The organism is Virgibacillus sp. W0430, from assembly GCF_051846935.1.
GTDB lineage: Bacteria > Bacillota > Bacilli > Bacillales > Amphibacillaceae > JBPYCR01.
Map to the genome: position 1 here is coordinate 1 of NZ_JBPYCS010000005.1, position 115,343 is coordinate 115,343.

The 115,343-nt window shown below is 37.3% G+C and carries 110 protein-coding genes, 1 other RNA gene and 3 riboswitches (1 of these 114 running past the window's edge); of the genes, 34 read left to right on the forward strand and 77 right to left on the reverse strand.

The window, feature by feature from the left end; genetic code table 11:
- Positions 1-495: 495 nt before the first annotated feature.
- Positions 496-1,254, forward strand: coding sequence for a hypothetical protein (locus tag ACLIBH_RS03930; protein WP_439315393.1), 759 nt, complete (start codon positions 496-498; stop codon positions 1,252-1,254).
- A gap of 109 nt (positions 1,255-1,363) precedes the next feature.
- On the opposite strand, the gene leuS is transcribed toward ACLIBH_RS03930, so the two are convergent.
- On the reverse strand, positions 1,364-3,775 hold the full coding sequence (gene leuS, locus ACLIBH_RS03935; protein ID WP_439315394.1) for a leucine--tRNA ligase: 2,412 nt from the start codon (positions 3,773-3,775) through the stop codon (positions 1,364-1,366).
- Between the two features lie 577 nt (positions 3,776-4,352).
- Here leuS and ACLIBH_RS03940 point away from each other — a divergent pair.
- Positions 4,353-4,919 (forward strand): class I SAM-dependent methyltransferase, encoded by a 567-nt coding sequence (locus tag ACLIBH_RS03940; RefSeq protein ID WP_439315395.1) that lies wholly within the window; start codon positions 4,353-4,355, stop codon positions 4,917-4,919.
- Positions 4,920-4,966: 47 nt separating this feature from the next.
- The gene (locus ACLIBH_RS03945; RefSeq protein ID WP_439315396.1) at positions 4,967-5,494 is read left to right on the forward strand and encodes a gamma carbonic anhydrase; all 528 of its coding nucleotides are present in this window, start codon (positions 4,967-4,969) and stop codon (positions 5,492-5,494) included.
- Between the two features lie 94 nt (positions 5,495-5,588).
- On the opposite strand, the gene metK is transcribed toward ACLIBH_RS03945, so the two are convergent.
- On the reverse strand, positions 5,589-6,788 hold the full coding sequence (metK, locus tag ACLIBH_RS03950) for a methionine adenosyltransferase (protein ID WP_439315397.1): 1,200 nt from the start codon (positions 6,786-6,788) through the stop codon (positions 5,589-5,591).
- 117 nt (positions 6,789-6,905) lie between these two features.
- Positions 6,906-7,011: riboswitch (SAM riboswitch) on the reverse strand.
- 209 nt (positions 7,012-7,220) lie between these two features.
- Here metK and pckA point away from each other — a divergent pair.
- From pckA to ACLIBH_RS03970, 4 genes are all read left to right on the forward strand, one after another.
- Positions 7,221-8,813, forward strand: a complete 1,593-nt coding sequence (gene pckA / locus ACLIBH_RS03955; protein ID WP_439315398.1) for a phosphoenolpyruvate carboxykinase (ATP) — start codon at positions 7,221-7,223, stop codon at positions 8,811-8,813.
- A gap of 281 nt (positions 8,814-9,094) precedes the next feature.
- A complete protein-coding gene (locus ACLIBH_RS03960) occupies positions 9,095-10,087 on the forward strand; it encodes an ABC transporter substrate-binding protein (RefSeq protein WP_439315399.1) in 993 nt (330 codons plus the stop codon).
- 12 nt (positions 10,088-10,099) lie between these two features.
- Positions 10,100-10,897, forward strand: a complete 798-nt coding sequence (locus tag ACLIBH_RS03965) for an ABC transporter ATP-binding protein (protein ID WP_439315400.1) — start codon at positions 10,100-10,102, stop codon at positions 10,895-10,897.
- A gap of 1 nt (position 10,898) precedes the next feature.
- Positions 10,899-11,705, forward strand: a complete 807-nt coding sequence (locus ACLIBH_RS03970) for an ABC transporter permease (protein ID WP_439315401.1) — start codon at positions 10,899-10,901, stop codon at positions 11,703-11,705.
- A 155-nt stretch (positions 11,706-11,860) separates the two neighbouring features.
- On the opposite strand, the gene ytkD is transcribed toward ACLIBH_RS03970, so the two are convergent.
- From ytkD to ACLIBH_RS04005, 7 genes are all read right to left on the reverse strand, one after another.
- Positions 11,861-12,343: an RNA deprotection pyrophosphohydrolase gene (gene ytkD / locus ACLIBH_RS03975; RefSeq protein WP_439315402.1), complete on the reverse strand. Its 483-nt coding sequence runs from the start codon at positions 12,341-12,343 to the stop codon at positions 11,861-11,863.
- Positions 12,344-12,450: 107 nt separating this feature from the next.
- Complete coding sequence (locus tag ACLIBH_RS03980; protein WP_439315403.1) at positions 12,451-12,768, reverse strand: hydrolase; 318 nt, start codon at positions 12,766-12,768, stop codon at positions 12,451-12,453.
- 66 nt (positions 12,769-12,834) lie between these two features.
- On the reverse strand, positions 12,835-14,277 hold the full coding sequence (locus ACLIBH_RS03985; protein WP_439315404.1) for an o-succinylbenzoate--CoA ligase: 1,443 nt from the start codon (positions 14,275-14,277) through the stop codon (positions 12,835-12,837).
- Between the two features lie 208 nt (positions 14,278-14,485).
- Complete coding sequence (gene menB / locus ACLIBH_RS03990; RefSeq protein WP_439315405.1) at positions 14,486-15,304, reverse strand: 1,4-dihydroxy-2-naphthoyl-CoA synthase; 819 nt, start codon at positions 15,302-15,304, stop codon at positions 14,486-14,488.
- 26 nt (positions 15,305-15,330) lie between these two features.
- Entirely contained in the window at positions 15,331-16,146 is an 816-nt protein-coding gene (gene menH, locus ACLIBH_RS03995; RefSeq protein ID WP_439315406.1) for a 2-succinyl-6-hydroxy-2,4-cyclohexadiene-1-carboxylate synthase, read from the reverse strand.
- Positions 16,136-17,890, reverse strand: coding sequence for a 2-succinyl-5-enolpyruvyl-6-hydroxy-3-cyclohexene-1-carboxylic-acid synthase (gene menD / locus ACLIBH_RS04000; RefSeq protein WP_439315407.1), 1,755 nt, complete (start codon positions 17,888-17,890; stop codon positions 16,136-16,138). Before menD ends, menH begins: the two co-directional genes overlap by 11 nt.
- The gene (locus ACLIBH_RS04005; RefSeq protein WP_439315408.1) at positions 17,890-19,275 is read right to left on the reverse strand and encodes an isochorismate synthase; all 1,386 of its coding nucleotides are present in this window, start codon (positions 19,273-19,275) and stop codon (positions 17,890-17,892) included. Before ACLIBH_RS04005 ends, menD begins: the two co-directional genes overlap by 1 nt.
- A 253-nt stretch (positions 19,276-19,528) precedes the next feature.
- Between ACLIBH_RS04005 and ACLIBH_RS04010 the strand changes: the two genes are divergently transcribed.
- Positions 19,529-20,458 carry a 1,4-dihydroxy-2-naphthoate polyprenyltransferase gene (locus ACLIBH_RS04010; protein ID WP_439315409.1) on the forward strand — a complete coding sequence of 310 codons (930 nt, stop codon included), beginning with the start codon at positions 19,529-19,531 and terminating at the stop codon, positions 20,456-20,458.
- Between the two features lie 395 nt (positions 20,459-20,853).
- Positions 20,854-21,240, forward strand: coding sequence for a hotdog fold thioesterase (locus ACLIBH_RS04015; RefSeq protein WP_439315410.1), 387 nt, complete (start codon positions 20,854-20,856; stop codon positions 21,238-21,240).
- 101 nt (positions 21,241-21,341) lie between these two features.
- Here the strand turns inward: ACLIBH_RS04015 and ACLIBH_RS04020 are convergent, their stop codons facing one another.
- Entirely contained in the window at positions 21,342-21,923 is a 582-nt protein-coding gene (locus tag ACLIBH_RS04020; RefSeq protein ID WP_439315532.1) for an ECF transporter S component, read from the reverse strand.
- A 171-nt stretch (positions 21,924-22,094) separates the two neighbouring features.
- A riboswitch (FMN riboswitch) is annotated at positions 22,095-22,239 on the reverse strand.
- 295 nt (positions 22,240-22,534) lie between these two features.
- A complete protein-coding gene (locus ACLIBH_RS04025) occupies positions 22,535-23,593 on the reverse strand; it encodes a M20/M25/M40 family metallo-hydrolase (RefSeq protein ID WP_439315411.1) in 1,059 nt (352 codons plus the stop codon).
- Positions 23,594-23,728: 135 nt separating this feature from the next.
- Here ACLIBH_RS04025 and ACLIBH_RS04030 point away from each other — a divergent pair, with 135 nt between their 5' ends.
- On the forward strand, positions 23,729-24,286 hold the full coding sequence (locus ACLIBH_RS04030) for a thioredoxin family protein (RefSeq protein ID WP_439315412.1): 558 nt from the start codon (positions 23,729-23,731) through the stop codon (positions 24,284-24,286).
- 399 nt (positions 24,287-24,685) lie between these two features.
- Positions 24,686-25,081, forward strand: coding sequence for a S1 domain-containing post-transcriptional regulator GSP13 (gene yugI, locus ACLIBH_RS04035; RefSeq protein ID WP_439315413.1), 396 nt, complete (start codon positions 24,686-24,688; stop codon positions 25,079-25,081).
- Between the two features lie 56 nt (positions 25,082-25,137).
- On the opposite strand, the gene ACLIBH_RS04040 is transcribed toward yugI, so the two are convergent.
- The gene (locus tag ACLIBH_RS04040; RefSeq protein ID WP_439315414.1) at positions 25,138-25,383 is read right to left on the reverse strand and encodes a DUF378 domain-containing protein; all 246 of its coding nucleotides are present in this window, start codon (positions 25,381-25,383) and stop codon (positions 25,138-25,140) included.
- A gap of 686 nt (positions 25,384-26,069) precedes the next feature.
- Here ACLIBH_RS04040 and ACLIBH_RS04045 point away from each other — a divergent pair.
- Positions 26,070-27,236 (forward strand): MalY/PatB family protein, encoded by a 1,167-nt coding sequence (locus tag ACLIBH_RS04045; protein ID WP_439315415.1) that lies wholly within the window; start codon positions 26,070-26,072, stop codon positions 27,234-27,236.
- Between the two features lie 218 nt (positions 27,237-27,454).
- On the opposite strand, the gene ACLIBH_RS04050 is transcribed toward ACLIBH_RS04045, so the two are convergent.
- From ACLIBH_RS04050 to ACLIBH_RS04060, 3 genes are all read right to left on the reverse strand, one after another.
- Complete coding sequence (locus ACLIBH_RS04050; RefSeq protein WP_439315416.1) at positions 27,455-28,027, reverse strand: superoxide dismutase family protein; 573 nt, start codon at positions 28,025-28,027, stop codon at positions 27,455-27,457.
- A 104-nt stretch (positions 28,028-28,131) separates the two neighbouring features.
- Positions 28,132-28,287, reverse strand: a complete 156-nt coding sequence (locus tag ACLIBH_RS04055) for a hypothetical protein (RefSeq protein ID WP_439315417.1) — start codon at positions 28,285-28,287, stop codon at positions 28,132-28,134.
- Between the two features lie 393 nt (positions 28,288-28,680).
- Entirely contained in the window at positions 28,681-28,890 is a 210-nt protein-coding gene (locus ACLIBH_RS04060) for a hypothetical protein (RefSeq protein ID WP_439315418.1), read from the reverse strand.
- A 132-nt stretch (positions 28,891-29,022) separates the two neighbouring features.
- Between ACLIBH_RS04060 and kapB the strand changes: the two genes are divergently transcribed.
- The 3 genes from kapB to ACLIBH_RS04075 all read left to right on the forward strand — a co-directional run bounded on the left by kapB (position 29,023) and on the right by ACLIBH_RS04075 (position 30,715).
- The gene (kapB, locus tag ACLIBH_RS04065) at positions 29,023-29,412 is read left to right on the forward strand and encodes a sporulation phosphorelay system protein KapB (RefSeq protein ID WP_439315419.1); all 390 of its coding nucleotides are present in this window, start codon (positions 29,023-29,025) and stop codon (positions 29,410-29,412) included.
- 27 nt (positions 29,413-29,439) lie between these two features.
- The gene (gene deoD, locus ACLIBH_RS04070; protein ID WP_439315420.1) at positions 29,440-30,150 is read left to right on the forward strand and encodes a purine-nucleoside phosphorylase; all 711 of its coding nucleotides are present in this window, start codon (positions 29,440-29,442) and stop codon (positions 30,148-30,150) included.
- A 94-nt stretch (positions 30,151-30,244) separates the two neighbouring features.
- Entirely contained in the window at positions 30,245-30,715 is a 471-nt protein-coding gene (locus tag ACLIBH_RS04075) for a divergent PAP2 family protein (RefSeq protein WP_439315421.1), read from the forward strand.
- Between the two features lie 154 nt (positions 30,716-30,869).
- Here the strand turns inward: ACLIBH_RS04075 and ACLIBH_RS04080 are convergent, their stop codons facing one another.
- From ACLIBH_RS04080 to ACLIBH_RS04090, 3 genes are all read right to left on the reverse strand, one after another.
- Positions 30,870-31,562 carry a 3D domain-containing protein gene (locus ACLIBH_RS04080; RefSeq protein ID WP_439315422.1) on the reverse strand — a complete coding sequence of 231 codons (693 nt, stop codon included), beginning with the start codon at positions 31,560-31,562 and terminating at the stop codon, positions 30,870-30,872.
- Between the two features lie 88 nt (positions 31,563-31,650).
- Positions 31,651-31,962 carry a YuiB family protein gene (locus ACLIBH_RS04085; RefSeq protein WP_439315423.1) on the reverse strand — a complete coding sequence of 104 codons (312 nt, stop codon included), beginning with the start codon at positions 31,960-31,962 and terminating at the stop codon, positions 31,651-31,653.
- Between the two features lie 160 nt (positions 31,963-32,122).
- The gene (locus ACLIBH_RS04090) at positions 32,123-33,340 is read right to left on the reverse strand and encodes an NAD(P)/FAD-dependent oxidoreductase (RefSeq protein WP_439315424.1); all 1,218 of its coding nucleotides are present in this window, start codon (positions 33,338-33,340) and stop codon (positions 32,123-32,125) included.
- A gap of 342 nt (positions 33,341-33,682) precedes the next feature.
- On the opposite strand from ACLIBH_RS04090, the gene ACLIBH_RS04095 reads away from it, so the two are divergent.
- Positions 33,683-34,669, forward strand: a complete 987-nt coding sequence (locus tag ACLIBH_RS04095) for an NAD(P)/FAD-dependent oxidoreductase (RefSeq protein ID WP_439315425.1) — start codon at positions 33,683-33,685, stop codon at positions 34,667-34,669.
- Between the two features lie 109 nt (positions 34,670-34,778).
- Here ACLIBH_RS04095 and ACLIBH_RS04100 read toward each other — a convergent pair whose 3' ends face one another.
- Positions 34,779-35,135, reverse strand: coding sequence for a HesB/IscA family protein (locus tag ACLIBH_RS04100; RefSeq protein ID WP_439315426.1), 357 nt, complete (start codon positions 35,133-35,135; stop codon positions 34,779-34,781).
- A 421-nt stretch (positions 35,136-35,556) separates the two neighbouring features.
- Between ACLIBH_RS04100 and ACLIBH_RS04105 the strand changes: the two genes are divergently transcribed.
- Positions 35,557-35,805 (forward strand): NifU family protein, encoded by a 249-nt coding sequence (locus ACLIBH_RS04105; RefSeq protein WP_439315427.1) that lies wholly within the window; start codon positions 35,557-35,559, stop codon positions 35,803-35,805.
- Between the two features lie 134 nt (positions 35,806-35,939).
- Here ACLIBH_RS04105 and ACLIBH_RS04110 read toward each other — a convergent pair whose 3' ends face one another.
- Both ACLIBH_RS04110 and ACLIBH_RS04115 read right to left on the reverse strand, forming a co-directional pair.
- Complete coding sequence (locus ACLIBH_RS04110) at positions 35,940-36,905, reverse strand: 2-hydroxyacid dehydrogenase (protein ID WP_439315428.1); 966 nt, start codon at positions 36,903-36,905, stop codon at positions 35,940-35,942.
- 24 nt (positions 36,906-36,929) lie between these two features.
- Positions 36,930-37,901, reverse strand: a complete 972-nt coding sequence (locus ACLIBH_RS04115) for a hypothetical protein (RefSeq protein ID WP_439315429.1) — start codon at positions 37,899-37,901, stop codon at positions 36,930-36,932.
- Positions 37,902-38,015: 114 nt separating this feature from the next.
- Here ACLIBH_RS04115 and ACLIBH_RS04120 point away from each other — a divergent pair, with 114 nt between their 5' ends.
- Complete coding sequence (locus ACLIBH_RS04120; protein WP_439315430.1) at positions 38,016-38,528, forward strand: phosphatidylglycerophosphatase A family protein; 513 nt, start codon at positions 38,016-38,018, stop codon at positions 38,526-38,528.
- A 147-nt stretch (positions 38,529-38,675) separates the two neighbouring features.
- On the opposite strand, the gene ACLIBH_RS04125 is transcribed toward ACLIBH_RS04120, so the two are convergent.
- From ACLIBH_RS04125 to ACLIBH_RS04135, 3 genes are read right to left on the reverse strand one after another with little or no spacing between them, the layout of a single operon-like run.
- Positions 38,676-39,446 carry a TIGR01457 family HAD-type hydrolase gene (locus ACLIBH_RS04125; RefSeq protein ID WP_439315431.1) on the reverse strand — a complete coding sequence of 257 codons (771 nt, stop codon included), beginning with the start codon at positions 39,444-39,446 and terminating at the stop codon, positions 38,676-38,678.
- A gap of 36 nt (positions 39,447-39,482) precedes the next feature.
- The gene (locus tag ACLIBH_RS04130; protein ID WP_439315432.1) at positions 39,483-40,118 is read right to left on the reverse strand and encodes a helix-turn-helix transcriptional regulator; all 636 of its coding nucleotides are present in this window, start codon (positions 40,116-40,118) and stop codon (positions 39,483-39,485) included.
- A 12-nt stretch (positions 40,119-40,130) separates the two neighbouring features.
- The gene (locus ACLIBH_RS04135) at positions 40,131-40,571 is read right to left on the reverse strand and encodes a DUF86 domain-containing protein (RefSeq protein WP_439315433.1); all 441 of its coding nucleotides are present in this window, start codon (positions 40,569-40,571) and stop codon (positions 40,131-40,133) included.
- 278 nt (positions 40,572-40,849) lie between these two features.
- Between ACLIBH_RS04135 and ACLIBH_RS04140 the strand changes: the two genes are divergently transcribed.
- From ACLIBH_RS04140 to ACLIBH_RS04150, 3 genes are all read left to right on the forward strand, one after another.
- Positions 40,850-41,035, forward strand: a complete 186-nt coding sequence (locus tag ACLIBH_RS04140) for a hypothetical protein (RefSeq protein ID WP_439315434.1) — start codon at positions 40,850-40,852, stop codon at positions 41,033-41,035.
- A gap of 124 nt (positions 41,036-41,159) precedes the next feature.
- Positions 41,160-42,590, forward strand: a complete 1,431-nt coding sequence (locus ACLIBH_RS04145) for an amidase (RefSeq protein WP_439315435.1) — start codon at positions 41,160-41,162, stop codon at positions 42,588-42,590.
- 75 nt (positions 42,591-42,665) lie between these two features.
- Positions 42,666-42,941: a hypothetical protein gene (locus tag ACLIBH_RS04150; protein ID WP_439315436.1), complete on the forward strand. Its 276-nt coding sequence runs from the start codon at positions 42,666-42,668 to the stop codon at positions 42,939-42,941.
- 345 nt (positions 42,942-43,286) lie between these two features.
- Here the strand turns inward: ACLIBH_RS04150 and ACLIBH_RS04155 are convergent, their stop codons facing one another.
- The gene (locus ACLIBH_RS04155) at positions 43,287-43,565 is read right to left on the reverse strand and encodes a YutD family protein (protein ID WP_439315437.1); all 279 of its coding nucleotides are present in this window, start codon (positions 43,563-43,565) and stop codon (positions 43,287-43,289) included.
- Between the two features lie 131 nt (positions 43,566-43,696).
- Between ACLIBH_RS04155 and ACLIBH_RS04160 the strand changes: the two genes are divergently transcribed.
- On the forward strand, positions 43,697-44,278 hold the full coding sequence (locus tag ACLIBH_RS04160; RefSeq protein ID WP_439315438.1) for a YhcN/YlaJ family sporulation lipoprotein: 582 nt from the start codon (positions 43,697-43,699) through the stop codon (positions 44,276-44,278).
- Positions 44,279-44,421: 143 nt separating this feature from the next.
- Positions 44,422-45,342 (forward strand): M23 family metallopeptidase, encoded by a 921-nt coding sequence (locus tag ACLIBH_RS04165; RefSeq protein ID WP_439315533.1) that lies wholly within the window; start codon positions 44,422-44,424, stop codon positions 45,340-45,342.
- 52 nt (positions 45,343-45,394) lie between these two features.
- Here ACLIBH_RS04165 and ACLIBH_RS04170 read toward each other — a convergent pair whose 3' ends face one another.
- The 20 genes from ACLIBH_RS04170 to ACLIBH_RS04265 all read right to left on the reverse strand — a co-directional run bounded on the left by ACLIBH_RS04170 (position 45,395) and on the right by ACLIBH_RS04265 (position 67,323).
- Positions 45,395-45,502, reverse strand: a complete 108-nt coding sequence (locus ACLIBH_RS04170; protein WP_439315439.1) for a methionine/alanine import family NSS transporter small subunit — start codon at positions 45,500-45,502, stop codon at positions 45,395-45,397.
- Positions 45,503-45,522: 20 nt separating this feature from the next.
- Complete coding sequence (locus ACLIBH_RS04175; protein ID WP_439315440.1) at positions 45,523-47,028, reverse strand: sodium-dependent transporter; 1,506 nt, start codon at positions 47,026-47,028, stop codon at positions 45,523-45,525.
- 425 nt (positions 47,029-47,453) lie between these two features.
- Positions 47,454-48,239 carry a sporulation protein YunB gene (gene yunB / locus ACLIBH_RS04180; protein ID WP_439315441.1) on the reverse strand — a complete coding sequence of 262 codons (786 nt, stop codon included), beginning with the start codon at positions 48,237-48,239 and terminating at the stop codon, positions 47,454-47,456.
- A 55-nt stretch (positions 48,240-48,294) separates the two neighbouring features.
- Complete coding sequence (locus ACLIBH_RS04185) at positions 48,295-49,380, reverse strand: HD-GYP domain-containing protein (protein WP_439315442.1); 1,086 nt, start codon at positions 49,378-49,380, stop codon at positions 48,295-48,297.
- A gap of 70 nt (positions 49,381-49,450) precedes the next feature.
- A complete protein-coding gene (locus ACLIBH_RS04190; protein ID WP_439315443.1) occupies positions 49,451-49,753 on the reverse strand; it encodes a YunC family protein in 303 nt (100 codons plus the stop codon).
- Positions 49,754-49,820: 67 nt separating this feature from the next.
- Positions 49,821-51,227, reverse strand: coding sequence for a bifunctional metallophosphatase/5'-nucleotidase (locus ACLIBH_RS04195; RefSeq protein ID WP_439315444.1), 1,407 nt, complete (start codon positions 51,225-51,227; stop codon positions 49,821-49,823).
- 12 nt (positions 51,228-51,239) lie between these two features.
- Positions 51,240-52,061, reverse strand: coding sequence for a sulfite exporter TauE/SafE family protein (locus tag ACLIBH_RS04200; protein WP_439315534.1), 822 nt, complete (start codon positions 52,059-52,061; stop codon positions 51,240-51,242).
- A gap of 190 nt (positions 52,062-52,251) precedes the next feature.
- Positions 52,252-53,388: an N-methyl-L-tryptophan oxidase gene (gene solA, locus ACLIBH_RS04205; protein ID WP_439315445.1), complete on the reverse strand. Its 1,137-nt coding sequence runs from the start codon at positions 53,386-53,388 to the stop codon at positions 52,252-52,254.
- Between the two features lie 752 nt (positions 53,389-54,140).
- Positions 54,141-55,538 (reverse strand): Fe-S cluster assembly protein SufB, encoded by a 1,398-nt coding sequence (gene sufB / locus ACLIBH_RS04210; protein WP_439315446.1) that lies wholly within the window; start codon positions 55,536-55,538, stop codon positions 54,141-54,143.
- 36 nt (positions 55,539-55,574) lie between these two features.
- Entirely contained in the window at positions 55,575-56,009 is a 435-nt protein-coding gene (sufU, locus tag ACLIBH_RS04215; protein ID WP_439315447.1) for a Fe-S cluster assembly sulfur transfer protein SufU, read from the reverse strand.
- Positions 55,999-57,219, reverse strand: a complete 1,221-nt coding sequence (locus ACLIBH_RS04220) for a cysteine desulfurase (protein ID WP_439315448.1) — start codon at positions 57,217-57,219, stop codon at positions 55,999-56,001. Before ACLIBH_RS04220 ends, sufU begins: the two co-directional genes overlap by 11 nt.
- Positions 57,219-58,523: a Fe-S cluster assembly protein SufD gene (gene sufD / locus ACLIBH_RS04225; protein ID WP_439315449.1), complete on the reverse strand. Its 1,305-nt coding sequence runs from the start codon at positions 58,521-58,523 to the stop codon at positions 57,219-57,221. The genes ACLIBH_RS04220 and sufD overlap by 1 nt, the downstream gene beginning before the upstream one ends.
- A gap of 21 nt (positions 58,524-58,544) precedes the next feature.
- A complete protein-coding gene (sufC, locus tag ACLIBH_RS04230) occupies positions 58,545-59,333 on the reverse strand; it encodes a Fe-S cluster assembly ATPase SufC (protein ID WP_439315450.1) in 789 nt (262 codons plus the stop codon).
- 259 nt (positions 59,334-59,592) lie between these two features.
- Positions 59,593-59,907 carry a thioredoxin family protein gene (locus tag ACLIBH_RS04235; protein WP_439315451.1) on the reverse strand — a complete coding sequence of 105 codons (315 nt, stop codon included), beginning with the start codon at positions 59,905-59,907 and terminating at the stop codon, positions 59,593-59,595.
- 4 nt (positions 59,908-59,911) lie between these two features.
- Complete coding sequence (locus tag ACLIBH_RS04240; protein ID WP_439315452.1) at positions 59,912-60,271, reverse strand: toprim domain-containing protein; 360 nt, start codon at positions 60,269-60,271, stop codon at positions 59,912-59,914.
- 5 nt (positions 60,272-60,276) lie between these two features.
- Positions 60,277-60,654 carry a glycine cleavage system protein GcvH gene (gene gcvH / locus ACLIBH_RS04245; protein ID WP_439315453.1) on the reverse strand — a complete coding sequence of 126 codons (378 nt, stop codon included), beginning with the start codon at positions 60,652-60,654 and terminating at the stop codon, positions 60,277-60,279.
- A 41-nt stretch (positions 60,655-60,695) separates the two neighbouring features.
- A complete protein-coding gene (locus ACLIBH_RS04250; RefSeq protein WP_439315454.1) occupies positions 60,696-61,058 on the reverse strand; it encodes an arsenate reductase family protein in 363 nt (120 codons plus the stop codon).
- 812 nt (positions 61,059-61,870) lie between these two features.
- The gene (locus tag ACLIBH_RS04255) at positions 61,871-63,655 is read right to left on the reverse strand and encodes an acyl-CoA dehydrogenase family protein (protein ID WP_439315455.1); all 1,785 of its coding nucleotides are present in this window, start codon (positions 63,653-63,655) and stop codon (positions 61,871-61,873) included.
- 73 nt (positions 63,656-63,728) lie between these two features.
- Positions 63,729-64,904: an acetyl-CoA C-acetyltransferase gene (locus ACLIBH_RS04260; protein ID WP_439315456.1), complete on the reverse strand. Its 1,176-nt coding sequence runs from the start codon at positions 64,902-64,904 to the stop codon at positions 63,729-63,731.
- Positions 64,905-64,923: 19 nt separating this feature from the next.
- A complete protein-coding gene (locus ACLIBH_RS04265) occupies positions 64,924-67,323 on the reverse strand; it encodes a 3-hydroxyacyl-CoA dehydrogenase/enoyl-CoA hydratase family protein (protein WP_439315457.1) in 2,400 nt (799 codons plus the stop codon).
- 302 nt (positions 67,324-67,625) lie between these two features.
- Here ACLIBH_RS04265 and ACLIBH_RS04270 point away from each other — a divergent pair, with 302 nt between their 5' ends.
- The 6 genes from ACLIBH_RS04270 to ACLIBH_RS04295 are packed head-to-tail and all read left to right on the forward strand — an operon-like array spanning position 67,626 to position 71,356.
- A complete protein-coding gene (locus ACLIBH_RS04270) occupies positions 67,626-68,573 on the forward strand; it encodes a metal ABC transporter solute-binding protein, Zn/Mn family (RefSeq protein WP_439315458.1) in 948 nt (315 codons plus the stop codon).
- A gap of 15 nt (positions 68,574-68,588) precedes the next feature.
- Complete coding sequence (locus ACLIBH_RS04275) at positions 68,589-69,344, forward strand: metal ABC transporter ATP-binding protein (RefSeq protein ID WP_439315459.1); 756 nt, start codon at positions 68,589-68,591, stop codon at positions 69,342-69,344.
- A gap of 16 nt (positions 69,345-69,360) precedes the next feature.
- Complete coding sequence (locus ACLIBH_RS04280) at positions 69,361-70,218, forward strand: metal ABC transporter permease (RefSeq protein WP_439315460.1); 858 nt, start codon at positions 69,361-69,363, stop codon at positions 70,216-70,218.
- Positions 70,211-70,627, forward strand: coding sequence for a Fur family transcriptional regulator (locus ACLIBH_RS04285; RefSeq protein ID WP_439315461.1), 417 nt, complete (start codon positions 70,211-70,213; stop codon positions 70,625-70,627). Before ACLIBH_RS04280 ends, ACLIBH_RS04285 begins: the two co-directional genes overlap by 8 nt.
- Positions 70,609-71,013 carry a fluoride efflux transporter FluC gene (locus tag ACLIBH_RS04290; protein WP_439315462.1) on the forward strand — a complete coding sequence of 135 codons (405 nt, stop codon included), beginning with the start codon at positions 70,609-70,611 and terminating at the stop codon, positions 71,011-71,013. The genes ACLIBH_RS04285 and ACLIBH_RS04290 overlap by 19 nt, the downstream gene beginning before the upstream one ends.
- Position 71,014: 1 nt before the next feature.
- Positions 71,015-71,356 (forward strand): fluoride efflux transporter FluC, encoded by a 342-nt coding sequence (locus ACLIBH_RS04295; protein WP_439315463.1) that lies wholly within the window; start codon positions 71,015-71,017, stop codon positions 71,354-71,356.
- A gap of 48 nt (positions 71,357-71,404) precedes the next feature.
- Here ACLIBH_RS04295 and ACLIBH_RS04300 read toward each other — a convergent pair whose 3' ends face one another.
- From ACLIBH_RS04300 to aceB, 6 genes are all read right to left on the reverse strand, one after another.
- A complete protein-coding gene (locus ACLIBH_RS04300; RefSeq protein ID WP_439315464.1) occupies positions 71,405-72,211 on the reverse strand; it encodes a VLRF1 family aeRF1-type release factor in 807 nt (268 codons plus the stop codon).
- A 132-nt stretch (positions 72,212-72,343) separates the two neighbouring features.
- The gene (locus ACLIBH_RS04305; RefSeq protein WP_439315465.1) at positions 72,344-73,627 is read right to left on the reverse strand and encodes a hemolysin family protein; all 1,284 of its coding nucleotides are present in this window, start codon (positions 73,625-73,627) and stop codon (positions 72,344-72,346) included.
- A gap of 586 nt (positions 73,628-74,213) precedes the next feature.
- On the reverse strand, positions 74,214-75,398 hold the full coding sequence (locus ACLIBH_RS04310; protein ID WP_439315466.1) for a C40 family peptidase: 1,185 nt from the start codon (positions 75,396-75,398) through the stop codon (positions 74,214-74,216).
- Positions 75,399-75,793: 395 nt separating this feature from the next.
- Positions 75,794-76,942, reverse strand: a complete 1,149-nt coding sequence (locus ACLIBH_RS04315) for a murein hydrolase activator EnvC family protein (RefSeq protein WP_439315467.1) — start codon at positions 76,940-76,942, stop codon at positions 75,794-75,796.
- A gap of 767 nt (positions 76,943-77,709) precedes the next feature.
- Entirely contained in the window at positions 77,710-78,987 is a 1,278-nt protein-coding gene (aceA, locus tag ACLIBH_RS04320) for an isocitrate lyase (protein WP_439315468.1), read from the reverse strand.
- The gene (gene aceB, locus ACLIBH_RS04325; RefSeq protein ID WP_439315469.1) at positions 78,984-80,591 is read right to left on the reverse strand and encodes a malate synthase A; all 1,608 of its coding nucleotides are present in this window, start codon (positions 80,589-80,591) and stop codon (positions 78,984-78,986) included. The genes aceA and aceB overlap by 4 nt, the downstream gene beginning before the upstream one ends.
- 438 nt (positions 80,592-81,029) lie before the next feature.
- Between aceB and ACLIBH_RS04330 the strand changes: the two genes are divergently transcribed.
- Positions 81,030-82,058 carry an aromatic acid exporter family protein gene (locus ACLIBH_RS04330; RefSeq protein WP_439315470.1) on the forward strand — a complete coding sequence of 343 codons (1,029 nt, stop codon included), beginning with the start codon at positions 81,030-81,032 and terminating at the stop codon, positions 82,056-82,058.
- A gap of 8 nt (positions 82,059-82,066) precedes the next feature.
- Here ACLIBH_RS04330 and ACLIBH_RS04335 read toward each other — a convergent pair whose 3' ends face one another.
- From ACLIBH_RS04335 to ACLIBH_RS04365, 7 genes are all read right to left on the reverse strand, one after another.
- Complete coding sequence (locus ACLIBH_RS04335) at positions 82,067-83,056, reverse strand: MsnO8 family LLM class oxidoreductase (RefSeq protein WP_439315471.1); 990 nt, start codon at positions 83,054-83,056, stop codon at positions 82,067-82,069.
- Between the two features lie 46 nt (positions 83,057-83,102).
- The gene (locus ACLIBH_RS04340; RefSeq protein ID WP_439315472.1) at positions 83,103-83,735 is read right to left on the reverse strand and encodes a response regulator transcription factor; all 633 of its coding nucleotides are present in this window, start codon (positions 83,733-83,735) and stop codon (positions 83,103-83,105) included.
- On the reverse strand, positions 83,728-84,774 hold the full coding sequence (locus ACLIBH_RS04345) for a sensor histidine kinase (RefSeq protein WP_439315473.1): 1,047 nt from the start codon (positions 84,772-84,774) through the stop codon (positions 83,728-83,730). The genes ACLIBH_RS04340 and ACLIBH_RS04345 overlap by 8 nt, the downstream gene beginning before the upstream one ends.
- Positions 84,771-85,511, reverse strand: a complete 741-nt coding sequence (gene liaF, locus ACLIBH_RS04350; protein WP_439315474.1) for a cell wall-active antibiotics response protein LiaF — start codon at positions 85,509-85,511, stop codon at positions 84,771-84,773. The genes ACLIBH_RS04345 and liaF overlap by 4 nt, the downstream gene beginning before the upstream one ends.
- 541 nt (positions 85,512-86,052) lie before the next feature.
- Positions 86,053-86,673 carry a PspA/IM30 family protein gene (locus ACLIBH_RS04355; protein ID WP_439315475.1) on the reverse strand — a complete coding sequence of 207 codons (621 nt, stop codon included), beginning with the start codon at positions 86,671-86,673 and terminating at the stop codon, positions 86,053-86,055.
- A gap of 22 nt (positions 86,674-86,695) precedes the next feature.
- Positions 86,696-87,043: a lmo0954 family membrane protein gene (locus tag ACLIBH_RS04360; RefSeq protein WP_439315476.1), complete on the reverse strand. Its 348-nt coding sequence runs from the start codon at positions 87,041-87,043 to the stop codon at positions 86,696-86,698.
- Between the two features lie 400 nt (positions 87,044-87,443).
- A complete protein-coding gene (locus ACLIBH_RS04365) occupies positions 87,444-88,358 on the reverse strand; it encodes a LysR family transcriptional regulator (protein WP_439315477.1) in 915 nt (304 codons plus the stop codon).
- 144 nt (positions 88,359-88,502) lie between these two features.
- Between ACLIBH_RS04365 and ACLIBH_RS04370 the strand changes: the two genes are divergently transcribed.
- Complete coding sequence (locus ACLIBH_RS04370; RefSeq protein ID WP_439315478.1) at positions 88,503-89,468, forward strand: DMT family transporter; 966 nt, start codon at positions 88,503-88,505, stop codon at positions 89,466-89,468.
- A 110-nt stretch (positions 89,469-89,578) separates the two neighbouring features.
- Here the strand turns inward: ACLIBH_RS04370 and ACLIBH_RS04375 are convergent, their stop codons facing one another.
- The gene (locus ACLIBH_RS04375) at positions 89,579-91,168 is read right to left on the reverse strand and encodes a sensor domain-containing diguanylate cyclase (RefSeq protein ID WP_439315479.1); all 1,590 of its coding nucleotides are present in this window, start codon (positions 91,166-91,168) and stop codon (positions 89,579-89,581) included.
- A gap of 295 nt (positions 91,169-91,463) precedes the next feature.
- Positions 91,464-92,045 (reverse strand): xanthine phosphoribosyltransferase, encoded by a 582-nt coding sequence (locus tag ACLIBH_RS04380; RefSeq protein WP_439315480.1) that lies wholly within the window; start codon positions 92,043-92,045, stop codon positions 91,464-91,466.
- A gap of 138 nt (positions 92,046-92,183) precedes the next feature.
- Positions 92,184-92,285, reverse strand: a riboswitch (purine riboswitch).
- A gap of 530 nt (positions 92,286-92,815) precedes the next feature.
- On the opposite strand from ACLIBH_RS04380, the gene ACLIBH_RS04385 reads away from it, so the two are divergent.
- The gene (locus ACLIBH_RS04385; RefSeq protein ID WP_439315481.1) at positions 92,816-93,283 is read left to right on the forward strand and encodes a DUF2306 domain-containing protein; all 468 of its coding nucleotides are present in this window, start codon (positions 92,816-92,818) and stop codon (positions 93,281-93,283) included.
- A gap of 178 nt (positions 93,284-93,461) precedes the next feature.
- On the opposite strand, the gene ssrA is transcribed toward ACLIBH_RS04385, so the two are convergent.
- Positions 93,462-93,822, reverse strand: a transfer-messenger RNA (tmRNA) gene (gene ssrA / locus ACLIBH_RS04390).
- Between the two features lie 140 nt (positions 93,823-93,962).
- The gene (gene smpB / locus ACLIBH_RS04395; RefSeq protein ID WP_439315482.1) at positions 93,963-94,427 is read right to left on the reverse strand and encodes an SsrA-binding protein SmpB; all 465 of its coding nucleotides are present in this window, start codon (positions 94,425-94,427) and stop codon (positions 93,963-93,965) included.
- 201 nt (positions 94,428-94,628) lie between these two features.
- Between smpB and ACLIBH_RS04400 the strand changes: the two genes are divergently transcribed.
- Complete coding sequence (locus ACLIBH_RS04400) at positions 94,629-94,958, forward strand: cupin domain-containing protein (RefSeq protein ID WP_439315483.1); 330 nt, start codon at positions 94,629-94,631, stop codon at positions 94,956-94,958.
- A gap of 151 nt (positions 94,959-95,109) precedes the next feature.
- Here ACLIBH_RS04400 and rnr read toward each other — a convergent pair whose 3' ends face one another.
- The 13 genes from rnr to ACLIBH_RS04465 all read right to left on the reverse strand — a co-directional run bounded on the left by rnr (position 95,110) and on the right by ACLIBH_RS04465 (position 110,204).
- Complete coding sequence (rnr, locus tag ACLIBH_RS04405) at positions 95,110-97,224, reverse strand: ribonuclease R (RefSeq protein WP_439315535.1); 2,115 nt, start codon at positions 97,222-97,224, stop codon at positions 95,110-95,112.
- Positions 97,225-97,270: 46 nt separating this feature from the next.
- The gene (locus ACLIBH_RS04410) at positions 97,271-98,017 is read right to left on the reverse strand and encodes an alpha/beta hydrolase (RefSeq protein WP_439315484.1); all 747 of its coding nucleotides are present in this window, start codon (positions 98,015-98,017) and stop codon (positions 97,271-97,273) included.
- 118 nt (positions 98,018-98,135) lie between these two features.
- Complete coding sequence (secG, locus tag ACLIBH_RS04415) at positions 98,136-98,366, reverse strand: preprotein translocase subunit SecG (RefSeq protein ID WP_439315485.1); 231 nt, start codon at positions 98,364-98,366, stop codon at positions 98,136-98,138.
- 140 nt (positions 98,367-98,506) lie between these two features.
- Positions 98,507-99,334 (reverse strand): YitT family protein, encoded by an 828-nt coding sequence (locus ACLIBH_RS04420; RefSeq protein WP_439315486.1) that lies wholly within the window; start codon positions 99,332-99,334, stop codon positions 98,507-98,509.
- A gap of 297 nt (positions 99,335-99,631) precedes the next feature.
- Positions 99,632-100,918, reverse strand: coding sequence for a phosphopyruvate hydratase (gene eno / locus ACLIBH_RS04425; protein WP_439315487.1), 1,287 nt, complete (start codon positions 100,916-100,918; stop codon positions 99,632-99,634).
- A gap of 37 nt (positions 100,919-100,955) precedes the next feature.
- Complete coding sequence (gene gpmI / locus ACLIBH_RS04430) at positions 100,956-102,491, reverse strand: 2,3-bisphosphoglycerate-independent phosphoglycerate mutase (RefSeq protein ID WP_439315488.1); 1,536 nt, start codon at positions 102,489-102,491, stop codon at positions 100,956-100,958.
- On the reverse strand, positions 102,484-103,248 hold the full coding sequence (tpiA, locus tag ACLIBH_RS04435) for a triose-phosphate isomerase (RefSeq protein ID WP_439315489.1): 765 nt from the start codon (positions 103,246-103,248) through the stop codon (positions 102,484-102,486). The genes gpmI and tpiA overlap by 8 nt, the downstream gene beginning before the upstream one ends.
- Positions 103,249-103,267: 19 nt before the next feature.
- Complete coding sequence (locus tag ACLIBH_RS04440) at positions 103,268-104,449, reverse strand: phosphoglycerate kinase (RefSeq protein WP_439315490.1); 1,182 nt, start codon at positions 104,447-104,449, stop codon at positions 103,268-103,270.
- Between the two features lie 123 nt (positions 104,450-104,572).
- Complete coding sequence (gene gap / locus ACLIBH_RS04445) at positions 104,573-105,580, reverse strand: type I glyceraldehyde-3-phosphate dehydrogenase (protein ID WP_439315491.1); 1,008 nt, start codon at positions 105,578-105,580, stop codon at positions 104,573-104,575.
- Positions 105,581-105,605: 25 nt separating this feature from the next.
- On the reverse strand, positions 105,606-106,616 hold the full coding sequence (locus tag ACLIBH_RS04450; RefSeq protein WP_439315492.1) for a sugar-binding transcriptional regulator: 1,011 nt from the start codon (positions 106,614-106,616) through the stop codon (positions 105,606-105,608).
- 275 nt (positions 106,617-106,891) lie between these two features.
- Complete coding sequence (locus tag ACLIBH_RS04455) at positions 106,892-107,134, reverse strand: glutaredoxin family protein (RefSeq protein WP_439315493.1); 243 nt, start codon at positions 107,132-107,134, stop codon at positions 106,892-106,894.
- A gap of 726 nt (positions 107,135-107,860) precedes the next feature.
- Positions 107,861-109,483 carry a M20/M25/M40 family metallo-hydrolase gene (locus tag ACLIBH_RS04460; protein ID WP_439315494.1) on the reverse strand — a complete coding sequence of 541 codons (1,623 nt, stop codon included), beginning with the start codon at positions 109,481-109,483 and terminating at the stop codon, positions 107,861-107,863.
- 40 nt (positions 109,484-109,523) lie between these two features.
- Positions 109,524-110,204 carry a GntR family transcriptional regulator gene (locus ACLIBH_RS04465; protein ID WP_439315495.1) on the reverse strand — a complete coding sequence of 227 codons (681 nt, stop codon included), beginning with the start codon at positions 110,202-110,204 and terminating at the stop codon, positions 109,524-109,526.
- Between the two features lie 252 nt (positions 110,205-110,456).
- Here ACLIBH_RS04465 and ACLIBH_RS04470 point away from each other — a divergent pair, with 252 nt between their 5' ends.
- Complete coding sequence (locus ACLIBH_RS04470) at positions 110,457-111,653, forward strand: ornithine--oxo-acid transaminase (protein WP_439315496.1); 1,197 nt, start codon at positions 110,457-110,459, stop codon at positions 111,651-111,653.
- Positions 111,654-111,880: 227 nt separating this feature from the next.
- Here ACLIBH_RS04470 and ACLIBH_RS04475 read toward each other — a convergent pair whose 3' ends face one another.
- Together ACLIBH_RS04475 and addA are read right to left on the reverse strand one after the other, a co-directional pair.
- The gene (locus tag ACLIBH_RS04475) at positions 111,881-112,513 is read right to left on the reverse strand and encodes a transporter (RefSeq protein ID WP_439315497.1); all 633 of its coding nucleotides are present in this window, start codon (positions 112,511-112,513) and stop codon (positions 111,881-111,883) included.
- Positions 112,514-112,599: 86 nt separating this feature from the next.
- Positions 112,600-115,343, reverse strand: partial view of a helicase-exonuclease AddAB subunit AddA gene (gene addA, locus ACLIBH_RS04480; protein WP_439315498.1) — the 3' portion only. 985 nt of this gene lie beyond the right edge of the window; only the last 2,744 of its 3,729 coding nucleotides appear in the window; its start codon lies off the right edge, out of view; its stop codon occupies positions 112,600-112,602.

Here is a 115,343-nt window from a genome sequence, read left to right on the forward strand (position 1 = left end):
CAATTGTCTTAGCTTGTTTCATTTATCGTCAGCTTTCATAATAGAAAGGCTGACCTTCCGAAGAAACACGGAGGTGTTTCTTCGTCTCTTGACATACGAGTTGTTTTGTTCAGTTTTCAAGGAGCAAAATTTCTGCTATCATCAGCAGGACAATCATCATACCATTATATGAAACTTTAGTCAAGCAACTTATAAACTTTTTAAAAAAGAAAATTACTCTCAACAATAATAGATGTGCTTCAATAACAGCAAAAACAACTATACACCATAACAGCGATCTTAACAATGGGAATTTATTCCACATTAAAAATTCCACTGAAAGACTGTCTCCCTGTAGAGTCAAGCATATCACACACCCGTAAACTCGCTTCTTTTTATAACTACACTTTCTTTTCTATTCTCAAGTAAGCGATTGAACTATGAAATTATAAGGAATAAAAAACAAACTGTTAGCAAAAGCTAACGACATGATCTATTATCAGGAGTTGATTTTTATTGGCTTTCCTCTATGTTCTCTTCCATATTAATTTATTTTATTTTGACAATCCAACTATAACAAAAGGACATATAAATACTGTTCAAACAGACATTATAGAGTCGTATGAAGAAGATGTTACTGGTGACGGATTAAAGGAAACAATTGAACTCAAAGGAATACTACTGACTGAGGAAAATGCGTATTATCGAAAATTATGGGTGGACATCCGTAGTCCATATGCTAAACAATGGAAAATATCCTTCGGTGGTGGCTATGAACCTACTTTGCAATTTATCGACTTAAACCATGATGGCGTTTTAGATTTCTTTTTTCAAAGTGCTACCGGAGGAAGTGGTGGATTGTACAACTATTCTAGCTATACGCTAAAAAATGAAGCCGTTTCAAAAATACCGCTACCTAAAGATCAATATATAAAAGGTCATTTTAAAAACAACTATATAGTTGAAATACAACTCTCTCCTAATAAAGAACCCCTTTTATTTGATGCTTCCAAAAGGAGCGAAACGTATAACCGATTAAACATTTACGATAAAAAAGGAAGACTATTAGAAGCTAGGAAAAAGGTAATGATTGATCCAATCGCTTATTTTGAGCCAAAATATTTAAGTAATCGCAAAGGGTATGCTTTAAAAAGCTACCAGCAGATAAGTGGAGCGTATCATGCCGATCAACTTGGGACGATAGAGACGCTTTGGTATTTTGAAAAAGACGACTGGATAATTTTAAAAACAGAATGGAATCCAGTTAGCACGTAGAAATCAAATGCGTATATGACATCTTCCACTCGATAATAACATTCCTTTTGTACAATCAAAAAGGTTCGCACCCGCAAGCTGGAGGCGAACCTTTTATCTATGTGTACACTTAATTGGCTACAATATTTACTAGCTTGCCGGGAACTGCAATTACTTTTCGGATTGTTTTTCCTCGGAGCCATTCTTGTACCTTTTCTTGCTCAATCGCTCTTACTTCGAGCTCTTCTTTCGAAATGTCACGAGGTACATTTATTTTAGCTCTAATTTTACCCATGACCTGAATAACTATTTCTACTTCATCTTCAATCAGCTTCGACTCATCGTACGAAGGCCATGGTTCGTAAGTGATCGTGTCAGTATACCCTAATCGATTCCATAGCTCCTCACAAAGATGGGGTGCAATTGGATATAAAAGCTTTATAAACCCTTCAATATGCTGCTTGGAAATTTGATCCGATTTATATCCTTCGTTAACAAAAACCATCATTTGTGATATAGCTGTATTAAAGTGCAAATTTTCAAAATCAACGGTTACCTTTTTCACTGTTGCATGATAAACCTTCTCGAATGAAGAAACATCAGCACTCACAATTTTATCGGAAATCGTACCATCTTCTTTTACGATCAAGCGCCATACACGATCAAGAAAACGACGAGCACCATCTAGTCCGTTAGTAGACCAGGCGACATCAGCGTCCAACGGCCCCATAAACATTTCATATAAGCGTAGCGTATCCGCTCCGTGTGAAGCTACAATATCGTCAGGATTAACGACATTTCCTTTCGATTTACTCATTTTTTCATTGTTTCCACCTAAAATCATACCTTGGTTAAATAATTTCATAAATGGTTCTTTTGTAGGGACGACTCCAATATCATATAAAAACTTATGCCAAAAACGAGCATATAATAAATGCAGAACTGCATGCTCTGCCCCTCCAATATAAATATCAACCGGCAACCATTTTTTTAGAAGCTCTGGATCAGCTAATTGTTCAGTGTTATGTGGATCAATATACCGTAAATAATACCAGCAGCTTCCAGCCCACTGAGGCATTGTGTTCGTTTCTCTGCGTCCTTTCATTCCTGTTTCAGGATGAATGACATTGACCCAGTCACTATTTGCTAGCGGTGATTCTCCTGTCCCCGAAGGTTTTATTTCTGTCATTTCCGGTAACACAAGCGGAAGCTCTTCCTCTGGCAATACAGACATTGTACCATCTTCCCAATGAATAACTGGGATTGGCTCACCCCAATAACGCTGTCTGGAAAACAACCAATCACGTAAACGGTACGTTACTTCTTTCTTTCCTTTTTCGTTTTCCTCAAGCCAATCGATCATTTTAGTAATTGCTTCGTCTTTTTCCAATCCATTTAGAAAATCAGAATTTATATGTTCTCCATTACCAGTATAAGCTTCTTTCGTAACATCTCCGCCTTTTACTACCTCTACAATCGGCAGTTCAAACTTAGTGGCAAACGCATAGTCACGCTCATCATGAGCAGGTACAGCCATAATAGCGCCTGTACCATAGGACATTAATACATAATCTGCAATCCATATTGGGATTTTCTTATCGTTCACAGGATTAATTGCATATGCACCAGTGAACACACCCGTTTTCTCTTTTGTTAAATCAGTTCTTTCAATTTCTGACTTCTTCGTTATATCGTCCAAATAACTTGTAACTGCTGCTTGCTGGTCATTTGTAACAATTTCCTTTACATACGGATGCTCTGGTGCCAAGACTGCGTAGGTTGCTCCAAAAAGTGTATCCGGTCTCGTCGTAAACACGGTAAACGCTTTATTATAACCATCTATTTCAAAGGAAACTTCCGCTCCCTCTGACCGGCCAATCCAGTTGCGTTGCATATCTTTAATACTATCAGGCCAATCAAGCTCCTCTAAATCCTCAAGCAAGCGATCTGCGTATTCTGTAATTTTCAAAACCCATTGTTTCATCGGTTTTTTTACAACGGGGTGGTTCCCTCTTTCGCTTTTCCCATCAATAACTTCTTCATTTGCCAAAACCGTTCCAAGTGCTGGACACCAGTTAACATCAATTTCATCTATATACGCTAAGCCTTTTTCGTATAGCTTTGTAAATATCCACTGTGTCCATTTGTAATAAGCTGGATCGGTCGTATTAATTTCCCGATTCCAATCATACGAGAAACCAAGCTCTTGAATTTGTCGTTTAAATGTTGCAATATTTTTTTCTGTAAACGCGGCCGGACTATTCCCAGTATCAAGCGCATATTGCTCAGCAGGTAAACCAAAAGCATCCCAGCCCATTGGGTGAAGTACTTCATACCCTTGCATGCGTTTCATCCGAGAAATAATATCTGTTGCTGTGTACCCCTCCGGATGCCCAACGTGCAGTCCTGCTCCAGATGGATACGGGAACATATCCAGTGCATATACTTTTTCTTTATCAGACCGTACATTTGTTTTAAACGTCTGATTTTCAAGCCAAAACGATTGCCATTTCTTTTCTATCTCGTGATGATCATAACCCAACCTATTTTCCTCCTTTTATTGTCGAACCTATACTACACAGTGTATGTAAAAATTCGCTTTTCGAATTTGGTTGCAAGTGCATATTACTCGTACAGTGGGTGAGTCAACAATGAATTAAAAAAGTATAAAAAAAGCTACTCATCCCAGCAAAGGAACGAGAAGCTGCATCTCCCAGAGTACCACTAAACCTATCTAATCGTAAACTATTTCAACGCATTGTGAATCATAGATTTACGGCAAGCTAACAAAACTTGCAATATTTTAGAGGTGTATTGTAATATTCAGGAACAGCTTGCCTTAATCACTGTTTCTTCACCTGAAAACGTGCCCATCTAATATTTCTTTCGCTATACGAATTGTAGTTAATTGTACATATTTTGTCAAGGTAACTCAGCTACATTTCACACCATTTTTCAACACTTCATTAACTATACTATCCATAACTTCATTGTCTCAACCTGTCTATTGTACGAATCCATTTTCAATGTTTCCTTATCCGTGCTAGACTATACTAATAATAAACAAAAGGAGCTTTACAACATATGGTACGTACAACGAAAACATTTGGTGATTATGTATGTTAAAAGGAATCATTCAATATTCACATTACTTACTCGAAACTGCTATTACTACAGGAGAAACTGTAATTGATGGTACGTGTGGCAATGGCAATGATACGCTTAAACTAGCTAAGCTTGTCGGAGAAAAAGGTCACGTACTTGGCTTTGATATTCAAATGCAGGCGATCCAAAATACAAAGAAACGGATAGAAAGCGACGGATGGAACAATGTAACGTATGTCTTAGATAGCCACGCAAACGTTGCAACTTACTTAACTAAACATGAGATAACTTCTATTGGTGGGGCTATTTTTAATCTCGGCTATTTGCCGCAGGGCGATAAAACAGTTATTACAAAGGGAGCTTCTACTATCGCAGCAATTGAGGGCATCCTTCCTTTTTTAAAGAATAACGGAATTATTGTTCTCGTTATTTATCACGGACATGAAGGTGGTAAACAAGAAAAGGAAGCCGTTTTAAAATACGCCATTGAACTGGACCAAAAGCTTTATAACGTCCTTCAGTATCGATTTATCAATCAAAAAAATGATCCACCGTTTATAATTGCAATTCAAAAAAAATAATTTCAATAGCATATACTATTTTTTTTATGACTGGAGGAAAAACAACGATGATTCATGATTATAAAGGAAAATCACCAGTTATCGATCCTACTGCATTTGTTGCCAAAGATGCTGTAATTATTGGCGATGTGGAAATTAAGGAGCAATCAAGCATTTGGTTTAAAACGGTAATACGCGGAGATGTTGCACCGACACGAATTGGTAAGCGTGTAAATATCCAAGACCTCTCCCTTATTCATCAAAGTCCAAATATGCCAGTAATCGTTGAAGATGATGTCACAATCGGACATCAGGTTACATTGCACGCTGCAACAATCCGAAAAAATGCACTTATCGGTATGGGAAGTATGATTTTAGATGGGGCTGAGATTGGTGAGCATGCATTTATTGGCGCTGGCACCCTTGTTCCCCCAGGAAAAAAGATACCACCACGTACGCTCGCTTTCGGACGACCGGCAAAAGTGATACGAGAACTAACCGATAAAGATATAGATGAAATGGACCGGATTCGAAAATCATACTTAGAAAAAAGAAGCGAATATAAAAACTTAACCGACCTTGGACACGACTTTTAATTTGTTAAATTAAATAGAAACAAAAAATGAGGCAGACCTGCAAACTATACGTAATGGTAAAATTGCAAAAATGGGTTCTGCCTCATCTCGATATCTAATTTAGTGTAATTGCTTTTAGTTCTTCAACTTTATCCGTTTTTTCCCATGGGAAAATCGTATCTGTTCGTCCAAAGTGACCGTATGCAGCTGTTTTACGAAATATCGGGTTCTGTAAATCAAGCATTTTTATAATGCCTGCAGGTCTTAAATCAAATAGTTTACGAATTGCTTGCACAAGACGATCTTCATCAACATTTCCTGTTCCAAACGTATTAACAGAAATAGAAACAGGTTCAGCGACACCGATCGCATAAGCGAGCTGTACTTCACAAACATCAGCAAGATCTGCAGCTACAATATTTTTTGCAACATAGCGTGCGGCATATGCACCGGAACGGTCTACCTTTGTTGCATCCTTTCCACTGAATGCACCGCCACCATGTCGAGCGTAACCGCCATACGTATCAACAATAATTTTACGACCAGTCAGCCCTGTATCTCCTTGAGGCCCACCAATTACAAATCGCCCGGTAGGATTAATAAAGTACTTTGTTTTGTCATCCAACAAATGCGTCGGGACGACAGGCTCAATAACCTCGCGTAAAATATCTTTTTCAATCTGATCTAAAGTAATATCTTCATGGTGCTGTGTAGACACGACGATCGTATCGACCCGTACTGGTTCATCATTCTCGTCGTACTCAATCGTTACTTGCGTTTTTCCATCCGGACGAATGTAGTCTAAAATTCCTTCTTTTCTTACATCTGCTAAACGTTTAGCAAGCTTATGTGACAAGGAAATCGCAAGCGGCATCCGCTCCTCTGTTTCATTACATGCATAACCGAACATTAATCCTTGATCCCCTGCCCCAATAGCTGCAATCTCAGCCTCTGTCATATGCCCTTCCCGAGCTTCTAACGCACAGTCTACTCCTTCAGCAATATCTGATGACTGTTCATCAATAGCTGTTAACACCGCACATGTATCTGCATCAAAACCATATTTTGCACGTGTGTATCCAATATCCTTAATCGTATTGCGTACAATTGTTGGAATATCAACATATGTATTCGTTGTAATCTCCCCAGACACTAATACAAGACCAGTCGTAACGGTCGTTTCACATGCAACACGAGCAAAAGGATCGTTTTTTAAAATTTCGTCTAAAATGGCATCGGATATTTGATCACACATTTTATCAGGATGTCCTTCTGTTACAGATTCAGATGTAAATAAGCGTCGTTTCACTGACATTATAGTCCCTCCTTTAAAGGACAATATATATTTCGGCACTCTATTCATTTCATTATTCACGAAAAACACAAAAAAATTCCTTCCTGCAATCATGAGGAAAGGAATAGTAGCCTTTCGCTCTTATTGTTCAAGGAAAATCCTTGCATCAGGTTAGCACCTTTTCACTACTGTGATGGTTGCTGGGTTTCATAGGGTCTGTCCCTCCACCGACTCTGAATAAGAGTATCCGCTTAGCATTTATGCTAACGAATTAATAGTCGTATGTCAACTTAATAATCGTTTATAATAAGCTAAACTTCACAAATTCGTTAGGAATGGTTACAATCGGATATATGTCAAGTAAAATATCGAAATTATTAGTATGCACTATTTATATAATGTGTTATACTATTAGTCAGATTTAAGTAAATTGAATAAAGGAAGGTATCCCATATGAATTCGATTAAACATTCGTCTGTTTTAAATGACTTAAGCAGTAAAACGCGAATATATGAAAATTTATCTGTTCCATTATTAGTCGAGAATATTTTATCCCATCGCGAAGGGGAATTAACAGTTACTGGGGCAATACAGGCTACTACTGGTAAATATACAGGACGTTCTCCGAAGGATAGATTTATTGTTCGGGATGATGTATCGGAAGGCAACGTCGATTGGGGTGCTGTCAATCAAGCGATCGATGAGGAATCGTTCGATAAACTTTATAATAAAGTAATTATGCATTTACAAGAAAAAGATGAAATTTACGTGTTTAAAGGGTTTGCAGGAGCTGATGAAAATTATCGCCTTCCTGTTCAAGTAATAAATGAATATGCTTGGCATAACCTATTTGCTCGTCAAATGTTTATTCGTCCGTCAGAAAATGAATTAAAAGAACACGAAGCTGAATTCACTGTAATTTCGGCTCCTACATTTAAAGCGGATCCAGCAATTGATGGTACAAAATCCGAAACATTTATAATCATTTCTTTTAAAAGAAGAACCGTACTTATCGGTGGTACGGAATATGCAGGAGAAATAAAGAAGTCGATTTTCTCTGTTATGAATTATTTATTACCATTACAAAACATCCTTTCCATGCATTGCTCTGCCAACGTTGGACAGGAAGGAGACGTTGCGCTTTTCTTTGGTTTGTCTGGGACAGGAAAAACGACACTTTCTGCTGATCCTTATCGACATCTCATTGGGGACGATGAACATGGATGGGGACCAAACGGTGTCTTTAATATCGAAGGTGGCTGTTACGCAAAATGCATTGATTTATCGGAAGAAAAAGAGCCACAAATCTTTAATGCAATTCGTTTCGGTTCAGTTCTCGAAAATGTCGTGTTGGATGGAATTACCCGTACCCCAGATTATTCGGATACAACATTAACTGAAAACACCCGTGCGGCGTATCCATTAGAAAATATTGATAATATCGTTTCACCTAGTATTGCTGGACATCCAAATACGATACTTTTCTTAACTGCGGATGCTTCAGGGACATTACCACCGATTAGCAAGCTTACGAAGGAACAAGCGATGTATCACTTCTTAAGCGGGTATACAAGTAAGTTGGCGGGTACTGAAAGAGGTATTACGGAACCACAAGCAACGTTTTCAGCATGCTTCGGATCGCCATTCTTGCCTCTTGCTCCATCAACGTATGCTGAAATGCTCGGTGAAAAAATTGACCAATTTAATTCAAATGTCTTCCTTGTAAACACGGGGTGGACAGGTGGCTCATACGGCATTGGTAAACGGATGAAATTAGCTTATACACGGGCTATGGTTCATGCAGCTTTGGAAGGCGAGTTAAACACAGTAGAAACTACAAAGGATGAAGTTTTCGGTTTAAACATTCCTTTACACGTACCAGGTGTACCAGACGATGTATTAGTACCTAAAGTAGCTTGGGACGATAAGGCAGAATACGATAAAAGAGCAAAAGAGCTAGCTATGGAATTTCATAAGAACTTTGCTAAATTCACAAGAGCAAGTGATGAAATAAAGCAAGCTGGTCCTCTATATACAGGAGAATAAAGCGAAATTAACAGGAACTGGTTTCAATTATCGTCTTTGATAGTTGAGGCCAGTTTTTTTAGTTGTTTTTTACTTGCACACATAAAGCCCGAAAGCTTAATTACACCACAGCTATTCTTATAGCACTTCCATATGAAACAACATCTCCTTTCTTCTTTCATTTATTCTTCCTTAAAAACAGCCGCAAAACCAACGACACCATCTAGGCATTCACACATTTTATAAATAGTGCATACGCTATTTTGACAATATATCAAGAGTTTATGGAGGAGTTGACTGTTATGAAAAAAAAATACGGTTTTATTGCCTTTATTGCTTGCAGTTTACTTATATTTTTAACAGCATGCAATGGGAATCGTACAACAACAATTCAGCTTGCTGAAGTTACCCGTTCCTTATTTTATGCGCCGCAATATGTTGCATTGGAAAATGGCTATTTTGAAGAGGAAGGGTTAAATGTAGAATTGAAAACCACTTGGGGCGGAGATAAAACGATGACAGCTTTGCTTTCCGACAGTGCTGATATCGCTCTTGTCGGAGCAGAAACATCAATGTATGTATATGCACAAGATGCTTCTGATTACGCTGTAAGCTTCGCGCAACTTACTCAAACAGATGGTACATTTCTCGTTGCTAAGCAACCAAATGATGACTTCGTTTGGGAGGATTTACGCGACAGTACTTTTTTAGGACAACGAAAAGGTGGTATGCCGCAAATGGTTGGAGAGTTTGTATTAAAAAAACATGCGATCGATCCTCATTCAGATCTTAACTTGATTCAAAATATTGATTTTGCCAACATTCCAGGTGCATTTGTTTCAGGTGAAGCAGAATATGTTCAATTATTTGAACCGACCGCTAGCGTTTTTGAAAAGGAAGGTAAAGGTCATATCGTTGCTTCCTTCGGAGAAGAATCAGGCCATGTACCTTATACCGTTTATATGGCTAAGCATAACTTTATCAATGAAAATCAAGAGGTCATTAACAAGTTTACAAAAGCAATCTATAAGGCACAGCAATGGGTTAATGAAAATAAATCTAAAGATATAGCAACATTAATCCAAACTTACTTTGAAGACACAGACCTTGATGTGTTAACAGCTTCGATCGATCGCTATAAAAGCCAAGGTTCCTTTGCTACAGACCCAATTCTCGGAGAAGATGAGTGGAATAACTTACAGCAAATTATGGAAGAAGCGGGGGAGCTGCCAAATAATGCGCCTTATGAAGAACTTGTAAATACAACAATAGCCGAGGAAATAATTTCAAATTAAGGAGGGATTCGATTGGCATACCTGACCTTGGATAAAGTCTCTCACCATTATTTTTCAAAAAATAACGATACGAAAGCGTTGCATGCATTATCGTTTTCAGTAGAACAAGGCGAATTCATCTCAATACTAGGTCCGAGCGGGTGCGGTAAATCAACGATTCTATCCATCATTGCCGGTCTAATTAAACAGACGGAAGGAAATGTTTTATTAAACAATGAAAAGATAACTGATTCTAGTTTAGCGATCGGCTATATGTTGCAGCAGGATTATTTATTTCCTTGGAAAACAATCCTTAATAATGTGTTATTAGGTCCTAAAATTGGAAAAATGAACAATAGTAAATTACGGGATGAAGCAATTGAACTATTAAAAGAAGTTGGGTTAGCCGAAGTAATCAATGATTATCCCAGCTCTTTATCTGGAGGTATGCGCCAACGAGCAGCATTGGTTCGTACATTAATTACGAATCCGGAAGTTTTGTTACTTGACGAACCTTTTTCAGCACTCGATTATTTAACGAAACTAAGGTTAGAGAATCTTGTTTCTAAATTATTAAAAACATATAAAAAAACCGCAATCCTAGTAACCCATGACATCGGTGAAGCCATATCTATGAGCGATCGAATTTTCCTAATGAAGGCCAATCCCGGTTCAATTGCAAAATCATTTGAAGTACCTATTGAATTAAGAAATGAAAAGCCTTTTTACGTGCGGCGCCATCCAAAGTACCAATTTCTATTTGACAAAGTATGGAATGAATTAAATAAGTCTGAGTCAACGTCAGCTAGGGCGAAGGGGATGTCTGAATAACATGAATGATAAAAGCGAAACGTATCATTATGAACAATTTCAAAAAAACGTAAAACGAGAAAAACGAATTGTTCTCTTTTGGCAGCTCCTACTATTTATTAGCTTTATTAGTTTATGGGAAATTGCAAGCAGGTTTTATATAATTGACCCGTTGCTTTTTAGTTCACCTACGAGAATATTTCGTCTACTTAACGATAAGTTTTCGGACGGAACAATCATCGCTCATTTGCAAGTCACTTTGTTTGAAACGATACTCGGCTTTATAATCGGTACACTTGCCGGAATCATTATCGCGTCCGTCCTTTGGTCGTCTCTCCGGTTTTCTAAAATAATGGATCCGTATTTAGTCGTAATGAATGCAATGCCGAAAGTTGCCTTAGGTCCAATCATTATCGTTGCGTTTGGTCCTAACTATTTATCCATTATTACGATGGGTGCTATTGTATCGGTAATTATAACAACATTAGTTGTCTATTCAGCATTCAAAGAGGTGGATCCAAACTATGAAAAAGTATTAAAAAGCTTTGGTGCTACACGATGGCAATGCTTTAAAGAGGCAGTCTTTCCTGCAACACTTCCGACAATGATTTCAACATTAAAAGTAAACGTAGGTTTAGCTTGGGTAGGGGTAATTGTTGGTGAGTTTCTTGTTTCCAGTGAAGGACTTGGCTATTTAATAATTTATGGCTTCCAAGTATTCGATTTTACATTAGTTATGTCAAGCTTACTCTTAATTGCAATCTTTGCAGCAATTATGTATAAAGTCGTTGAGAAATTAGAGAGGGTTTTGATAAAACATACCGTCTAAAGCAGAATAAACAGAGGATATCGCTAAATGCAAGATGCCTCTGTTTATTCCTAACAGTATATAGTTGTTCATCCGCTGTTTACGTTTATAAATCTATAATCTAATGCGAAGGGATTAATAAAAAATGCACTCATTTTATTAGTACGAAGAGCGAACTACAGAGTAAATTCATTCCATTGCTCTTTAATTCGTTGTAAGCAATACGCAAGAACATCGTCCTTCATCATAAAGCTAAATAAAGAATGGTGCTTTATATTAGTTGGAAGATGTTGTAAAAAAACCGGGCCATTCGTTTCATAATATGTTTCTTGCTCCGTTAAATGGGGGACATCGGCGAAGTAAACATTTTTTATCACATCTCCGTTTTTACCAGCTACATAATATTGCCCTATATAATTTATTTGTTTTACGACTCCGCCTGTTTCTTCCATTACCTCTCGAACCGCAGCTTGCTCTGCCGTTTCACCAGCTTCGACCTTTCCACCTGGAAATTCAATGCCACGATCTTTATGCTCCGTTAGAAGCCATTGCCCATTACTTTTACAAATAACCCAAACATGCTTTGGATTTTTTGAAAAAGGATGATCTTCAAACGATAAATTCACTTTATTATTATAATAATCTTTAAATGTATACATATTATCAACTGCCTTTATTCGGTACACTTTACTCACTATACCTTAAAAATAGCAAATGTAAACGGCACTACGAAATAAACGAGGATAAGCTATTTGGCTTATCCCGTTTACATAGATGCATCACCTAGAACGCCTGTCTCGGCAATATATTCTTTCGTTTTTTCATCACCAAGCTCATAGAGCATTTGAAAAACTTGGGTAACCTGACCGTCGTACGCTTCATTTGCTTTATCATTATGATAGTGCATAAACGGAACATGCGCACGCCAATACGCATTAAAATCCGCATGATACATCGCGTCAAGCTTACTACGTAATTGTTCAATTTCATCTTCTGTAGCGTAAATAGTAAAATCATCGTTATTATGGTAGCGACTACGTGATATTTCTCGAGAAGCTAAGCTTACATAATATTTTTCTTTCATACCGCACCTCCTACTAATAATGTGTCTCATTTTTTAGGAAGCATGTATGAAAGATATCGGATTCGTTTAAAGCAAACGATGCAGCTCTGTTCGCACAAGTTTGTTCGAAGCGTTTCGTGGTAATTGTTCAATAAAATGAATCTCTTTCGGGCATTTGTATTTAGCTAAATGTTTTTTTGCAAAGGACGATATTTTCTCTGCCGAAATAGTGTTATTTGAAGCGACAATAAAAGCTACGGGGACTTCTCCCCAAACTTCATTCGCTTTCCCAATAACTGCCGCTTCCTTGACGCCACTTACACGTGTCAATATTTGCTCAATCTCTGAAGGGTATATATTTTCACCACCAGATATAATTAAATCTTTTCTACGATCTACAACATATAAATAGCCCTCTTCATCCAAATACCCCATATCTCCAGTAGCTAACCAGCCAGCTTTAAATAAGTTTTTATTCGCTAATTGTCGGTTGTAGTAGCCATTTGTAACCATTGGGCCTTTCACAAAAATCTCCCCAACCGAATCCTCCCCCGGTTCACTGATTTTTATATCTGCACTTAACAATGGCTTTCCAGAAGATCCTAGTTTCGTTAAAGCGTCCGAAGGGTTCAGTGCGGCAATTTGGGCAGTTGTTTCCGTCATACCGTACGATTGAAAAACAGGTATATTCTTCGCTTGCGCACGTTCGAGCAAAACCTTAGGTGCTGGTCCCCCTCCAAGTAACATACAGCGAAACGTGTTCGGATAATGGTCGTCTCCTAATTCTTCCATTAACTTTTGCAGCATAACCGTTACAACCGACATGATCGTAACGTTTCTTTTCATAATTGCCTCATGTACAACTTTTTCATCAAACTTTTCTACTAAGTAAACAGCCGTTCCATAGATGACACTACGGATAAATATTGATAGTCCACCAATATGAAACATCGGTAGTACGACTAGCCATTTATCGTGATGGGACATGCCCAAATTTAAGGAGGAATTAACCGCACTCCACCAATAATTCCCATAAGTATGAATGACTGCCTTTGGTCTTCCAGTTGTTCCGGACGTATACATCATCGTAAAAGGCTGCTCTAAGTTTAGTTCTGTTTTTAACATTACATTTTTTTCTTCTGTGGTATAAATGTCTTGAAACGTTTTTGTCTGAACACGATTCGCATACTTTCGATCTGCCTCTTCCGATATAATCAATAAATGAAGGGCAGCATCCTTTATTTGATAATTTAATTCTGCTTCCGCTAAACGTGTATTCAGTAAAACCGCGACAGCTTGTAAGTAACTTAGCGCATATACAGCAATTATAATATCTGTACGATTTGCAGCTAGTATCCCTACATGTGTATCTTTCTTTACGTTTAGTTGTGCAAGTTTTCGAGCGACTAATTCGCTTTTCTCTTTTAATTCTAAGAAAGTAATAGGTTCTCTATTCGCTTGTTCAATGGCAATTTTATTTGGTACTAATGCAGCTTGTTTATCTAGCCAATGTGGAATTGCTTGACTCATAATTAAAACTCCTTTTACGACTAGCTGTGTAAAACTAAGTATGTACAATAAAAAAGAGGGAAATCCACATTCGAATTTTACCCTCTTTCTATTTTCAAATAATCGTGCTAATAAAACGTGAAAGCCGCTCCTTGTCCATATAAAGCGATTTTCAAATGAACAAAATAGGCTGCTTACTTAGTGTAATTTGAATAAACTCATTTTACGATTAAGGAAATCTAGGGAACTGGTCAAAATCTGGCTTGCGCTTTTCCTTGAATGCGTCCCTTCCTTCTTTCGCTTCATCTGTTGTGTAATAAAGCAATGTGGCATCCCCACCCATTTGCTGTAGCCCGGCTAATCCGTCTGTCGCTGCATTGAATGACGCCTTGAGCATACGTAACGCTGTCGGAGACTTCTCTAATATTTCTTCACACCACTGAATTGTTTCCTCTTCAAGCTTTTCTAGTGGCACAACTGTATTCACAAGCCCCATTTCATACGCTTGCTCCGCGTTATACTGACGACATAAGTACCAAATTTCACGAGCTCGTTTTTGTCCAACCATCTCAGCTAGCAAGCCTGCACCATAGCCAGCGTCAAAGCTACCTACTTTAGGGCCTGTTTGACCAAAAATGGCATTATCCGCTGCAATCGTTAAATCACAAACGACATGAAGAACGTGGCCACCACCAATAGCATAGCCTGCTACCATTGCAATAACTGGTTTTGGAATTGTACGAATAAGTCGTTGTAAATCTAATACGTTTAAACGTGGAATCTGGTCTGTTCCAACATAGCCACCGTGACCTCTAACAGATTGGTCACCTCCAGAACAGAATGCCTTTTCTCCAGCTCCAGTTAATATAATAACTCCGACAGATGAGTCGTCCCGCGCATCCGCAAATGCATCGATCATTTCATTGACTGTAAGAGGAGTAAACGCATTCCGCTTCTCTGGTCGATCGATCGTAATTTTGGCAATTCCGTTATATTTTTCATAAACTATTTCATTGTAATCTCTTACCTTATCCCATGCTACTGTCATTTCAATTTCCTCCTTGATTAATTAAATTATCTTTGTTTTAGAAATGATACTACTAGTTTACCAAAAACGGCTGGTTGTTCCACGTGAACAGCATGTCCGGCATCTTCAACTTCCGAATAGCTTGCGTATGGTAAATATAGCAGCATTCGTTTATTAATATTAATAAATTTTTCATCTTTACTTCCAGTAATTAAAAGCGTTTTTACATGGCAAGTTTGTAACGCCTCCCACCATGAGGGTTGAACACCAGTCCCCATAAATTGTAACGACTGCACTAAACCTGTTTCCGTCTGTGAAAGTCTTTCTTTCCGAACCTCTTTTTGTATTTCTTTTGGTAATGCTTTTTGACTGGCAAACATAGGAATACTTTCCCAGTAGTCAACAAATGAAGCGAGCCCTTTTTTTTCTATTTTTTCGGCAAGCTTTGTATCCTGACTGCGCCGCTTTTGCCTATCAGCCTCTTTCTCCAATCCTGGTGAGGCACTTTCAAGTACTAAAGATGCTACGTAATCTGGATAAAGCAGTGCAAAGCTTAACGCCGCTCTCCCCCCCATTGAATATCCAATTAAGTGCACTTTTTCCAGCTTTAAATATGCTAGAAATTGCTTAATATCTGAACTAAATCTATCCATCGTTCGTGGGGAGTGAATAACTGTTTCTCCATGGCCAGGCATATCAAGCGTAATACACATGTATTGATTTTCCCACTGTTTAATTACGTTTTTCCACGTTAAGCGACTGCCGGTAAACCCATGCATTAAGAGAAGTGGTGGGCCCTTCCCCCTTATTTCATAGGCATATGTAGCACCGTCGGTTGAAAATAAAGAACGTCTATGATTCATTTTTAAACAATTCCTTTTCAATCCTACTCCACTTGTCGCGATGCCATTGGACGTTCGCATTTCGATCGGTTTTCACTTCAATAACGGATAAACCAGATTGTGCATAGCTTAATGCAAGCAGCCGTTTTAGCTTTTCAGGTGTGTCAGCCACACTATATTTTCCGTCATACATATTAATCGCTTGCTCAAAGTCAATATGAAGTGGTGTGCCGAATAGTTTCTCAAAATTTCTTTCGTGCTTCGCTTGTGGTAAGAAAGAAAAGATTCCGCCACCATTATTATTTAAAAGAAGAATTGTAAGATTTAAATCATATTGTTTTGCTGTTAATAATCCATTTAAATCATGGTAAAAAGACAAATCACCTATAATAAGGGTTGCTGCCTTTGTTGCAGAGGCTGCTGTACCGAGTGCGCTGGAAACTACCCCATCAATTCCACTCGCTCCCCGGTTCGCATGGATGGAAATGTTTTTCTCCGTTGCCATAAAAAACGTATCCACATCCCGAATGGCCATGCTGTTCCCTACAAACAAACAGCTATGCATAGGAATCGCCTCAAATAAACACTTGACTGCTTCCCCTTCCGTTAGTTCACCTTGATCATCCATTTGATTCATTAAATGTTTTTTAGCTGACTGATTAAGTTGCTGCCATTCAGCCAACCATTCTCTATTTAAATTGTCTGTTGCACTAGAGTGATTGCGTAAATCATCACATAATGTAACTGGATCACTGTATATGAATTGCGTGGCATTTCCAGCTGGGTCACGTGATCCGGAATGTACTTCTACTACGAACTGCTGCACATTTTGCATTTCTTTTACGTAAAATAAATAGTTCTTCGAAATAGGCATCGCACCAAATCGGATGATATAGTCGGGCTTTAACCGATTTCGAATTGCTGGATAACGTAAAATAGCATCAAAACCTTCAATAATTTGTTCTTTTGAATGGCTTCCTGCACGTAGCTGGGATAAAGGATCTGCTAATACAGGTATATTCCATGCCGCAGCTAATTTCACGATGGCGCTTGCAAGTTGCTGATCAACTTGTGGCCCACAAACGATAACTCCTTTTTTGTATCCATTAATGCTTGCTGCAAGTTTTTCTAGATCGGTCACACTAAGCTTCTTTTCCCCCGACATCATCGCATGATATGGTCGTCTTTCATTTCTCTTACCCCAAAAATCAGTTACATTGAAATCTGGAACGAGAGGCTCACGAAATGGAAAATTCAAATGCACTGGACCTTTATTTCCAGAACAAGCTTCATAAATAACCCGAGAAGCCTTACTACGTACATAGCTTAATGATTGCTCCGAAGCTTCTGGCAGTGCCATGTCATGAAACCATTTTATATAGTCCCCGTACATATTTATTTGATTAATTGTTTGGGATGCTCCACTATCACGTAATTCGTGCGGACGATCCGCTGTAAGTACAATTATCGGTATACGACTGTAATAAGCTTCTACAACAGCCGGATAATAATTAGCAGCAGCTGTGCCCGACGTACAAAGTAGTGCTACCGGCTTCATTGATTCCTTTGCAATACCTAAAGCAAAAAAAGCGGCCGAACGTTCATCAATAATTACCCAGTCTTTTATTTGCTCATGCTCGGCAAACATCATCGCAAGTGGTGTAGAACGAGAACCAGGCGATATTACTACATTACGAAGACCACTTTGGGCAAGCTCATCCACAAAATTGCCGGTATATTTTGTAAGTATTTCTGTATAATCCATTACGAGCCCTCCAAAACAGTTAGCATTGGGAGTAGCTTTACTTTTGTCTCTTCATATTCCGCTTCCGGATTCGAGTCTTTCATTACGCCACACCCAGCAAACAAGGAAACTTCATCTCCTTGAATTAAACCAGAACGGATTGCGACAGCAAATTCTCCATTCCCCTTACTATCGATCCAGCCAACAGGCGCGCCATACCATCCTCTGTCTAGCTGCTCATTTTCTCTTATAAATGCTAATGACTCTTCCCTAGGAACACCCCCAAGCGCTGGGGTAGGGTGCAGTTTCTCTATAATATCAAATAAGCTAACCTCTTTTTTGATTTTTGCGTGAACAGGTGTATATAAATGATGGAGATTTTTCAATTGATATACGATCGGTTCTGTCGGTATATCAATGTCTGTACAATAGTCTTCCACGCTTTTTTTAATCATTTGGACAACGTAGTCATGTTCTTCTCTATTTTTTTCATCGTGCAAAAGTGCTTCGCTAATCTGGTTGTCTTCCATTTTTGTTCTACCTCTTGGTGCAGTTCCTGCTAAGCACGTGGAAAATAGGCTAGTTCCGTGTATTTTCACAAGTCTTTCTGGCGTAGCACCTAAAAAGCAGTCCTCACCTTGTTCAAAGGCAAAAATGAAACTGTTTTTTTGTTTATTTATTAAGTTTTTTAAAACTACCGCTACCTCTGCCTGTTTATTTAATTTCACACGCAGTTCTCGAGCAAGTACGATTTTTTTTACCCGTTGTTTTTTTATCTCATCTATTGCTTTTTTTACAATTTCAATCCATTCTTCGCTTCCAATTTCCTTTTTGTAGCGTATAGTTGTAGCTTGTGGAAATTGAACCGGTGCATCAAGTAATTCTACTATTTGATTCCATTTCGATATAAACGTGTCCAATTGGTCATTTGGCTGTACGGCTGATGTCATCGTCAAATAACTTTTTGACTTATTTTTAAATACGATAAACTCCGGGACGATAAATTGACTTGAAAGGAAGTTTTTCCACAAGGTTGTTTGTTGTCCATCCGGATCAAAAGACATACCACCTAGAGCTACAATACCCGTTCCTTCCGCCTCATATGGATCATGGACAATCGCTTCGGCAAGAAGCTGCTCCCACTTTTGCTTAGTTACTGTAAAACGTGAGGATTGAGCAGTAATTTCCCACGTCTTTCCAATCCCAACAATAGAATAATCAGCTTCTGTACTCGTCCAAAACATACGGTTTTTATTAAACTTTTTCGCTGCTTCAAACAATTTTAACAAATCTTTTATTCTTATTTCTTGTGTGAAGCTGGCTATTTGTACTGTATTTTGTTTATTCGCTTTTTGAATGGCGAGAGAGAATACGGATTCCATTGATTTTTCTTTTACTTCAATCATTTCTTTAACCTCCGATACGCTACTTGAGGACTCCTTCTCCATTTTATGCTCTTTTTGTCCGTTTCTCAAGAAAAGGACTATTATTGTAAATTACACTTCTAAAGGAATGCCTTTTCAAACCGATTCCACTGTCACTCAAAAGTTTCCATACGTTTCGTAACAGCAACTACTTAACCCCCGATTAGAAATTGACAGGTCGTAACCGTTTCTCTAAAATAGTGTTGATATGCACCATGTTAGGGAGAGAGCAAATATGCAAAGTAAAACAGATATAAAAAAAGCACTAAATGAACGTGAAGGTGTTCAAATATGGTGGCGTTTACTGCGCCCGCATACATTGACTGCTTCTTTCGTACCCGTATTTACTGGAACAATGGCAGCACTATTAGAAGGCTTCTTCAATATATATTTATTTATCGCCATGTTAGTCGCTTCTATGCTTATTCAAGCAGCTACAAACATGTTCAATGAGTATTATGACTATAAGCGTGGACTGGACAATGAGCAATCGGTCGGTATCGGAGGTACGATTGTACGCGATGGGATTTCACCAAAGACCGTTTACAATTTAGCTCTTTTATTTTTTGGAATTGCCCTTTTGCTCGGTATTTACATATGTATGGAGTCGAGCTGGTGGATTGCTGTAATCGGACTCATTTGCATGCTTTTTGGTTATCTGTATACAGGCGGTCCAATTCCTATTGCTTATACACCATTCGGTGAAATATGTGCTGGGTTCATTATGGGTACAGTAATCATTTCTATTAGTTACTTTATCCAAACAATGCACGTTTCTGCCTCTATTATATTTATTTCATTGCCTATTGCTATTTTTATTGGCGCGATATTACTTGCTAATAATATTCGCGACTTAGACGGTGATAAGCTAAATGGACGAAGAACTATTGCAATCCTCGTCGGTAAACAAAATGCGATACGCCTTTTAGGTGCTTCCTTTCTGTTTGCCTACAGTTTAACACTAATTTACATTTTGAGTGGAGTTCTTCCTTTTTGGTCGGTACTTACATTTGTTAGCATAAAAAAAGCAGTCGATGTTATCCGTGGCTTCAAAGGAAAATCGACCCCAATTGAAATGATGCCAGCAATGATTGCTACAGGAAAAACAAATACATTTTATGGCGTACTGCTCGGCTTGTCTTTATTATTAGATAAACTTTTGTAATAAAGACTTTCGGTGATATTCAAGAAAATGATAGTTAAATAGTAAGATATCAAGGCGTACAGCCTGCGTGTTTGAAGGTCAAAACGTACACTAGGAAACAGGCTTATAAATGCGATTATGACCGCAAGGAGAATAAGATACAGGTCATTCATTTACAAATCAGAGCACAAACTGAGTTATCTGGAATGGAAGGCCACTCCAGCGGGAAAGCATGCGTCTTGGAATCCCACAGTGAGCCCTCTTTGCGAGCAAGAGGTTCAAGACGTACCCGCGGGAAGGTCCGCCTGCAGCGTAAGGTAACAGAGTAATAAAGTCGGTATAACTCAAAACTCACAATTGAATCAGAATAAATAGGCTAAGATTAATGCCTAAATATATTATACGAGGAGAGAAAGATGGATAAACCTCAAAACACATTAATGAAAGCATTAGGAATTGAAATAATTACACTAAAGCCTGAACTCGTAGAAATGACGATGCCTGTTGATGATCGTACACATCAGCCAGCAGGTTATTTGCACGGTGGTGCTAGTGTACTGCTAGCAGAAACTGCTGCAAGCATTGGGGCATATTTAAACATCGATCAAGCTTCTTTTAATGTTTTCGGGATGGAAATAAATGCAAATCATGTAAAAAGCAAAAAATCTGGCGTTGTAACTGCAAAAGCGACGCCGCTTCATATCGGTAAAACAACGATGGTATGGAATATTAACATCCATGATGAGAAAAATGATTTAATTTGCATTTCTCGCTGTACAATAGGTGTTGTTCCAAAAAGATGAGCTTAATAAATAATTATAAAAAAGTCAGCCAGTCCTTTTTTTACAAAAGGAACGAGCTGACTTTTCTATTTTTTAATAAAAGAATTTTGATTGTAGTTTTTTTATACAAACTTCATACGCTTTTCTTCAATCCAGCTTTTCATTTTTATAAATAATGGAACAAATAACAATCCAACAACAATTCCTTTAATCACGTTAAATGGAAGCACCCCTGCTGTAACTGTTACCCATTTAATTTGATCGTTCATTTCCATTCCGACAAGCCACGAATAAGCGGGTAAAATAATAAAGTAGTTTAACACACTCATACCGACAGCCATTATAATCGTCCCTGTAATAAGACCGGAAACAACGCTTTTAACACCTTTATACTTATGATAAAGGATTGCTACTGGGACAGTGAACATTACACCTGCAAGGAAGTTTGCAGTAACTCCTATTGGATCACTCGCTCCCCCGATTACTAAATATAAAACATTTTTAATCGCTACAACGAGCACACCTGCTAATGGTGAAAAAATAAGTGCCGCCATTATTGCAGGTACATCACTGAAATCAATTTTTAAATACGGCGGTAAAAATGGCAACGGGAAATTTAGAAAAAACAGCCCGAGCGAAATCGTTCCTAACAAAGAAAGTATAATGAGTTTTACTAATTTTGATGATCGTCTTGATGACTGCATCATCGATCTCCTCCTTCATCCTATATCGATCCATATCTTACTGATGAAGGGTAAGCCGTTTTGCATACGTTTGTTCATCCTAACTAAAAAACCCTAAAACCAATACTATCGGCTTTAGGGCATGTATGTGCATAGGAAAATTAGACATGGTACAACCATATCAAAAAACGGCTTCATCTTCTCCCATCCAGACTGTAACTGTCGGCCCCAGACTTACACTGGGTCAACCGCTCGGCAATTGCCGCTGCGGGTCACGGGCTTGGAATTCAACTTCCTTACCGTCGGTCGGGAATTTCACCCTGCCCCGAAAATGGAATCGATATTTTATTACCACTTATTATACAGCTTTCATTTCATTTTGCAAGGCGTTCGTTTATTAATCTCTCACTTTTGTACAACGTTTATCGTAAATACAACGCATGCATAGTGAAGGACTATGAAGAATTCTTCTCCCCAAAATGGGCTGCGGTTGTCGCGCTCAAAGTTCAGAACAAATCTATCCACTTTTCAAGAAAAGTCCTTGAACTTACTCAAAAACAACACTCACTTCCGGCATTATTTCCGGTTGTTTTTTACATATTTTACTTATTAAGGACATTTCAAGCACTGAATTAGTCTTCCAAAGGATTTAAGTTTTCTTCCCCGGTTAATCCAGCAATCATTGAAACGAGTAATTCAATCACTTCTTCAATATCTTTTTTGCTCGCTGTTTCTACTGGAGAATGCATATAGCGTAATGGCAAAGAAACGAGTGCAACTGGAACACCCTTCCCAGTTAAGCGCATTTTATCAGCGTCCGTACCTGTCATGCGGGGTGTTAACTCATATTGCAAATTTATCTGCTTTTGTCTTGCTGCCATTTCCAAAAGTTTATTTATTTTTCTATTGATTGGAGCACCTTTAGCAATAACTGGCCCCTTTTCAAGTTGAACGTCACCATATTTATTTTTATTTACACCAGGATAGTCGGTTGCAAACGTTACGTCACAAGCAATTGCCATTGTAGGCGCTACAGCTGAAGCAGCAAAATATGCTCCACCCATGTTTGTTTCTTCATTTACTGTACTCGCTGCGTAAACTCCTACTTGACATTCCATCTTTGCTAATCGTTTTATAATTTCTGCAACAATAAATGCACCTGTACGATTATCCAACCCTCTGCCAGAAACATATCGATCCATCAGTTGTACTGGTTCTGTTTTATAAACAGCCAAATCTCCTATTTGTACATATTTCTCTGCCTCGGCTTTCGACTTAAACCCACAATCAATAAATAAATCTTCTAGTCCAAACGCATCTTTTAAACCGCCATGATGCTGTGCATTAACCCCGATTACACCTGTACACGTTTGACTAAATCCAAGAACCGTAACTTTCATACCTACCGCTGCCTTTGGATTGATGCCACCCATTTTATCAAAGTGTAAGAATCCAGCGTCATCAATCCGATTAACAATCAATCCAATCTCATCACAATGACCAGCTAATAAAACTTTAAAGCTTTTTTCAGGGTTAAGTACGCCAATTGCATTACCGGCATGATCTGTTCTTATTTCATCTACATATGGTTCAACGTATGATATCCACTTTTTTTGTATTTCCATTTCATTACTTGAAGGGGACGGTGTATTTAATAAATCAAATAAAAATTTATCATTTTCCTGTTCCAAGTTAGCATCCTCCTAAATATATCTTTTTATTATCATACCAAATATTAATTGTTGGAGCACTTCCGTTTACGAATACAGATACGTTCGCTAAACTATATGTAACGTAACTCACTCAAATTTTAAAGGAGGCTTTTTATGCAATTACTGGAATGGTTTGAAAAAGGCGTTGCACCTGACACGTACATGGAATCATTAGAAAAGCATAAGGAAGCATTTTTTCACATTTATAACCAATTTCAAATACCAGCGAATGATGAAGGCTTTTTACAAAGCTTAAAACAAAAGAAATTAAATGTGATTGTTATAGCGGAGCCTTGGTGTGGACATTGCATGTTAAATATTCCTGTACTCCTTCGATTGGCTCAAAAGTCGGACATGGCAGTCAGATTTCTCGCTCGTGATAAATACCCTGACTTTATGGATCACTACTTAACAAATGGAAAGCGGATAATTCCTATCTTTATCTTTATAAACGAAAGCGGAGATGAGGTAGGGAAATGGGGACCACTTGCACCAAAAACAAAGCAATTTACAGATGAATTAAAGAAAGATCTTCCAGAAAAAAATTCCGTTAATTATGATGAAAAGTTCCAATCACTTATTATGCATACTTCAAAAACATTTAAAGAAGATGAGTCCTTCTGGTTAGCTTCGTATGAAGATATTAAAAAGACACTACAGCAAGCAATGTAATCGTTTATTGACTATTATTTACGTCCCTTTAAAGTAAATCATAATTTTTATATGGAGAAGTAACATAAGAAGCATTTTTCCAGCTTGTTTTTTCTTAACTTACTATAAACAAATTAGCAACGGCGATCTTCAATACACATGTAGTTCCGTTGCTTTTTTTCGTTAACCTAAAACAGCAAAATGAATGCTCTTTTCATGGCTCAAAGAAAGCGAGTATATTTCAGCCGTCAACGTACATTAAAACAGACGATACAAAAAGGTGTTTTTCAGGATTTTAAATATTCGTCCACTAATACGTGACTCAATCCTTGTAATTTAATCCTTTGAATGCCTATCATCTTTATGTTATTATAAAATAATCTGTGAAATTTTCATAATACAAGTAGGAGTTGTTCAACCATGACAAACAACCTTGAAGTCGGACAAATAATTACTGGAAAAGTAACTGGAATTCAGCCGTACGGCGCCTTTGTAACTGTCTCTGATAACATCCAAGGACTGGTGCATATTTCGGAAGTGACGAATGGATTTGTTAATGATATTAACGAGCATTTGAACGTAGGGGATGAGGTTAACGTAAAAATAATACAAATTGATGAAGCTAGTAATAAAATATCCCTCTCCATTCGTGCTACAGAGGAGCCAGCAGCTGCGTCGGCAGAAAAAACGACGAACAAAAAAGCTCCCAAATTAAATCCTGTTGAAGAAGAATCACCAGGATTCCATACACTAAAGGATAAATTGGAAGATTGGCTAAAACAGTCAACAGAACGGGAAAAGCTGTATAAAAACTAAAAACGTTTAATCTGCACTTAAAAGCTTTCTCCCTATTGGAGAAAGCTTTTTTTCGATTAAATATCTGTTCGTGGCTCTTGTTCAGCCTGCTCCATAAATGCTCGATCTGATCGAAAGAGTAACGACAAACTAATTAAACCACTAATCCCAACTAATGTATATATAATGCGTGCAAAACCGGCTGCTTGACTTCCTTGTCCAAAAATAGCCGCAACTAAGTCGTATTGAAATAAGCCAATTAACCCCCAATTGATGGCACCTATAATCATAATTGCCAGTGCAGCTCGTTGTATTCCACTCATTTGCTTCACCCCCTTAATATGATAAGCATAATAAATCCTACATAGTGTTTATATACTGAAACAAAGCAATTCGTTTGTCAGTATAAAATAGTCTTTACCATATAAAAAAAATTATACGAATGGAGGGCAGCTGTTCATCCTCCTAATTGAATTTCGTCAATAAACTGGGCTTAAAACACAGTTTTTAAGTAGTTGCATTTCTAAAGAAACCGATAATTGGATTAAAAATATTTTTTATGATTTTATGTTTATAATCCATTCATCGGGGTATACTATGTTATGTAAGACTTTCTCGTATTCCCCCTGTAAGCAAAGCGATTATCGCTTTGCTCTTTTTTTGCTCTATTGTTTATACATAAACAAATGTATGAGTAAAATGGTTGTGGGGGAACAGATGCACGAATCTAACTAGATAATATGTGATCAATTTTACTTCGAACGATATACACATGAATAACACCGCTGATTTTCTAGAGGAGGCTGAGGCCGGGCCCACGGAAAGCGTAGTGTATATCTACTGCGGTCGGTAAGAATCAATACTAAAATTAACGAATACAAAGAGAGGTTTTTTAACTTCTTAAAATAACACCCACAAATACGTGACTCAATCTAAACAATTCGTGAACGATGTAAAATAACTCGATATTCGATATAATTAACATATTACCTGAATAAAGGAGAATACAATGAATTTATTTGAAGACGTACAAAATAGAAAAGAAACAAAGTCATATAAGTGGGATGCGTTAGATACTGTTTTTAAATCGAAAGATGTACTACCAATGTGGGTCGCTGATATGGACTTTAAAGCTCCAGAAGCAGTAAATGAAGCGATAAGAAATCGTGCAGATCACGGAATATATGGCTATACGATTATTGACTCAGAAATTAAGGAAGCGATTGTCAAATGGGTTGAAAATAGACATCTTTGGTCAATTAAGCAAAACTGGTTATCGTTTAGCCCTGGTGTTATCACAAGCTTACATATTGCAATTCAAGCATTTACACAACCAAATGATAAAATATTGCTACAAACACCCGTATATACTCCCTTCTTTCAAATCATTAAGGGGAGTAACCGCCAAGTAATTGAAAATGAACTTATTTTAGACAATAATTATTATAAAATTGACTTTACCGATTTAGAAAATAAGTTTAAACAAGGAATTAAAGCGTTCATCTTATGTTCACCACATAATCCAGTAGGACGCGTCTGGAAAAAAGAAGAGTTACTGGAAATAGGAAGATTATGTTTAAAATACAATGTATTAATATTAGCAGACGAGATTCATGCTGATTTAACGTTTCCAGGCAACCAACATATCCCTATCGCTTCCTTATCAGATGAAATTGCACAACAGACGATAACATGCATGTCTCCAACGAAAACTTTTAATTTAGCAGGACTTCAAGCATCGTACATGATAACAACTGATGAAAGAAAGCGAACGATTATTAATGATGCGTTAGCACAGCAAGGATTCAATATGCTAAATACAATTGGGGTTATCGCGATGGAAGCCGCATATAAACATGGAGAGTCATGGCTACAATCTCTAATGCAATTGTTAGAACAACATAAGACGTGGGCAATTGACCAGCTTGAAACTAACACATCGTTAAAAGTTGTGCGATCAGAAGGTACGTATCTTCTTTGGGTTGATTGTAGTTCATTACAAATGGATAGCGAGGCACTACACAAATTTATGATTGAAGAAGCTAAAGTAGGTCTTAACCCTGGTGCTGCATATGGTGAAGCAGGGGCGGCGTTCATGCGTATAAATATTGCTTGTCCACGTCAAATGTTGGAAAAAGGTATAAACCGTATCGTTCATGCCGTAAATGCGCTCTAACTATACTTGCTCGGTACAATTCACCTGTGCTCCAGAGATATAAGTTACTTAGTAAAATTACACCTTTGAAAGAGAAGTCAGACCGTAAACTGGCTTCTCTTTTAATAATGAATTTATAAGATTTTTTCGGTATTTTTGATTTGTATAATTAACCGTGTTGCTTAAAAGAACTTCCTTAAACCATCCAAATGCTCGATTGCACTTCTTCTAAAGTTAACTTAACCTTCGTCTTCTTTTTCGTTAGATTCGGTTGGATCTGTTGGGGTTTCATTCTCTTTCGTATCCGGTGAAATTTTCCCGCAAATTATTCGAGTCCCGCCATTACCACCAGGCTGACTCATCCCATCATCCGGATCCTTCGTAACAATTAAAGACGTACCCTCACCTTTTAACAACGATTGTTTACCGTCCAATAATGTTGCTTCAGCGAGCATTAATTCAATATCAACAATTCCACTAGCATCTGCTTCAATATTAGGCAAGTCACCTAAGTGCGCGCCTTTCGGATGCATCAGTCCATGCTCTTTACCATCCGGATTAAAATGATTACCCGCACTTATAAAATCAGGACCTTCACATTTTGGATATTCGTGCACATGGATGCCATGAAAGCCTGGGGTTAATCCTTCCAGCTTCAACTTAATATTTATCCCATCTGGTGTTTCCGATAGTTTAGCTGTTCCAACCATGTCGCCATCGGTATTATACATATTTACCGTCTGTGCTGTTTTTGCACCAGTTTGACAAGATAAGAGAATTGCTGTGAAAATTAGCAGAAAAAGCAAACGCATATTGGCTACTCCTTTAGGATTGTGAAAATAGACTTCTCTTTTAGTATTCACAAAACCCACAGGATTAATCGTTAAATTCGTTTATTATTCCGTAATAGACTGCTCTAAATCAAAACGGGTAATTTCTTCTTTATTAATCGTAACGACAAGATCATGCCCATTTGAAACAAAAGCCGCTCAATCGCAGGGCTGTAGTGGCCAATCAATTTATCAAATGCTTGTAAATTCCCCTCTTTACAAGCGATAATTAGTGCATCCACAAACTCCCCCCCTTTTTACGTCAGTTGATTATACAACGTTTTCCGTTATAGAAAGGTTGCATATTGCCGAAAAACAGTGTACTAAAATACAAAAAAGCATCTCCCAAATTGTAGTCATTAATAAAAACTAACAAAGGTGGAAAGATACTTCTAAAGGCTAATATGAAACTATGTCGCATTTTCCGATGGAAAGGTTATCGAAAACCAAAAGTTTTATATGCAATTATTTCCTCTATAATAGGGATGCTATTTAGTAAAGCTGAATTTTACTTACCCTTCCTATTATTACGAATACATGATCGATAAAGTTTACAAAGCAACGTTCCAATTACCTAGTTGACAACTAGAGTTTGATTGTGCTCGCTACTTACACATACATCATTTAACGAACTATTAATACCGTTTTGTTTTATCATTTTCGATTGGATCATTCAACTGCTTGTATTCTTCATAATGTTCATCAAAAAACTGTTCTTCTTTTTTTGACTTTTTATAAAATAAATACATGGCGGCAATCGCACCAACCATAAAAATAACAAGCATAATAAATGCTGGAATATACTCCGATTTGTCTTCAGGGAAATACAAAAATTCCATCATCATTTGAAATCACTTCCTTCATATCGATTATAGCAAATTTAAATTTTTTACTAAATAGAATTACCTATTATTCGCCAATTTGTTCTTTTTTTGACACAATAGAAGAGAAGTATAAAAGAAGGAGGTTGAGAAAAAGTGGCGAATATCAATATAGGTGATGTCGTAGAAGCAAGCTACAATTCAGGCAGCTATATCGGAAAAGTCCTTGAAGATCGTCGAAACTTCTACCTTGTTAAAGTATTAGCCGTTGTTAAGCATCCACAACAAGGAGATCTACACAACCCTGGTAAAGTCGACGGTGTAGCCTTCCATGAAAGAAAAGCATTAGCTTTTACTGAAAAAATGAATGTCGCTAAACGTAAGGTAGTCCCATATGTTGGGGAAATTCCAGACTACAAACAATCTTTAAAAGAAGCCATTGCTGACATAAAACAAGAGTTACATCATTCCAACACGGATTACAGCAAAGCTGCATTGCAAAAGCTATCTGATTTAGAAATGCATTTTTATAATAAATTATTTTAATAAAAAAGCGGAAAGGAAGAATTTAAAATGAGTGTACATATTGGAGCAAACAAAGGTGATATTGCGGAGGCTATTTTGCTTCCTGGAGACCCATTACGAGCAAAATATATTGCTGAAAACTATTTAGAGGATGTTACACAGTACAATGAAGTACGTGGCATGTACGGTTATACAGGTACATATAAAGGAGAGCGTATTTCAGTACAAGGAAGCGGAATGGGCGTCCCATCCATTTCAATTTACGTCAATGAATTAATTCAGAGCTATGACGTAAAAAAGCTCATTCGTGTAGGTACATGCGGTGCACTGAAAAAAGAGGTAAATGTCCGGGACGTTATTTTAGCACAAGGATCTACAACAGATTCGCAAATGAACCGCATGACCTTTGCAGGTATTGATTATGCACCTCTTGCTGATTTTGGCTTACTAAAAGCTGCTTATGAGCTTGGTGTGCAGAAAGAATTGGATATAAAGGTCGGAAATATATTTACAAGTGATGCATTTTATCGGGATAATGGACAGGAAATTAATGAATTGTTAGCGAAATATAATGTACTTGCTGTTGAAATGGAAACAACTGCACTGTATACATTAGCAGCAAAATATGACTGTAAAGCGCTATCCATCCTAACTGTTTCTGATCATGTTATAACTGGAGAGTCTACTTCTGCAGAAGAAAGACAAACAACATTCCATGAAATGATGGAAATTGCCCTTGAAACAGCTATCCAATCGTAATTTAGAAAAGTGAAGAAGATGCCTTTCAAATTACAAAAAGAAAAACGCTTATTATAGAAGCGAAGAAAACCGGTAGAAAGGACATAGCTTATTTATGAATCTATTTTTAAATTTCCCTTTGGTCGCCGCACTGACAGCGATTGTCTTTGCTCAAGTTATTAAAGTACCTATTCGGCTAATCGTAACGAAAGAATTTGTTCCAGGGCTTGTTTTCAGTACGGGCGGTATGCCGAGCAGCCACTCTGCAGCTGTTGCAGCATTAACAACTGGGATAGGGATTTTGGATGGTGTGATGTCGACATCGTTTGCAATTTCATTCGTAATCAGCATCATCATTATGTTTGACGCTACCGGTGTTCGGAGACAAGCAGGAGAACAAGCAATTTTATTAAATCAGCTTGTAAAAGACTTTCAATATTTCATAGAAGAAGCAAAAGATTGGAACAAAAAAGCCGAATATGAAAAAAGAAAAGAGTTAAAAGAATTGCTCGGACACCAACCAATAGAAGTGCTCTTTGGTGGCTTATCAGGAATCGGCATCGCATTTTTGCTTTATCAATTTTAATATTTCGGAAGGAAACTTCTTTAAAGAGACGAACTTTAATTCCGCTAGCAGCCAAAACCTATTCATACAGCTCTTTCGTAGCGTTTTATACAACGATATGCATAAGTAAAAAACCATTGTCCGTTTGAATCGCACAAACGGATAATGGTTTTTCTTATTCGGCTCTTATTTGTTCTCTAAACACTTGTAATGCTTTATTTTCATTGAGGGCAACAATTTCTTTTTCTGTAATTTTGCCATTTCCACGTTTAATAACATATACTTCCACTTCTTTTTTTCCCCATTCCGAATACACTTGATCAACGGTTGGATAGTACAAGTCTATTTTATTTCCTTTAATCGCTCCACCTTTATCCGCGACAACACCATAGCCATAGTCGGGAATATAAAGTATCGTTCCTAACGGATAGATAGATAAGTCTGCAGCGATGGTAGAATACAAATCACGCTTCACTTTAACACCAGAGAAAGTAATTCCATATTGCGGGTGTTCTGGTGTTTTACCTGTTGATTCTACCCCAGCTGTATACCCTGTCGCAATAACCGTTTCTCTTGGGTATTGTTCAAGATTAATTGCTTCTTCTAATGTTTTCGGTCCTTCAATTTGCTCACTTGAAATATACTGTTTTTTTTCAAGTCTACTATTTAATTTTTTCTCTTCAAAACGCACAGAGCGATACGGTTCCTGTTTTTCTATTCGCAGGACCGTCGGATCGGCATTTGCTTGAACGGCTCCTTGTTTAATATCTTGCCATGTAATGTTTGAAATAGAGACTGCTGTTGCATACATCGCCCCAAAGCATAGCACTGTCATAGTAAGCCTGCGAATAAACTTGATTTTATTCATAAAAAACACCTCTTTGGAAGTCATCTTTTCCAATAGAGGTCAAATTTATTCATCATTTAATTAAAATTCAAGACAAACGACATAAATATTAAAACATTTGATAGCCATTTTTACGCAGAAACTTAATAACGAGACCGGATACAATCGTACCTAGAAGTCCAGATGACAATATAATAATATCAACAATTGTCAAGCTAACAAGCTTAGAAAAGGCTATTGAAAACGAACCTATAGGATTTTTAAAATATTCAAAAGTAGAAATCCCATCTACAATTAGAAGCACAATAACTGGATAAATAAACGCCATTACCCACGTTCGGCGGATTAACATATTTAAAATAAATGAAATACCGAAAAAAATAACGAAATATAATAAAATAGAAACAATGAGTTGAATCACTGACTTAGCTCCTTCCGCTTCCAATCATATCGCAAAATAAGTAAAACGCCAATTAAATTGCATCTATTTAATAGACTTCTTTATCTAATAATCATAGGAGCAAACGATAATTGAGTTTCATTATCTGTTTTATACATACCGTAGTGCTTCTTCTTCACAGCTATACAAATAGATTAAACTTTCCTTTTTTCAACATTAATTTAAAGCCACCTAACATGTACAAATACCGATTTTCAATTAATTGCTTCATAATCATTGCCTTCCAGCCATATAACTTACGATTGTTGAAGACAACTCCTACCGCATCATCTTCTCCTAATGAAGCAACGGTCCCTTTTAAATTCGGTTCAAACTTCTGGAGTTCTCTTCCTTTTACTAGTGCTTTTATATTTTGAGCTACAAGAGAAGCTTCCTGTACAGCTATTTGTGCCGTTGCTGGAACTGGTCGATTTGTTTGTTCATCCATCACAAGAGCACAATCGCCAACGACAAAAACGTCATCATATTCAGGAGTTCGCATGTCTTTTCTAACTTTAACTTTCCCGTTTGTTGTTTGAAAGCCCGACTGTTGAACAATTTCGTTTGCTTGTACGCCTGCTGCCCACACAGTTGTCATCGTAGGGACTTCCATTTCTATTCCATCTTTTTCATAAATAACATGATCCTTTTGACATTCTTTAATGCTAGCATCTGTTATTAATTCAATTCCGCGTGCTTCTAATGAGTTAATAGCATATTCTACAAGCTGTGATTCAAAGTTTGGCAATATAGTTGATGCACCTTCAATATTAATTATACGAACCATTGCCTTATCAATGTCATATTCACGACAAAGTTCAGGTACACGATTCGCTAACTCTCCTAAAAACTCAACCCCTGTAAGTCCGCCTCCACCAACTACAATGTTTAATCGTGCTTGTTTTTTCCTCTGTTCATTATTGTAAAGTGCGAAATTGTATTCAATGTGCTCCCTAATTAAGCGAGCACTATTAATACTATTAATTGTAAACGAATGTTCAGCTAGACCTTCTATACCGAATGTAGCTGCTTCGAACCCAAGTCCAATTACTAAAATGTCATATGAAACTTCCCCATCCGAAAGCTTGACCTTCTTTTCCTCTGGATCGATAGCACATACAGTATCTTGAATAAATTGTACTTTTTCTCTATGAATAATATCTTGAATTGGTATTCTCGTGCGATCATGATGGGTCGTTCCCGCAGCATTTTCATGTAGCCACGTTGACTGGTAGTGATAATCGTGTTTATTTATTAGTGTAATATTAGCTTCTTCTGCTAAGAGGGATTTTTGTAATTTTACTGTTGTAATCATTCCTCCATAGCCAGCACCTAATATTACAATATTTGGCTTACTCATTCGTGTCCTCACTTCCATTACTTTATCAATCGATTTTATTAACACGACATTCCTGCCATATTTCAATTCGAAATTTAATTGTAATATAAATTGTTTATTTGTAACACCTATGAAATGTACCGTAATTAATAGTATTACTTTTACTATGCAAATTCAAGCATGATTTATTAAGTGTCACGATCTCTTCAAATAGTAAACAATTTACACGTACGATAAACGACAAAAATCGGTATGCGTAAATTGTAAGTGAAAGAATTGATAAACAACATCGTTATACTTTGAACAATTATTTATGATACTATAAGATTGTATTGCTTTTGTTCATTAATTGGGGGTAATAATATGACAGACAAACTTTATGATATCACTATTATTGGCGCAGGCCCTGCAGGTTTATTTACTGCTTTCTATGGTGGAATGCGACAAGCAAGTGTGAAAATAATTGAGAGTCTACCACACATCGGTGGTCAATTAACCGCTCTTTATCCGGAGAAATATATATATGACGTTGCTGGGTTTCCTAAAATTCGTGCACAGGAGCTTGTCGACAATTTAGGGGATCAATTAAAAACGTTCGATCCAACCATTGTATTAGGGCAATCGATAGAGGAAGTAGAGCGTTTAGAAGATCAAACATTTAAGTTGAAAGCAGCAAACGGTGACATTCATTATAGTAAAACAATTATAATAACCGCTGGTAACGGAGCTTTCCAACCTCGAAAGCTAAACATCGAAAACTGTGAACGGTTCGAAGAGAGTAACCTCCACTACTATGTAAAAAATATGGATCATTTTAAAGATGCACATATTTTGCTATTAGGTGGTGGCGATTCTGCAGTTGATTGGGCATTAATGCTAGAACCAATTGCTAAGCAAGTAACAATTGTTCATCGACGTGATGAATTTCGGGCGCATGAACATAGTATAAAACAACTTTTTGATTCAAGTGTCGAGGTTCTAACACCATATGTCCCTATAGAAGTAACTGGAAATGAAAAAATTGAACGCGTATTATTGCAAGAAACACGTGGAGATAAAAAAATCGTATTACATCCAGATGCTGTCTTATGCAACTATGGTTTTATTTCAAAGCTAGGTCCAATTAAAAATTGGGGACTCGACATTGAAAGAAATAGTATTGTTGTGAATTCTAAAATGGAAACGAACATCCCAGGCATTTACGCAGCAGGTGATATAAACACATACCCAGGAAAGGTTAAATTAATAGCAACTGGGTTCGGAGAAGGACCTACAGCTATTAACAACGCCATTCAGTATATTGATCCGACAGCGCGCAGACAACCGAAGCATTCGACAAGCATGTTTTAACGAACGAATAAAAGCAACTCTTTACACGAAATTAACTTGTAAAGAGTTGCTTTTATTAACTAAAGAAGGTCTGTATAGGCTATTTACATACTCTAAAACAATGGTAGAGTTAGCATTTTTCTGGTGTTCCTTCCGTATCCTTTGCCCGAAAAGAGGATCCGCAACCACAAGAAACAATTGCATTCGGATTATTTATACTAAAGCCGCCGCCCATCATATTTTGTTTAAAATCAATCACTGTATTTTCAATAATGGGGATATCTTGTTTAAATATGACAACAGGAATCCCATTTATTTCGTCTATTTTATCAAGCTCTTCATTCACTTCATAATCAAATCCTAGTGAGTAAGACAATCCACTGCAGCCGCCACCTTTTACTCCAAAACGCAACCGAGCATTTTTCGGTTCGTCTTCCATCATCTCTTCTATTTGGCGGCGAGCATCATCGGTAATTGATATAACCATTATGCCCCTCCTTTACTTACTGCAATTTTTCTTTCTATCTATAAGTATACAAAGAGCTTCTTATCGTTTCAAATATTTAAGTCATCGCGATTTAGCCACCTATTCTTCCGTTCTATTTTAAAAATAATCCACCCTCTTTTTTTGCATGCGTTTTCCATGATTCTTCCACCTTTACACGAGCTCAAGCAAGTATACACGATGCTTTCCGCGGGCACGGAAAGCGTAGTGTATATCTACTGCGGTCGGTAGGAATCAATACTAAAATTAACGAATACAAAGAGAGGTTTTTTAACTTCTTAAAATAACACCCACAAATACGTGACTCAATCGCAAAGTTACTTTTGTTTTACAAAAGGCGGGAATCATTATAAAATAGATACAGAGTATCCTCAAGTTATTAATTCAATTTTATATATAAACGATGCTTAAAAGGAGCGGATCGAGAATGAAAGAACAAGTTCAAGAAGTACTAAATAAATTAAGACCTTTTTTATTGCGTGACGGTGGAGATGTTGAACTTATAGATGTAGATGAAAATGGTGTTGTTTTACTACGATTGATGGGTGCGTGCGGGAACTGTCCGAGCTCAGCAATTACGTTAAAAGCAGGAATTGAACGGGCGTTAACTACAGAAGTACCAGGTGTTAAGGAAATCGAGCAAGTGTTTTAAAAGTGGCTTATACAAACAATTTGTCATAGTTTTTTATATGATTCATTTAAAAAATTTAAAAAGTCAGGTGGTTGTCATCTCACAGAGATCGAACTGCCTGACTTTTTAATAATTTATTAGCACCTGGTTTATGGTTAAGTAATTGGTGTAATTGGTTTTTCCCCGGAAAATACCGCTTGAATGTTTCTCAAGCATAAAGAAAGCATCTTGTATCTTGTTTCCATACTCGCTGAACCAATATGGGGCAAACAGACGACGTTTTCCATTTGGGCAAGCGGATGCGTCGAAGCGATCGGCTCTTCTGTAAATACATCCAATCCAGCAGCTGTAATCTCTTCATTCTTTAATGCTCGGATTAAAGCTTGCTCATCTACGACTCCACCACGGGAAGCATTAATAAAAATGGCTGATCGTTTCATCTTTTGAAATGCTTGTTCATTAAATATTTCCTTTGATTCATCTGTAAGTGGAATAAGTGAAACGATATAATCGGCTTCCCTTAATAATGCGTCAAAACTAAGATATGTTGCTCCAAGCTCGGCTTCCGCCTGCTCATTTCTCGAACGATTATGATATTTAATCTCCATGCCAAAGCCCTTTGCTCTTCTTGCAACAGCTTCACCAATTCTTCCCATTCCGACAATCCCAATCGTTTTATGATGAATGTCTGAACCTGCAAGCAAAAACGGGGCCCAATGCTTCCACTTATCTTGTTTAACATAATTACTTGCCTCTGTTATCCTTCGTGCTGTTGCCATTAATAATGCAAAAGTTAAATCAGCTGTAGTTTCTGTTAAAACATCGGGGGTGTTCGTTACGATAATTCCTTTTTCGTTTGCTGCTTTAATATCAATGTTATCAAAGCCAACGGCCATATTCGCAATGATTTTTAAATGTCGTGCTTGTTGCAATAATTCCTCATCCACTTGCTCAGTAATTAAACATAATAAACCATCTGCACGCTTAACTTCCTCGATTAATACATCTTTCGGTATTGGTTCATCTTCGCTTTGCCACATTTTAAATTGAAAATGATTCTCGTAAGGTTTTATTATTTCATCGGGTATCTTTCGTGTAATAAAAATAAGTGGTTTCTGCAAGGTTAATCGCTCCATTTTTACCATTTACAACCATTGTAACATAGGTATTTGTAAACGTTGAGTATCAATTTCAAGCGTATTATAAAACTGACCTAGCTTTTGCTCGTATTTTTGCTGCTCGTTCAAAATTGAGTAAAATTCTTTCTCAAAAAGATCATTTCCTGGGTTTTCTATAACTTTCTCAATACAATCAAATAAATGAATGGGAAAAATTAAGCGCGCATACAATAAACGAATGGAAAATATAGAAAGGCGACGGACGGCTTCATAATCTTGTATAAAAGTATAAACGTTATCCAAATGAAAATGCTCTTGGAGGAAGTCTTTACGAATTTGTTCTGCCAAATCACGAGCAGGATGATCGTAGATTAAATCATGTGCCCATATAATTGAATGATTTATATTATTATTATAACGGTAAAAGGTAATTGTTCCTTGATCGCTTTCATTATGTCGCTTTTCTTTTTCACTTTCTTGAGCATATTGAATTGCATTTTCGCATAACCCAATAATATATGGCAATATATCCCTTAGCTTTACATTAAAAGCAGTACAATCATGTTTTATCCTATCTAACACTATTTTTTCAAGTGTGTCTATTTTCTTCCCCCATAATGCGGTCCATAGCCCATAGCTCGAAAGTAATTGTGGTTGAAACCGGTATACGCTATTTTCTAAATGGAAGGAAGCCAACTGACCTCCATGGGATTGGGGTAATTCGCTTTGCAACGCTTTTACACGATAAATTATATATGGCTTCCCTTCGTATTCGGTAAACCATTCCTCATGTATATTTTGTATCGGGCAAGCTACATAATGATAGCCATTTTCCAGTAAAAAATGAGCGATAGCAGCCTGTTCCATATGAATTGTTTCCTTGTTTTTCATTGGCATGGTAAAATATAAATATTCACCGTCCGTATATCCTTTTTGGCCATCAACTTCTGTATGTATCGGCTCATGAACAGCATAGAACGATTGTAACAGTTGCTTCATAAGATACCTCTCCTTTCTGCTCTTTATATAGCTTATGTAACGCAAAGTGTACTATTGCCTTTCAAAAAGGATTTGTTCCGTAATCCGTAAATTTATGAAAGTTAGGTGACTATAATGGATAAAATTACAAAGCATGATGAGTTAGAAGCTAAGGCGAGAGAATCGTTAAAACAACGTGGTGTTACTTTGCAACACATTGCCGAGCTCGTTTTTTATTTACAATCAAAATATATTGAAGATTTAACAATAAAAGAATGCTTGCATAATGTTAATCGTGTGCTAGCTAAACGTGAAGTACAGCATGCGATATTAACTGGAATTCAGCTTGATACGTTAGCAGAAAAAAAACAACTCGATCAACCATTGCAAAAAATTATCGACAGAGATGAAAGCTTATATGGAATTGACGAAATAATCGCTTTTTCTATTGTAAATGTTTATGGATCGATCGGGTTTACAAATTATGGATATATCGATAAACAAAAACCAGGTATATTAAAGCATTTAAATGACAAGTCTACAGGCGAGGTGCATACATTTTTAGACGATATCGTTGGAGCAATCGCTGCAGCTGCATCGAGTAGATTGGCACATGGTGCGGCGAATGACATTTTACTTGACGATTAATAAATAGGTAATGTTGAAATGCGTATTTTTCCTCCAATTTGAAATTAATAATGGGGGAAGAAATTAAAGAAGTCAGGCTGTTTATTATATAAACGACCTGACTTCCTTTTTTTACTTTCTGTATTTTTCCAGTTTACTACATTCAAGTTAAATAATAGCTACCCATTCTGCCAGATTTTTAACATGGTACGTTGGCTTTTGTTTTAGTTTAGGTAGCTCCTCATACTGAGTAACACCTGTAAACACCATTAACGTATCAATTCCTGCCTGAATACCTGCCTGAATGTCTGTATCGTAATTATCTCCGATCATTAAAATATCACTTTTATTTACATTCAACTGGGACACTGCTTCATTCATAATAATTGTTTCTGGCTTACCTATAAAAATGGGCTCCACACCAGTACTGACTGTAATTACTGAAGTAAGCGCGCCGTTACCAGGCAGCAAACCTCGCTCTGTTGGTATTGCGACATCACTATTTGTTGAAATAAATGTCGCACCGTTACGCACTTCAATACAAGCTTTTGCAAGCTTTTCATACGTAATATTTCGATCTATGCCTGAAATTACAAAATCACAGTTCTCATCTGTGACGACTAATTGTTCGTCATTGAGTGCTTGAATTAATCCCTCTTCACCAATTACGAAGCATCGTGCTTTTTCCTTCTTTTGCAAAATGTACTTTGCTGTCGCTTTACTCGTCGTAAATACATGCTCTTCTGTTGACGGAATCCCCATCTTATTCAGTTTTTCTGAAATTGTTGCTTGCGTATATGCTGAGTTATTCGTTAAGAATAAATATGGGATATTATTTAGCTGCAAGTGGTTAATAAATTCCGCAGCTGCTTCAATTCGCTCATTCCCTCGATACATCGTACCATCTAAATCAATTAAGTACCCTTTATAATTTTTCAAACGCTTTAGCACCTCTTCTAAGTAAAGAATAATACATCACTGTTTTTTCGGCTTTTTAATGATCCACTTACAGCAATTATCTCCTTTTGTAAGACAAGCCTCCGAATAAACGACACTATCGGAAAATAAATTACCTAGGACCTTTTTTTCATTATGACAAACTCTATCATACGCATTTGCCAAATTCATAATTGGGCAATTGTAATTTTTTAAGACGTAATCGCCAGCTTCCGTTTTTTCATATTCAACCATATACCCTTTTTCGTCCTGTAGACGAGCAATTTCAGCAATCTTTTTGTCAAAATCATCCGAGCTTAAGCGCGATCGATAACGTTCTTCTTCTCTACCCATTCGTTTATCCAGTAATTCATCAACCGCTTCTGTTCCTTTGATTGCTTTTAAGTCATTTAAAAGCTCGATGGGAAGCTGTTCGTATTGATTGGGAAATGTACGATGGCCTTTATCTGTTAGCTCGTATGTATGATAAGGACGACCAATATCTTGTTTGATACGATTATCTTTAATAAAACCTTGATTTATAAGCTCATGAAGGTGGCGTCTTACTGCTACTTCGGACACGGTAAAATACGACATAATCGATTTTATCGTACTCTCGCCATCTTTTTTTATTACATGCAATAATTGCTGTTTAATTGGTGTTCGTTTTTTCATTCAATCACACTTTCATGTATTATTTGAAAACGTATGAGCGACACCCATTTCATTGTCTAAATATGTACGTATATGTGTACTAAATTGGTTTAGCTTCATTTTGTGCTCTGATAATGTTCGTTCCAAAATAGTATGATCAATATGAACATAATCCTGAACGATGCACTGCCGTAATTGAATAAGTTCTTTATAAGCTAGTTCATCTTCTTTCGGGAGTACCGATTCATCAATTAAAATATCAATAATATCATTATAGCTCCCTGGATCGCGCATAATAAACCCATCAATCATCATATTTCCAACGTCTAAAAACGATTCAATTAACAGATGAATTGCACGTTCCAAGCCTAACTGCTGAACAAGTGAATTTGCCGGTTGTTCAGGAAATGTATATAAAATTGTATCTGCATACGTTAATATTTGTTCAATTTTTCTACGATCTACAAAGTACATTTATATCCCTCCATCTTTCTATCTCTATCATACCATATATCGGTTTTAGCCTGAATATCTAATACGAATTTGAATGTATCACGTATTTGGTAATCTAATGCGCACCTCCTATTCAACGGCAATAATTAAGAGCAGCTATCCCTTTATTCCTTGGCATATGCGTAAAACAGATGTGCAACTGGTCATGTCGAACTTCTTCAATTAGTTGAGGCGTTGCCCGCTGAAAGCGAAGTATATGGCAACGGCGGTGGCAGCTAAAGCTATGAGGGATTCTATATGTGGGTCGTATATCATTAATAGCCGTTGACATATACGAAGACTCGAGCGGGAAAAGCAACTGCCGAAAATCCAGTGAAGAAGTTGGAAAACTTCTTCAATTAGTTGAGGCGTTGCCCGCTGAAAGCGAAGTATATGGCAACGGCGGTGGTCACCGCTTCATAAAAAGCTGTTTTTCAACGATTTAAATATCCGTCCACAAATATGAGACTACGTCTTCTGAGACCGGTTTACACACAATCGTAATTAGAAATGCTATACTAAATAAAAGAAAAAATGATTTTCAGAAAATTTCAGGAAAGGACGGGTTATATGCTTGAACAGAAAGAAATTTTAAATATGGATGCTACTTCAATTGCCAGCGCAATACGAAACCAAAAGCTAACGAGCATTACCGCTGTACGTACATTTGTCAACCACATCAAAAAAGTAAATCCATACGTCAATGCCGTTGTAGAAGATCGATTTACCGAAGCATTCGTAGAAGCAAAGCAAATTGATAAACAAAATAAGCAAGCCATAAAAGATAAACCGCTTCTAGGAGTACCAATTAGCGTTAAAGAGTCCTTTCACGTAAAAGGGATGAAAACTACTGGCGGACTAATTCATCGACAAGATATTATATCAAAACAAGATGCTGAAATTGTTACTAAACTTAAACATGCAGGTGCAATAATTATTTGCAAAACAAATACACCAACATTATGCTTTTCACAAGAAACAGACAATAAACTGTATGGCAGAACAAACAATCCTTGGGATATAACACGAACAGCTGGAGGATCCAGTGGTGGTGAAGGCGCATTGCTCGGAGCAGGCGGAGCTGCAGTAGGAGTTGGCTCTGACATCGGTGGTTCTATTCGTTTTCCTTGCCACTTCAATGGTGTAATAGGATTTAAACCAGGTACCGATCAGGTTAGTTTTAATGGACATTTCCCACTAAACGATCATCCTTTGCAAACACGGATGCTAGGTATGGGTCCTATGGGAAAATCAGTACGCGATATGGAAATGCTTTACAACATTATTGCCGATAAGCCTTTCCCTCATAAAAAAATAGATCAAATGAAAATAGATATTTTTCCAACAGATGTATCGTATCCACTTTCTACTGCTACAAAGGATGTTTTAGAAGATAGTAGTAAATTTCTAACCGATTCACATGCAGTGAACCGCATGCTACCACCCTTTTTTGAGGAAAGTGCGAAAATTTGGCAAGAAATAATGTCGATCGATGGTGCGGAAGATATAAAAAAGCTCGCCTTAAACAGTGCATCTTCAAGTGTAGTCGCCTCTTTTATAAAGGAGAAAATGACTGGTAGTTCTACTATGCATCCTTACTTATCTTGGGCATTAATCGGGGCAAACTTATTTAAGCCATCTCAAAAGCGATTAGACGAAATTAAAAATATTCTCCAACGTGGCGATGAGTTACTAGATGCATACTTAGACGATCGTTTGCTCCTATTCCCCGTCTATCATACTGCGGCATCTAGTCATGGGTCAACTTTCAAAGAAATTTTCTCTATTAAAAAAACGTATATTAAATATATGCCTTATACCGCGTATGCAAATGTGTGGGGACTGCCAGCACTTATTGTACCTATTGGTGTAGACGAAAAAAATCTACCTATTAGCGTACAAATAATGAGTAAAACGGGCAATGAACATGCTATTTTTTCACTAGGAAAGCAATTAGAAGAACAGTTTCGCGGCTATTCACGCAGCAAATTGTTTGATTAACTTCCAATCATTACCTTTATAATTCTTTTCTTATTGTCAAAAGCTATAGATGACGATTAGAAAGGATGACGAACGATGCGTAATAAAAACGACTTTCGAAAAGAAAAAGAAGAGAAATACTCAAATATATCGAACGTAGACGAGAACGAGTATTTAATTCCTGAAGAATTTCCAGACGGAGCATTTGGCTCTCCAATAAATGCAAAGAAGGCTGTATTCAGTAAGTCAACTCCTTGGCAAAAGGGACAGCGACGGCAAAGTGCTTTCGTTTATCCGGATAAGGATCGACACGATGATTTACCACGACAAACACCTGGTGCTCATCCTATTCACGATGAAGATGAAACATAAAGCGCATTGTCAGTAAAGCGAAGGCAACATCACATAAATTATAAAAAAGATATCTAAAGAACTTAAAAACGACTCTACTATTTGTGATGTAGAGTCGTTACGTTTTTTAGTGATCTCCTCAACCTTTATTCTTTCCGTGATGTTTTAGGCAAATAGGGGAGAAAAAATTCGTCATCCTCCCATAAGAAATAGTTGCTGCTCTGCTCATTGGCAAGTAACGATTTTAGTTCTATACAATGCACTTTTACTTGCAGCATGGTCAGATTAAGAGAGGAAAAGCGAGAAGATGACACTCATAAAAGAAGCTTAGCATACATAATACCGTTTGCTCATTTTTTCGATCCATTAAACGTCCAATTTTTGTAGGACAAAATATGCACAGCCAAAATTACAATACTCATACAAATAATCATCCAAAGTACTAATCTTCGTATCAAATGTAGCTTTACTGTTTTCATCAATATAAAACCCTTTTAATCTTAGCTGATTGTATCCCCAATCGCCTACAATAAAATCATATTTCTTTAATACTTCGGAATATCTTTCTTTTAAAACATCTTCTTGTAAGCCATTTTTTATATTTTCAATTACTTTATAATTTTTACCATAAATATCAATAACCATCTGTATCACCCCGCTAAACTGCCTTTAGTTTACCATATTTCACCTTCATACAGCTAATAATATTTATTTGTATGAATCGAAAATAAAATCACAAACTAAAGGGGACTATGTAAATAAAAGGAGGGATATAAATGGCGAGAAAATTGTATTTACCGTTTATATTACTAAGCAGTCTCGTACTAACATTAATCGGTTGTGGGCAAAACGATGATAATACGATGGAAGATCAAAATGCGGCAGAGCAATTGAATCCAGACTTAGAAAGAACTACCGAAAACAATAACGATCCGCTTATAAATAAACTTGGATATGTCCGCTATACGAAAGATGAATTAAATGAAGATGATGAAAACAATCGGGAAATTACGATGAATCGGAATGAGGTAGCCGACATAATTACGCGAATAATCTTAAGAAATGACGACTTCGCTGAAGTTGCAACGCTTGTAACAGATGAACAAGTATTAATTGCTTACAGAAAAAATGAGGACAATGCTACAAAATATACACCTGACATTGCTAAACAATCCGCACGATCGATTGTTCCAGCTTATTTTGAAGTATATGTATCTGATCAAGAACAATTGATGAATGACATTCACAGCTTACAAAATTCTACGACACAAAACAAAAATTATGAAAACACGGTAAACTCCATCATAAATGAAATGAAAAAATCATCACAAGGTGTAGATAAAAAAATGCAAAATTAAATCATAAGTTGAATTTACTTGCAATTAAGATGAGCAAGGGACTAATCCTTGCTCATCTTATACACGCGAAGATTTAAAAACAGGAGTGAACTCTTTTGACTAAAAAGTGGCTTTTCATCTGTGTAATTCTCCTAAATGGCTTCATTGGAGCAAAAGTAGCTTTTGCTACCGATGATACAAAAATTTACAAAGACCGATTAGCGATGTACAAAAAGACAGAGGCTGTCACACAAGTCCCATGGTATTTGCTCGCAGCTATTGATCAATATGAAAGGCAGATTCATAAAGATTTGCCAGATGACCAGCTTATTTCAATTCAAATACCTAAAGAGAAATGGTATGGCTTCGATAACGTTTTTTATATTGATCATTACGACCTCATCAATATGTACGGAGGAATTGGAAAAGATGGGAACGGAAACAAAAAGGCCAATATTAATGAACCAGAGGATGTATTATACACAATGGCACAGCTTTTGTTGGAAACAGGCCCGACCATTCATGATATTAAGATTGGCTTATGGAAATATTACAAACGAGATCTTTCTGTTAAAACAATAATGAATACAGCAAAGGTATTTAAAACATTTAATCATATCCATTTAACAGACAGAGCCTTCCCGGTATCGATAAAACATAATTATAGCTACCGTAACACATGGGGCGACCGACGGGGATTTGGCGGATTACGGATTCATGAAGGTACCGATATATTTTCAGCCTATGGAACTCCAGTAAAATCAACAACATACGGTGTAGTTGAGATGATGGGCTGGAATTTATACGGCGGCTGGAGAATTGGCATTCGTGACATATTTAATATTTATCATTATTACGCACATTTAAATGGCTATACGGATACTTTAACAGTTGGGCAAGTAGTGAAGCCGGGGGATTCTTTAGGTACGGTCGGTTCTAGTGGATACGGACCACCAGGGACATCAGGGAAATTCCCACCACATTTACATTATGGAATGTATAAAGATAACGGTAGAACCGAATGGTCTTTTGATCCTTATCCATACTTAAAAAAGTGGGAGCGTATGGAAAGGCAAGCCAAATAAAAAAGCCGGGAAGTTCGTCAAAGTTTTTGACTACAATTCCCGGCTCTTAAAATTATTTGTTCGCTTTCGCCTTCTTCACTGCATTCATTATACTGAGAGCAAAGCCTCCCCATAATAAAACGATACCAATAATCATTACTAAAATAGCGCTACCACTCATTAGATGCTCCCCCTTCATAATTAGTCATTATTCGGAGATTTCCACTTACTCATTGCTAAGAGCACTCCAACGATTAGAGCTCCAGCAGCTACTGCCCAACCGCCAAATAAGATGAACATGTCCGAATAGCCTTCATAGTTTCCGTTATCGGAATCAAATTCTTTTAATAAATTTAGCTTAAACAATCCAAACATCATGTACCCTAACACAACTGGTGTTATATATTTTAGACTGATCGTCCACCATGGACCAAGCTGCATATCCGAAACCTCATTTGCATGAGATTTGAAGTCTTGCAACTTACGCAAGAACCATGCGATCATAATAACTTCTATCAATCCTATAAAAGCAACACCGAATTGGTTTATGAAATAGTCAGCTGCATCCAAGAAGAAGAGTCCGCCTTGCGTTGCAAACAATAAGGATAATATTGCTGCAAACCCTCCCCCAAGTATAACCGCTTTTGAACGTGACCAGCCAAATTTATCAGAAAGACCAGCGATGTACGTTTCAATAATTGACATTAAAGATGTAAGACCTGCAAGCACTAAAGATGCAAAGAATAAAAAGCCAAACAACTCATTGAAAGCTGGGAATTGGTTAATAATTGCAGGAAATACAACAAACGCAAGCCCTACACCACCAGCTACTACTTCATCAACACCTACACCTTGTTGTACTGCCATAAACCCAAGAATTGAGAATACCCCAATACCTGCTAACAATTCAAAGCTTGAATTTCCTAAACCGGTTATAAAAGCATTGTTCGTAATATCTGACTTTTTCGGTAAGTAACTTGAATAAGTAATCATAATAGCAAACGCAATGGATAAGCTAAAGAATATTTGACCATATGCTGCAACCCATACTCCAGGAGATAAGATTTGACTAAAATCCGGTTGGAAAAACGCATTCAGTCCTTCAGCTGCTCCCGGTAATGTCACGGCACGTATAACGATTATAAGGAAAATAGCGAGCAATGTTGGAATCATAATGCGGTTGGCTATTTCTATCCCTCGTTTTACGCCTCGGAATAATATTCCTAAAACAACAACCCAAACGATTATTAATGGTATAAGTACACTTGGAACAAAGCTTCCTGTTTGACCAGGGTCCACCGTTAGATTTAAGTAATCACCGAATAAAAATCCTTCTGTGTCCTCTCCCCAGCTTAAATTAAATGAAAAAATAGAGTACATGATAGCCCATGCAATAATAACTGAATAATACGTGGATATGACAAATGCTACGAGCACTCCCCACCAGCCAAGCCATTCTGTACCTGCGTTTATTCGTTTAAATGATAAAGGAGCTGATCCACGGTATTTATGGCCCATTGTAAACTCCATAATCAAAATCGGAATACCCGCGGTAAATAAAGCAATCAAATACGGTATAAAGAATGCTCCTCCACCGTTTTCATAGGCAGTAGCTGGGAAGCGCCATATATTCCCTAAACCGACTGCAGAACCCATAGCAGCCATAACAAAACCTGCCCGTGTCCCCCATTGAGAACGTGTTTCCATAAACAAAACCTCCTCTTTAATTTTCTGCCTCGATATGTAAGATCGAGGATTGTTGCAAATAATCTGACATTTATGAGTCTATTATACATATACAGATTATTTTAGTCAAAAAATAATAAATGTAAGATTGACTCACGTATTTGTGGGTGTTATTTTAAGAAGTTAAAACCTCTCTTTGTATTCGTTAATTTTAGTATTGCTTCCTACCGACCGCAGTAGATATACACTACGCTTTCCGTGCCCGCGGAAAGCATCCACCTGCAGTGAAAATCAACGGTGTTATTTATGTGTATATCGTTCGAGGTAAAATTGATCACATATTATCTAGTTAGATTCGTGCATCTGTTCCCCCACAAACATTTTACTCATACTAAATGTAAAGAACTAAAGGATGGGAACGGGTGAAATCGAGTTTTATTTTCAATTTAATCTTTTTCAAATTGTTTTTTAGGTACTGAAATAGAGGGCCCGCCCCCATCATTACTATAAAAGTCCGGAACATCTCCCATAATTACGCGTGAATCAACAAAAACTTTTGTACTAATTTCGGCTGTCTGTGTTGAAAAAGGAATTACAATTTGTACATTTACAGAAACAGGTATATATATTTCAAATAAGGCCGCATTCACACCAAATTCTTTTAACTCGTGAACGACATCCGACTCAAGACTACCAACAATTTCAAAATGGACAGGAATTTTTGGACCTAAGTTAGCAAGAATCGTATTTCCAGTCGCTTGACCGATTGGAATCTCTACAACTGTTGGATCTTTTGCTGCTAAATCCCCCACTGTGTCACCAAACTCAATTGGATCTAAATCTGGATCATCAAGGTCTATTTGTTGACCTTTATTCATGCTATATAAAAAGTATTCCGCTCGCTCTGTAGCAATACGTAGCGCTTGATTTACAACAGATGATTTCCAACCTAATGTAGCTACATTTCCATTCTGATCCATGTTTACTTCCACTAAATCTTCAAAGTTCATGTTTTCTGTTGATTTTACGGCAGAATTGATCGTTCGAGTCGCAAATTCAACCGTTTTTTCTTCGGCAATATCCATTAACGGAGGCTTAATTCGTTTATCAATTAACCAAATACTAAAAAATAATAGGACAATAAATAATAGCAGCGTAAGGAAAAAAATAGCACTAACGGAAGGGGGCGCTGCTCTTCTTCTGTTATACAAACGAAATCGATGCTTAAACATAGAAACCCTCCTTAACAACAACGTATGCTTGTTTTAAGGAGGTTAGAATAAGTAATTATTCAGCTTGACAAGATGTAATCATAATGTGAGTGTTCATAGCTAAATCAACTTCATACGGTTTTATTATTTTGTTGAATTCATCTTTTAAAATACGAACAACCGGCCGATCACACAAAATTTTATTTTGGCTAATTATTACTCCTGCTCTTCCATCATTTAACTTAACAGAAAGTCCGTTTGGATATACAGCAACACTTTTTTTAAAGGCTTCCACAAATTCTTTCTCAAACTGGTTTACAGCACCCGCATACAATAGTTCTAACCCTTCATGTGGTAGCATGGCGGTGCGATAAACGCGATTGCTCGTTACCGCATCGAACACATCGGCAATCGCAATAATTTTACTAAACAAATGCATTTCGCTGCCTGTAATTCCTCTTGGATAACCCGATCCGTCCAATCGTTCATGATGCTGATAAGCACAATGCGCAACAACAGAAGAAACTGTATTTTGGTTGCGTAAAAAATTATACCCAAGCTCTGTATGTGTTTTCATTACTTCAAATTCTATATCGGTTAACTTTGCCGGCTTTTGTAGAATAGTTTCATCAATAAACATTTTACCAACATCATGTAACATTGCACCAAAACCTAGTTCTTTTAATTGCTTAGGTGAAAGCTTCAGCTGTACGCCGATTGCTAAAGAGTAAATTGTGACATTTATTGAATGCTGAAAAATATAATCATCCGTAGCAAACATATCTGCAAGAATAGAAATTGTTTTTGACGAGTCTTTAACTTCCTGCATAATGACATCAATTATGTGAAGCAAATCCTTGCTTTTTGTTTCCAAAATGTACGCATTGCTGCCGAGATCACCCTTCTTTAAATCACCAAAAATCTCTTTTAATGTTCGCATTGCTTTTATCCGAACTTTCGGAGGTACAAGATCAGCGATATATACATCCTCTGTTATTTCATCTTCTATATATACGAAGCTAATGTTTTGTTTTATTAAACGGTTAATCATCTTTTCAGTTAAAACAGTGCCTCTCTGAATAAGCGGTATACTATTTTCATTGTAAATAGGTTGTCCAATTTTAGCCCCAGGTTGAATTGATCGCGTACTTACTAATCTCACTTTCGATCCCCTAACTCGATTATATTTAGTATTAAAATGAAATCGTCTTCCAATACGGAAGACATTCCAATTAAGAGATTTTTAATAATGCCTCTTTTCCAGACATTCCTACTTTCCAACCATATTGTTCAGCCGTTTCCGTAACTTTCTCAAGTGGCGCATTCAATAAATCTTCTACAGAACGAACCCCTTTCGCTCGACCTGCAACTACTTTTCGATCTTTTAATGCATCGTTCAAAACATCAACATCTAACGCTGCACACATAATATAACCAACTTCATTAGAGATGGAAATTAAGTTTGTTTTCGGGAGCTCTACACGAACAGCAGTAAAATACATCCCCTCTATTTCAATAGGATTCACAGTAATCATTTATAAGCCTCCTCATGATGAAACCACTATATATGTATGCAAGAAATTATTAAATGACACTGCATCCTTAGTTAAATGTATGTGGAGCATTCTTTTTCAACGTTTCTAAAAGTAAGTCACGGATAAATTCTGGTAAGAAAAATTTTTTCACTTTCGATTTAGCAATTTCCGGTAGGAGGCGACCAAACGTAAACGTATCTGCTGTAGCAACCGTGTATGCTTTATCCGGTCTTAACGAATGCCCTTGAAAAGTCACCTCTTTAACAAATTCTTGGCCGTTTTCATGGAAATCAGTCGTTACTTGCACTCCTGAAAACACCATACGCCCGAGCACTTCACCGCGAAATCCAAAGCCTTTTAGTTTTAATTCCATAAATTCCTTCGTTAGCGAAGCGCGAATGACTTCTAGTATTTCAGAACCTGTCAACTTTACAACACACGGGTTAATGGGATGTGGACATATTCGATGAATGTCCTTATACGTCACTGTACCGGCAGGAAGAAAATCAAGTAACAAACCAGCATTTAACATAGCAATATGTGCACCCGTCCACTGTTTTAACGTATTTGTTAATTGTTGCATAATAAGCGTCGGTTGAAACCAATTCACTTCAATTGGATTTTTTATATGAATCACTGGATGTGCTAACTGCTCATCTGCTTGTTCACCTAGATCCAATAATAACTGTTCCGTAGGCAAATCTTTAGCAAGGTGGGTAATATCAGTCGTATATGCTTCCTTTTTAATTAATTTTTTTTGAAGATGATCCCATGTTAAAACAACTTCTCCGATAAATGAACAATGCTTTCCTGCTGCTGTTATAATCGTGTTATTTACTTGTTCTTCTGTTCGAAGTAAATGATGCGTATGACCGCCAATAATTACATCAATATCTGGAAAACGCCGAGCAATTTCCCTGTCTTCATTTATTCCTAAATGAGACAGCAATACGATTACATCTGCGTTTTCCTTAGCCCGATTCATTATTTTTTTAAGAGTCGAAAATGGAGCTTCCACATGCCAGTCTAGTAAATTGTAATACGCATTGAAAGGCGCGGTTAGCCCTATTACTCCAATTGTAACCCCACCAATGGAAGTAAGGATTGTATCCGACTGTAACCAATTCGGTTCATACGAAGTTAAGCTTTGTAAATTCGAACAAATTATTTGGAATTGTGCTTCATCGTATAAATGAAATAAATCGTTATGTGCTAATGTAATTCCTTCGTTATTTCCAATTGTAGCTATATCATATTTTAGCTCATTCATTAATTGAACATTTGCTTTCCCCATAAATGCTTCTGCGATCGGATGAACGCGATCGATGTGGTCTCCAACATCAGCAAGCCAATGTGAAGTGTTTTCTGCTTTATGGAAAGCTTTTTTTTCCTTTAAATAAGCAGCTACCCTTGACCAATTATTAAAATAGCTATGCAAATCATTCGTAAAATAAATAAACATTTTTTCTTGCACGTTTCATTCTCCTTACATGAAACCATCAATAATTAACCGCAATCCGACACCAATCAATACAATTCGTAAAATCCACTTCAAAACTTTCCCTGTCAGCAACTGATTTACTTTTGCTCCTAGTGTACCACCAATAAATGCACCGATAATGAAAAACAAAATAAAGCTCCACGGAATATGACCTAAGAAAATATGCGTTAATGAACTGAAGATGCTTATGAAGAATATCATAAACATCGAAGTTGCAACTGCAATATGGACAGGAAATCCGAATAATAAAATCATAACCGGCACCATAATTGCTCCTCCACCTATTCCAAACATTCCAGAGAGCATTCCGACACCAAAGGAAATTGCGAGTGCGGGAGGTACGGATATGGAATAGTGGTATGTTTCTTCCCCGATCTGAAACGTTCTTCTGTTTTTACTTGAAGCTGATGTTTCTGACGCTTTCACATGTTTGCTTCGATCGATAAACAAGAGCATTGAAATGAAGATCATAATAAACCCAAAATATAATGAAAAATTATCCGAGTCAACAAACTGATTTAACCACGAGCCTAAAATACTTCCAGGAATACTGCCAAACAGAAAGATAATACCTGTTTTATAATCGACCCGTCCACTTTTCCAATAGGATATTGTGGAAGAAAGTGCTGTAAACACCATCGTCAAAAGGGATATTCCGACAATCATTTGGGGCTCTGCCCAAGAGAATAGATCGGAAAATTGATACAAAAATAAAAGACTAGGAACTAAAATAATTCCTCCACCTAGACCTACTAAACTGCCAATAAACGCAGCCATTATTCCGATAATTATACAAATTAAAAACACCAAGTTTTTCACCAACTATTACTGTAATCATTTTTTGTAGTATTCTCTAATAATATCATTCATTAAATTCATTTACGAACTAAAACAAAATAATTATGGGACATATTTGTTTGCTAATCTCCTATTTTGTATTCAATCATTTACGTGTTCCTAGTTGCTAACCGCAATACATATGGTTACCGTAATTATTTCATTCATCGTTTCTAAAACGTTCTATTGCAAAATCTTTAATATTTAATTCGATAGGAGAAGCTGTTGCCATTTTACTTAAGATTTCACCAACTACACTACTGAATTTAAATCCATGACCAGAAAAGCCACAGCTTACGAATACGTTCTTATGGTTTTTTAATTTATCGATAATAAAGTGTCCATCTGGAGTATTCGTATACGTACATACTTTTCCTTTGTCGTGTTCCATTGGCTCCTCCACAATCATTTGAAGCAGTTTAGAGACATCCTCATAATCTTCCCTGTACGTTCCATATGGTTCTAATTCAGCTTTCGATGATACTGGGATTCCGCCATCATGTCTACCAATCTTAAGACCAGACTTTTCTATGCTTGGAAAACAATAATACGTTTCCCCATCCAAATCGTACGTCCAGGCGGGAAATCTTCCTGCTTTATAAAGTTCTTCTTTTGCATGGAACCATGAAAATGTTTTCCTCATCGGTTGTAAAGGTAATTTTTCACCGATCATAGAAAGTATATCGTTCGTACCTTTTCCAGCTGTAATAATTAACTGTTCTCCTTGAATTGTCTGTTGATTTGTTTGAACCTTGATCAATTCGCTTTGTGTGTTTATTGACCTGACGTTCGTATTCTTTAAGAAGATTGCGCCATTTTTCATTGCTTGTTTCTTATACGCCATTACACAAGCTTCACTCATTAATACACCGGATTGTGGCTCATAACAGCCGATCAAATGACTTGGAATAGTAAAGCCTTTCCATTTCGTACGTATTTCTTTTGCACTTAATTGTTCAACATGTAACTGATACTGTTTAGCACTTTTAATAACATTTTGAATAAATGAGGATTCAGACGGCCCGATATTTAATACACCTGTACGATAAAACAACGTACGCTTTGATTCCTTTTCCAGTTCTTCCCACAGCTTTTGCGCTCTTAAAGCCATAGGTACATAGCTCGCTCCTTCACCATATGCATGCCGTATAATTCGCGTAGCGCCATGATGCGATCCTTTTTCGTGTGGTGGATCATTTGAATCTATTAAAACAACGTGCTTATTTTGTTTTGACAAATAATAGCCCGCTGCCATACCTACAGAACCAGCACCAATAATAATTACATCTGCATTCATTTTGAGTCTCCCCCTTAATTGCATTAAACTGCTTTTCTACATTATAAAGTATTAATTTTACTTTTAAATGAAATCGGTTCTCTAGTTTAAAATAGACAGAACTGTTGCATATTATAAACTTGAACTTTATATAAAGAGTATGTTAGATTCGTGGCAAAATGCCACTACATCCGACAGGCGTAGTGTATATCTACTGCGGTCGGTAGGAATCAATACTAAAATTAACGAATACACAAAGAGAGGTTTTTTAACTTCCTAAAATAACACCCACAAATACTTGAGTCAATCTTCAATGTTGTTTGATTTGCATTGGACTGTATCTCTTTCTGTTTTGTATTGTATTTTGTTTCTACAACTTTTCGCTTGAAATAAAGCATGTTTCATTTCCCTACCAAAATGTAATGTGATTTTTCTTCACCAACGTCATATATTGTACAACCTGAAATGTTCGCCTATATAGTATAGATGCAAAAAATTCCGATCGTCTTATAGATGACCGGAATTTTTTCTAGTATTTTGCTCTTTATGCTCAAGCTTTATTTTATTGGGGGTTCGGAAAATAATGTAGAGAGAAAGATTTGGCTATACTCACTTCCCTGGGCAAATGGTGAGTCTTCTCTCGCTACGTGCTACGTACGATATAGTCTCACCGTTCTCCTTCCTCCCGCTGAAGTGTCATATCTACCATTCACTCGTGTCAGAGAACCTCTTTCTAACTTCCACAAGCTAACCCGAAAACCCTTTATATTTAATTAGCCAATCGAACCTTCCATCTCATATTTCATTAGTCGGTTCATTTCAACTGCGTATTCCATAGGAAGCTCTCGCGTAAATGGTTCTATAAAGCCCATTACAATCATATCTGTCGCTTCTTGTTCTCCGATACCACGACTCATTAGATAAAACAACTGTTCTTCGGATACTTTTGATACTTTTGCCTCATGCTCTAACGAAACGTTATCGTTGTAAATTTCGTTATACGGAATTGTATCAGAAGTAGATTTATTATCCATAATAAGTGTGTCACACTCTATATTTGAACGTGCACCGTCGGCTTTTCTACCGAAGTGAACAATTCCACGATAAGATACTTTACCGCCATCACGAGAAATCGACTTAGATACAATCGAAGAGGATGTATTTGGCGCTAGATGATGCATTTTTGCTCCTGCATCCTGATGCTGTCCCTTTCCTGCCAATGCGATGGAAATAGTCATTCCACGTGATCCTTCGCCGCGTAAAAGTACAGAAGGATACTTCATTGTTAGCTTAGAGCCCATGTTGCCATCAATCCACTCCATCGTAGCATTTGCTTCACATGTCGCCCGTTTTGTAACTAGGTTATATACGTTGTTTGCCCAGTTTTGGATTGTTGTATATCGACAATATGCATCACGCTTAACGAAAATTTCAACGACAGCACTATGCAAGGAATTCGTCGTATATACTGGCGCTGTACAACCTTCTACATAATGAACAGATGCACCTTCATCAACAATAATTAGCGTCCGCTCAAACTGCCCCATATTTTCCGAGTTAATACGGAAATAAGCTTGTAACGGTGCAGTTGTTTCTACTCCTTTTGGAACGTAAATGAAGGATCCACCGGACCATACAGCCGTATTCAAAGCAGAAAACTTATTATCGGATGCTGGGATTACCTTACCAAAATATTCCTTAAAAAGCTCCTCATGCTCTTGTAAAGCAGTATCCGTATCTTTAAAAATAATACCTAGTTTTTCAAGATCGGCTTCTAAGCTTTGGTAAACAACTTCAGATTCATATTGAGCAGAAACACCTGCCAAATATTTTTGTTCTGCTTCAGGGATACCTAATTTATCAAACGTCTGTTTTATTTCATCTGGTACTTCATCCCATGATCTTCCTTGTCTTTCAGATGGCTTTACGTAATAAATAATTTCATCGAAGTCTAATTCTGAAAGATCACCGCCCCATTGTGGCATTGGTTTGCTGTAAAAAATTTCCAATGCTTTAAGGCGTTCTTCTAACATCCATTTAGGTTCATTTTTCATTCGAGATATTTCTTCAACGACTTTTCGTGTTAAGCCTCTTTCCGTACGAAAAACAGAAACATCCTTGTCATGAAACCCATATTTATACTCATCAATTTGCGGAGCATTTTTCGCCATTTGCAAAACCTCCTTTAGATTTTAAACGGTGTTAACTTATTCGTTTTCCATCCCTTTTTCCAATGCTTTCCACGGCAATGTAGCGCATTTTATTCGTGCAGGAAAATTGGATACACCTTGCAATGCTTCAATATCTTCTAACCCAAACCGATCGGGGTCTACTTCATTTCCTAGCATCATCTCTGAAAATAGCTTTGACATCTCTAATGCATCTTCTATCTTTTTTCCTTTAATAGCTTGAGTCATCATCGATGCAGAAGCTAAACTAATCGAACACCCTTCTCCGCTAAATTTTACGTCTGTTACGATACTAGCTTCTACATTTAGATGAAGCAAAATCCGATCGCCACATGTAGGGTTGTTCATTTCAATAGTAAGGGAGTCATCTTCAAGATGACCACGATTACGCGGGTGTTTATAATGATCCATAATTACTTGTCTGTATAGTGTGTCTAAGTTATTAAAAGACATCCCCGAAATACTCCTTCGTTTTCAAAAGTCCTTCCACCAAACGATCTACGTCTGCTTCTGTATTATATAGATAAAAGCTTGCTCTCGCTGTAGCAGACACATTTAACCATTTCATTAATGGCTGTGCACAGTGGTGACCTGCCCGAACGGCTATTCCTTCAGCATCAAGTACAGTAGCAACATCGTGTGAGTGAACGTCTTTTAAATTAAACGTTACAAGTGCTGCTCTTTTCTCCGGACCGTATATTGTCAAGTCTTTAATGGAGCTAAGCTTTGCCATTGCATACGTAACAAGCTGCTCTTCATGCTTCGTAATAGAATTCATTCCAATGTCTGAAAGAAAATCAATCGCTGCGCCTAATCCAATTGCTCCGGCAATAATTGGAGTACCACCTTCAAATTTCGATGGGAGCTCCTTCCAAGTTGAATCGTGCAAGTCAACAAAGTCGATCATTTCCCCACCGAACTCCACAGGCTCCATCTTGTTTAGCAAGTCTTTTTTGCCATACAATACACCGATACCCGTAGGCGCACACATTTTATGGCCTGAAAATGCGTAAAAGTCACAATCGAGTGCTTTTACGTCCACTTGCAAATGTGGAACACTCTGTGCACCATCTACGACGATAATCGCACCGTGATCATGCGCAATTTTTGCCATCTCCTTGATTGGATTAATCGTTCCAAGCACATTAGATACATGGCCAACGGCAACTATTTTTGTATTGTTCGTAACCGTCTCCCGTACACGCTCTAATGATATTGAACCATCCACTTCAAGAGGAATATATTTCAGTGTAGCTCCAGTAGCTTTCGCTGCTTGCTGCCAAGGGATAATGTTACTATGATGCTCCATCGGTGTAATAACGATTTCGTCCCCAGCAGTCAAATTAGCTCGTGCATAGCTTTGGGCAACTAAATTCAATCCAATTGTCGTACCACGATTAAAGATTATTTCCATCGTGCTATCGGCGTTAATGAATTGGCGTACCTTTTCTCGAGCACCTTCATATAAATCCGTTGCACGCGTACCTAGTGTATGAACGCCACGGTGTACGTTGGAGTTATATTTGCGGTAATAATCATCAATTGCTTCTATCACTGGTAACGGTTTTTGGGATGTTGCAGATGAATCGAGATAAACGAGCGGATGGCCATTTACTTCTTGATCCAAAATCGGAAACTGTTCACGAATTGCTTTTACATCCATTAGTCGATTTTCCTTTCAATCAACTGTTTTAATTGTTCTTTAACGGATGTGATTGGTAATTCATTAACTACTGGCGCCAAAAACCCGTGGATAATTAGTCTTTCCGCTTGTTTCTGTGAAATGCCTCGGCTCATTAAATAATACAATTGCATTTCATCGATTCGTCCAACTGATGCCGCATGCCCTGCTGTTACATCATCTTCATCAATTAACAGAATTGGGTTGGCGTCACCGCGAGCTTTTTTGCTTAACATTAAAATGCGCGATTCTTGTTCCGCATTTGCTCGAGTTGCACCATGTTCAATTTTTCCAATTGCATTAAATATAGCTGTAGAATTGTCTTTCATTACGCCACGCTGTAAAATTTGCCCATCGGTATCTTTACCAAAATGAACCGTCTTTGCAGTAAAGTTCTGTGTTTGCTTCCCACTGCCTACTGTTACCGTTCGAGCATTTGTTACAGCATGCTGTCCAGTTAGATGGGTGCTGTTTTCCGAGACAGTGTGACCTTCGTTCATCTGACCCAATGCCCAGTCAATCGTCGCTCGATTGTGTGCAACACCACGTCGGTTAATATAGGAAGTTGTACCATTTGCAAAATAGTCTACTGCACCGAATGAGATCTGAGCATCATCGTGAGCAAATACTTCTGCAACAATATTAGCAACCGTTTCCTCAGCGTTATCCGAAATATAATTTTCTACATAAGTAACGGAGCTATTCTTTTCAGCGACAACTAACACATGATTAAACAATGCAGCCTCTGGATCTTCCTGCCAGAAAACCGTTTGCAACGGTGTGTCAATTTGAACATTTTCAGGAACATATACAAATACCCCGCCATTCATAAGTGCCGCATGGTATGCAGTTAAGCGATGTTCATCAACATTTACTGCATCTTTCATAAAGTACTTTTGAACGAGTTCTGGATGATCCTGAATTGCTGTGAAAATATTAGTGAAAATTACACCCTTTTCTTTCAATTCTTCGTCCAGCGCTTCATATGCAATTGTTTGATTTCGTTGGATAACAATATTTTCAGGAATATTATTTTGATCAAACAAATCGTTTATCGCCGTTGGCAACTTTTCTAAAGAAGTAATCCGTTCACCTTCTGCAAAGTGTTTAAAACGATGGAAATTCCAATTCGTTATTTTCGTTTTATCTGGTTTTGGCAAGTCAAGTGCACTCGCTTGTTCTAAAGCTTGCAGGCGAAGGGATTTCATCCAATCTGGTTCATTTTTACTTTCGGAAAACTTTTCTATATACGCTTTATCATATGGTAACTTCGTCATAACAGTCATAATGATTACCCCTCCTAACGTTTACGCTTCTTGACCAACCGTTACATCTTCAATTCCTAATTCTTCTTTAATCCATTCGTATCCTTCAGCCTCTAGCTGCTGTGCTAATTCTGGCCCTCCAGATTTCACGATACGTCCTTGCATAATCACGTGAACGTAATCTGGTGTGATATAGTTTAACAAACGCTGGTAATGCGTAATAATTAAGCACCCTAAATTCTCTTCCTCACGAATTTTGTTCACACCATCAGCTACAATTTTCAATGCGTCGATATCTAAGCCAGAATCGATTTCATCAAGAATTGCAATTTCTGGCTTTAACATCATGAGCTGAAGGATTTCGTTACGTTTTTTCTCCCCACCGGAAAACCCTTCATTTAAATAACGTTGAGCCATATTTTGGTCAATTTCCAGCTCATCTAGCGTACTGTCCATTTCTTTAATAAACTTCATTAATGAAATTTCATTTCCTTCTTCTCGACGAGCATTAATGGAAGAACGCAAAAAGTCAGACGTCGTTACGCCACTAATTTCACTCGGATATTGCATTGCCAAAAACAGCCCTGCACGAGCGCGCTCATCAACTTCCATTTCAAGCACGTCTTCTCCGTTCAAATGGACACTTCCTTCAGTAATTTCAAATTTAGGATGTCCCATAATTGCGGATGCGAGGGTAGACTTTCCAGTTCCGTTTGGTCCCATTACCGCATGAAATTCTCCGCTCTTTATTGTAAGATTAATACCCTTTAATATTTCATTACCTTCAATGGATACATGAAGATTTTTAATTTCTAGAGTAGTTTCTGACATAGCTATACCTCCAAATACTATTATTGTAAATTGAATGAATATGAAATTTACATTCATTCTCAATTTATTCTCATTATAATCTTAAAGCATACGGAATTTATTATCAACTTATTCGACCAAAGCAAATGTAGTGAAAAAGAGACTTTTGCTTATTTAAGCTCCAAAAATAATTTGGAATTTATCGCTTTATTGAAAGATATCCATTCTCAATTAGCACACTTATAATTCCTTTAATCATTTACGAAATGTGGATAAAAGGTTAGTTTTTACGTAGTAAATCTGGATAATGAATTAAAATAGAGCGGTAAATATTCCCTGTCCCTTGAAACGCATATACCTTTTCCTTTACGACATCATTCACTTTAATGAACAAGCAAGGAACACTTTCTATTTTATATGCTTGCATAAACTCCGCATTTAAAGATGCATTCATTTCATAAAACAAGTTTTTATTGTGGTTTGCTTCTATTTGCTCCAGCATACTTCTTGCTATGTGGCACGTACCGCAAAACGGAGAATGGATAAACAGAAATAAAGTATCTTTATTTAATATATGCTTTGTTATCTCTTCCAAAATATCACCTGTCGTCCATTAAATATATCGAGTATACACGTATATGCTTTTCGGCAAGAATCGTTGCCAGCATATGATCGGGTGTTTCTGCAACTTCCTTATATTCTAATTCTGTATACAAATGAACACCGTGAGGAAGCTCGTGTGCCAATTGTCTCCTGAGCTGCTTTCCAGGTGAATCTTCATCTACAAAGATATATACCTCTTTATCATCAAGCTTGTATTTTTCCAATAATTCATCAAACCGCTCGATGCCTAACGTGCCATTTGTGCATACGATCGTTATCGGTTCCGAAATGATTCTACTGAGCTTTCTTTTATCGGATATACCTTCTACTATCATAACTTTCATGGACGCATTCATTCCATTTACTCCGCAGTACGCTGCTCATATTGCTCTTTTGACAACAAATGATCGAGCTCTGAATTATCGGCTAATTCTACTACAATGATCCACGCGTTTTTATATGACGAGTCATTCATAATTTCCGGATGATCTTCTAGCTCTTCATTTATTTCTATAATTGTGCCACTTACTGGTGCATACAATTCTGAAACTGTTTTTACGGACTCTACACTTCCAAAAGGCTCCAGATGCTCTGTTTTTTCTCCAACCTCTGGTAATTCAACAAATACAACATCTCCTAGTTCCGATTGTAAATTTGCAGTAATGCCAATTCGGGCTTGATTCCCTGTTATTTCTACCCAGTTATGTTCCTCTGAATATAGTAATCCATGTGGTGCCATCTTTTTACCTCCGATGCGCAATTCGATTTATTTTCACCTGTTTACGAACGCAACCAAGTTTCCTCAAGGGTTTGTTCATTAAATCCTACCGTCACTTTATTTCCATCTGTAATAATCGGGCGCTTAATTAACATACCATTTGACGCAAGATACGTTGCCATTTCTTCTTCAGTTGCATTTTTTATTTTTTCTTTCATATTTTGTTCACGGTACACTTTCCCGCTCGTGTTAAAAAACTTCCTTGCATGTAATTCACTATTGGAAATAAGCGCCAGTAATTCTTCTTTTGTTGGGGGATTTTCAACAATATGGACACTTTCATAATTTAAATTATTTTTTTCGAGCCACTTTTTTGCTTTATTGCATGAATTGCAGTTTGGATACCAATTAAAAGTTAATGTCATACCTTTTTCCCTCACAATGCTATTTGCCCTAAGTATAACAAATAAACGATGTAAGGACGAATGATTGCTTTCTTATGATTAAGTCACGTAATAACGTATTTTAATGCATTTGTTGTTTCTGCTAATATATTTTCCGGAAAATTTTATTACGATCCATTCATACATGAGTTGTTGTGGAAGTTTTCAGAGGGAAAAAACATATGATTATGACAAAAAAGGAGAATGAATCCTTGAAAAAGGTTCGGTGATACTAGGACAAAACTAGCCTCGAATAAATAAAAACAGTGCTGTTTACTGAAAAAATTATAAACAGCACTGTTTTTTGAGTTGAATCACTACCCATAGCCTTCTATATATTAAATGCTCAGATCTAGTAGTTACTTGGAACGTGATATTCTTAGATAATCGTCTTAGGATCATGTGGGACGATTCTAGTTCTCCATGCGGGTATAATCGCAAATCGCATTAGAAAAACTGTTTCCAATTGTGCGATTTAACTTTCATAACGCAGGCTGTATCCCTTGGTATTCGAACATAAATGTTAGTAGATCTAGGGCGGCTTTCTAAGCTAAGATCGTATTCATAGACGAGGCTCTTGATCAGCGGTCAAAATTTAATTGCCAATTGTTCTAAATTGATAAGAGTGTTCATCCCATAAAATTTTTTTATAGGTTTAGCTGTTGGTTCTTTTGATAGTAAGGTTAAGACAATTGTACCTTGATAAATAAGTAACTAACTCTATTCAACTTGACATATTACCGCACGTCTTTGTAAATAATGTTTCTATACTATTAATCTTTCAAGCTTTAAATTTACACTACATATTTTTCTTCTTTAATTATTGCCGAAGCAATTTCACGCTTTTTTGCAATAACGTTGATAGGTGTATGGCGAGTAAGTTTCCGTAACGCCGAAAGCATCATCCGTAATGTGTCCCCTTCTTCGACAGCAACTAAAATCTCCTTTGCTTCGGATTCCATACGGTTAAAGGCTTCTTGTACAAAAACTTGCGTATAAAGCACCTTTTGTTTATTTTTCTCTTCGCCTTTTTTAAGAATTGCTTTTTCCGTACGTAATACAGCTGCCTCCATCGTATATACAGACGCTGTCATGTTTGCTAATTTCGCCAAAATTTCCTGTTCATGTTCAATTTGTTGCATATGTTTTTGCGCAGCTAGCCCTGCAGCTAATAAAACGATCTTCTTAGCATTTCTCATTAAATATTTTTCCTGTTCCAATGAAGCCATTCCTATTTCTTCTGGCATCATCATCATAAGTTCTTCCTGTAAGTGTTGCGCTTTTTCTAGAAGTGGTAATTCTCCTTTCATTGCTTTTTTCAGCAACGTACCAGGTACGAGCAATCGATTGATTTCATTTGTACCTTCGAAGATTCGATTAATTCTCGAATCACGATATATGCGCTCCACCTCATATTCCTGCATAAAACCATAACCGCCGTGAAGTTGAACTGCTTCATCTGCTACAAAGTCAAGTAATTCTGTTCCGGTAAACTTATTCAATGAGCATTCAATTTGATATTCTGCTACAGCTCGAGCAATTTCCCGACCGTCTTCTTTTTGCTCAGCAGACAGCTTGCTCATTCGTTGTTCAAACAGCCCGACCGTACGATAAACAGCACTTTCATTCGCATAGATGTCAGCAGCCATCGTACCGAGTTTTTCCTGCGTAAGCGTAAAACTAGAAATAGCCGTATTAAATTGTTTCCGCTCATTTGCATAAGTAGCAGCCAATTCTAATGCACGTTTTGCTCCTCCAACACTGCCAATCGCTAACTTATAGCGACCGACATTTAATATGTTAAAGGCAATAATATGCCCGCGTCCCTTTTCACCTAACACATTTTCCACAGGTACTTGTGCATCTTCAAGGACAAGCGTGCGCGTGGAAGATCCTTTAATTCCCATCTTCTTCTCTTCTGGACCGGTTGTAACACCTGGAAAATCACGGTCAACGATAAAGGCTGTAAAATGTTCGCCATCAATTTTTGCATAAACAATAAATACATCCGCAAATGCTGCATTCGTTATCCACTGCTTTTCTCCGTTCAAAACATAATGTGTGCCTGCTTCATTTAATATTGCAGTTGTTTTTGCGCCTAATGCATCAGACCCGGATGACGGTTCGGTTAATGCATATGCGGCAATGAGCTCTCCTGTAGCTAATTTCGGCAAATACTTTTCTTTCTGAGCTTCATTACCAAAGAATACAATTGGTAATGAACCGATTCCAACATGCGCCCCATATGTTAAAGAGAAAGCACCTGCTCTCGAAAATTTTTCCGTAATTAACGAAGAGCTAATTGTATCTAATTCCAACCCACCGTATTTTTCTGGAATATCCGCGCTAAGCAAGCCTAGTTCTCCTGCTTTTTTTATGAGTGTAACCGAATGGCTAAACTGATGATTTTCTATTTCCTCTAATTTAGGTAAAACGTCCCCTACAATAAAATCTTCCGTTGTTTTCGCAATCATCCGATGCTCTTCTGTAAAATCTTCCGGTGTTATTACATCGGATGCATCCATTTCCTCAATTAAAAAAGCCCCACCTTGAAACATCTTTTCTGTTGTCCCGCTCATTTTCATCAGCCCTTTCCACTGAATTTAATAAAACGTTAACAATTCGACTATAAACGAATGAGGCATTCTATATTTAAACAAGCTCAAATACACCCGCAGCGCCCATTCCACCGCCAATGCACATCGTAACTACCCCATATTGGATTTGCCGTCTCTTCATTTCATTAATTAAGGTTAACGACAATTTTGTCCCTGTACAGCCTAGTGGATGTCCAAGAGCAATTGCACCTCCATTTACGTTCACAATATTCGGATCTAAATTTAGAGCTTGTATGACACGTACTGCTTGGGCGGCAAAGGCTTCATTTAATTCAAAAAGACCGATGTCGGATAGTTCTAACCTTGCAAGCTGTAGCGCCTTTGGTATTGCTTCGACTGGACCAACACCCATAATTTCTGGTTCTACTCCCGCAACAGCAAATGAACGATACTTTACGATCGGCTCCAAGCCCTCAGCCTCTGCTTTTTCTCGATTCATAATAAGTACAGAAGCAGCTCCGTCACTCATTTGCGAGGAATTTCCAGCTGTAACTGTTCCTGAAACGGAGAAAGCCGGCCGCAGTGTTGCTAAGATTTCCTTAGTTGTATTAGGGCGCACCCCTTCATCTACATCGAAGAGAAACGATTGCTCCTCGATTTTATTGTTTTCACCAACGTTTCGTTCCATCACTTCAACAGGTACAATTTCATCCGTGAACTTCCCATCTTCAATTGCTTTTGCTGCTCGATGGTGACTTGTTGCCGCAAAGCTGTCTTGGTCTGAACGTGAAATAGAAAAGCGATTCGCTACCTCCTCTGCTGTGTGCCCCATTGTCATATAATAGCCTGGCGCATCTTGGACGAGTTTCGGATTTGGTTTAATGACGTGTCCTCCCATTGGAATTAAACTCATCGATTCCGTACCTCCAGCGATAATTACATCACTGGCACCGAGCATAATCCTTTCTGCTCCATATGCGATCGTTTGCAGACCTGATGAACAATACCGGTTTACTGTTACTCCCGGAACATCATTTGCCAAACCTGCAAGACCGGCAATATTTCGTGCCATGTTCATCCCTTGTTCTGCTTCGGGCATCGCACATCCGATAATGACGTCATCAATCTTTCCTTTATAATTTCCAGCCCGCTGTAACGTTTCTCGGATCGTTACAGCTGCTAAATCATCCGGTCTCGTGTTCGCCAGTGACCCTCTATTTGCTTTGCCAACAGGTGTCCTTGCTCCCGCTACAATGACTGCCTCCTTCAAAACGACTCCTCCTTTTCTATTAGTTTCTTAATGGTTTCCCTTTCAAAAGCATATGTTGCATCCGTGCTTGTGTTTTCGGTTCGCCAATTAAACTTAAAAACGCTTCTCTTTCTAAGTCGAGCATAACTTGTTCGTCAATGTATGTTCCCTCTTTAAGACGGCCACCCGACAACACGTATGCAAGCTTTTCAGCAATTTTAAGGTCATGTTCAGAAGCATAGCCTCCATAATGCAACGTTTTTGCTCCTAATAGCATCGCTGCATAGCCTGCATCCCCAACGATTGGAATCTTATCTCTAATTAATGGCTTATAGCCTGCTTGTGCCAATGCCAATACTTTTTGCTTTGCTTCATATAAAAGATGAGCAGGGTTCATACTTATACGATCCGCCGGCCCTAAATATCCTAATTCAGCACCTTCAGCTGCCGAAGTTGAAACTTTTGCCATTGCTATTTTTTCAAAAACAGAATTTGCGATTTTCATCCGATCATACGCTACATCTGTCGGCATGTTACGTAATGTTTTTAAATAAAGCTCCTTCGTTCCTCCACCACCTGGGATAAGCCCAACGCCAAATTCTACAAGCCCGATATACGTTTCAACGGATGCTTGAATAGACGTTGCTGGTAAAGATACTTCAGCGCCACCGCCAAGCGTCATCCCAAACGGAGCTGCAACAACTGGCTTTTCCGAATATTTAATGTTCATCGCCATTTTTTGAAACTGTCGCACGACCATTTCTAATTCAAAGAAATTATCATCCTGTGCTTCCATTAATAGAAGCGCAATGTTTGCTCCCACACAAAAGTTACTCCCTTGGTTGCCAATTACAAGACCTTCAAAATTTTTATTCGCTTCTTCAAGCGCAACGTTAACCATCTGAATGACATCAAGTCCAATTGCATTATTAGGAGAGTGAAACTCGAGTAAAGCAACGCCATCGCCACTATCGATTAAGCTAGCACCAGCATTTTGCTTAATAACTTTCCTTTCTTTTTTTAGACGTTTTATGTGAATTTCTTTCTTATTAAATAATTGTCGCTTGTACGTCCCATGATGAAAATAATACGGCGAATTATTTTCTGTTTTATAAAAGGTCGTATTGCCGTCCTTCAGAAATTGATGAATCCAATCCGGAATTTCCTCCCCTTCTTGCTCCATTCGCTCAACCGAATCACGAACACCTATTGCATCCCATATTTCAAAAGGGCCTAAATCCCAACCAAAACCCCACTTCATTGCTTTATCGATAGAAACAAGGTCATCTGCTATCTCCCCAAGGAGCTGTGCAGAGTAAAGAAGAACAGGTTTTACTGTCGCCCAAATAAAATCACCAGCTCGGTCATCCGAGGCATATATAAGCGCCTTAAGCTTTCGTTCTGTCTTTTTTTCTGCTTTAGCTCTTTCTATTGCACTCGTACGCAGTTTTCTTCTTTCTTCATAATCCATTGTAGTTGGATTTAATTCATAAATAGTACTGCCTTTATCGGTTTTTTTCTTCCTATAAAATCCTTGACCACTTTTGGAACCAATCCAACCCTTTTCCAGCATTGTGTTCATAAATGAAGGCACTTCGAAAATTTCTTTTTCTTTACCTTCAACTTGGCTATACACATTCGCTGCTACATGAATAAACGTATCGAGACCAACTACGTCCAACGTGTGAAATGTAGCACTTTTCGGTCTTCCGATAAGTCGACCGGTTATCGAATCTACTTCTCCTATCGAATAATTTCCTTTTATCATTTCTTTTACAGTTACAAGCAGACCATACGTCCCGATTCGATTAGCGATAAAGTTTGGCGTATCCTTTGCTTCAACAACCCCTTTACCTAATCTATTTTCAGCAAATTCCTTCATGAAGGTAATCAAGTCTGGTTTTGTATCTTTTGTAGGTATTATTTCTAATAGCTTTAAATATCTTGGTGGGTTAAAGAAGTGTGTACCTAAAAAATGCCGTTTTAATGATGCCGAACAGTCTGCAATCATTGCCTCAACGGATACTCCTGACGTATTCGTCGAAACAATAGCACCTTCCTTTCGGTGTTCGTCAACTTGCTGAAGCACACTTTTCTTAACTTCTAAGTTTTCAACGACGACCTCGATAATCCAATCAATCTGTCCCAATTTGCTCATATCGTCTGTAAAGTTTCCAACTGTTAATAATTCCAAATTACGTGTTGTTGTTAGTGGAGCTGGCTTTTGTTTTAACAATACTTGCTGCCCCATATTTACAATTCGATTCCGAACCTCTGGATCATTTAATGTTAACCCTTTTCTTTTTTCAATTTCGTTTAATGCAGTTGGAGTACGGTCGAGCATAAGTGTAGGTATACCTGCATTGACTAGATGTGCGGCAATCTGAGAACCCATAACACCGCTGCCTAGCACAGCAGCACGCTTTATGTTTGCAACCAACGAATACCCTCCTGTCTTTTTTGAATGAACATTCATTCATTTTATAACGATAAAGTAAACATTAAACATTATTAAACCTTTATATACTTATAATAAATTATATTCTGACTTTTCGCAATAAAAGGTGGCGAACTTTTCATGAAAAACACATTGTTCTGTCTCTAGTGTGCAAATAGGAGGTGCACTGTTTATAGGTAAATGACTACGTACATACAATTACCTAGTTATACGATTCCTTTCCAATTTACAAATCGTAATGATTTCGATATAATTAAGCTACATTATTGATTCAGGAGGCAAACATGATACGTAAGCAAAGATGGTCTTTATTCTTTTTAATTAGTTTGATTTTTACCATTGCTGGGTGTACAAATACAGTTCAAACGAACGATGAAAACGATTCTACATTAACAATTTATACGTCGATTTACCCAATTCAATATGCAGTCGAACAAATTGCTGGTGAAGTTGCGACAGTTAAATCCGTCTATCCTCCCGGTGTGGATGCCCATACGTTTGAGCCAACATCAAAGGAAATTACCGACATGGCAAATGCCAATATGTTTATTTTTCTCGGCGCTGGCATGGAAAGCTTTACGAGTACGGCAGCAGAGGCTTTAGACAAACAAAATATTGTTTTTGTTGAGTTAGCTAACCATGAAGCATTATTTTCTGAGCAAGAACATTCCCATCATGATGAGAATGATGGGGACGATCATGAACATGACGGACAGGATCCGCATATTTGGCTCGATCCACTTCGCATGATTAAACTAAGTGAAATTGTAAAACAAGAGCTCATTCAATTAAGCCCTGAGCATGAGCAAATTTTCACAGAAAACTTTGTTGAGCTCGAGCAAAAACTGCATACCCTTGATGGCGACTTTAAATTAACGCTTGAACAAAAAATAAATAAAGATATTATTGTTGCACATGCTGCCTACGGGTATTGGGAGGAGCGGTATGGTATTAATCAAATTGCAGTTCATGGCTTAACCTCAGGAGATGAGCCATCACAAAAGGACCTAACTAAAATAGCAAAAAAGGCAAAAGAAAACAATTTAAATTATGTTATATTTGAGCAAACAGGATCGGATAAGGTTACGAAAATAATCCAAGAGTATATTCAAGCAGAGCCTTTGTATATTCATAATTTAGAAGTTCGAACCGAACAAGATATACAAAATCATTACGATTATCTTTCTATAATGCGAGAAAATCTTGATGTGCTCGATCAAGCGACACAATAAAATTGAGGTGTAAACATGGGTGATTCTGTTATTTCTTTAAAGAACGTTCATTTCTCTTATGAAAATAAAGAAGTTTTAACAGATATTAATTTAAACATTAAACGTGGCATTTTTATGGGGTTAGTCGGCCCAAACGGTGGTGGTAAAACTACTTTAATAAAAATTATATTAGGTTTACTTAAACCCGATCGTGGTAATATCTCTATTTTGAATCAGTCGATTGACACGTTTAAAGATTGGAATCGAATTGGTTTTGTATCGCAAAAGGCAAATAGCTTTAATAAAGGATTTCCTGCTACTGTATTCGAAGTAGTAGCAATGGGATTAACGGCAAAAATTGGTTACTTTAAATTTTTTTCGAAAAAGGATAAAGAAAAAGTAATGCACACCTTACAGCTAGTTGGGATGGAAGCATTTGCGCATCAAAGTATTGGACAGCTATCTGGCGGACAACAGCAGCGGGTTTTTATCGCTCGTTCATTAGTTAGTGACCCAGAGTTGCTAATTTTAGACGAACCGACCGTTGGTGTCGATTATGAAAATGTAAATCGTTTTTATGAATTGCTCAATCGGCTTAACAAGGAAAACAATCTTACTTTGTTACTCGTATCCCATGATACCGGAGCAATGACAAAGTATGTTACCGATGTTATCTGTCTAAACAGAACATTACATTTCCACGGTAAATCTACCGAATATACTTCCTTGTCTGAGCACGAATTATCAAAAATTTATGGTCATCCTGTACAGATTGTTATTCACGATCATTAAAGTTGGGGGAGCTACAATGCTAGCTGATTTTATTGCTTATGATTTTTTAAGAAATACATTTTTAACAGGTCTATTAATTGGAGTAATCGCACCGCTGCTCGGCACTTTTCTCGTTGTCAGGCGTTTATCGTTATTAGCGGATGCACTTTCTCATGTTACGTTATCTGGTATTGCATTTGGACTTTTTCTCGAAAAGCTAATAGTTGTTTCCTTTATAACACCACTGTATAGTGGCATGGCTTTCTCAGTAGTTGGTGCTTTGCTAATTGAAAAACTACGCACCGTATATAAGTCTTATCAAGAACTCGGCATACCTATCATATTAACCGGCGGGGTCGGGATGAGTGTTATTTTCATTTCATTAGCTAATGGATTTAATACCGATCTATTTAATTATTTATTTGGCTCTGTTTCAGCCGTTAGCTTGAATGATTTATTAACGATCTTAGGTATTTCCATATTTATTTTACTCGTGGTAGGATTGTTTTATAAAGAGCTTGTAACACTTTCTTTTGATGAAGAGCATGCAATTGTATCGGGAATTCATTCCAAACGAATTCACTTTATCTTTATTATATTAACAGCACTTGTAATTGCTGCGTCTATAAGAATAGTTGGTGTTTTGCTCGTCTCTGCACTAATGACATTACCAGTAGCAGCAGCGATGCGCTATGCAAAAAGCTTTAAACAATTAATTGTTTTATCGATTGCGTTCGGTGAACTTGCCGTTATTATTGGTCTTGTAAGTGGTTACTATTTAAGTATCCCCCCTGGCGGCACAATCGTAATGATCGCTATACTCATTTTACTTTTATCAATTCTTGTAAACCGTACAACTTTCAGTTTAAAAGAAAGGAAGAAGTTAAGTGAATAAAAAAGAGGCTATATTCCTTTTAAATAAGAACGGCTACAAAACAACAAAACGACGAAAAGATATTTTAGATTTTTTTGCAAATGCGGACGGATATCGAACAGCAAAAGAGCTCAATGATTTCATGGAATCCCGATATGAAGGCATTAGCTTTGATACCGTTTATCGCAATCTACACCTTTATCATGAATTGGGGATTTTGGAAGGTACGGAATTAAAGGGAGAAAAACACTTTCGAATGAAGTGTGGCGACCATCACCATCATCACTTTATATGTAATGATTGTGGTAAAACGAAAAAGCTAGACATTTGCCCGATGGATGAGGTAGAAGCTTTGTTGAAGAATTTCCAAGTAATTGGACATAAATTTGAAGTGTATGGGTTGTGTCCAGTATGCCAAAACGCTTCATAGGAAGCAGCGGTAAATATTATGCAGCGATTGGTGCAGGAGGAATAATTGGTTCTTTGCTAAGGTATAGCGTATCTCTCCTGTTTGAAGAACGATACAGCTATTTTCCCGTTGCAACATTATTCGTCAACGTGACTGGCTGTTTTTTGCTCGGTTTCTTATTTAACAATAAACGTATAAAGAAGGAACAAGCTTCTAATCTGTTTTATCGATTTATTACGGTCGGTATAATTGGATCATTTACTACCTTCTCAACCGTTACTATTGAAACATTTGAATTATGGTCGCAAAACATCGTTCTAGCAATGTGCTACGTGTTTATCAGCATATTTGGTGGGCTTGGCATGGCTTATGTAGGCAGTATGTGCGGAAAGAAAAGTAGGGTATAATATGAATTTTTTGTTCGTTGCATGTGGTGGATTTATAGGCAGTATTTTACGTAGTTATCTTTCAACGGTTACGTATAAATCATATATTGGAACTTGGATTGCAAATGTTAGCGGGTCTGCTGTCCTTGCCATATGTGTTCGTTTATATATCGAGCAATTAATAAACGAAGAATTATGGCTGCTTTTCGGCATCGGTTTTTGTGGTGCCTACACGACTTTCTCTACTTTTAGTTATGAAGCAATTCAACTCATTCATGACAGAAATTATGTACGAGCAATCGCATATATTGTAAGCTCAATTGGAGTATCTATCGGATTCGTTTCACTTGTGCTTATTTTGTAATCATCTGGGGCTTGGATGTGTGAACAAATCATCCACGCCCCTTTCTTGTTATCCAGCTATTTCTTTTAATATTTCATCCTCTTTATGATCCAGCATGTTTTTCTGTATTATTTTATTGATTTTTATATCCATTTGTTTTTTCATTTCACTTGAATAATCACTTTCACCAATTACATAGGTTTTTTCCCATTGTTTATTTTTTGCTAGCTTATCAACTTTCTTAGCAATACTTTTGTACCAGCGATGTTGATTTGCTTTATACCGTTCTTTAAAATTATCTACTTGAACATTTGCTGTCCCTTGCCCTTTCGGTACATGGGATGGTTGAGGACCAGCTTTTTCTCTCCAATCGTCCGTTTCTACATCTAATTCGTAATAATATTTTTCTTGAACTTCGTTTAAATGTGTTTCCATTACCTTCACTTGATCCTTTTGAACGAGCACAACACCTGTATAAGGAAATGCTTCTTCGAGTTGTTTTAACTGATCCGTTGCAGGTGTGTCCTGCCAATACATTTCAGTCGTTACGCGCATTTGAACAAGTTCGGCAAACCAGATTGTTTCATCTGCTGTAGCAAACAAAATAATACCTCTACGTAAATTTTGCTCATTTTCTCGGACAAAATGATTCACTTTTTCCTTTAAACGTTTAAACGACTTCAATTCTTGCTCATTTGCAGTTTTAGATACGTACGATTCAAAGTTACGAAAGGCATTTTTTAAGTTTATTTTCCATTTTTCACCTTGCTGCTCTGGATCAGACGGATCTGTATTTAAATACATTGTAAATAGTTTATGATTTGAATCTTTTTGATTTACGTTTTCTAATTCTTTTAGAGCTTTACTAATTTCCATCCGTTAAACACTCCTTAAAAAATCTTTGTCCATATTATTCTGTTTCCGATTATAAAGCGAACGAAACATTAAATTAATTTCTTAATTACTAAACGGATGGCTGTATTGAATTGGTTAGTTTAATGAATTCGTTCATTTTTTAATTACTTTTACTTTTTTAATTTGGTGCCCGTCCATATCTTCTACTACAAATGCATATCCGCTATACTCGATTCTAGTACCTATTGATGCATCAAGATTATTCGTAATAATCCAGCCGCCAATTGTATCTACTTCTTCTGTATTTAATTGAATATTTAACAACTCATTTATTTCATCTAGCAATACTTTGCCATCAATAATAAGCTCGTTATTTTCCAACTGCTCAATCATAGGCAGCTCATTGTCATCAAATTCATCTTGTATCTCTCCAACGATTTCTTCTAAAATATCTTCAACCGTTACTAAACCAGCAGTTCCTCCATATTCATCAATTACAATTGCCATATGGAGCCGTTCCTTCTGCATCTTTAATAATACTTGCTTAATTGGTGTAGCTTCAGTTACATACATAATCGGACGAATAAACGGACGAATCGATTGTTCATCTTTCGAGAAATGCTCGGTTAAAATGTTTTTAATGTTTACTAAACCAATAATATGGTCCTTGTCCCCATCGGCAACTGGATATCTAGTAAATTGATCTTTTCGAACAACTTCAATATTTTCCTCCCAAGAATCCTCTACGAAAAAACAAACCATTTCTGTTCGAGGAATCATAATTTCTTTTGTTAGACGATCATCGAAATCAAAGATATTATTTACATACATCATTTCCGATTGATTAATTTCTCCACTTTTGTAGCTTTCGGATAAAATTAAACGTACCTCTTCCTCTGAATGAGCAACTTCATGCTCTTTAACAGGTCGAAAACCAAACAGACGAATAAACAATCGTGCAGAACCATTTAATAGCCATATAAACGGGTACATAATTTTATAAAATAAAATAAGTGGCTTCGCTAAAAGTAACGAGATTGCTTCTGCCCTTTGTATAGCAATTGTTTTAGGGGCAAGTTCACCAACTACTACGTGTAAAAATGTAATTAAGAAAAATGCCGTAGTAATTGAAAGAATTGGTGTTATTGCAGCCCCGATATTTATCTTTTCGAATAATGGATGGACGAGACGACCAACTGTTGGCTCACCAAGCCATCCTAATCCTAATGCTGTTACAGTAATACCTAACTGACACGCAGATAAATAGCCGTCCAAGTTATTAAGTATTTTTTTAACATCTGCAGCTTTTTTATTCCCTGTTTCCAATAAATGTTCAATTCGTGTAGAACGTGTTTTAACAATTGCAAATTCTGCAGCAACAAAAAAAGCAGTCAAAAAAATAAGGATACAAACCATTATCAATTTAAAAAGAATCATGATATTCCCCTACATGAAAGAAGAGGAAATCACCTCCTATTCTTACCCTTTACCGAATTCGTTTCCCGTTTCAATTTAGATTTACACGATCGGTACAGGCAAGATTTCTATACCTTGTACCTTTCTACTTGGTTCACCATTACACGCAGCTGAAAAAGCTCGATAATGAACACCGTCTTTTTACAGCTCTTTCTATTAAAACTGGATTCCTATAATGTAATTTACCCGAAATACATACGAATAATCGAAAAAGCTAAAAACAGTTTATAAACGGTGCATCGAAGATCTATCTTTCATTGGATGTACTGCTCGTATAATATATACAGGCGTTACTGATCCGCCTTTCATTTGTACTTGATTTTGATAACGATGTAACTAATTATTTTTATCTAGTCATATTACCGCAGGTCTTTTATTCAAACTCTGAGAAGGCAGCTGTTCAGATGGATTTTTTTGCAAAGCCTGAAAGCTACGATTGGTTGTAAAAACAATAAAGTTTCGATCGTCTTCTTAATTCAACGATCGAAACTATTTTTTGTTACGTAGTATTAGCACGTTTTGCACAATTTGTATATTTAAAATATATTTAGTTAATTCGTCGTACGTGTCCTTTAAATGTTTTTTTCCAATAGGTTGAATTCATACTCGCTACAGCAAGTCCTGTTGAATTTTGTGAACCGATAAAACTTCCGCCCCCAACGTAAATCCCGACATGCCCATTTTTTTTATACGTATCGAAAAATACTAGATCGCCCGGTTGGATTTCGTTATAGGACACTTTACTGCCTGTGCTACTAAGACCTGCAGTACTCGATGGCAAAGAATAGCCTGCTTGTCCATACGCCCATGATACAAAGCCAGAACAATCAAATCCAGATGGAGATTTGCCTGCCCAACGATATGGAGTTCCGATATATTGATACCCTGCTTGAATGGCAGTTGTTTTGCTCCCAATGCCCGTGTTAGAACGAACAGGGGCAGGAGCGCTATTCGTTTTGTTTGCTTTTGGTGGTTCTGCTGGATTATATCCAGAAATGTCATTTCTAATTTGCGCTTCCAATACTGCTAATCGATGATCTTCACTTGTTAACTCGCTTTTTAGGCTTCGCAATCTTTGCTCTTTAGCTTCTAAATTCGTTTTATTTTGTTTCGTTTTTATTTGTTGCTCTTTAATTAAAGCGAGCATCCCATTCAGCTCGGTTTCTAACTCCTTTTGTTCGGAAAGGTTTTGTTTTACGTCCAGCCGTTTTTCTTCCACTATTGCTTTATCTGTTTCTTGCTTTTCAATTAATTGCCTGTCTGACGTTGTTATTTTAGTAACTGCAGATAAGCGGCTTATAAATTCTCCGAAATCCTTCGAACCAAGCACAACGTCTAAATAAGAAAGATTTCCGCCATTTTTTTGAAGAGAAGAAATACGTTTTTTTAATATTTCACTACGCACTTCTATCTTTTTCTCTATCTCCTCAATTTCTGCTTCAAACCGTCTACCTTCCTCTTCAAGTTGAATTATTTTCTCTTTTGCGGATTCCAAGGCACGTTTGTTTTCTACCAACGCTGCCTCCAATCTGATAGCTTCCTCATTCATTCGTTTTATTTCCAATAATACAGCTTCAATTTCTGCTTCTGCTTCTTCTACATCTTCCTTTATTTTTGAACGGTCCTTCTTTATGCTGTCTAAGTCTGGTTCGGCGTGAACAGGAGTGATGAATAATGCAAAAGAAGAAAGTACGACGATAATCGTAGTAGTCTTAATCCACAAATAATTCAATTTTCATTCCTCGCTTCCCATATCTACACAGCAATTCTGAATATATGTATATCACCTTTCTAGCTGGTGATTGCAGTGCAGCTCATATTCTTTTATTAAATCTATTAAAAGCCGATTCAATGATAGAATACCATGCAAAGGTAACAATCGCATTTTAATATTGTTACAATTATGTTTCAAATTTGAATTTTCAGTTTAATGTTTATGTAACTAGGAATCAGAGGAATAAGGGGATTTTGTTATAGTATGTTGGTCAAATATTTTATACCGATTTTTTCACCATCGTTATTTACTATAGAACGTCGATAAGGATTACGGACATAAAAAATCCGAACGATGAGTGTGTACACACTCATCGTTCGGATTTTACAAAGCAATTTATCAAATTCACTTATCTAAAAATATTTAGCTGGATTTTGCAATTTACCATTCACATATACTTCAAAGTGTAAATGAATACCTGTTGATCTTCCGGTTCTTCCCATAATTCCAAGCTTCGTTCCTCTAGAAACATTTTGGCCCGCACTTACATTTAATGAAGCTAAATGAGCATAAACGGTCTGCATACCGTTGTTGTGGTTTATGACAACTTTATTTCCATATGCTCCAGAATAACCTGCTGAAACAACCGTTCCACCATCAGCAGCATAAATTGGAGGGCTTGTACTACGATCCGTACGAGCAATGTCCATTCCTTTATGCATTCTACCTCCACGTGGTCCCATATGGCTTGATATGTAGCCACCTTTTGTCGGCCATCCAAGAACTCCACCACCTGTTACGGCTGCGCCACCACTTTTTCCATTGCTTGCACTTTGTGCTGAAGCAGTAGTGCTCGAAGCAGGCTGCATGCTAGCGTATATATCTGCTTCTAAAGCAGCTAGCTTTTTATCCTTTACTTGGAGCTTAGACTTTAATTCCTTTAATTCATTTTCTTTCGCTTGCAACTCTTTCTTCTTTTGCTCATTTGCCTCTTTTTGTTCAAGAATTAACTGTTCCATTTCTAATAACTCTTCTTTTAATTCATTTAATTCGGAAAGCTTCTCTTCTACTTTAGCTTTATCTTCCTCTTGTTGCTCAATTAACTCCGCATCTGAATCCGTTATTTTTGTTACAGCATTTACACGACTAATAAACTCTCCGAAGCTGCTTGAACCTAAAATAACGTCTAAATAAGCGATGTTGCCACCGTTTCTTTGATACGACTTCGCACGTTCTTTTAAAATATTAAAACGTTCTTCGATAGCTGCCTCTAACTCAGCGATTTCATCATTCAGCTCGTCCATTTCCGCCTGTACTTCTTTAGTAGCTTCCTGATTCGCTTTAAGAGATGCTTCTACTTGTTTAATTTCCTCATTAATTTCTTTCAAATCAATAAGTACGTCCGCAATTTTTGCTTCTGCATCGGATAAGTTCTTTTTAATGTCCGATCGTTCGTCTTTAATTTCCTGTAAATTGCTTGCTGCATCAATAGAATCTGTAAAAAATACATTACTAAGTCCTACTACTGCTACAGTAGCGATGGCTACAACCGTTTTTTTCATTTTCTCGCGCCCCTTTTTCAACTAACGTTCTCTGTTTATGTTAAACTCGCTCATTTTCTAGTTTATTATGTATTTCTATTAACGTATGTATTTCTATTAAAATTTCAATATATGAAGTATAACATCTAAAAATGACACACATATTTTAGTAATGTTACAATTATATTTCAAATAGGACTTATTCTCTTCTTTTTTTACATTTTTTTCTATTTTTTGCATTCGTTTGGTATGAGTAAAATGTTTGTGGGGGAACAGATGTACTAATCTAACTAGATAATATGTGATCAATTTTACTTCGAACGATATACACATGAATAACACCGTTGATTTTTTCTGCAGGTGGATGCTTTCCGCGGGCACGGCTTCAGCCTCCTCGGAAAGCGTAGTGTATATCTACTGCGGTCGGTAGGAAGCAATACTAAAATTAACGAATACAAAGAGAGGTTTTTTAACTTCTTAAAATAACACCCACAAATACTTGACTCAATCATTCGTTTGTATCAATTGGAATGAATTCTCTATGATTAATAAATGGAATGCAATAAATAAAATTCCATTTCCTCTTACTTATGCAGCTATAGACAAAGGGGAACGATCGAAAAGATAAGATTCAGAAAGTCCGAACTATGCTTCTATTCATCTCCTATGTAAAAGAATGAAGGGAAGTTACTACGTAGAAGAGCAGAGTACATACAAATTATAACGTGAAAAAACCTTCCAAAAGCTCTTTAACTGCCTTGGAAAGGTTTTTCACGTTGATTAACAGCTTAGTTAGCGAACTGGGCTTCTTCTGTTGAACCTTTTAAAGCTGTCGTTGAAGATGTTCCACCTGCAATAACTTGTGCTACTTCGTCAAAATACCCTGTACCAACCTCCCGTTGGTGCCGTGTAGCACTATACCCATACTGTTCACTGTTAAATTCTTCCTGCTGTAAAGCTGAATATGCTGCCATTCCTTCTTGTTTGTAAGCTCTTGCTAGCTCAAACATACTATGATTCAAAGCGTGGAATCCTGCTAATGTTACAAATTGGAATTTATAGCCCATTTTACTCAACTCTTGTTGGAAATGAGCGATTTCTTGCTCAGATAGCTTTTGCTTCCAATTAAACGATGGCGAACAATTATACGCTAGCATTTTATTTGGATATTTTTCGTGAATTGCCTGCGCAAATTTAGCCGCCTCCTCAATATTTGGCTCTGCAGTTTCACACCATAGTAAATCGGCATAAGGTGCATAGGACAGCCCACGAGCAATTGCCTGCTCCAATCCTGCATTTGTACGGTAAAACCCTTCTTGCGTTCGTTCTCCAGTAATAAATGGCACATCGATCGGATCAATATCACTCGTAATTAAATCTGCTGCAAATGCATCAGTACGTGCAATAATAATTGTTGATGTTCCCATTACATCTGCCGCGAAACGGGCTGCAATTAAATTACGAATCGCCGTTTTTGTCGGAAGTAATACTTTTCCACCTAAATGGCCACATTTCTTTTCAGATGCTAACTGATCTTCAAAATGCACTCCTGCTGCTCCTGCTTCAATCATTCCTTTCATTAATTCAAAAACGTTGAGCTGACCACCAAAGCCTGCTTCTGCATCCGCAATAATAGGTTGAAACCAATCGATTTCTTCATTGCCTTCTGCATAATAAATCTGATCCGCTCGCTGTAGTGCTTGGTTTATCCGTTTGACAACATTTGGTACGCTATTTGCAGGATATAAGCTTTGATCCGGGTACATTTGTCCAGCCAAATTCGCATCCGCAGCTACTTGCCACCCACTTAAATAAATTGCTTTTAATCCAGCTTTTACCTGTTGTACTGCTTGATTCCCTGTCAATGCACCTAATGCGTTAATATACGAATCTCTTTTCAAGTAATCCCATAGTTTACAAGCACCATTTTCCGCCAATGTGTACGTAATATCGATGGAACCTCGCAATCGAATAACCTCTTCTGCAGTATATATCCGTTCAATACCTACCCAGCGCTCGTCTGCTTGCCATTGTGCCTTTAATTGTTCAATTCGGTCTACTTTCATTTAGAATTCTCTCCTTTTATTAAGTGGTCATAAGCCGGGATCGTTAAAAACTCTTCAAATGTAGTCTGTTTTATCAACTTATTCAAAATAGTTGAAGCTTCAATAAATTGACTACTTGCAAATATGTCAGTACCAAATTCACTTTCTATTTTCTTTAATTCCTCTTCCGTAAGCTGATCGACCAATTCGAACGTAATATTACGTCCATCCGTTAATTTTCCTTCAGGATGACGAATCCATTGCCAAATTTGGGCGCGCGATATTTCAGCAGTAGCAGCATCTTCCATTAAATTATTTATAGGAACTGCCCCCCTGCCTTGCAGCCAAGAAGCAAGATAAATGATGCCTACCTTTATATTCGTCCGCAAGCCTGATTCAGTAATTTCTCCACTTGGTACTTGCAACAAATCTTCAGCTGTTACACAAACATCGTCCAGCTTGTTGTCTATTTGATTCGGCATTGGCATTCCTTGATCAAATATCTCTTTTACGAGCTGTACCATTCCAGGATGGGCAACCCATGTTCCATCGTGGCCGTCCTTACACTCTCTTTCCTTATCTTCACGTACCCTTTGAAATGCAATTTCGTTTGCTTTGTTATCATTTTTAACTGGAATTTGTGCAGCCATCCCGCCAATTGCTGGAGCATTTCGACGGTGGCACGTTTGAATCGCTAGCTGTGTATACGCACGCATAAATGGTACTTCCATCGTAACAAGGGATCGATCAGGAAAGAGAACTCGTTCATCTCGTTGAAACTTTTTAATGAAACTAAAAATATAGTCCCATCTACCACAATTTAGACCAGCTGAATGATGCTTAAGTTCGTATAATATTTCATCCATTTCAAATGCCGCAGTAATTGTTTCTATTAAGACCGTTGCTTTTATTGTACCTTGAGGTATTCCTAGCTCGTCTTGAGCAAATATAAACACTTCATTCCATAAGCGGGCCTCCAAATGGTTTTCGAGTTTCGGCAAATAAAAATATGGCCCTGTTCCACGATTTAATAAAGCTTTTGCATTATGATAAAAGTACAAACCGAAATCAACTAAGCTCCCTGACATCGCCTGTTCATTGATTTGAATATTTTGTTCATTCAAATGCCAGCCTCGTGGTCGAACGATTAATACAGCAGTGTCTTGCCCAAGCTTATAATCCTTTCCATTCGCTGCGGTAAAATCAATCGTTCTTCGAATCGCGTCACGAAGATTTAGTTGACCGTTCATCATATTTTCCCAAGACGGGGCACTCGCATCTTCAAAGCACGCCATATAACACTTTGCACCACTGTTCAACGCATTAATAATCATTTTTCGATCGACAGGTCCTGTTATTTCCACGCGTCTATCTTTTAAGTCTTCTGGAAGTGGATCAATCGTCCAATTCTCTTTTCTAATTTGTTCCGTATGTGGCAAAAACTGAAGTGTCTCCCCTTTATTCAACTGTTCCTGTGTACGCTTCCGTAAAGCTAATAAACTCTCTCTACGGTCGTTAAATTTATAGTGGAGTTTTTCGAGGAAGCTACATGCTTCCTCGCTTAAAATTTCTGCAAAATCCGGGTACATGTCATTACACACTTTAACACGTGTACTTTTTATCATTTACACCCCTCCAATTGTTATAGGGCATCATTATTACTGACCCTTTGTTATAATACAAAACCCATTCTGCTAGTCGTCTTTTTTAGAAAGGCAATACGCACATTCCAACGTATAGCTTTTACTCGATATGCTACTTCCGCATTGAATACAAGTTTCCTTTTTATTACTCATTTCATTCACTCCCCTCAACCTTTGATATAACACTTTTCAATTTCTCTTATCTGTTATAATACAGTTTAGTTTAATTATTCTGAAAATGCAACCCTTTTTTAAGGAAATTTAAATTTTAAATCTAACTTGTTGTTACATTACCTTGCGAGCATGAAACATAGAAGGATTATTGTTATAATTAAAGAAATGATTCGCAGGATCCTATTTTTTACACAGAGAAATATGGCCCTTTCGATGAAAAGATAATGTAGAAGTAGAGGAGATATTATGAAGCGTTTTCCATTTGCTGGCACTCGTGTTGTTAAAACTGGTGTCGCCATCTTTTTAACCGCATTATTTTGTGATTTATTGAATTGGCCTCCGGTATTTGCTGTTATTACAGCTATTGTTACTTTAGAACCAACCGTTTCAGATTCCATTAAAAAAGGAATTATCCGGTTTCCAGCTTCTGCGATCGGATCTGCTTATGCAGTTATATTTATTGCGCTCTTTGGCAATTCACCCATTACGTATACACTTGCTGCTGTGTTTACGATCGTCACATGCTTCAAGCTAAAGTTGCATGCCGGCTTGCTTGTTGCAACACTTACAGCTGTTGCAATGGTAGAAGTTATTCACGGCAATTATTTTTTAGCCTTTTTTATTCGATTAGGAACAACGACAATTGGACTACTCGTGTCAACGTTTGTAAATCTACTAATATTACCACCCGACTATATGAAAGAGATTAAGAGTAATATCGACACAATTTGTCAATCAATGGGAAATTCTATTAAGCAGGTATTTGAGGAGAAATTGGCAAGTAATTTGAGCCATAGTGAGCAAGTAGCGAAGCTTATAAATGAATTGGATAAAAAAATACATAGAACGGAAGCCTTAATTAGATTTCAACAGGATGAATCTAAATTACATCCGTTTGTCGGAAGTAAGCAAGTGGAATTTAAAGCAATGCAGGAAGAAATAAAGCATTTACGTTTTATGCACTATCATATTACGAATTTGTTCAATACGCCATTAGCTGCAATATCCTTTCCTGAAAAAGATAGTAAGCAAATTTTAGGTGCGGTAAATCAACTGGCAATGAGCATGAAGGTGAACACAAGCTTTCAAACAGTTGAACACGAGCATCAATTGAAAATCGTACTGGACTTGTTCTCAAAAGATGAAGACATTACGGTTAGCAATATTCATGCAGAAACGTTGGTTCACCCAAAATTAATAGTACTTTATGAATTGTTGTCGCTTTATAACCTAGTTCGTCAATTTTATGAAAATGAGCGAATAGCAGCGTCCTAGATATTTCATTATACGAGCAATCGCTCTGCAATGAGCTGATACGAACGAAGTTTCATTTGTTCATCGTGCGTAATCGTTACGATCATTAATTCATCTGCATCATACTCTGTTTTAATCGATCGAAGTTGTTCCTCTACTTCCGCTGGATTACCGATTACGTACTTTTCCTTAATCATTTCGACCTTCTCATTTGATTGTGTATTAATATATGCTTTTGCTTCGTGTAAATCGGGGATACCTGCTGTACTTCCACCTGTTTCTTGTTTTATACTCCAAGCAATATTGCTAAGTGCAAGCTCATTTGCTTGCTCTGTAGTAGCGGCACAAAACACAGTAACAGCGACAATTACTTTGGCATCTTTTTGTTCCCCTTTTTTTGTACGTATGTATCGATACTTGTCAACTACTTCAGGTCCATTTTTTTCTGACATAAAATGACCAAATGCATATGCCATTCCTTTTTCACCGGCTAAGACGGCACTTTTTTCACTCGTTCCTAAAAGCCATAGCTGAGGTGGGCCTATTGGAATCGGCGTTGGCAATAATGTCCCCTTACCATTTTGATAGCGGTGCTGTAACCATTGCTTCAGTTCTTCAATCAATTGTGGAAATTTACCAACCTGCTCCAAATAGTTTTCGACCAAAGCTAATGAAGCTTCGGCAGAACCGCCTGGTGCTCGACCAAGCCCTAAGTCAATACGATCCGGAAACATCGTTGCAAGCAAGTTATATGTTTCTGCTACGCGAAAAGGCTTATAATAAGGTAGCAAGACGGCTCCTGCACCAATTCGGATGTTAGTTGTTTGCGAACCAATTATTCCTAACATAACATCTGGGTTCGGGCAAGCTAGTCCAAATAAGTCATGGTGCTCGGCAATCCAATAGCGTGTATACCCATACCGCTCTCCTAACTGTGCCAATTTGACAGAAGTTCGCAATGCATCATACGCCGTTTTTCCTTTTGGAATAGGTGATTGATCAAGTATGCTTAGTTTCATTCGTATCCCTCCTCGCTTACCACTTTTACTATTAATTAAGTTTATTTCAGTTAATTAATTTATGTTGAAATGCATAAATTACCGCTTGTGTCCGATCTTTCACTTCAAGCTTACTTAATATGTTACTTACATGCACTTTTACTGTTTTTTGAGCGATAAATAATTGATCTGCGATTTCTTGATTGCTTTTACCTTCTGCAATTAATAGTAATATTTCCGTTTCTCTATCTGTTAAATCATGATGTAAGGCTACTTTTTGTCGGGAACGCATTTTAGTCATAATTTTTCCAGTTACCTCCGGCTCTAAAATGGATTGCCCTTCATACGTTGCACGTATCGCCTCAGCAATATCACTCGCTTTTGAAGTTTTAAGCATGTAGCTTGTTGCACCTGCTTCAAGAGCAGGATATACTTTCTCATCGTCAATAAAACTCGTCACAATAATGATTTTCGCTTCAGGCCATTGTGCAATAATTTGTTTTGTTGCTTCAATCCCATCTGTTTTTTTCATAACTAAATCCATTAGAATAATATCTGGCTTCAACACCAAAGCTTTTTCAATTGCTCCTTCTCCATCATCTGCTTCCGCAATTACTTCAATATCCGGTTGTGAAGAAAGGTATGCGGAAACCCCTATTCGCACCATCTCATGATCATCAGCAAAAAGAACTTTAATCATCTGTTTCAGCCTCGCTTTTTTTTAACGTCGGTATTTTAACCTCTATTCGAGTTCCTTGGTTTGGTAAGCTAATCACTTTAAATGTGCCACCGATCTCAAATGTACGCTCCTTCATACTTTCTAAACCATATGAGCTTGTGCGTACCGTTTTCATATCAAATCCAAGCCCATTATCGACTACTCTAAAAATTATAAATCCATCTCTTTCAATTAACATAATATGGAGCATCGAAGCTTGCGCATGGCGTAGCGTGTTGGATATCGACTCCTGTGTAATCCGAAACAAATGATCTTCAATGCCCTTATCAATTACAAAAGTTTCAATTTTAGCATCGACCTTCATTGGAACCTTTTCTAGCAATTCATCCAGTAATTCTGTTATGCCTTCTTGTAAGGACTTCCCTTTTAAAGCAGCAGGTCTTAAATGCAAAAGTAATGCCCGCATCTCTAACTGTGATTGATGAATCATTTTTTCTACCATCGCTAGTTGATCGTTTGCTTTACTATTTTTCGTCGAATTCGCTTCATTAATAGCTGACATCATCATCGATGCAGCGAACAACTGCTGACTAACCGAGTCATGCAATTCACGTGCGAGACGATTTCGTTCTTGGACGACAACCTCTTGTAAGCTTTTTTCCCGTTCGTGCGCACGTTCGGATGCTTGCTTTTGTGATATTTGCATCAGTTTTCCCCATTTTTCTTGTAAATGTTCGATTGATTCATTTATTTTTATCATTTCAATATCTTGTTCGGATAAACGCGTAATTGCTTGTCCTTTTACGAGCTCCTTTAATTGCCGGTCAATTTTACGTAATTGCTGACGCCAGTACCAGCCAACGGATATGCCGATAAAAGTACCTATTATTATTGGTATAACTGTTACGAGAACAATATAATTTATATCAAACAGTTTACTAGAAACTAGAACAGACCAATCGTCTGGTGGAAATGCAAGCAATGTAATGCTTATCATGACTAATGCAATTAAAACACTGAAAATAATTCCAACCGTAGCATAACGCATGATTATCTTCATATGCGCTTCACCTCGATATCACCTGATAATAGAGAAGTAATTATTTTCACACGAGGAAGATTGGAATTGTTGTAATTGCCCGTTTGGTAAAAAAGAGTTTGATTTAATAGTTTACGATGCTCGTGATTTAAAATAATAGCCCTTCCAAACACAGAGCTATGGTGAATACTAATTTCAACTTCATATGGAACGTAAATTATTATATTTCCGATGAGATGACGAATAGATATAACCGCAGTGTCATTAGGGAGAACCGTATTACTCAAATCAATCGTACGGTCGCCATAGACTCCATGTATATGAACATCTCGCCAGGAATAAGGAGTGTCTGATGTTTTTTGATCGCGAAAAAAATGTTTGTCAAACAAAGGGTCGATAGAATAAATCGTTTCTTCCTCTTCTGCTTGATTTTCTGGATCTGCTAGCATTGGTGTAAGCTTTTCTGTTTCATTTTTCGATTTAAAATAATGAATGACAACGAATCCAATTCCTACCAAAACAAAAAGACGAACAGCCATCATATTTAAAATACTAAATAAAATTGTAATCGTACCGATCCAAAAACAGACTTTCCCCCATAATTGGATAAAGTTTTTCCAGCCGATATAAATGAGGAGCCCAGAGAATAAGGCGGTGAAAATTAGGCCTCCGTTAAAAAAAACTATTTCAACTACGAAAAGAATAACCCCAACAATTAAGACGGCGTTTATTAAATCTGTATCAATTCGTTTAAACATAAGGGGCCTCCCACCATATCCGTTGTAACCTTTATTATAATCTGTAAAGCTATGTAAGCCGATGAGCAAAAACAGACGCTTTCGATTGCGTCTGTATTATATCATGTTTTATATAGGACCTGTAGATTGAGTCAAGTATTTGTGGGTGTTAGTTTAAGAAGTTAAAAAACCTCTCTTTGTATTCGTTACTATTAGTATTGATTCCTACCATCCGCAGTAGATATACACTACGCTTTCCGAGGAGGCTGAAGCCATGCCCGCGGAAAGCATCCACCTGCAGTGAAAATCAACGGTGTTATTCATGTGTATATCGTTCGAAGTAAAATTGATCACATATTATCTAGTTAAATTCGTGCATCTGTTCCCCCACAAACATTTTACTCATACACGAACAAATCATTTGATTCAGATACTTGGAGTGCTATTATATTTTGGAGAACAGCCTTTTGTATCGATTATTCGACTAACGATTGTATTCGTTGATATATACTTCGTTATGAAGGCAATGCCTTAGCTAACTTAAGAAGTTTCTCAAGTTTATCTATTTTTCCATCTCTCTTTCAAGCTGTGCGATTTTTTGATCAAACGTAGTACGATAATATGAATTGTTTACCTTCGTTTCAAGATTTTCAATAAATTTCTCTAGCTCATGGAAGCGTGAATACGGCTTGTCTGAAGCTTCTTCTATAACACGGTTCATTTGTTCATTTGCCCGAATAATATTCTCGCGTCCCATTAACTCCATTCTTTTTAATCGCATATCTTTTATTTTGTATTTCATTTTTTCATATTTTTCTTCCAAAAGCGCCAGCTGTGTAATCGCTTCTTCCCTAGATGCCTTCATTCGATCGGCACGCTGCTGATAATCCTCATACTCTCTCATTGCATATGCTTGCATTTGTTCTTCTTTTGCTTTTTCAGCAATATTTGCTTGGCGTAGCCTTTTCTCTGCAATATCTTGAGCTTTTAAGTACTCTTTTGAAAACTCCTCCTTTAATCGATACTGTCTTTCCACTAGTTTTTTAACCTTTACTGTTTCCAGCTCGCTTTGACGTAAATAGTTATTTAATGCTTTAATTGGGTCGTTCTGTTCTTTATTATCCAGTAAATTATGCAAATCTGCCGATAGTGTATCTTTAATTCGAGTAAATAGAGTTGTCATTTAAAATCTCCCCTTCAATTAATTATTTATTTAAGTCTGCCCATTCTCTTTCAAAGTTCTGAAAAGGGTCTTTTCCTTTTAAACCTTCAAATTCATTTTCATTACCTTTCCAGCTTGTATAAATTACGTACAATCCATATAGCGCCACCAACCCTATAACAGCATAAATGTTCGACAAGGCGATGCTTAACAATAGTAACCCTAGTGCAACCCAACCAATCTTGCCAATCGTTGAATCGCTTTGCAAAAATTTCTTAAAAACAATGTAGAGCAGCCATACACATACTGCAAGTAGTATTAACGGTCCTAAGTTTACGAGTAGTACTCCTAGTGCAATCAAACTAGCCGCAATTAATAGTAGCTTTTTCATTCAACGTGTCTCCTCTCTTAGATCAATTACCTATTATGTTACATGGAAGAAGCGTGGTCAGGAATGAGCTTAAGATATAATTTGAAGTAAGACTTAAGTTGTATATGAAATAAGACGTTACAAATAAAGAGTGAATCAGAAGGGTGAAAACACAAAAGGAGTCACAAAATAAAAAAAGCTTATAATAGCCCATTTTTCAAACAAGTCTACTGTAGAAAATAAAATGGCTTTCTTTAAAAAGTGATTGAGACGATTTCGGTGAAAAACACGAAGCTTATCATGAATGAACTGTACTAATTTTACACGTTGCTTTTAAAGGCGAACGGAATTTTTCTATAACAAAAAAGAAGTTCAAGCTGTTTTATCTCTCAATGAAAGGCCTGAACTTCCATTTTTGCATTTACTCGGTAGTGTGATCCAACCGCTTTTCCATTCGATAAAACGGAGAGATTGCATCGTCGCGGTGTTGCTTAATTGTTTCAATAAATTTCTCCAATGCGGGGGTTAAGTAATCCGCTTTACGATAAATAAATATAGTAGTAATCGCACTGTACTCTTCAGGTAATTTGTGACAGCATATGAGACCACTATCTTCATAATGCTTAATCGCAGAATAAGGTACGTAGGCAATCCCTAAACCAGATATGACGCTGCCTAACGTCGTTTCAAGTGTACCTAACTCCATAACTTTTGTCGGAGTTATTTGTTGATCTGTTAACCATTCATTTAGTTTTGCTCGATAGCCACAACCATCGCTAAACCCAAGAATTGGCTTTTCTGTTAAATCTTCAAGTGATTTCGATAATGGATCCGAAATGAGTACGAGCTTTTCTTGAAAAACATCTACTTCTAATAAATCAGGGTGATACGTCGTTTTACTCTTTGTAACAAATGCACCGTCAAGCTGATAGTTTAAAACATCGTCCTTCAAATCCGCAGTTACACCTGTTGATAGTGTTAAATCAACATCTGTATATAAATGATTGTACTTTGACAAAATGAGCGGTAATTTTATAACGGTTTCTACGGATGCTATATCCAGTTTTCCTGAAGGCATGTCACTATTTGCAGTCATCATTTTCATTTCTTTAGCTAATGCACTAATCTTTTGAGCATATACAATTGCTTTCTTCCCTTCTGGTGTTAATGAAACACCTCGCTTATGCCGATGAAACAGCGTTGTTTTTAAATCCTCCTCTAATTTTTTAATGCGCGAAGTGACATTTGACTGAACATAATTAAGCTGTTCTGCCGCTCCACTAATACTTCCCGTCTTTGCTACAATCTCAAAAATAAGTAAATCCTTTAAATTCATATGAAACGCCTCCTCTAAACATATTCATTGTATCATAAATAATGATGGATATTATCATTAACAATCATTTTACATGATGCCCTCACTGTAGTTAAATGAAAGTAGATAACAAAACGGTATAAAAATTTTTGCTGGAGGAAGATAATGATGCAAAAGAAAATGCTTTGGGGTGCGTTCCTTTGTCTAATAGCAAGTGCTTCATGGGGAGCCATGTTCCCTGTTGCGAATCACGCATTTCAATATATAGACCCTTTTTGGTTTACGATCGTGCGCTATGCACCTGTAACAATACTATTAATTGTAGCGTTGTTTATTAAAGAAGGTAAGCAAGCTTTTCGTACAAATGGGCAAGGACTTATTTTATGGTTTTTTGGAACAATGGGATTTGTTGTGTACAATTTGCTCATATTTGTTGGTCAAGATTTACTTGGGGAGCCAGGAGTACTTTTAGCTTCAATTATGGAGGCACTTGCCCCTATTTTATCTGTTTTAATCGTATGGTTAATTCATAAGAACAGTCCAAAATGGTTTACTCTCTTCTGTATCATTGGTGCGTTTATCGGTGTGTTTTTAGTCGTATCAAATGGAGATTTAAGTATATTATTAGGAAGCAATCGATTATTTCCTTTATTTTTACTTCTTCTAGCAGCATTAGGCTGGGCGTTTTACACAATAGGTGGCGGACATTTTTCGGGATGGTCTGTTCTCAGGTATTCTACTTTAAGCTGTTTGTATGGAACGGTTACTGCTACAATCGTTGTGTTGATTGGAAGTATGATGGGGCTAATTGAAGTGCCTACGATGACCATATTATACCACGTGCGCTATGATATGCTTTTTATGATTTTTGTTCCAGGATTAATCGCTCTAATTGGATGGAATAAAGGTGTGAGTATTTTAAAACCGATCAATGCTATTCTATTTATTAACTTTGCTCCGGTGACTACGTTAATTATTCGTCTTATCCAAGGGCATACGATTAGTACGTATGAGTTTATCGGCGTTTCCCTCGTTTGTATGATGATTATAGCGAATAACATGTACCAACGAATGGAAACAAGAAAAAGCTACACTACAAAAAAAAGATTAGCCTACCACTCTCCTCAATAATCCCGGAACAGCTCCTATATAAAAAAGCAGGCAGGTCATCCATCGTGTATGATGAAAATGATCTGCCTGCTTTTCTTCTTTTCATAATTAAAATCCAACCAATAAAGTTCTTATGTTGTCGTTTGTTTTCCATTTTTTGGAGGAGAATGAACGACCGCTTTATTTCTTCCTGTTCGTTTTGCAATATATAACGCGTCGTCAGCTAATTTTATAATTCCTTCTGTCGATTTGGAATGGACTGGGTAGGTTGCAATACCTGCAGAGATCGTTATTGGTTTCCCGCTTGGGCTGACTGTTTCTTCCAGCTTCATCCGAAGGCGCTCTGCAACTTTGTATGCAGCCGTTGCATCCATTTCAGGTAGTAATAGAACAAACTCCTCCCCACCATAACGACAGCATATATCGTCTTTTCGAACAGCATGCTTCATTTCCTTTGCCAAATATTTTAAAACATCATCTCCAACCGCATGCCCGTATGTATCATTTACTCGTTTAAAATGATCTATATCAAGTAAGATTACAGAAAATAACGTAGCGTTATCTGACCATGTTTTCAAATAATTATTCATTGTTCGGCGATTCGTTAATTTCGTTAGTGGATCTGTTGTTGCTTGGTACATAAAATAGTTCACTTTATCTTGAAAATATTGAATGCTTTTCACTAAAGCTGTTTTCAATTCTATAGCCTCAAAATACCAAGCAGAAACTTTTCGGATTTCTGCTTCATCATCAATCTGATTATCCGTACTTGAATTCGCATAACTAGCTAACCGCTGCAATGGGGATGCAATTAAACTAGATAAAAACAATATAATTAATACCGACACAATTAAAAACGGCAGAGATTTCATAATCATTTCTTTCACCATATTATTTGAGGAGGCTAAAGCTTCTTCCGTAGGACGCTGTGATACAATTCCCCAATTAGCCGCTGGGACATAGGCATAACCAGCAAGCATATCAATATTTTTGGAATTGTAAATTCGTGCATGACCGTTTTTACCATGCATAACTTCTTTAACAACTGGATTATCTGGAGCCGTATCATTTATCCGTTCTACATCTTCGTGGTAAATAATGCGCCCTTCTTCATCGACTACGTAAACATATGAGCCGTCCTGATAAAAATGATCGCCGAGCAGATCATTTAATCTGTTTTCTTCTTCCAAATAGATCGTTCCACCAATTAACCCCAAATAATTTCCCGCAGAATCAATTACAGGATAAGATATAAAAATAATTAAACGATCTGTAATCGAGTAGTAAGGCTTGGAAATCATTGGTCTTTTTTCTCGTAGCGCAGCTCTTCCTCCTTCCGAAGTTACCCGCTCCCCTTTTAAATCTAATGCCCTCGGTGAAGTTGCTAAAATAATACCGCTCTTATCGACAACAGCTACGGAGTTAAACTCATTGATTTCTCGTAGCCTCTTTGCTTCTTTTAAAAATCGTTCCTCCCTATTTTCATCATTCCAATACATAACAATATTTTCTGCACTAATTTCCAATGCGTCCAAGGTTCGTGTTAAGAAAATATCGGTCATGTCTGCTAATTTTTCTGCATACGCTTGATTCGTATCTAATGTTGTATTGACAATCGATTCTTGGTTCACCTTATAACCTGAGGAAATACTGCTAAATAAAGTAAGTACAACCGCAAGCAATGCTACAAATAATATTAAATGCTTTAACGAAAGTTTCATAAGTACGTATATAAATCTCCTTATATTATATTTGCATATTTTTATTAGTATACCAAAGTTTGTCGTTTCTTGGTAAAAATCATAATTTTATATTTTTCAGAGACATGTTTTTATGTCCGCCATTTGATATACATGTAATACGCGTATCGCCTCGATCGATTTCCTACATGAATGAGCACAATAAAATAAAGCATAGGGGGAGTAGTCCTATGCTTTATTTGTTCGTATAAAAGATGGATGGATCATCCGTTGTCACATACCGTAAATAAGCGAATTATTGTACGTTCGAGTTCATTTATCTATTTTGATTCCGAAATTCGACGTTTCCCCCATGGAGGGATTCAATAATCGCAAGAGATTCGACACGAATTCCAGATTCACGAAGCTCTTTTCCACCATTTTGAAATCCTTTTTCAATGACAATACCTACACCAGCCAATGTTGCAGCTGCCTGCTCAACAATTGAAATGATGCCACGTGCTGCTTGACCATTAGCTAAAAAATCGTCAATAACTAAGACAACATCATTTGCCGAAATAAAGTCTTTGGCAACAAAAATATCATTCGTTTCTTTTTTTGTGAATGAGTATACTTCCGCGCGATAAAAATCGTCAACTAAAGTGAGTGACTTTTTCTTTCGGGCAAAAACGACAGGTACACCGAGTTCAAGTCCTGCCATAACAGATGGTGCAATTCCTGAAGACTCCAGTGTAACAATCTTTGTAATATTTGATCCTTTAAATCGAGATGCAAACTCCTGCCCGATAAGCTGCATCAATTGCGGATCAATTTGATGATTTAAAAATGTATCAACCTTTAAAACTGTATCTGATAATACATTACCATTTTGTTCAATTCGTTGCTGTAAAATTTCCATACGTATCCTCCATATTCGTTCAATATAAAATAAAAAAACCGTGTAAATGGACTTCTTCTATGAGAAGCACCTTTATCGGTTTCGTTGACACAACGCAAAACGTAAATGATCTAAGAGGATACATATACTCTTATAATCATTCCGTTCGTCTGCTCTCATAGTCGGTTCATTTACGGTAAACCGGTAGAAACTTGCAAGCCGTATTCTTGCGGATATATGAAAATATAAAATTATATTAATCTAGTATAACATGGTATAAAAGAAGTACAACCAAAAATGAAAAGAAAACGTGTACATATACAATGTGTGTCGATTACAGTAATGATACGTAGGAAAAAGCATTCTTACGATAAAACCGGAGAGCCTTTCTTATTTTCCCAAAGCTAATCTGAATACCCCCAAAACAACAGTGCTTAATGAAAAATATACACAGTTATTTTTGGATTATTTAATATGTATTGAAATATTGGCGTAAAATATACAAAACAATAAGAAAAAATAGTTAAGTGAGTCAATTGCATAATTGCCATTTTTAAAAATGACAAAAGAACAGAATTTTAAAATCTACTTAAAAATTTAAAGCTAGATTGGTGTCTGGTGTGTTCCACCCGGATCCACTCCGCTTTCCGAAGGCAACGCCTATGATGCTAAAGAGCATGGTCGAAATCTACTCGTTGCCCAAAAACGTATCTAAATAAGTCATGATTATTTTTAAACTGTTATACGAACGTATGATTATAGAAATTAGTTTCTTAGGGGGAGAAAAGTCTATGACCGTATTTAGTTTCTTTTTAACGCTGCATATCATTTCGGGAACTGTATGTTTAATCGTTGGGTTGATTGCTGCTATCTCGAAAAAAAAGCGTGGATGGCATACATCGCTTGGAGAATTGTATCACGGAGCTTATGTTGTAGTGTTTATAACTGCTATCGTTACATCTATAATGAACTGGCAGGATTCCGCTTATTTATTCTTTATTGCATTGTTTTCGTATGGATTGGCATTATTCGGTTATCTAGCGAGGAAAAGGCGAACACATAACTGGCTACCTAGGCACATCGGTGGAATGCTCGGCTCCTATATCGGAATTATAACAGCTGTGCTTATTGTAAATATATCCGATATTCCCATCGTAAACGAATGGCCGGCTTTAATCTTTTGGTTCTTACCGACAATAATTGGTACACCAATTATTATAATCGTTACGCAACGAGCTGTGATCCGTTCTTCTAAATGATAAAATACGAATACTGATGCTATTACTCTAATACACTATTGATTTTTTGCTAGTAAAGCTTTTGCAGCATTCTAAAAAAATTTAATCAGAGGGAAATTATACAACATATCGTAATTTATTACATCGGAAAACAAAAAACCCTTGATAAACAAGAGTTTTAATAAATCATATAAAATATGTATGGAGACGGTGGGAGTCGAACCCACGTCCAAGGATATCGACACTTAGATGTCTACGCGTGTAGTCGGCATATTATGCTTCGCTAACCTCTAGGCCTGCCAACAGGCTACAAGGCAGCTAGTCTGTTTGGTTTCAACGTTCTATCCTCAGACGGCGGATGAACGTTTATCCCGCTTCATGTGAGACTCTTTATCTGTTACACGGGAGATAACAGGAAGAGTCCTTTAGCATTGCTTATGCAGCAGCTAAAGAGTAATTGTTTTCTTTGCCAGTTATTATAGGCGTGTAACGTTTTACGAGACGTAACCTCGACGCGCAATCCAAGCTCAACCTATCCCTGTCGAATCCGTAACGTCCCCTTATAAAGAGAAACGATCGGGAAAAGAGAGCATTTGCAATTCCATTTATTTGCTACATAACTATTATAACATATTGAATAACAGTTTCAACTAATGGTATTAATTACTAACTTAAAGATGGAATACGTGTCAGATCAGCTTTATCTATTGATGTCTTTTATCGCTCGATCGATATCTCTTTTCATTTGTTTTTGCTTTAAATCTTCGCGCTTATCGTATTTCTTTTTCCCTTTACCAAGACCAACCAGCACTTTAGCAAATCCATTTTTAATATACAGCTTTAAAGGAATGAGTGCGTATCCTTGCTGCTGGGTTAATCCGATTAGTTTATCAATTTCTTTTTTATGCAGTAATAATTTTCGCGTACGCGTCGGTTCATGATTAAATCGATTTCCTTGCTCATAAGGTGAAATATGCATATTAATAAGCATCGCTTCCCCATTTGATATACGAACATGGGAATCCTTTAAATTAACGCGTCCGGCACGAATGGATTTTATTTCGGTACCTTTTAACACGATTCCTGCTTCATACGTATCTTCAATAAAATAATCGTGGGATGCTTTTCTGTTTTGAGCTATTGGTTTGTCAAATCCTTTTGACATCGTCTGCTCCCTCCTAACTTTCATGAATCTTTATCTTATCAAAAACAAACACCGTTGCCAATTAGACCTTACACAATAATTAATGACAATATTTTTTCAACTACTCTTCATTTCCTTTCAATTAATTGCTTTGAATTGTTAGAATATTTATTCTATACTTAAGGAAGGTGTTCGTATAAAATTAAAAAAGGAGTTGTACTAATGTCTGATAATCGATCAAAAGTTCATATGAGTAGAAATGATGCCCCGTTCACGCCTGACAACGCGTCGACTGGAGCATTGTCCAGGTGGCTAGAAACTGATCAGCAGCGCTTACGGATTGTTGTATATCCTGTTGATTATGTTGCAGATCATACGTGTTATGATGGACATGCGTTTTACATCGCTGAAGGAGCTATAAGAATAAATTTAGGGGAAGAGATTACAGAAATGAAGGAAGGAGATGCTTTTATTATACCGGATGAAGTCCCACATCAGGTTTTTAACCCTTTTACAAAAGATGCTAAAGTAATTGTCGTTGATAACGTTTAGCTCTAAATTAAGCTTGCAGGATACTTTAAAATGCCTCTCTTAAAAGTATTCAAACAACTCAAAAGGAAGGTCTAACCGTTTCATATCCAAATTCACTAAGCATACTGGATAGACCTTCTCTTTTGAACAGTGCAATGATATTTATAGCATATTATAGAAGTTCAAAATCAACAACGCGTTCTTCAATATTAACACTTATCACACGCACATTGACTTCTTCTCCGATTCGATACACATTTCCTGTCCGTTCTCCAATCATTGCGTAGCTTCGTTCATCAAAATGATAATAATCATCGGTCATATAGCTAACGTGGACGAGTCCTTCGACCGTGTTCGCAAGCTCGACAAATAAACCAAAATTGGTAACCGAGCTAATGACTCCTGTATATTCTTCTCCAATTTTATCTTGCATATATTCTGCTTTCTTTAAGTCATTCACTTCTCTTTCTGCATCGACTGCCGTACGTTCTTTTTCAGACGTGTGTCGCGCAATTTCGGGCAGCTTATCTTTCCACTTATTAATTGTTCGCTGATCTAGTTTATTATCTAACAAGTACGTCCGTATAAGTCGGTGGACAATCAAATCTGGATACCGTCGAATTGGTGATGTAAAATGGGTATAAAACGGTGTAGATAACCCAAAATGTCCAATACTTTGCGGGTCGTATTTCGCTTGCTTCATAGATCGAAGCATTAGTTTAGATACGATCATTTCCTCAGGCTTATCTTGCATATTTTCCAGTACCTTTTGTAATTCCTGTGGATGAACTTCATCGGCTCGTCCTTTTATTCGATAGCCAAGTCCGGCAAGAAAGTTAAAAAAGTGTTCGAGCTTGCCTTGATCTGGGTCTTCGTGAATCCGATGGATGAATGGAACGTCCATCCAATGAAAATGCTCCGCTACTGTTTCATTAGCAGCTAGCATAAATTCTTCAATTAATCGTTCTCCAACTGAGCGCTCTCGAATTACAATATCCTTTACCTTACCGTCTTCTCCAGCGATTACTAGTGCCTCTTTAAAATCAAAATCAATTGCTCCGCGACGAATTCGCTTGTTCCGTAAAATAGCGGCCAGCTCTTCCATCTGTTCAAACATCGGGACGAGGGCTTCGTATTTCGAACGAACGGTTTCGTCTTTATCAGCTAAAATTTTATTTACATCTTTATACGTCATGCGTTCTGTAGTGCGTATGACACTTTCGAAAATAGAATGTGAAACGATTTCCCCAGACGGATTGATCTCCATTTCACAGCCAATTGTTAAACGATCGACTTGTGGATTTAAAGAACAGATTCCATTGGATAGTCGATGCGGAATCATCGGTATAACACGATCTACAAGATACACACTCGTGCCTCTATCAAATGCTTCTTTATCCATTGGTGAATCTGCTTTCATATAATGGCTTACATCTGCTATATAAACACCTAATTTAAAATTACCGTTATCTAGTTGCTTTACCGTAACAGCATCATCCAGATCTTTTGCATCTGCCCCGTCAATCGTTACGATTACTTCTTCGCGCAAATCGCGTCGGCCATCCAATTCTTCGTCCGTAATTGTCTCTGGTATGCTTGCTGCTTGATCAAGCACCTCTTTGGGGAAATCAAGCTTGATTCCATGTTTATAAATTACAGAAACAATATCAATACCAGGGTCATTTTTATGCCCAAGTATTTGAATTACTTCCCCTTCTGCACTCTTTCTGCCTTCTGGATATTTCGTAATATGTACAATTACTTTATGACCACTAATTGCACCCATCGTACTACTTTTTGGTATAAAAATATCATTCGGTATTCGTTTGTCATCTGCAACAACAAATCCAAAGGAGCGATTATCCTCATACGTTCCAACTACTTGCAGGACTGCACGCTCTAATATACGAATGACTGTTCCTTCAGGACGATTTTCATTTCCTGCTCTCTTTTCAAGACGAACAAGTACTTTGTCGTTGTTCATTGCGCCGTTTAAATCAGTTGGATGAATATATACATCGGACTGTGCCTCTTCATCTGGAATTAAAAAGGCAAAACCTTTTTTATGCATTTGAACTTTTCCACGGATTAAATTCATTTTTTCTGGCAGCCCAAAACGATTTTTTCGTGTGCGAACGAGCTCACCGGCATCCTCTAATTCATTTAGAGAAACGACGAGCGCTTTAAAATCAACGGAAGTTTCGATGTCCAATGCTGTCTCCAACTCACTAACAGACAACGGCCTTGTCCCACTTTCTGTAAAAAAGCTTCTTATATTATCTTTCATTTGCTCATTCAATCCATTCACCTTCTTTCAATTGTTTGGTATATCATTACTTTACCCAATCGAGCGATTGTAAAAACTGCAATATATCTTCATGTAATTGATCTCTTTCCTTATCCAATGTAATTACATGTCCCGATTCCTTGTACCATTTAAGCTGCTTTTCATCGGTTTCTACATGGTCATAAATATACGTGGCGCTCTTCGGATTAATCATTTCGTCTTTACTAGCTTGTACTATTAGCGTTGGTGTATAAATTAAATCAATTTGTTTATTTACGTCATTAATAAATTGCCCGATTTGTGCAAACATATTTGCAGAATTACGGAGAAGTTCATTTGTTTCACGATCAATTACTTCCTGTTCTTTTTTCTCCAGCTGCTTATATTGCTTTGAAAAGGTAATAAACCCTTGCTTTAATTGCTCCTCATTATCAAAAAACATTGGTGTACACATAGGAATAATTGCCTTAACTTTTTTACTTGCTGCTAACTTTAGCCCTAGTGCCCCTCCCATAGATAAACCTGCGACTGCAATTTCCGTATAGCCCATTTGTACCAAATGATCATATGCATTCGTTACATCTTCCCACCATTCATCTGGATTGGACTGGGCAATTGCTTCTGGTGACTTTCCATGCCCACGATAAATCGGAGCATGTGACGTATAACCATGTTTCTCTAAAAATCTTCCAAGCATTCGTACATCTGCAGAATGTCCAGTAAAGCCATGAAGCAATAAGACGGCTCGAGGGCCAGCTTCAAATGTAAAAGGCTCTGGTTGTTTAATTTTCATCAGAATTCTCCTTCCTCCTGAATATCTGTCTCTAACATTAATTTTTGCAATAATTGGATGTCCATATTAAACAGCAACTTAAAAACCCTTACCACGAAGCGTGATAAGGGCGTCTTAATTATATAATATATGCACTTGTAAAAGCTAAAATAAAAAATAACGTCGCTGTTATAACCGTTCCTCTGTGAAGAACAAGATCTAGCCCTCGTGCTTTTTGCTTCCCAAATAGTTGTTCTGCTCCACCCGAAATCGCTCCAGATAGTCCTTCACTCTTACCAGACTGCAACAATATAAAAATAATCATTATAATAGCATCGATAATTAATAATGTAGTAATAATACCGCTCATGTTCAACCGCCCTTTCCTATAACAGCCAATTCTCTCTACTATATACTTTAGCATAGTTTTATTTTCGAACGCAAGTTTTAATCCAATTTGCAAGTATTGAATAGTTTATGGTTTGTGATGAAAAGAAAATACGAAGTACGTTAGCTAAACCCGCCACCAAAAGCACTTTTTATATCATGAATAGCAACAAATGCATCTGCATCGACTTTCTCTACGAGCCTTTGCAATCGAACCATTTCTCTTTTATCGACAACAGCGTATAACACTTTTTTTTCATGCTTTGTATACCCACCTTCTGCTGGGAATACAGTTACCCCACGTTTAAAATATTTATTAATACTTTCCAACACTTCATCCGCATCTTCTGATATTATTGTAACTGCTTTTCGTACGTTAAGTCCGTCAACCAAATAATCAATTACTTTCGATGTAACATATACAGAAACAAGCGTAAGTAACGTTTTTTCCAGTCCAATTACAAAGGATCCGCCGGCAATGACGAGTACATCTAAAAGCAAAACCCCTTTTGACATGCTCCAACCAAGCTTATTCTTTAAAATTAATGCAATAATCGTCGTTCCTCCGGATGTTGAACCGGTACGGAAAATAATACCCAATCCGACACCTATTAAAAGTCCTGCATAAAGTGGAGCAAGCAGAGAATCTGTTGATAATGTAACGCCCCACTCTTCAGTCAGCCATATAAAAAATGAACTTAATATAATTACAGTAATTGTATAAATCATTTCCGATCGCTGTAATAGTTTGAAACCGACAGCAACAAGAACCGCATTTAGTAAAAAGTTAACAATACCAGGTGACCAGCCAAACATGTAATAAAAAATAATGGTAATTCCAATTATACCGCCTTCTGCAAGTCCATTCGGTATCGCAAAATAATTTATACCAATCGCAAATATGAACGCACCAATCGTGATTAATGCTATTTTTTTCAAAACTTTTTCCATACGCAAACTCCTCGTGTATTTGTTTAAGTTTTTTCTTATCAAATAAAATACAGTCTCTTTTTATTATTACATCTCGTTGTCTTTCGTGTACCATAGCGTGATGAATGCTTATAAATTAACTAAAGTTTTTAATGCAAGAGCTTATCTGCAATTATTACGTAGTATTTCCTAAACATTGACCATCATCTACTATACCACGTTTTCTACGTGCATTTAACCTTTTTTTGCTCAATAATAAACCTCCTGTTGAAATGGATTCGATTCCAACAGGAGGTGCATACATATTTATTAGTTTTTTTATTTTTCCAAGTTATAAAACGCACTTAATCCAGCATATTCACCCATGCCTGCCAATTCGTCTTCAATACGTAGCAGCTGATTGTATTTAGCTACACGATCTGTACGTGATGGTGCGCCTGTCTTAATTTGCCCAGCATTCGTTGCAACAGCTATATCAGCAATCGTCGCATCCTCTGTTTCACCTGAACGGTGGGATATAACTGCTGTATAGCCAGCGCGTTTTGCCATTTCAATCGCTTCAAAGGTTTCAGTCAACGTACCGATTTGATTCACCTTAATTAAAATTGAGTTCCCAACACCTTGCTCTATTCCTTGAGATAGCTTTTCAGTGTTTGTTACAAATAAATCATCGCCAACTAATTGAACCTTGCTGCCAATACGATCCGTCAAGAGCTTGTGGCCTTCCCAATCGTTTTCATCTAATCCATCTTCAATTGAAATAATTGGATATTTATTAACCATTTCTTCATACCAATCAACCATTTCAGCGGATGTACGAACGATGCCTTCGCCTTTTAAATGATACTTACCATCCTCATAAAATTCAGAGGAAGCAACATCCATAGCAAGCTTCACTTCCGTATCCGGTGCATAACCAGCAGCTTCAATCGCTTCCATTATTGTTTGCAATGCTTCTTCATTAGACTTTAAATTAGGTGCGAAGCCGCCCTCGTCTCCAACTGCTGTATTGTAGCCTTTTTCTTTTAGAACTTTTTTCAATGCATGAAATATTTCTGTACCAGTACGCAATGCTTCCTGGAAAGTAGGTGCAGCAACAGGCATAATCATAAACTCTTGTATATCTACGTTATTATCAGCGTGCTCGCCGCCATTTAAGATGTTCATCATTGGTACTGGTAATGTTTTGGCATTAAATCCACCTAAGTAATTATATAGCGGAATTTCAAGATATGTGGAAGCAGCATGTGCTGCCGCCATAGAAACACCTAGAATAGCATTCGCTCCTAGCTTACTTTTATTTTTAGTTCCATCAAGTTCTATCATTAATTGATCAATAACATTTTGACGCGTAACGTCGATCCCGACTAGTTCAGGAGCAATTACTTCATTTACATTTTCTACCGCTTTTAGAACACCTTTTCCAAAGTAACGGTTTTCATCATTGTCCCGTAATTCTACTGCTTCGTGTTCTCCTGTAGACGCGCCACTTGGAACTAAAGCCGCTCCAAATGCACCTGATTCTGTAATTATTTCAACTTCAATTGTAGGGTTTCCTCTGGAGTCCAAAACTTCACGAGCGTAAACATCTGTAATATATGGCATGTAAACCTCTCCTTATTTTCTATTTATATTAATGGTACTATTGCTCTTTAATTAAAGATTCACCTGTCATCTCTTCTGGCTTTTTTATTCCAAGTAAGTCAAGTAATGTTGGCGATAGATCAGCTAAAATACCGTTATCCCGCAGTGTAATTCCATCTTTTGTTACGATTACAGGTACTGGATTTGTCGTATGGGCTGTCATCGGCTTGCCATCTGGAGTTATTACCTCATCCGAGTTACCGTGATCTGCTGTAATTATAGCATGGCCTCCAAGCTCTACTATCTTATCCACTATTTTACCAAGACATTCGTCAACGACTTCTATTGCTTTTATCGTCGGCTCCAGCTTACCCGAATGGCCAACCATATCAGGATTTGCGAAATTAAGTATGATTGCTTCGTGTTCTCCACGATCCAATTCCTGAAGCAAGGCATCGGTAACTTTATAAGCACTCATTTCTGGTTGTAAATCATACGTAGCGACTTTTGGTGAATCAATTAAAATTCGCTTTTCGCCCGGAAATTCCTTTTCTCGTCCACCGCTCATAAAAAAAGTTACGTGCGGAAACTTTTCTGTCTCTGCTATTCGCAGTTGCTTCTTACCATGTTGAGATAGTACCTCTCCTACTGTGTTGTCCAAATTGACCGGTTCATACGCAACAAAACCATTTACCGTTTCACTAAAGTTAGTTAGCATTACAAAGTCCAAGTTCTGTGGTACAGCTGGGCCTCGATCGAAATCGCGAAAATCTTTATTCGCAAATGTCCGTGCTATTTGAATTGCTCGATCGGGTCGGAAATTATAAAAAATAATTGAGTCATTATCTTGTACCGTCCCGATCGGAAGCTTTTTCTCATCTACTAAAACACTCGGAATAACAAATTCATCGTATATTTGATTTGCATAAGAATCCTCGACTAATTTGTGTGCATTCGTATATTTTGGCCCTTCACCATATACAATCGCATCATACGTTTTTTTCACTCGATCCCAACGACGATCACGATCCATTGAATAATATCGACCAGAAATGGTTGCAAATTGCCCTACACCAAGTTCCTTCATTTTCTCTTCGGTCTGTTTGATATACGTTTGTGCCGTTTGTGGTCCTACGTCGCGGCCATCTAAAAATGCATGAACATATACCTTTTCCACTTGTTGTTCTTTTGCTAATTTTAATAACGCGAATAAATGATCAATATGGCTATGAACGCCGCCATCTGATAACAAACCGAACAAGTGCACCGCCGTATTTTTCTGTTTCGCTCGCTGCATCGATTTAATAAATGCTTGCTTTTCAAAAAAATCGCCAGTTTCAATTGATAGGTTTACTCTCGTTAAGCTTTGATATACAATTCGGCCTGCCCCAATATTGAGATGACCAACCTCAGAATTTCCCATTTGACCATCTGGAAGACCTACGGCTGCTCCACTCGCCTTTAGTTGATTATGTGGATATTTTCCCCAATAGCGATCAAAATTCGGCTTACTTGCTTGCTTTACGGCATTTCCTTTAGCTTCATTTCGTATAGCAAAGCCATCTAAGATGATAAGAGCAGCGAGATTACTCATTCAGATAGCCAGCCTCTACTAGTTGTAAAAATGAAGCAGCCTCTAAACTTGCTCCACCGACGAGTGCACCATCAATATGTTTTTGGGCTAACAATTCATTAATATTTGCTGGCTTTACACTGCCACCATATTGAATAACAACTTCATTCGCTGTCTCCTCTGATGATAAAGAAGCGACGACCGATCGAATATGGGCACAAACTTCATTTGCTTGTTCACTTGAAGCTGTTTTGCCAGTACCAATTGCCCAAATCGGCTCATATGCAATAATCGTTTCAGATATTTGATTGTCAGTCATACTCGCTAACGCTTGTTTCACCTGGTGTTCAACAACTTTATTTGTTTCATTTGCTTCTCTTTGCTCTAACGTTTCACCTACACAAACAATTGGAGTTAGTCCAAATTCAAACGCCGCAATTGCTTTTTTGTTTACCGTTTCATCTGTTTCGTTAAATAATGCTCTTCGTTCGGAGTGACCAAGAATGACATGTGTAACCCCGATATCTTTTAGCATAAGAGGGCTTACTTCTCCTGTAAAAGCACCATTTGCCTCCTCGTGCATCGTTTGAGCAGCAATTTTTACGTCTGTGCCACGTGCTGCATCTACCATAGCACTTAAGTAAGGAAACGGAGCACAAACAATCGCTTCCGTATGTGCATTTGATTTTATGCCTTTAATGATTTCCTCTATAAATTGCGTTGCCTCAGTTAATGTTTTGTTCATCTTCCAGTTACCAGCAATTACTTTTTTACGCATTCTCGTTTCACCTCTATAATTATTTATCGTCCAGTGCGCGAACACCTGGTAAGTCTTTTCCTTCCATAAATTCAAGTGAAGCGCCACCACCGGTAGAAATATGATCCATTCGCTCTGCCAGTGCAAACTTCTCTACAGCTGCAGCTGAATCGCCACCACCAATTACTGTGTATCCATCTGTATCGGCTAAAGCTTCCGCTACTTCTTTCGTCCCTCCAGCAAAGGCATTGTATTCAAATACTCCCATTGGGCCATTCCAAATAACGAGTTTTGAATCTAATATTACATCACGAAATGTTTCTCTTGATTTAGGACCAATGTCTAAGCCGAGCCAGCCATCAGGAATCTGATCAGCAGATACAATTTTGCTGTTTGCCGATGCAGCGAATTGATCAGCTACAACTGTATCTTCCTGCATAATGAAGCGTACTCCTTTATCCTCTGCTTTTTGCATGAAGGATTTAGCCAATTCAATTTTATCTTCTTCAAGCAAGGAGTTGCCGATTTCATACCCTTTTGCTTTTAAGAAGGTATAAGCTAACCCTCCACCTATTATTAAGTTATCTACTTTATCCAATAAATTATCAATTACATCTATCTTATCTTTTACTTTTGAGCCACCGATAATTGCGGTGAATGGTCTTTCCGGATTTTGCAACGCTTTTCCAAGTACATCTATTTCTTTTTGCATTAAAAATCCTGCTACGGATGGTAGCTTTTCAGCTACTCCTGCCGTAGAAGCGTGTGCGCGGTGAGCGGTTCCAAATGCATCGTTAACGTAAATATCCGCCATATTCGCAAAATGTCCGATTAATTGAGGATCATTTTTTTCTTCACCTTCCTCAAATCGCACATTTTCCAGCAATAAAATGTCACCCTCATCGAGCTGCGAAATTGCTTCATCTACTTCTTCCCCGTAAACTGTATCTGTTTTTAAGATTTGCTTTCCACTTAAATCGCTTAATTGCTTTGCAATGGAGTCCAATCTTAATTCATCAACAACGGTGCCTTTCGGTCGACCAAGATGAGAGACGAGTATTACTTTTGCACCTTGCTCGGTTAAGTAATTAATCGTTGGTAATGCCGCTCTAATTCTACGATCATCGGAAATCTTTTTATCATGCATCGGAACGTTAAAGTCGACACGACATAAAACTTTCTTTCCTTTAAATTCAATATCGTATAGCGTCTTTTTATCCATCGGATTAACCTCCTCTATGTATGTACAAGTACACTTATCATAAGCTGAACAACCTCTATATTACCATTATTAAGTAATAATATATAGAAAAAGAGGAGGCGTTGACCTCCTCTTTTTCAGCTATTATAGCCCTTTTTCTTTCATAAACTTAGCCAAATCAACGCAACGAGCAGAGTAAGCCATTTCATTGTCATACCAAGAAACTACTTTAACGAACGTATCGTCAATAAGCATCGTAGATAATCCATCGACAAGTGAAGAATGTGTATCACCAACAATATCCGTTGATACAAGTGGATCTTCACTATATCCTAAAACACCTTTTAAATCTCCATTAGCAGCTTCTTTTAATGCTTCGTTCACTTCTTTTTCAGTTACCTTTTTATCAAGCTCAGCAACTAGATCGACAACTGAACCGTCTGGTGTTGGAACACGAATCGCCATTCCATTAAGTTTTCCATCCAACTCTGGTAAAACTTTACCAACAACTTTTGCCGCACCCGTAGAAGTAGGTATAATATTCTCTGCTGCTGCTCGAGCTCGACGATAATCCGAATGTGGCAAATCCAAAATTTGTTGATCATTTGTATATGAATGTACTGTCGTCATTAAGCCGCGTTTAATTCCAAATTGTTCATGCAAAACCTTTGCAAGGGGAGCTAAACAGTTTGTTGTACAAGATGCATTAGATACAATATGATGCTGTCCTGCATCGTATGCTTCTTCATTAACACCCATTACGATCGTTAAATCTTCTTCTTTAGCAGGTGCTGAGATAATAACTTTCTTAGCTCCAGCCTCTAAATGCTTTTGTGCATCAGAACGATTTGTAAAACGTCCCGTTGATTCTATAACGACTTCCACTCCATGCTCTTTCCAGCCAATATTAGCAGGATCGCGCTCAGAGAATACAGCAATCTCTTTGTCTCCGACGTTAATTGCAGCTTCGCTTACGCTTACTTCTTCATTTAAGCGCCCATGTACGGAGTCATACTTTAACAAATGAGCGAGCATGTTTGCATCTGTTAAATCGTTAATTGCAACAACTTCAACACCTTCTGTTGCTAATGCTTGTCTGAAAATATTTCGTCCAATTCTTCCAAACCCATTAATTCCTATTTTTACTGTCATTCAAATCTCCTCCATTTTTTAATTTCTAATTTATGTTATTTATTATTTCTTCAGCTGCAGCCTCATCGGTTATAAGCAAATTGCTCTTTTTTTGTTTCATATACGAAACAATTGGCAATGCTTTTGACTTGCCACCAGCAATTGTCATTACAAGCTTGGCGCTCGTTAAATCTTCCAATTGCATTCCGATTGTTCGAGATTTGTATACTACTTCACCAGCTTCGTCGAAATAATAACCAAAAGCTTCACTTACAGCACTGTTATCTTTTAGCCGTTGTAGAACGTTTTTTGATGTTTTTCTCCTCTTAGCCATCGTTAGAGCATCGCCAACACCGTGCAAAACGATTGCAGCAGCTTTAATTACTTGTACCGTATCATTAATGGATGGTTCATTCATCATCGTTTGATAAGACGATTCACTCAAAGGGTCTGGGACAAACAATAATCGATAGTCACCTTTTTCCTTTTCCGCCATTTTAGCTGCAATTGTATTCGCCTGATTTTCTACTTTTTCGCCAACGCCGCCTCGAGCGGGGACAAATAAACATTTGTGTTCACTTCCTAATGGCGCCATTACGTCGGCAACAGCTGCCATTGTTGTACCACCAGTAACTGCAATTGTCGTGTCGGTTTGTAAATAATTCTTCAAATAGGATACAACAGCCTTGCCCATTTCCTTTTTTACCGATTCAAGCGTATCGCTATTACCAGAAACGACAATTACGTTCTCGATTTGTAGCTTTTTTGCTAGCTCGTTTTCTAATGTTGTTAATCCAGATATTTCTCGGTTGAAGTTATGTAATTCACTAATTACTAACTTTCCCTCTTTTGTTACATACATTCCCTTTGTTGACATTTCAATTAACCCTTGTTCCTGCAAAACCTGCACTTCTTTGCGTACATGCCGCTCTGATAGGTTCGTATTATCAATTATGCCGCGACGACCAATCGGTTCCAGCATTTGAATAGTTTGTAATACGGTATACCTTTGGCGCATTAATTGCAGCAAATCCGGAAAGACGTGTTTTAAGCTCATAAAAATACTCATGTATTAATCCATTCCTTTTAAACGGGGTAAATATGTCCCGCTACATATTTTTTTGCCCCACTTAAGGTAAAAAAATATAGAAAACGTAACTTCTCTTTTATTTTACCATAAAATAAAAAGGAAGCAACGTTTTTCCTGCCTGTATTTTAAGTATATATGTTACTTATATGACTACGTTTTTTATACGCACAAATACGGTCGCGTTTTTTACATAACGATCGTTCAAATAATCGATAATATAATCCGTCTCCTTTTCTATACAACTAACTATATTTCTTTATAGCATGCTCCAACGATTCAAAATTCAATTCTTCACAATTTAAGCGAATATCATTCATTTCTACTGTAGGTATGAGCAACTGATATTCTTCCAACCATTCCTCTTTCGTGTAAATATCCCTTTCATCCAGTTCGAATGGATAATATTTTTGCAGCAGCAAAATAATTGCACGTGCTTCCTCGCATAAGGAGCAATTTTCCTTTGTATAAAAAACGACTTGTAGCATATACATTCCCCTCGTATATTATGTTTAGGCATCATTGTTCCGCCTAACGTTTCTAAATGTTTCTATACCAATAATCGGGTATGTTATACCCGTTACTTTGTACTACAGGCGGATGCTTTCCGCGGGCATGGCTTGAGCCCCTTCGGAAGAAAACCACTTCCTGTGGGGTCTCAAGACGCATGCTTTTCCCGCAGGAGTCGCCGCCTTTCGTTCCAAGTAACTAATAAGTGCAATGATTATAAGTGATTGAGACCCTATCTGAATAATATGTCAAACATCTTAAACGTTCGGTGATATTCCTAAATAATCGTCTTAGGATCATTTGGGACAATTCTTATCCCCCTTGCGAGCATAACCGCATTAGCAAGACTGTTTCCCAGTGTGCGTTTTCCTTCATACACGCTGGCTGCACACCTTGCTATTCGAACCTGGATGTTCGTTTTGTGTTGCCTTTTTTAAGAAAATAGTACCTTGATAAATCAATAAATAATTATTTTCTTCTTGACATATTGCCGCAGGTCTTCTTCAAACGATTGTCTTCCTATGTTTCTTACCGATTATTTTTCCACACGAATTGTCAACCCTTTATTTGCTTTATACTTTATTTGCTTTATAATAGTACAGTTTATAAATGAAGTAAATCGGAAATTGTTTTTGACAACTTATTTAGCGCATGTAAAAAACCAAGCCTTTCTATAAATTGAATGGCTTGGTTTCGCTTTTTAATTAATTTAAGATTGATTCTTTTACAGGAAACATACTTTTAACTAATGTATCGAGCATATACGGCAATTGGATAAACGCACTTTCCTTGTGCAACCGTTCCGTAAGTTTATGGGCATCTTTCCCAAAAGGACCAACATTTAACACTGGAGCATCAAGCTGCGTCATTTCTGAAAATGGGATCTCATATGTTGCTCCCCATACAGGGGTGTTTTTTTGGTAAACGTTCCAGCCTTTACCTGTATCTTTATACGATACATAGCTTAAATCGGAAATTCCGTTAAAATAATGAATTTGTTCAATTGAACGATCAAATGCTTCTTCTGCTGTCTTTTTCATTAATTTTACTAATTCAGCAACAAGCGAATCATCAGAAGCGTTCACCGCAGGGTAATACGGTGGCGTGTACAGTAAAACGATTGCTGGACCGAGTTCCTGACAATCAAGCATTAATAAATCGGCAATGCGAACCGATTTTTCCCGATCATCCAGTTGCTCATCGCTTACTACTTCCTGTTTAATCGCATTAACCGCTTCCTTACCAAGCTTATTCGTTGCATGCTGTAGAAGTTTTTCATAAGTAATTACAGTTACCGTTCCGATTGGCTCCACATTTTCTCGTTCACATATTTTTTTGTACTGTGCATTACATGCATCCGCGGCTTCTTCCGCTACTTGTTTGAAAATGTCCATTATTTCAGATGCATCTCGCTTCATTAAAAAGACATTATAAAGAGCTTTCCCACGATATGGTGTTTGCGTTGAATATTCCATTTTTAAATCTTTTTGTTGTAGAGAAACCGGCAATGGCGTATTTTCACCTAAGTCCGTTTCCTGGAATAATGTGTTCCACTCCATTCGTTGTGTGAGAAAAGAAGCGATGTAATTGGCTGTCATTCCACTCAATGGTTCGCCAACATGCGTTTCTTTTCCGTAAAATAAAGCGGTAGGCATAATTTTTCCAATACTTCCAGAGTAGATGTAATGATTCTCATCTCCAGGCTCCTGGGTAAACGATGGCTCCCCATTAAGGAATAATTTATATTTTAATTCATGTGTCTCTTGCAACTGTAACAGTGCCGGTACGACCGCACGCATTCCGGCAGAATTTACTTCTTCATCTGGAACGGTGACGAGGACAAGATTAATCGGCCATTGTTCTACGGAAGCCTTTTCAATGAGGCGCATATGTAATGCAAGCCCCATCTTCATATCCATTGTCCCTCTTCCAAATAAGTATTCTCCAGACTCCAAATCTTCACGTGCCTCATCTGGCAAGTCATTTTTACGTTCTAAGAGCGCATCGGTTAATTGCTCCGGTTTAAACGCTAAGTCGCCAAGATCGCCGAATTCCTCCGTATGAACGGTATCAAAATGGCTTATGAGTACAATTGTGTCCTTTGCGGATGCATGTTTATATAACGCTGTAACAGCGAATCGCTCGTTACCAGCATCATGCAATTGCAGATGGGATGTATTTTGTTGAAAATATAAAAGATCACCGAGCTTGTCTTTTAGTTTATGGGAAAACGCTTTTTCTCCTTCTGTTAGCGTCCGACTATCCCAGCCTACTAATTCAGATAGTAATTGTCTTAGTGATGCAGGTGTTTGCCATTTTAATTCCATCTCGTATCCTCCTAAGCCTTATATTGAAAATGGGAGAAGCTTATCCTGAACGCTTTTCCTCATCTTCCTTCAAGAAATAACTTAAAAATCTTTTTTCAACATTGTTTAAGTGTACAACCATTTTTTTCTTAGCGAGATGTACATCTCTAGCTTCCAAAGCTTTAATAATTTCAAAATGTTCTTCACACGCGTCTTTAGCACTCGTCGTAATCGTATTAGATAGGATTAGAAAAGCTCGATTCACTCCAGTGTTCATTTGATGAATCATTTCTCTAAACTTTCGATTTGTGTTTTTAGAAGCTAACAGTAAGTGAAATTCTCGGTCTAACTCTATAAATTGCTGGAAATTATCTAGTTTTACGGCTTGCATTTGCTCATTAACATTACTGTACAGTTGCTCAATGAATGAATCATCAATTGAAGACATGATTTTGACAATGTTATCGATTTCAAGAATGCTGCGCAGCTCCATAAATTCTAAAGAGTCCTCACGGGTAAACGTCGCAACTAAGGCAGGCTTTCCTTTTTGCGGAATAACAAGCCCCTCCATCGCCAGTCTTCTTAAAGCATCTCTTAAAGGTGTACGACTAATCCCTAGATCCTTTGCTAGCTTTTCTTCTGGTAATGCTTCATTATCATGTAGTCTACCAGTAATTATTTCTTTTTTAATTAAGTTATATGCTTGATCTGCCAACGTTTCACTTTGTACGATCTTTCTCAAAAGTATCCTCTCCCGCTCTGGCGGTATACTGTATACAGCCATTATAATTTATGTTACTATATTTGTAAATCAAATTATTTATATTCTACAATACTTGAAAGGGCTTTTCACTACATGTAAAAATTCCCTTGCTTTTAAAAGAAGGATTTGTTGATATTTTCCCATTTATGTTACATTATATTTAATAGTTGCATATAGCCTAAGTATTTTAGAATAATTGAGCTACATATCTATATTTAACGGAGGGATCACATGGTACAATCAAGCAATCATGTTATTAAACAAACAGAAGAATATGGAGCGAATAACTATCATCCGCTTCCTGTTGTTATATCGAAAGCAGAAGGTGTTTGGGTAGAAGATCCAGAAGGCAATAGATATATGGATCTTTTAAGTGCATACTCTGCCGTGAACCAAGGGCATCGTCATCCAAAAATTATTGATGCATTAAAAAAACAAGCGGATGCTGTTACGTTAACATCTCGTGCTTTCCATAACGACCAATTAGGTCCGTGGTACGAAAGGGTAGCACAGCTTACTGGAAAAGAAATGGTTCTTCCAATGAATACTGGTGCAGAAGCAGTAGAGACAGCTATAAAAACTGCTCGCAGATGGGCATATGATGTAAAAGGCGTAGCTGATAATCAAGCTGAAATTATCGCTTGCGAAGGAAACTTCCACGGTAGAACAATGGCAGCTGTTTCTTTATCATCTGATGCAGATAATAAACGTGGCTTCGGTCCAATGCTCCCAGGCTTTAAAACTGTCCCTTACGGAGACATTGATGCTTTACGTGAAGCGATTACCGAAAACACGGCAGGCTTTTTAATTGAACCGATTCAAGGTGAAGCTGGCGTTAACATTCCTACAGAAGGCTTTTTGAAAGAAGCGTATGAGCTTTGCCAAGAGAAAAATGTGCTATTCATTGCAGATGAAATCCAATCCGGTTTAGGTCGAAGTGGAAAAATGTTTGCTTGCGACTGGGAAGATGTTACACCAGATATGCTTATTTTAGGTAAAGCACTTGGAGGCGGCGTTTTTCCAATTTCATGTGTTGTAGCAAACAAAGATGTTCTTGGCGTATTTGAGCCTGGCTCACACGGCTCAACTTTTGGAGGTAATCCGTTAGCGTGTGCCGTTTCAAATGCCGCACTCGACGTGTTAATCGACGAAAAATTACCTGAAAGATCGTTGGAGCTAGGCACTTACATGAAACAAGAATTGCAAAAAATCGATAATCCGATTATTAAAGAGGTTCGTGGACGCGGATTATTTATTGGAGTCGAATTAACAGAGCCTGCACGTTCTTATTGTGAAACGTTGAAAGAAAGAGGGCTATTGTGTAAAGAAACACATGAAAATGTAATTCGTTTTGCACCGCCACTCGTTATCGAAAAGTCAGATTTAGACTGGGCTATTGAGCAAATCAAAGAAGTATTAAGTGTTTAGTTTAAGTATAGACACAAATAAATAATGAAACAGGAGCTTAAAGCAGCTCCTAAAACGAAAAAGGGTTCAATCATTATTATTTAACGATTGAACCCTTTTTCATTGCGTTTTTCTTCTTCCGTTCAGATAGTTGTCTACTTTTATCAAATAACGTTCGGAAATCTTCCAATTCTACTACAGTTTTATTTAAAATCAATTTCTTATCTTTTACCCTAAGAATAAATGATTTAACTAGCTTGAGATGCATCACGCTTTGCTTTGTATCGATTATATACGATGTCAACTTTCGCAAATAGCCATTGGAGCGCCAAGCCTTGCAAAACTACTCCAAAAACGGACGTTATTGTAAGAAGCCAAATAGATAGCAAATGATCGACACTAAAAATACGATGACCTACAAAGAATAAATAACTAATTACTGCATAAACCGCCTCACCATAAGTATGAATTATATCTTCTAACGTCCAAACAATTAATGCTTCAAGCACAATAAAGAGGACAAAACCAACAACCAACACTCCTAACGACTTATAATTTAATCTTTTAACATAAGGAGTGATGTAATACTTCGCAATCGTTTTTATACGGAAAAAATAAATAATCCGTACAAATCGTGCAATTTGAAAAAATTGATCAAAAGGAATAATCGCAATGAGCAAAAAAGGATTTCGTTTAATAAAATCCCATTTTTGCTTACTTACGATCAATCGAATCGTAAAATCAACTAAAAAAATCACCCATACGACCCAATTAATTGTTGAATTCACCTTATTTTCCGACCATATCGTCATAATTGTCATTATAACGAGGAGGATCATAATGCTCTCGTATACATATTGCATAACTTTTTGCTTTTTCATGCAGTATCCCTACTTCATCAAGACTTAGGATGCGACACCAGCTCGATCGACAACTTCTAAGAATCATACTATATAAATATGATTGTTTAATAGTCTACCTTAAGTAATAGGCTTTTTGAAAAAAAGTATAAGTAGCTCTCTTTAACAGGTTTACTTAAAATAGTCTCAACTGCTTGCTTATACAATTTCATCTGAACCGAATACCGTTGAAGCAGTGTTTCTTTGACTTCTTTTGTCACTTCACCTGTAATTTCATCTGTTTTATAGTCAAGGATAATCCATTCATTTCCACAAGGGATTAAACAATCAATTACACCTTGAATCAATACAGGCTCATCGTTCGCACCTTTCCAAGCAGCATATACTTCTTTTGACCCGAGCGTAAAACTGAACGGAACCTCGCGTAGCAATTGATCGTTTTGAAGCATGTTATTGGCAATTGAAGTAGTAAAAAACCGTTCAATAGCTAGTGCATCAATTACTTCAGCCTCTTGCTCTGTTAGTATCTCTCGCTCAATAAACGTATTTACATACGCCCTTATTTCATTGGCTGTTAATGGACGATAAAAAGGCAAGTGCTGCATAACCGTATGCATCGCTGTTCCTTTTTCAGCAGATGATAGCGTCTTTTCCTTCTGTAAAAAAGCAGGTCGTCTAATGATTGGTGCTTGGAAGGATGCGATAAACTGGTCGGAGCTATATGCATCCTTTATTTCCTTTTGTCGTTTAATCTCTGTAACGGTTTGCTTTGCTCGAGAAAGTACTGCTTCTCTATAAGGGTATTCATAGGAGAGTCGATTGTCTACTTCCTTTTTCAAGGTTATATTTTCTAAATTCATCGGTTTCCAATGAAAAATCGTATCCTTTAATTTGTCACTTGCTGAATCCGTTGCTTCTTGCAGATTTACAAGTTCACTGCCGTGAAATACAGAAAAATCCCAGCGTGAAGCATCTTTTAAAACATCTGCTAGTATATGCTCAGAATTCGCTAAATTTTCTCGCAGCAATTCAGCTTGTTCATGACGAATTAACGCAGAACCAATCCAGTCCAAATAGGATTGCGCTTCTGAACGAGAATAAGCAGGTAAAACCCAATTCGGACAGTCGACGGTTTTTCCCCACTTTTCTATTTCCTTCTCAAGTGAGTTTACCGTACCAATCATTACAAGCTTCTCTTTTGCCCGCGTTAACGCGACGTATAACACGCGCATTTCCTCCGCTAACAGCTGACGTCGTTTTTCCATTTGGACGGCGTAGAAATATAAGGTAGGATACGTAATACGTTTAATAGGATCGATATATTTACTAGCAAACCCCATATCTTTATCAAGCAAATACGTTTGTTTTAAATCTTGCGTATTAAACTCCCGGTTCATTCCTCCAACAATTACGACAGGAAATTCAAGTCCTTTGCTTTTATGAATCGTCATTATCCGAACGACATCTTCCTGTTCACTTAACGCGCGCGCAGCACCTAAATCATCTCCACGTTGCTCCATTCGCTCGACAAATCGTAAAAAACGAAACAAACCACGAAAGGATGTTTTTTCATACCCACGTGCCCGGTCATATAATGCACGTAAATTCGCTTGTCTCTGTCTGCCACCAGGCATTCCACCAACAAAATCGTAAAAGCATGTCTTTCGATATATTTGCCAAACGAGCTCGGATAACGCTCCTTGTCTAGCTGTTTCTCGAAATAATTCAAACTGCTCTAAAAAGGCGATAAGTTTTTCTGTCGTATCGTCTGTATGTTGTTTTATATATTCTTTTACAGCATCGTAATAAAACCCTTTGCGCTGGACGAGACGAATGGACGCAAGCTCATCTTCATTTAGTCCGACAATTGGCGAACGTAAAACAGATACGAAAGGAATGTCCTGTAGCGGATTATCTACTATTTTTAATAAGCTTAACATTATCTTAATCTCGATCGCTTCAAAATAACCAGTCGATAACTCAGCATATACAGGAATACCTTGTTTTTTCAATTCTTCTACAATTGTCGGCGCCCATTTCATTGATCGCAACAAAATTACAATATCTCGGTATTGAACGTCCCTCTGTGCTTCTGTCGCTTTATCGATGACTTGAAGTGGTGAATTCGCCGTTTTCCCTATCCAGGTTTTTATTTTTTGTGCGTATAAACGGGCCTCCAGTTGAGACTTCTCCAAATCTTGGAAGTCCTCTCCTTCTGTGGTTGATTGCTCGTCTTTTACTTCCCGATCTATTACGATAACCTCTGGTTCAGGAGCTTGTAATGGCAGGGTATCGTACATCGTATTCGCGTATATTAGTTCTGCTGCTTGATCGTAATCAATTTCACCTAATTGTTCATCTAATATTTGACGAAAAATATAATTAACACCTGACAATACATGTGCACGGCTGCGGAAGTTGCGCGCTAGATCAATTCGTATTCCTTTATCTTTATTTCCTTGATTGGAAAACCGCTTATACTTTTCTATAAACAATGTTGGCTCTGCATGGCGGAATCGATAGATGCTTTGCTTCACATCTCCTACCATAAACATATTTCCTGAGCCAACTTGATCACTAATGAGCTGTAGAAGCGTCTCTTGAACAAGATTCGTATCTTGATATTCATCAATTAAAAGCTCGCGAAAACGCAATTTCAAATGGTGTGCAACTGTGGAAGGAAGTAGATTATCTTCTGTCGAAGCATCATCAATTAGTAGCTGTAAGCAATAATGCTCTAAATCAGAAAAGTCGACCAATGCTTGTTTTCTTTTTTGTTCTGTAAAACGATGCTTAAATTGCTTTACTAACGAAGTTAACTGCTTTATGACAGGTGCAAGCGCACGCATAT

Coding starts and splice junctions, on each gene's coding strand:
- ACLIBH_RS03940 (WP_439315395.1), top strand. CDS start 4,353: ATGTTAAAAGGAATCATTCAATATTCACATTACTTACTCGAAACTGCT.
- ACLIBH_RS03945 (WP_439315396.1), top strand. CDS start 4,967: ATGATTCATGATTATAAAGGAAAATCACCAGTTATCGATCCTACTGCA.
- metK (WP_439315397.1), bottom strand. CDS start 6,788: ATGTCAGTGAAACGACGCTTATTTACATCTGAATCTGTAACAGAAGGA.
- pckA (WP_439315398.1), top strand. CDS start 7,221: ATGAATTCGATTAAACATTCGTCTGTTTTAAATGACTTAAGCAGTAAA.
- ACLIBH_RS03960 (WP_439315399.1), top strand. CDS start 9,095: ATGAAAAAAAAATACGGTTTTATTGCCTTTATTGCTTGCAGTTTACTT.
- ACLIBH_RS03970 (WP_439315401.1), top strand. CDS start 10,899: ATGAATGATAAAAGCGAAACGTATCATTATGAACAATTTCAAAAAAAC.
- ytkD (WP_439315402.1), bottom strand. CDS start 12,343: ATGTATACATTTAAAGATTATTATAATAATAAAGTGAATTTATCGTTT.
- ACLIBH_RS03980 (WP_439315403.1), bottom strand. CDS start 12,768: ATGAAAGAAAAATATTATGTAAGCTTAGCTTCTCGAGAAATATCACGT.
- ACLIBH_RS03985 (WP_439315404.1), bottom strand. CDS start 14,277: ATGAGTCAAGCAATTCCACATTGGCTAGATAAACAAGCTGCATTAGTA.
- menB (WP_439315405.1), bottom strand. CDS start 15,304: ATGACAGTAGCATGGGATAAGGTAAGAGATTACAATGAAATAGTTTAT.
- menH (WP_439315406.1), bottom strand. CDS start 16,146: ATGAATCATAGACGTTCTTTATTTTCAACCGACGGTGCTACATATGCC.
- menD (WP_439315407.1), bottom strand. CDS start 17,890: ATGGATTATACAGAAATACTTACAAAATATACCGGCAATTTTGTGGAT.
- ACLIBH_RS04005 (WP_439315408.1), bottom strand. CDS start 19,275: ATGATTGAAGTAAAAGAAAAATCAATGGAATCCGTATTCTCTCTCGCC.
- ACLIBH_RS04010 (WP_439315409.1), top strand. CDS start 19,529: ATGCAAAGTAAAACAGATATAAAAAAAGCACTAAATGAACGTGAAGGT.
- ACLIBH_RS04015 (WP_439315410.1), top strand. CDS start 20,854: ATGGATAAACCTCAAAACACATTAATGAAAGCATTAGGAATTGAAATA.
- ACLIBH_RS04020 (WP_439315532.1), bottom strand. CDS start 21,923: ATGCAGTCATCAAGACGATCATCAAAATTAGTAAAACTCATTATACTT.
- ACLIBH_RS04030 (WP_439315412.1), top strand. CDS start 23,729: ATGCAATTACTGGAATGGTTTGAAAAAGGCGTTGCACCTGACACGTAC.
- yugI (WP_439315413.1), top strand. CDS start 24,686: ATGACAAACAACCTTGAAGTCGGACAAATAATTACTGGAAAAGTAACT.
- ACLIBH_RS04040 (WP_439315414.1), bottom strand. CDS start 25,383: ATGAGTGGAATACAACGAGCTGCACTGGCAATTATGATTATAGGTGCC.
- ACLIBH_RS04045 (WP_439315415.1), top strand. CDS start 26,070: ATGAATTTATTTGAAGACGTACAAAATAGAAAAGAAACAAAGTCATAT.
- ACLIBH_RS04050 (WP_439315416.1), bottom strand. CDS start 28,027: ATGCGTTTGCTTTTTCTGCTAATTTTCACAGCAATTCTCTTATCTTGT.
- ACLIBH_RS04060 (WP_439315418.1), bottom strand. CDS start 28,890: ATGATGATGGAATTTTTGTATTTCCCTGAAGACAAATCGGAGTATATT.
- deoD (WP_439315420.1), top strand. CDS start 29,440: ATGAGTGTACATATTGGAGCAAACAAAGGTGATATTGCGGAGGCTATT.
- ACLIBH_RS04075 (WP_439315421.1), top strand. CDS start 30,245: ATGAATCTATTTTTAAATTTCCCTTTGGTCGCCGCACTGACAGCGATT.
- ACLIBH_RS04080 (WP_439315422.1), bottom strand. CDS start 31,562: ATGAATAAAATCAAGTTTATTCGCAGGCTTACTATGACAGTGCTATGC.
- ACLIBH_RS04090 (WP_439315424.1), bottom strand. CDS start 33,340: ATGAGTAAGCCAAATATTGTAATATTAGGTGCTGGCTATGGAGGAATG.
- ACLIBH_RS04095 (WP_439315425.1), top strand. CDS start 33,683: ATGACAGACAAACTTTATGATATCACTATTATTGGCGCAGGCCCTGCA.
- ACLIBH_RS04100 (WP_439315426.1), bottom strand. CDS start 35,135: ATGGTTATATCAATTACCGATGATGCTCGCCGCCAAATAGAAGAGATG.
- ACLIBH_RS04105 (WP_439315427.1), top strand. CDS start 35,557: ATGCTTAAAAGGAGCGGATCGAGAATGAAAGAACAAGTTCAAGAAGTA.
- ACLIBH_RS04115 (WP_439315429.1), bottom strand. CDS start 37,901: ATGAAGCAACTGTTACAATCGTTCTATGCTGTTCATGAGCCGATACAT.
- ACLIBH_RS04120 (WP_439315430.1), top strand. CDS start 38,016: ATGGATAAAATTACAAAGCATGATGAGTTAGAAGCTAAGGCGAGAGAA.
- ACLIBH_RS04130 (WP_439315432.1), bottom strand. CDS start 40,118: ATGAAAAAACGAACACCAATTAAACAGCAATTATTGCATGTAATAAAA.
- ACLIBH_RS04135 (WP_439315433.1), bottom strand. CDS start 40,571: ATGTACTTTGTAGATCGTAGAAAAATTGAACAAATATTAACGTATGCA.
- ACLIBH_RS04145 (WP_439315435.1), top strand. CDS start 41,160: ATGCTTGAACAGAAAGAAATTTTAAATATGGATGCTACTTCAATTGCC.
- ACLIBH_RS04150 (WP_439315436.1), top strand. CDS start 42,666: ATGCGTAATAAAAACGACTTTCGAAAAGAAAAAGAAGAGAAATACTCA.
- ACLIBH_RS04155 (WP_439315437.1), bottom strand. CDS start 43,565: ATGGTTATTGATATTTATGGTAAAAATTATAAAGTAATTGAAAATATA.
- ACLIBH_RS04160 (WP_439315438.1), top strand. CDS start 43,697: ATGGCGAGAAAATTGTATTTACCGTTTATATTACTAAGCAGTCTCGTA.
- ACLIBH_RS04170 (WP_439315439.1), bottom strand. CDS start 45,502: ATGAGTGGTAGCGCTATTTTAGTAATGATTATTGGTATCGTTTTATTA.
- ACLIBH_RS04175 (WP_439315440.1), bottom strand. CDS start 47,028: ATGGAAACACGTTCTCAATGGGGGACACGGGCAGGTTTTGTTATGGCT.
- yunB (WP_439315441.1), bottom strand. CDS start 48,239: ATGTTTAAGCATCGATTTCGTTTGTATAACAGAAGAAGAGCAGCGCCC.
- ACLIBH_RS04190 (WP_439315443.1), bottom strand. CDS start 49,753: ATGATTACTGTGAATCCTATTGAAATAGAGGGGATGTATTTTACTGCT.
- solA (WP_439315445.1), bottom strand. CDS start 53,388: ATGAATGCAGATGTAATTATTATTGGTGCTGGTTCTGTAGGTATGGCA.
- sufB (WP_439315446.1), bottom strand. CDS start 55,538: ATGGCGAAAAATGCTCCGCAAATTGATGAGTATAAATATGGGTTTCAT.
- sufU (WP_439315447.1), bottom strand. CDS start 56,009: ATGTCTTTTAATAACTTAGACACACTATACAGACAAGTAATTATGGAT.
- ACLIBH_RS04220 (WP_439315448.1), bottom strand. CDS start 57,219: ATGGATGTAAAAGCAATTCGTGAACAGTTTCCGATTTTGGATCAAGAA.
- sufD (WP_439315449.1), bottom strand. CDS start 58,523: ATGACTGTTATGACGAAGTTACCATATGATAAAGCGTATATAGAAAAG.
- sufC (WP_439315450.1), bottom strand. CDS start 59,333: ATGTCAGAAACTACTCTAGAAATTAAAAATCTTCATGTATCCATTGAA.
- ACLIBH_RS04240 (WP_439315452.1), bottom strand. CDS start 60,271: ATGAATGCGTCCATGAAAGTTATGATAGTAGAAGGTATATCCGATAAA.
- gcvH (WP_439315453.1), bottom strand. CDS start 60,654: ATGGCACCACATGGATTACTATATTCAGAGGAACATAACTGGGTAGAA.
- ACLIBH_RS04250 (WP_439315454.1), bottom strand. CDS start 61,058: ATGACATTAACTTTTAATTGGTATCCAAACTGCAATTCATGCAATAAA.
- ACLIBH_RS04255 (WP_439315455.1), bottom strand. CDS start 63,655: ATGAGCGGGACAACAGAAAAGATGTTTCAAGGTGGGGCTTTTTTAATT.
- ACLIBH_RS04270 (WP_439315458.1), top strand. CDS start 67,626: ATGATACGTAAGCAAAGATGGTCTTTATTCTTTTTAATTAGTTTGATT.
- ACLIBH_RS04275 (WP_439315459.1), top strand. CDS start 68,589: ATGGGTGATTCTGTTATTTCTTTAAAGAACGTTCATTTCTCTTATGAA.
- ACLIBH_RS04280 (WP_439315460.1), top strand. CDS start 69,361: ATGCTAGCTGATTTTATTGCTTATGATTTTTTAAGAAATACATTTTTA.
- ACLIBH_RS04290 (WP_439315462.1), top strand. CDS start 70,609: ATGCCAAAACGCTTCATAGGAAGCAGCGGTAAATATTATGCAGCGATT.
- ACLIBH_RS04295 (WP_439315463.1), top strand. CDS start 71,015: ATGAATTTTTTGTTCGTTGCATGTGGTGGATTTATAGGCAGTATTTTA.
- ACLIBH_RS04300 (WP_439315464.1), bottom strand. CDS start 72,211: ATGGAAATTAGTAAAGCTCTAAAAGAATTAGAAAACGTAAATCAAAAA.
- ACLIBH_RS04305 (WP_439315465.1), bottom strand. CDS start 73,627: ATGATTCTTTTTAAATTGATAATGGTTTGTATCCTTATTTTTTTGACT.
- ACLIBH_RS04315 (WP_439315467.1), bottom strand. CDS start 76,942: ATGAAAAAAACGGTTGTAGCCATCGCTACTGTAGCAGTAGTAGGACTT.
- aceA (WP_439315468.1), bottom strand. CDS start 78,987: ATGAAAGTAGACCGAATTGAACAATTAAAGGCACAATGGCAAGCAGAC.
- aceB (WP_439315469.1), bottom strand. CDS start 80,591: ATGATAAAAAGTACACGTGTTAAAGTGTGTAATGACATGTACCCGGAT.
- ACLIBH_RS04330 (WP_439315470.1), top strand. CDS start 81,030: ATGAAGCGTTTTCCATTTGCTGGCACTCGTGTTGTTAAAACTGGTGTC.
- ACLIBH_RS04335 (WP_439315471.1), bottom strand. CDS start 83,056: ATGAAACTAAGCATACTTGATCAATCACCTATTCCAAAAGGAAAAACG.
- ACLIBH_RS04340 (WP_439315472.1), bottom strand. CDS start 83,735: ATGATTAAAGTTCTTTTTGCTGATGATCATGAGATGGTGCGAATAGGG.
- ACLIBH_RS04345 (WP_439315473.1), bottom strand. CDS start 84,774: ATGAAGATAATCATGCGTTATGCTACGGTTGGAATTATTTTCAGTGTT.
- liaF (WP_439315474.1), bottom strand. CDS start 85,511: ATGTTTAAACGAATTGATACAGATTTAATAAACGCCGTCTTAATTGTT.
- ACLIBH_RS04355 (WP_439315475.1), bottom strand. CDS start 86,673: ATGACAACTCTATTTACTCGAATTAAAGATACACTATCGGCAGATTTG.
- ACLIBH_RS04360 (WP_439315476.1), bottom strand. CDS start 87,043: ATGAAAAAGCTACTATTAATTGCGGCTAGTTTGATTGCACTAGGAGTA.
- ACLIBH_RS04365 (WP_439315477.1), bottom strand. CDS start 88,358: ATGAATTTAAAGGATTTACTTATTTTTGAGATTGTAGCAAAGACGGGA.
- ACLIBH_RS04370 (WP_439315478.1), top strand. CDS start 88,503: ATGATGCAAAAGAAAATGCTTTGGGGTGCGTTCCTTTGTCTAATAGCA.
- ACLIBH_RS04375 (WP_439315479.1), bottom strand. CDS start 91,168: ATGAAACTTTCGTTAAAGCATTTAATATTATTTGTAGCATTGCTTGCG.
- ACLIBH_RS04380 (WP_439315480.1), bottom strand. CDS start 92,045: ATGGAAATTTTACAGCAACGAATTGAACAAAATGGTAATGTATTATCA.
- ACLIBH_RS04385 (WP_439315481.1), top strand. CDS start 92,816: ATGACCGTATTTAGTTTCTTTTTAACGCTGCATATCATTTCGGGAACT.
- smpB (WP_439315482.1), bottom strand. CDS start 94,427: ATGTCAAAAGGATTTGACAAACCAATAGCTCAAAACAGAAAAGCATCC.
- ACLIBH_RS04400 (WP_439315483.1), top strand. CDS start 94,629: ATGTCTGATAATCGATCAAAAGTTCATATGAGTAGAAATGATGCCCCG.
- rnr (WP_439315535.1), bottom strand. CDS start 97,224: ATGAAAGATAATATAAGAAGCTTTTTTACAGAAAGTGGGACAAGGCCG.
- ACLIBH_RS04410 (WP_439315484.1), bottom strand. CDS start 98,017: ATGAAAATTAAACAACCAGAGCCTTTTACATTTGAAGCTGGCCCTCGA.
- secG (WP_439315485.1), bottom strand. CDS start 98,366: ATGAGCGGTATTATTACTACATTATTAATTATCGATGCTATTATAATG.
- ACLIBH_RS04420 (WP_439315486.1), bottom strand. CDS start 99,334: ATGGAAAAAGTTTTGAAAAAAATAGCATTAATCACGATTGGTGCGTTC.
- eno (WP_439315487.1), bottom strand. CDS start 100,918: ATGCCATATATTACAGATGTTTACGCTCGTGAAGTTTTGGACTCCAGA.
- gpmI (WP_439315488.1), bottom strand. CDS start 102,491: ATGAGTAATCTCGCTGCTCTTATCATCTTAGATGGCTTTGCTATACGA.
- tpiA (WP_439315489.1), bottom strand. CDS start 103,248: ATGCGTAAAAAAGTAATTGCTGGTAACTGGAAGATGAACAAAACATTA.
- ACLIBH_RS04440 (WP_439315490.1), bottom strand. CDS start 104,449: ATGGATAAAAAGACGCTATACGATATTGAATTTAAAGGAAAGAAAGTT.
- gap (WP_439315491.1), bottom strand. CDS start 105,580: ATGACAGTAAAAATAGGAATTAATGGGTTTGGAAGAATTGGACGAAAT.
- ACLIBH_RS04450 (WP_439315492.1), bottom strand. CDS start 106,616: ATGAGCTTAAAACACGTCTTTCCGGATTTGCTGCAATTAATGCGCCAA.
- ACLIBH_RS04455 (WP_439315493.1), bottom strand. CDS start 107,134: ATGCTACAAGTCGTTTTTTATACAAAGGAAAATTGCTCCTTATGCGAG.
- ACLIBH_RS04460 (WP_439315494.1), bottom strand. CDS start 109,483: ATGGAATTAAAATGGCAAACACCTGCATCACTAAGACAATTACTATCT.
- ACLIBH_RS04470 (WP_439315496.1), top strand. CDS start 110,457: ATGGTACAATCAAGCAATCATGTTATTAAACAAACAGAAGAATATGGA.
- ACLIBH_RS04475 (WP_439315497.1), bottom strand. CDS start 112,513: ATGAAAAAGCAAAAAGTTATGCAATATGTATACGAGAGCATTATGATC.